We start from the raw sequence: 115,343 nt of genomic DNA, 5'->3' as shown, positions 1-115,343 counted from the left end.
GTGACTTAAAGCTGGACTTAAAATAAGAACATAAAAACAGGGAACGGGCAGTTCACATATCACACTGCCCGTTCCCTGTTTTTTATTGTTCATGAATCCTTGTTTTTTTTCTGCCTGTTCCTGCCCGAACCGCAGCCGGCACAGTTATCACAGCCGCCGCAGCCGCAGCTTCCTTTGTTTTTTACAACACTGCGGACTGCAAAAAATACCAGAACCAGAAGTATACTTAATATTAAAATTGTTGCCCAGTTTTCAACCAGCCAAACTGACATAATCCCTCCGAAACTGCTACTTCATTTCTTTTAATATACTGTCAATATGTTCTCTCCTGCCGATCACCATTAAATGTTCCTGTGCCTGAATCTTATAATCTGCAGGCGGCATAAGCTGTGCTCTTCCTTCCCGTTTAATTCCAAGAACACTGATATGGTAACGGTTCCTGATATCCACTTCCCTGATGGTTTTATGCACCCATTCCGGAAGAGGCGGAATCTCATAAATGGAATATTCAGGAGTCAGTTCGATGTAATCAAAGACATGGTCTGTGCTGTATCTGACAGCTGTCTTCTCTGCAATATCACGGTCCGGATAGATTACTTCATCTGCTCCGTTCCTTAAGAGAAACTTGGCATGAATATCCCTGTTCGCCTTGCTGATTACCCGTCTGCCGCCCAGTTCCTTCACCAGACTGGTGATTTCAAGGCTGCTTTGGAAATTGGTTCCGATACATACAAAGCAGATGTCAAAATTGGAAATGCCCAGACTTCTTAACACGGTTTCATTGGTACAGTCACCGATCTTTGCACTGGTAACATAGGGAAGTAAGTCCTCTAAGCATTCCTCCTTCTGATCTACGATCATAACATCATTACCAAGGCTTGCCATATTAATGCAAAGGTGATGCCCAAACCGGCCAAGGCCGATAATTAATATTGATTTCATCATAATTCCCCTCTCTTTTATCCTACGTTAATCGCTTCTGCGGGCTGTTCCACATGCGCAATTCTGTGATTTTGTACAAAAGCAAGCGCAAACGACAGGCTTCCGATTCTTCCGCAGTACATCAATAATATGATGATCACTCTGGAAAATGTATTAAGATCTCTGGTAATTCCGGTTGTCATACCCACTGTACCGATGGCGGAAAATGTCTCAAACAATATGTCGGAAAAACCAAGAGACTGATTTGCCATAATTACCAGCGAAGCGGAAAGTGCCAGAAACAGATTAATTGTCAAAATAGTTCCAGCCCGCTTAATGGCCTCATCCTGCAGACGTCTTCCAAATACATTGACTCCATAAGTCTGCTTGATGTTGGAATGAACGCACATCAAAAGCACAAACAATGTGGTGGTTTTAATTCCTCCGGCAGTAGAACCAGGGCTTCCTCCGATAAACATGAGAATGATGGTGAGAAGCTTACTGCCATCCGTCAAAGCATGGGTATCCGTCGTATTAAAACCTGCCGTCCTGGCCGTTACAGAACTGAACAGGGATGTAAGTATCTGTCCGCTTGCGTTCATTCCAACCAGGAGATTGCTTCTTTCCAGCAGATAAAAAAGGAAACCTCCTCCAAATACAAGAATGAAAGTTGTGACCAGTACAATCTTAGTATGAAGGAGATATTTTTTTATATGCAGCTTATTCTTATAAATATCATCCCATACAATAAAGCCAATACCACCGATAACAATCAATGACATGATAACCAGATTAACCAGCCAGTCATCGTAATAGGAAACAAAAGAATTATAAGGTTCTATATGTCCCATTAAGTCAAATCCTGCATTACAGAATGCAGAAACGGAATGAAAAATACCATAAAACACGCCTCTTAAAAATCCAAACTGGGGGACAAAGCGGATTGATAATAAAATTGCCCCTGCGCTTTCAAAAAGGAACGTACCTTTTAATATCCGTTTTGCCAGCCTGACCACTCCGCCAATCTGAAGAGTATTTACACTTTCCTGCAAAAGCCCCCGTTCCTTAAGACCAATCTTACGTCTCAGCACGATGGAGATAAATACTCCCACTGTAACAAAACCAAGTCCGCCGATCTGTATCATTGTCATGATTATAATCTGGCCGAACAATGACCACTGGGTCCAGGTGTCCCGGACCACCAGACCCGTAACACAGGTAGCGCTTGTGGCAGTAAAAAGGCAATTGATAAAATTCTCTGACTGCCCATCCTTGCTGGAAAAAGGAAGCATGAGAAGAAGTGCCCCGGTTAAAATAATTCCTAAGAAACCATAAGCCAGATACTGAGTCTGGCTCACGTTCCACTTAAAACGTTTTTTTCGTTTTTTATCCATGATAGTGCTGCTGCCTTTCCTTTCTTACGGCTGATTCATCAGCATAGTATAGCACATTTCTTTCGAAAGGAAAAGGTAAGTTTTTAACATCCTGCAGGTAAAATTATCTTTTATTCTTAACATTTACCTGAATCTGCCGGCTGGTCTTTTTTACAGTTTCCGAAGGCTCATACAGGTCTTCATCAAATAAAAACTGATGAAGGCGTTTTACATTATCTTCCAGATTAACAGGAATTACACAGTCCCTCCTGTTAATTTTTGCATCTGCAAGCTTTGAGGGAAAACCTTCCGTCTCTGTCAAATGAAATCTCTTTATATTTTTCATGATGGGCAGCATATCCTTCATTCCCACACTGGTGGATATCTGGGGGAGTATGGCATTTGCCAGACGGTTTAAGGTCGGTAAATCTGCCTCTCTGGCTTTTTTCAGTGCCAGATTGGCAACCTCCCTCTGCCTTTCCGTACGTTTAAAATCCGTATCCATTTTTCTGAGCCTGGCATAAGCAACCGCCTGGACCCCGTCTAAATGGTTCGGTCCCTCCTTTTTTAAATGATGGGAGCCCACACCTGTGGATTCCACTGTCTCTGTGATAAATCCGTTAATTACCCGGAATTCATCGTGGCTGATATCCACATCGATTCCCCCGAGAATATTGATGGCATCTGCGACTGCTTTCCAGGTGAAGGAAGCATAATCATCAATAGTAATATCCAGATTATCCGTGAGCGCTTTTACTGCCTGGGCAGGGCCACCGTTAAAGTAAGCTTCATTAATCTTATCATAGCGCCCCTTATCATTCACTTTTAAATAAGTATCCCGGTAAATGGAAACCGCCCTTATTTCCCCGGTTCCCAGGTTTATATTAAACAACATCTGCATATCGGATCTGGTTCCCTTTCCTAAAGTTCCATCTCTGGAATCCACCCCAAATACAGCAACCGTCCAATATCCCTCCATCTTTTCCTGTGTCTCAATGCTGATATTGGTATTTTGAATTTCAGGCATTTCCACTTCCGGCAGTTTTTGAGTCATATGGGCGATGTTCCATGCATATCCCATCATTGATCCGATTAAGGAAGCCCAGACCGATGCTATGATAATCAGTCCCCACTTTAAATAATTCGAATTTGCCATGTTTCCTCCATCCTCTTCATAAAAAAAGAAGAGATCCATTTACATATCTCTCCTTAATTTTCCATTATTTCAGATTTTTATTCAAAAACATGTCGAATCTCACTGGGATGGGAAATGATAAATTTGGGTTGAAATGCTTCCAGTTCCTGTCTGTCCCGAAATCCCCATGTTACGCCAACCGTATCCATGCCTGCATTCCTGCCTGTTTTCATATCCGTGTTCGTATCACCAAAATACAGACAGGCGGAAGGCGGCAGTAAAAAACGGTCTGCCATTAAAAGAGCTCCCGCCGGGTCCGGCTTTACTTTTATTCCATTTCCTTCCCCGATGATCTGGTCAAAATAGTCTTTTCCGTAAACAGCCTCCACACATTCTACTGCCCGCTCATGCCCCTTATTGGTCAGCACGCCGATTTTAATTCCCTTTTCCTTTAAATAGGTTAATAATTCAGGCATACCGTCATAAGCCTTCACCTTATAAAGGCAGTTTTCCCGGAAGGTCTTTTCATAGATGGAAAGCGCTTCTTCATAATGAGCCAGCTCTTTATCTCCCGAATACAGAAGTGCCCGTTCCACAAGCCTCCGGTATCCATCACCTACAAACTGTTTGGTATGTGCCTCATCAACCGGAGCATATCCAAAGTTCCCCATAGTCAGGCTGATGCTGTGAGTCATGGACTTTATTGTATCAATAATGGTTCCGTCTAAATCAAATATACAGCTTTTATACATGTTCTGCCTCCTCACTGCAGTGCTTCATTCGTCTCTTTTTTTCATTCTAAGAAAAATTGTACTTCCTGTCCGGTTAATAATCAACACTTTTTGGCATTTTTTCGTATATCCGTACTGTATCCGTCCATACTTTCACTATCCCATACAGATAAAAAGGAGCATTTTATGAATAGACATTACAGGTACTGGGCTATCGGATTGATTTTAGCATTTGCCATCCTGATGATTGCCGTATTTACAGCCGTAAACTGGTACAAGATCCGCAAAGCAGCTCCGGAAAGTCTTCCTTCTGTTGAAGTCAACAGAAATTTGGACAACGTTCTGGCAGAAAACCAAACACCCCTGTCATACTGACAGGGGTGTTTTCTTACTCTGATCATTCAGACTGCAGGTTTTTCTTTAAAGCTGCAAGTACAAGGCAGCCTGCAAAAGAACCAACAATAATTGCGATTAAATAACCAAACGGATTGCCGATTGTAGGAAGAACAAAGATTCCGCCGTGAGGTGCTCTTAAGGTACAGCCAAGCGCCATGGAAAGACCGCCTGCTACTGCAGAACCGATCATACAGGACGGGATCACACGAAGTGGATCCGCTGCTGCAAATGGGATTGCGCCTTCAGAGATAAAGGACAGTCCCATAATATAGTTTACCAGACCGGACTGACGCTCTTTGTCTGTAAATTTCTTCTTAAAGAATGTGGTACAGAGTGCGATTGCGATGGGAGGAACCATACCGCCAGCCATAACTGCTGCCATGATATCAAAGTTTCCTTCTGCCAGCTGTGCCGTACCAAATACATAAGCTGCCTTGTTAACCGGGCCGCCCATATCGACGGACATCATGCCTCCAACAACTGCTCCAAGTATGATTTTGCTTGTTCCGCCCATACCGTTTAACAGACTTGTCAGACCGTCATTAATAGCGCCTACAAAAGGATTGATAAAGGTGGTTACTACGGAAACAAGGAGGATACCAATCAGCGGATAAAGAAGAACCGGTTTGATTCCCTCTAAGGACTTTGGAAGCTTTTTAAACGCATTCTTTAAAAACAGAACAATATAACCGCCGATAAAACCAGCAAGCAGTGCACCTAAAAATCCGGAGTTTACACTTCCGCCTGCAGGATTTGCAAATGTAGCGCCCATTTTCGCGATCAGGCCGCCGACAAAACCTACTGCCAGACCAGGACGGTCAGCAATACTCATGGCAATATAACCTGCCAGAACCGGGAGCATCATGCCAAATGCCTGTTCTCCGATGGTCTTTAAATAAGCCGCAAGCGGCGTATTTTTACCAAAGTTGGAAGGATCAATGGAATAATCATCAAACAGGAATGCCAGTGCAATTAAAATACCGCCGCCGATTACAAAAGGAAGCATATGGGAAACGCCGTTCATCAAATGTTTGTAAATGGAACGTCCAAATCCTTCCTGCCTGGAATCCTCTCCGGAAGAAGCAGGACCATTGTAACGGTATACCGGTGTTTCACTGCTCACCGCACGCTTAATCAGTTCTTCTCCTTTTTGAATTCCTTCCGAAACGGTTGCCACAACAACCCGTTTTCCGTCAAAACGGGACATATCCACGTTCTTATCGGCTGCGATGATGATCCCGTCCGCTGCTGCAATTTCCTCTTTTGTCAGAGCATTGCCGACACCTTCCGCGCCGTTTGTTTCTGCTTTAAGAGGAATTCCAAGTTTCTTCCCCTTCTGTTCCAGGTTCTCAGCTGCCATAAAGGTATGTGCAATTCCTGTGGGACAGGCTGTTACTGCCAGAACACGGTAACCGCTCTTTGTTTCCTTTGGTTTTGCGGCTTTTCCGGCTTCCTTTTCGTCAATAAGGCGTAAAAATTCTTCCTTGGAACCGGCATGGATCAAAGATTCCTTAAAATCAGGATCCATTAACAGAGTGGATAATTTGGACAATGCCTCCAGATGAACATCCGCCTCTCCATCCGGTGCTGCAATCATAAAAATGATTCTGGACAGGGAACCGTCGTAGGCGTCATAGTCCACTCCATCCGGTACCACAATCGCTGCAAGTCCCGGTTCTTTTACCGCAGCTACCTTTGCATGAGGAATGGCAATTCCATCTCCCACTGCCGTACTGCCAAGGGCCTCTCTTGCCAGAATGCCTTCTTTATAGGCAGCTTTGTTCCCCAGTCTGCCGGCTGCGTTCATCAAATCAACCAGCCGGTCGATGGCCGCTTCCTTACTGGAAACATTTACCCCAAGCTCCACACTTTCCTTTTTCAGTAAGTCTGTAATCTTCATCAATACCCCTCCTTTAATAATTCATCATAAAGCTTCATGATATCTTCCTTCCCTGCAAGACCTTCCGAAAATGCAGTGGCACTTCCGGCAGCGCTTCCAAGACGCAGAGCGTGTTCATAACTGCCGTTTTCCAGATAGCCTGCTACAAAGCCTGCAACCATGGAATCTCCGGCTCCAACAGAATTTTTCACGGTTCCGGAGGGAACTCCCATCTGAAATACTTCTCCTGTCTGGGTAATCAGCACGGCACCGTCTCCTGCCATGGAAATCAGTACATTTTCCGCACCTTTCTCCTGAAGGAGCTTTCCGTAATGAATAATTTCATCTACACTTTCAAGTCTCACACCGAACATCTCCCCTAGTTCGTGATTGTTGGGCTTTATCAGAAATGGGTGGTAAAAAAGCACATTTGAAAGTAAATCACGGGTCGCATCCACCACAATGCGAATTCCTTTTTTATCTAAATACTCCATGATTCTCTCATAAATATCATCATTGATTGATGCAGGAATACTTCCTGACAGGATTAACATGTCTCCGTCCGAAAGACAGTCAAGCTTTTCATAAAGCTGCTCCACATCTTTTTTCGTAATCTCAGGCCCGATTCCGTTAATCTCTGTTTCCTCACCGGATTTGAGCTTTACATTAATTCTTGACATCCCATTTTTAACATGGATAAAATCACTTCGAAATCCCAGGTTTTTCACTCTGCGTTCGATCTCGTCTCCGGTAAATCCTGCAACAAATCCCAGTGCAGTATTCCCGTATCCGAGTGTGGCCAGAACCGTTGAAACATTCAGTCCCTTGCCACCGCAGTAAATGTCTTCCTGCTCCGTTCTGTTGACGGATCCCAGAGTGAAGTGATCTACTTTTACGACATAATCGAGAGCTGGATTAAATGTTACCGTGTAAATCATATATCACTGCTCCTTCTGTATATAAAATTTTATTTCATCCCCTCGTCTATACTATAATACGATTGCTTTATTTCGTCAATAAGTTTGTTTGAGAAATATTATTTCTTATATCATTTCGGCGCTTTGCACAATTAGTAATAAATCAAGCCAATTTTTTCTTTTGTTTTTTGTGCTATTTACCCATATACCAGTGTTCCCAAAAGAAACAGCTGCAATTCATTCTTTCCATCAAAAAAAAGAACCTTTCGGTTCTCCTTTCTGATTTTTTCAGATTGTCTATTATTTTTTATCATCTGAGATTGCAATTTCATGGCGTCTGATATGATCATGGGAATTCTTTTTACTGACTGACAAAAAGAGATATAAAATTTCCACCACTGTCGTTGCCGAAACCCTGGAAAAACAAAATTCACCCAAAAGAAGCTTTTCCCTGGTAGCCGTCGTGATGTGACGGTCGCAGGCCTGTCCCAGAGGGGATGAAGGGTTATTCGTAATTGCAATGGTTGGTACACGGTTTTCCTTCGCCACTGCCACAAGAGTCATGAGGCGTTTGGAAAAGCCGGAGTTTGAAATGATAATGACCGCATCCTCCGGTCCCATATTGCAGGTATATGCCATCTGGGTTTCCCAGATGGTCCCTGAAACAGCCGCTATCCCCAGTTGATTGAACTTAAAGGCGCCGTCGAGAGCCACCGGAATGGTATTGCCCACAGCCACCAGCTGAACCGATCTGGCTTTTTCCACAATGGATAAGATCTTCTCAAGTTCTTCCGGGTCCATCATGGAAATGGTCTGAGTCAGCTCAGTGACCTTGTTAGCCAGGATATTCTGAAGAGACTGGGCTATATTTTCACGGCTGATGTCATTGGAAATCTCAATGGAATTTCCCCGTTCCTCAGCCACCTCTTTTGCCAGATTAATCTTTAGATGGTGAAAACCATTAAATCCGCATCTTCTGCAGAATCTGGAGACCGTCGCATCGCTTGTTCCGCTTGCCAGAGCCAGTTCTGCCACCGTCATGTCAATGATATCACTTTTATTTGAGAGAATAAAATCCGCAATCTTTTTCTCTGCCTCAAAAAAAGAATCATAGGATGAGCAGAGAACACCGGACACACTTATACTTTCCTGCATATATCGTTTACCTCTAATTCATGTAATATTATTTCATCATTATAAAGGATATGAAATAAAATGTAAAGTATGGACTATTCTTTCCCGGATGTCAGAAGAAAGACAGTAGATATAATGCACACAAATCCAAACAGATCCATAAATCCAAAATTAACTCCCATAAAAAGAACAGAGAACACAGTAGCTGACACAGGCTCTACCGACGCCAGCAGACTTCCCTTCTTAGGGCCCACACAGTTTACGCCTTCCAGATAACAGGCAAATGCGATCACCGTGCCAAACAGAATAATAATCCCCATGAAGGCAGCTGCTGCCGGATCAAGCGGTACCGTCTTCTCCCATGGGCGGAATATCAGGCTCAGCAGAATTCCCCCAATAAGCATTCCCCATGCTGCAATTACCATAGATCCGTACTTTTTTAAAAGCCTGCCCGGCTGGGTGGTGTAAACCGCCAGAGCCGCCGCAGAGCAGAGCCCCCAGAAAAGAGCCTGATCTGAGATGGCAAGGCTTCCCGGTTTTCCGTGAGTCGCCAGCAGAAAAGTTCCTGCCATGGCAAGTGCTGCAGCGAGAAGTTCGTGTTTCTCCGGTATTTTCCCCGCACGCGCAGAAACATATAGCATAATGAGAACAGGACCTATGTACTGATGCACAGTCGCTGTGCCTGCATTGGAATAACCAATCGCTGTAAAATAGGTATACTGGCACATCGACATCCCCACCATGCCGAAGATTAATAAATCTCTTGTATCTTTGCCGTCTTTATAAGGTGCAAAAATCTGCTTCCCCTGTTTCAGAAAACAGAAAAACAGCAGCAATAATCCCGCACACAGCAAGCGTACCGGAACCAGCCAGTCGGAAGCCAGCCCTTTTACCTGTAAAAGATACTGCCCGCAGGTTCCTGAAATTCCCCATAAAACCCCGCCCGATATAGTAAATACGCTTCCCCTTCCAAGGCTTTTATTCACAGTCATTTTCATTGCTGTCATCCTCTTTCGTTTCTTGTGTTGTGCCCTCCCAGGTATTATGATCCGATGACGTATCTCTTAAAATTTCATCGATTTGGGCAAACAGGCGGCTGTCCGGAAGATTCCTCTGCCACAGCCGGTATGCAGCGGTGGATTTAATCTCTTTTGCATCTATGGGCTTACCCGCGCAGTAATCCCTGTTTAAATCTCCATACAGCATTGCCATCTGCTCAATCTGCTCGTTCGGAAGATTCTTAATCTGGCTGCTCACCTGCTCATACACCACGTCTTTTAAGCTTTTTTCTGCATACCCGTTGAAATGAAGCAGATTTTCATCCATCGTGCCGGTTTTCTTTCCCCAATCCTCCACATCTGTCTGTTCCGTTGTATAAACCAGCCGGTTATCACCGGTCCAGTTCAGAACACCGTACTGGTTAGGGCTGATTGCAAAGGAATTGGCCACGACTTCACTGATGTGGTAATCCGCCCCCTTTTCGCCAGGCTCCCGCCTGTAAGTTTTGGTCTTCTGTAAATGAAGATGACCGCTTATGTAGAGCGGGACTCGGAAGCTTTCCAGCAGACTTACCACTTCCCCGCTGTTTTCCAGCGTACAGTCCTGCGGATATAAGATGCTTTCTTTTAAAAGGTTATGGTGGGCAATTACCACCACCGTTACCCCCAGTTTTTTTGCCTCTTCCAGCTGGGTCTTCATCCAGCCAAGCGTCTCTTCCTTAATTCTTCCCCCCACCTTATTATAAGGCTCATACTGGGCGGAATCCACCATAAGAAGCCAGTTCTTTTCGTCCAGTTCATAGACGTAGCTGAGAGAATTCTGATCCAGACTCCTGGCCTGGTCATATCCAAATCTGCGGTATATATCATAGAAATCCTTTGCACTGGCTTCCTGAACCGGTTCCTTTTCTTTGCCGAAATAGGACGCTGCCGCATGATTGTTTATATCATGATTTCCAGGTATAACAAGGACCTTAACTCCCTTTTCTTCTAAAGCCGTTAATTTTTCTGCCAGAGCCTCATGTCCCTTTTTTTCTCCGTTTAAAGTTAAATCTCCGCTTAAAATCACTGCTGTTGGCTTCTTTTTCTCCATCTGGTCCGTAAATGCATCCATAATCTGGGGAATATAGCGGACCACTTTTCCGTCATCCCGTTTTTCCAGTTCACCAAAAGCTTCGCCGTAATCCGTCAGCTCCGGTGAAAAATAATGGACATCCGATGCAATCACAATGACAGGAGGCACATATGGTTTAACCTTCTCTTCCGGTTCTTCCCACGTCATTTCGGGCTGAACCGCCGATGCACGGTGTCCCTCCACTTGTGCATCTTCTTCCTTACCGGTACTCTCTCCGGCTACTGCGTTATCCTCTGTTTCCGGTTCTTCTTCTGTATAAGGTACTGCTGTGCTTTCTATAGGCGCCTTGCTCCCGCCGCCTTTTTCTACATGGGGAGAATTCAGTTTCTGTATCAGCAGGACAATAAAAAAGCACAGCAGCAGCATAATCATATAAATACAAACCAGAAGTATATTTTTCTTTCGCTTATTCATCTGATTCCATAAAGTTCCTCTCTGGTTCTTCCGGTTCTCCACATGGAATCATAGCACGTTTTTGTTCAAGGAGCAACCCTGGTGTTTAATGAAATACTGCTGTTTTTAATACCACCGCGGCAATCTGCTGCTGTCAATCTCTTCTTTCATATTAACTCTAAATACAGGAATTCCAACACCGATCATATGAGTTTTCCCGTGAAGTCTTACTTCAAACGGATATTGTGATCTCCGTCTGCTCAAATGAACATATGGACAATATATATCTTTTCTTCACACAATACTGTACCACCTGAACTCCGGGAACAGAGCATGTGACACCCACCGGCTCCAGGTGAAAGGAAAAATCCGTAAGGGGAATGGTGATCCCCCACCCTGCTGCTTTCACATAGCTCTCCTTTAACGTCCAGATCTTAAAAAAGAAAGCAGTCCGTTCCTCTCCCTTAAGCTTTCCATACTGCTCTTTTTCCTGATCTGACATCACTTTCCGTATGATCTTCTCTGAAAATGGGCGGATTAATTCCACATCAATGCCCACAGGCACATCTCCCAGAGCACACGCAGCCAGTCCTTCCGTATGGCTGATGTTATGGTAAATATGAGGATAATCCTTTAATTGGGGCTTTCCGTGCCTGCCTTTTAAAACAGGAACAGGAATGCCGTCACCATACTCAATCCCATAGTCTTCCTTCAGACCCTTTCGTAAAAGAAGCTCTCCCTCCTGGTGCTCCCTTTCGTGCTTATTCTCTCCCTCTGCCAGATCAAATTCTTCCACGTAAATTTTTATCATCTTAAAACATCCTCTGTTTAATTTTCTGTCCGGCTCCAGGTTCTGTTTTCTGCCGGATTTCCGTGGCAGAAGTAAATTTTTCTTGCACCAAGAGCACTGATTTTCTCCGCACTTCTTATCATGGCTTCCTGGTCACAGTAAATCATGGGAAGTCCCGGATAAAATAAGTTCATCAGGGCATCTCCCACAAATACAGCCCGCTTCTCCAGTTCCAGCCCGATGGAGCCTCTTGTATGGCCGGGAAGTTCAAGGATTGTCCCGTCAATGCCATATTCATCCAGCCGGTCTCCCTCTTTTAAAAAAATATCAGGTGTAAAATCAGAAATTACCGATTCTTCAAAGTTTTTTGCTGCAACATCGGCGACTACCATCCCTAAAAGCCCCTGATAAGAAACAGGCTCCTTAAAATTATCCTTAATAATCCCCATATCATCTCTGTGAATTGCCAGCGGGGCTTTCAGCTCTTTTGATAAATGAGCCGCATTCTGAACCTGTTCTATATGACCATGAGTCAGAATTATGAGTTCTACCCTGTGTTTTTTGCACTGGTTAAAAATCTTTTCTTCAAAGCCTTTTCTTCCGGTATCGATCAGAATGGCTCTTCCGTTTTTTTCTATCAGATAGCAGTTTTCACTCCCGCACCTGATTCTTTTTATTTCCGCCATCTATCATTCGCCCACTTTCCCATACATTCCCACTTACTCCCCTTTTTATAACGGGTATCACTGTTCATTCTATTGAAAAAGTGTCTTTAATATTCCACCGTTTTCATAAGCATATCATTTATTTCCTGATACATCAAGAAAAAAGACCTGCAGGCTTTTTTACCTGCAGGTCTCACTTACTCTTATTTATGAACGGCGGATATGAAATGCATCCATTCCGGGGTAAACAGCACTCTCACCCAGTTCCTCCTCAATCCGGAGCAGCTGGTTGTATTTTGCAACACGCTCGCTTCTGCTTGGGGCTCCGGTCTTAATCTGACAGGTATTTAACGCCACAGCCAGATCTGAAATGGTAGTATCCTCTGTCTCACCGGAACGATGGGAAGCAATGGCAGTATAACCTGCACGGTGAGCCATCTTAATGGCTTCCAGAGTCTCTGATACAGATCCGATCTGATTGAGTTTAATGAGGATGGAGTTGCCGCATCCTTCTGTAATGCCCTTTTGCAGACGCTCTGTATTGGTTACAAATAAATCATCTCCTACCAGCTGGATCTTGTTTCCAAGCTCCTTTGTCAGGAGTTTCCAGCCATCCCAGTCCTCTTCATCCAGTGCATCCTCAATGGAATAAATGGGATACTTATCGCAAAGCTGTTTCCAGTGATCAATCAGTTCCTCAGAAGTATAATGCTTACCGGATTTGGGAAGAACGTATTGTCCCCTGCCTTCCCCTTTCCACTCGCTGGAAGCAGCATCCATGGCAAGTACAAAATCACGTCCCGGCTCATATCCTGCTTTTCTCACGGCCTCCAGAATAAGTTCAATGGCTGCATCATCACTCTCTAAGTCAGGAGCAAAGCCTCCCTCGTCACCCACTGAGGTGGCAAGATTTTTTGCCTTTAAAATTGATGCCAGACAATGGAACACTTCTGTACACCAGCGAAGACCTTCCTTAAAGCTTGGAGCACCTGCAGGCATAATCATAAATTCCTGAACATCTACGGTATTGGCCGCATGAGCTCCTCCGTTTAAAATGTTCATCATGGGAACAGGAAGGCGGTTGCCTGTGATTCCTCCCAGGAACCGGTAAAGGGGAACTCCCATGCTGACTGCTGCTGCTCTTGCACAGGCAATGGATACTGCAAGAATGGCATTGGCTCCCAGTCTGGATTTATCCGGTGTCCCGTCAGCTGTGATCATGGCCTTGTCTATTCCATAGATATCGGATGCATCCATGCCCACCAGTGCATAATGAATGACCGTATTGATATTGTGAACTGCATTTAAAACACCTTTTCCGCCGTAACGGGTCTTATCCCCGTCTCTTAGCTCCAGCGCTTCAAACTCGCCGGTAGAAGCTCCGCTTGGCGCTGCTCCTGTGGCAATGGTTCCATCTGCTAAATGAACCTCCGCTTCAACGGTTGGGTTTCCTCTTGAGTCAATAATTTCTCTTCCAATGACCTTTTCAATTTCCAGATAATTCATCATGATTTCTCCTTTTCTTTTATATGCTTTCCAGAACGGTCAGAAGTTCCTCTACGGACTTCTTCCCAAATTCTACAATCTCATCATTTATAATCATACAGGGAACACTCATAATCTGATATCGTTTCTTTAATTCCGGATAATAAGCCAGATCATAAGTCCAGGCCTTCACTTTCCTGCTGTCAGTCGCAATTCTTCCCGCAGACATAACCGTGGTCGGGCACATGGTACAGGATAATGAGACTGCAATTTTAATATCAAGCTGTTTTTCCAGCCTTTGTATCCTGTCAGTTTCTTCTGAAGAAAGGGACTGTCCCGGTCCCGCTGCATTATATAATCCTATAACAAAGGAATTAAACTCGTGGCCTCCCGGAATTCCGTAAAAGCGGATTCCTGTTTCCGTGCCGTCTTCATTTAAAACGCACAGGGCCGGAAGCGCCTCATCAGGTTCTGTCTTATCCGATACCTGTTCTGTGATGGTCTCCACTTTATCAGAGATCCCTGAAAGTTCCTTTAAAAAGGATTCCATTTCATTTGAAAGCCGGCTTTGGTCTAAAAGTGCCTTTACAATAACTTTTGTCTGAAACTTCTGAAACAGAGCTTCTAACTGCTGCCTCATTTCAGAATTGATAAAATTCTCATCTCCTGATTCCTCCGGCTGCTTTGTATTCACATTTCTGTCCTCTGCTTCCGGTGCCGGCTCCCTAGGTGACAAGTTTAACTTTTCATATATTTCAGCAACATATTTCTCTAAAGAGGTTGCTGCAACCGCTCCATCGGAGACAGCTGTAACTACCTGCCTTAAATTTTTGATACACACATCACCGGCTCCATACACTCCCGGGATACCGGTCATCTGATTTTGGTCTGTAATAAGATATCCATGGCTGTCAAGCTCCAGCTTTCCTTTTACCAGTCCGGTATCCGGCACATAGCCTGCAAATACGAAAATACCAAAGGATTCACCCTCCGGCGCTTCATAGCTCCACTCTCTTCCGGTCTTACCATCTCTGAACCGGGCCGTTCTTAACAGTCTGTCTCCGGCAGCTTCCACAATCTCTGTCTGATAATGCACTTCAATTTTCTCATGATTCTTAGCCTTATCGGCTACGGAGGCGGCACAGGTAAAATCCTCTTCTCTTACAATAATGGTGACCTTTTTTGCATATTTCGTGAGAAATACAGCTTCCTCTGCCGCTGCAAATCCGCCTCCAATTACAAATACATCCATCCCGGTAAAAAATTCACCGTCACAGGTTGCACAGTAAGCCACTCCTCTGCCTTTGTACTCTTTCTCTCCTGCAAACCCCAGAGTTCTGGGGTTTGCTCCAAGTGCAAGAACAATTCCAAGCGTCCGATAATCACCTTTATCCGTTTTAACAATGCGGATATCTCCGGAGAAATCAAAGTCTGTTACTTTTGCCATTTGAAATTCTGCGCCAAAGCTTTGGGCCTGGATGCGCATCGTTTCTGTCAGCTCTGTACCATCTGTCTTCTCTATTCCAGGATAATTCACAATTTCCGATGTAATGGTTATCTGTCCGCCGATTTTTTCTTTTTCAAGAACCAGGACCTTAAATCTGGCTCTGGCTGCGTAAATGGCTGCGGAGAGACCTGCAGGACCTGCGCCTACAATAATTACGTCATAAAGTTCAGCCATAAGATCCCGCCTTTACAAAAGCCCTACTAAATCCAGACTGGGTTTTAATGTCTTTTCTCCTGGTTTCCATTTCGCAGGGCAAACCTCATCTCCGTGTTTGGCAACGAACTGGGAAGCTTCCACTCTCCGGAACAGCTCCTCTGCATTTCGTCCCACATTGCCGGCGATAACCTCATAAGCCACGATCACGCCTTCCGGATTCACAACAAAGGTTGCCCGTTCCGCCATGCCCGATTCCTCAATCAGAACATCAAAGCTTCTTGCCAGCGCACCCGTAGGATCTGCAAGCATGGGGTACTTAATTTTTTTAATTGTCTTTGAAGCATCATGCCATGCTTTGTGAACAAAATGGGTATCACAGGATACGCTGTAAATTTCACAGCCTGCCTTTTTAAAATCCTCATATTTATCTGCAAGATCTTCCAGTTCCGTGGGGCAGACAAACGTAAAATCCGCCGGATAGAAAAAGAATACGGACCACTTTCCCAGAACATCCTTTTTAACCACTTCCTTAAATTCTCCATTTATAAAACTCTGTACTTTAAAATCACTGATCTCTTTTCCAATGAATGACATACGATATATCTCCTTTCCTGATGGCTATACTCAATTAATATGGCTTGTTTCGATTAAATTTATGAGTTAGTTATTGCTAATTCATGGTATAATTATAGCATAGTTTACCAGAAAATTCAATAAATAATATTGATAATAATTATTATTTTATTTTAAGCCAAAAAAACCGGAGAAGCGCAAAGAATTTTCTCCTTTGCAGCCACTCCGGCATTCCAGTTTCCGGAGCTAAATCATCCAGAAGTTTGTCTTATCTTCATTATACTCCAACTGAAAACGCAGTTTCTTAAAGTACGCTTCCAGTATCTCATAAAGCGCCTGATACTCCTTTGTTCCATTGCTGTCACTAAGAGATTCCACAAAACAGGATTGTTTCCCGCAGGCATCTCTTAAATGGATCTTAAATTCCAATCCGCTGTCTTTTAAAAGCTGATTGCATTCCAGTATCTCACCAAACGATACGATCTTCATGGCATCCTCTATTCCTGGCTTTTAAACCGCTTTGCCTGTTCCCCGATCAGTTCCATATCGTCAAAATAGTTGATCTTCATGGCTTCCTTTACCTCTTTTAAGGTATCTGCAGCCACTGCTTCTGCTTTCCGGCTTCCCTCTTTTAAGATCTGGTATACGTAAGGAATATCTGCTTCGTATTCTTTTCTTTTTTTTCTGATGGGTTCTAACTCCGCCTGCAGCACGCTGTTTAAGAATCTCTTTACCTTAACGTCTCCAAGTCCGCCTCTCTGATAGTGTTCCTTCAGCTCATCAAGATTCTTGTAATCCGGTAAATATTCTTTAAAATCTTCTTCCCTGCAGAATGCGTCCAGATAGGTAAATACCGTATTGCCCTCCACCTTTCCGGGGTCGGAAACCATAAGGTGGTTGGGATCTGTGTACATGCTCATCACCTTTTTCTTAACCTCATCTTCCGAATCGGATAAGTAGATACAGTTTCCAAGGGATTTGCTCATCTTGGCCTTTCCATCTGTTCCGGGAAGGCGCAGGCACGCCTGATTGTCCGGAAGAAGAATGTCTGGCTCAACCAAAACATCTCCGTAAACGGAATTGAATTTCCGCACGATCTCCCTTGTCTGTTCAATCATAGGTTCCTGATCTTCACCTACAGGAACTGTGGTTGCCTTAAATGCTGTAATATCGGCTGCCTGGCTGATGGGATACGTAAAAAAGCCCACAGGAATGCTGGTCTCAAAATTCCTCATGGCAATCTCCGATTTCACGGTAGGATTGCGCTGAAGTCTTGAAACGGTTACCAGGTTCATATAATAGAAGCTAAGCTCTGTAAGCTGGGGTATCTGAGACTGGATGAACAACGTGCTCTTACTGGGGTCCAGTCCGCATGCAAGATAATCCAGCGCTACCTCAATGATGTTCTGACGAACCTTTTCCGGATTGTCCGCATTATCCGTCAATGCCTGGGCATCCGCAATCATAATAAAAATTTCGTCAAATTCGCCGGAATTCTGCAATTCCACCCTGCGCCTCAGAGAACCCACGTAATGTCCGATATGAAGCTTTCCGGTGGGTCTGTCCCCCGTTAAAATAATCTTTCCCATTTTGTACCTCCAGATATATTGTCAAGTTTTATTGTACCATTCATTCGATATTTGTCAATGAGGCACCTTATTTTACTTCAAATATATCCTCTGCATAATTCACGGATGCCATGGCATCCCTGCAATACTGGTCTGCACCGATTGTCATGGCATACTCTTTTGTAAGAACAGCACCCCCAACCATAACCTTCACAAAAGGCGCCTCTTTTCTTAACTGCCTGATTGTCTCTTCCATGCTTGGAACCGTGGTGGTCATGAGGGCGCTTAATCCCACCAGCTTCACATTCCGTTCTATTGCTGTCTTTACAATGGTTTCAGGGGGAACATCCTTTCCAAGATCCAGCACCTCATAGCTGTAATTTTCCAGAAGGACCTTTACAATATTTTTTCCGATATCGTGGATATCTCCCTTCACGGTGGCAAGAATCACCGTTCCCTTTTTCTTTTCCTCTGCACCGCTTTGGGCAAGTTTTTCCTTAATGACCTCAAAAGCCGCTTTTGCCGCCTCAGCGCTCATTAAAAGCTGGGGAAGAAACACCGTTCCCTTTTCAAAGCCTTTTCCAACCTCATTCAGTGCCGGAATCATTTCTTCATTAATAATTATAAGAGGCTCCCTGTTTTCAAGCAGTTCCGATACAGCCGAATAAGCTCTGTCTTTTAATCCTTTTTTTATACTGTCCCGCAAGGAGAGGTCTTTTCCGCTTTCTCCTGAAGCTTTCTGATCTCCCGCCTGTCTTTTTACATCACCAAGGACAGCCACATTTCCGCTGTAGATGCTGATATAATTGCTGCACTGGGGATCTAAATCAGCAAGAACACGGTAACTGTAATAAGAGCGCATCATTGCCTCTGAATTGGGATTAATAATAGCGGCGTTTAACCCGTTTTGCAAAGCCATGGTAAAGAATGCGGCATTGACAATCTCTCTCTGAGGCAGACCGAAGGAAATATTGGATACTCCAAGTATGGTCTTTCCTCCTAATTCATCCCTTACCCGTCTCACAGTCTCAAGAGTAGTAATAGCTCCTTTGTTGTCAGAACTGACTGTCATACATAAGGCATCAATGATGATATCCTCTTTCCCGATTCCATACCCGGCTGCTGTGTCATAGATCTTTCTCGATACAGCAATTCTTCCTTCCGGAGTTTCCGGAATTCCGTCTTCGTCAAGAGCCAGTGCTACCACTACTCCTCCGTACCGCCTTACAAGAGGGAAAATCGCTTCCATTACCTCTTTCTTTCCATTGACGGAATTGATAAGAGGCTTTCCGTTATAGATTCTCATGGCACGTTCCATGGCAGTCATATTGGAGGTATCAATCTGCAAAGGCAGGTCTATAATGCTTTGCAGTTCTTTCACCACTTCTACCATCATGGATGGTTCATCAATCTCAGGAAGTCCCACGTTTACATCAAGCACATGAGCACCGTTATCCTGCTGTAGAACGCCCTCTTTTAAGATATACTCCAGGTTATGATCCTTTAATGCCTGTTTAAACTTTGATTTACCCGTAGGATTAATACGTTCTCCAATTATTACAGGATCCTTATCTATGACAACTGCCTGGGCATAGGAAGAAATGACCGTCCGGTTCTTTTTCTTTGGAAGCCTGGCCGGATTATCCCTGCACAAAGCAACCATCTTCCGAATATGCTCCGGCGTGGTTCCGCAGCATCCGCCGATGATGCAGGCCCCAGCATCCGCTATTTCCTTCATCACTGTGGCAAATTCATCCGCATCGATGTCATAAACCGTCTTGCCGCCTTCACTCCTTGGAAGACCGGCATTGGGATTTACAATAACCGGAAGGGATACCACCTTCATGATGTCCTCTAAAATCCCCTTCATCTGAACAGGACCAAGACCGCAGTTAATTCCCAGTGCATCCACTCCAAGACCTTCTAAAAGAGCCACTGTGGACTCCACATTTCCGCCGGTTAAAAGCTTTCCTTTGTCATCAAAGATCATCGTTACAAAAACAGGAAGGCTGCTGTTTTCTTTCGCTGCCAGAACCGCTGCCTTTGCTTCATAGCTGTCGCTCATGGTTTCAATGAGAATGAGATCCGCGCCTTCACGCTCTCCGATTCTTACCACCTGGGAAAACAGCTCATAGGCATCTTCAAAATCAAGATCTCCCAGAGGCTTTAAAAGCTTGCCGGTAGGACCGATATCAAGGGCAACCGCTCCTTTTTTTCTTCCCTCAGGATAAGCGGCAGTATTCACCGCCTCCTTTGCATTCTTCATGGCAGCAGTTACAATCTGCTCTAAATCAAATTCCTTATCCTGATTATATTTTAAACCATTTGCACCAAAGGTATTGGTTTTAATGATATCCGCACCGGCTTCCAGATAATCTCTGTGAAGCTTCACGATTAAGCCGGAATGCGTTACATTCCATGTTTCCGGCAGTTCACCCGGTTTTAAGCCGTTGGCCTGTAAAAGACTGCCCATTCCGCCGTCAAAAAATAGGATTCTGTTTTTAAGTTCTTCTAAAATCGCTGTCATACATTCCTCCATCTGCACTCAGTTTCTTTACTGTCTCCGGTATACACAGTCCAATTTCTCGCAGGATTCGCACCCTTTTATCTCACACCGGTAAGGCTTTTTGCTGGCTCCCATAACTGCCGTCACGGATTTGGAGGGAGTCATAAGCAGGCTTTCCGTAAGCATAATGCCGATCCGCTTGGGTGTTTCCAAAACTGCTGTAATCTCTTTTTGACATTCCAATGAAAAATCACCGTAGCCCGGACTGAATCTGGGTCTTAAATAGAGGCCTTTTTCCTCATACTCCTGTTTCAGCTTACGGTTTACCCCGTCGCAGTATTCTTCAATCACTGCAGCGGCAGCAGCCTGCATGATGACTGCCTTGCTCATCTGAAGTCTGGTGTATTTGTGAAGCAGTACATCCACACCGGTTCCCAGTGTAGCAGCAAATAATATGACTTCTTCACAATCAGCCAGATTCCGGCTTAGATTCCGGCTTCTTGTCCGGAACACGGTAAAATCAATCTCATTTTCAGGCAGCAGTGTTAAGGGATATGACCTGTAAATGCTTTTTGGTGATGCAGCAGCCAGAAGTTCTTCCAGGGCTTCTTCGATCAATGCACTTACCTGCTCATCGCCTTCCTTATTGCCATATCCTAAATATCTAAGAATCTCCTTCCGGCTGATCTCCATTCTTATCCCTCCGATTTTTCCTGTTAAAACAGGTCCGCTCTTTTCAGAAACGGACCTGCTGCTTCACGGATTACAGTATCTCCGAAAGATTTTCCTTGATTTTTAAGGCTACATCCGGCTTATTCATGGAATAAACATGGATGGCATTGACACCGTTTGCAATTAAATCAATGATCTGCTCCGTTGCATAAGCGATTCCCGCCTGCTTCATCGCTGCCGGATTCTCCCCGAACCGGTCAACAATGGCCTTAAAACGGGTGGGCAGATAGGTTCCGGACAGCTGGCAGCTCCGTATGATCTGCTTTACATTGGTTACAGGCATAATTCCTGCAACCACCGGAACTGTAATTCCCTTTTCCCGTATACGGTATAAGTAATTGTATAAGATGTTATTATCGAAAAACATCTGCGTGGTAACAAAATCACAGCCTGCTTCCACCTTCTGTTTCAAATAATCCATATCAATGGTTTTGTTTGCCGATTCCACATGGCCTTCCGGATAACAGGCAGCACCAATACAGAAATCCCCTGTTTCCTTGATTTCCCGGATCAGCTCGGAGGCATAGTTGTATTCCCGTTTATCAGGCGCATCAGGCGGGATATCTCCTCTTAATGCCAGCACGTTTTCTATCCCTGCGTCCTTTAGCTCACCCAGCACCTGACGTACCTTTTCTTTGGTTGAAGACACACAGGTTAAATGGGCCAGAGCGGTTACATGATACTCATGATGAAGCGCGGAAGCAATATCTACGGTATATTTACTGGTTCCTCCGCCTGCGCCGTATGTGACGCTCATGAATGCGGGATGAAGTTTTGCTATTTCAGCAGCAGCCTTTTCAACAGAATCATACTTATCCTCTGTCTTGGGCGGGAACACTTCAAAAGATAAGGTCGGCTGTCCCTGGCTCAATATATCTGTAATCTTCATTCTGTCAATCTCCTATCCTCTGCTTCTTTTATTTTAACACTTTACCATAAAAAACTTTTTCCCGCAACATATAGTATTCCTAATTTTATTGTCCCGTAAATATCCTGGCCAGAGGAGAGCCTCCCGGAAGAATTAATGTATTGCCATTTCCGGCAAGAGACGTTTTCGCAGCCTCTAAAGACCGTACAAAGGAATAGAATTCCGATCTTTGAGGATCGTGATAAGCTTCTGCCATAATTCTCATATATTCCCCTTCTCCCTCTGATGTGATTGAAGCTGCCTTTGCCTGGGCATCAGAAATGCTGATGGCAATTTCACGGTCTGTTGTATTTTGTATCTTTTTTGCCTCTGCCTGGCCTTCCGCCGTAAATGTAGCTGCGATCTTATCACGCTCCGAGATCATTCTTTCATATACGGCCGTTTTGTTGTCTGCCGGAAGATCCAGACGCTTTGTTTCCACCGCCAGAAGACGAATTCCATACTGTCCCATATTATCGCCTACATTTTCCATGATAGCCTGTGAAAGTTCGCCGTCACGGCTGCTGATCACTTCATTCTGTGCCATACTGCTGATCACATTTTTTACCGAGTTATAAACCACGGTATCAATTCTGCTCTCTGCTCCCACAACGGAAGAATTCAGAGACTGGGCAAATTTCAGCGGATCTTCAATGCGCCAGAGCACGTAGCTGTCACTGAGCATTGTTTTTTTATCCATTGTAATTACATCGGACGCCGCCAGATCATAAATGAGTATCTGCTTTGGTATGGTATCTGCCGTCTGGATTATTGGTAACTTGAAAGAAATACCCGGTGAATCAATGACCCGTTCCACCCTTCCAAACTGCCGGATCAGCTTGTATTCATTTTCATTGGTGACTATCACCGAACCGGAAAGCACCGTTACGGCTGCTGCTGCAAGCAGTATCCCTATGGCTGTTTTTATCTTTTTCATTCCTTATTCTCCTTTTTCTCACTGGTTTCTCCTCCTGTAAAGCTGTCAAGAGGGAGGATGGTACTGGTCTGGTCCGTACCGTCAATAATCACCTTCATATTTGGAAGAACATCTTCCATCGTTTCATAAAACATTCGTTTTTTTGTCACTTCCGGATTTTTTATATATTCCTGATACATAGCATTGAATTTCGCCACCTCTGCACTGGCCTCGTTAATTCTTTTCGCCTTGGAAGATTCCGCATCCTGAAGAATTTTATCGGTCTGGGCAGTTGCCTCGGGAAGTTTTTCATTTCGGTACTTATTTGCATTATTAATCGCCGTTTCTTTCCCCTGCTTGGCTGTTTCCACCGCCTTAAACGCTTCCATTACCTCTTTTGTCGGAGGTTCTGAATCCTGTATGGTAACATTAATCACAGTAAGCCCCACATTGTGCTCCGCCAGTTTAGCCGTGATCATCTCCTTCACTTTGGACTGAATCTCGTTTTTTCCATTGGTCAGCACCGAATCCACGTCATAACTGCCGATGACAGTACGGATACTGCTTCTAGATACATTCTGAAGAATTGTCAGCGGGTCCTTAGAAGCATAAATGGCCTTCACCGGATCAGAAACTTTGTATTCCACAAAGAAATCCACGTTTACAAAATTATAATCCTTCGTGATCATCAGGGAATCCTCTTCCCTGCTTTCATTGTTACCTGGATCATAGCCCACAGCGAAACCCTGTATTGTGGTATTTACCTTATGCACATTTTGCACGAACGGGATCTTAAAATGAAGTCCCGGCTCCGCAACCGTTCTGGGAATACCTAAGGTTGTCACTACTGCCTGCTCCTGCTCCTGTACATTATAGACAGAGCCAAATGCTATAACAGGAACTGCCACCGCGAGCAAAACCGCCATTCCGGATTTCCGGATCAGCCTTCGGATTTTTTTCAACTGCTCCGTTCCTTTCGGGTTAACTGTTTCCATAATTCAATTCCTCTCTTTCTTTTTTGTGTGTTTTCGCAAAAAGAGTATAAAAAAAGACCTTTGCGGATACCATACGGTATCTGTAAAAGTCTTGACATTTCATAAGTATGCGGATAAATCTCTTTATCGTTCTGACGCACGCTTATCCAGCCTTGCGGCGGAAGCTACTCCCTTTTGCGATTGAAATAATTATATCAGATCGGTTATGTTCTGTCAATAGCGGGGTTTAGATGTTACGTTTCCTGATTTTTAACAGCTTCCGGATTGTTATAGGAAACATAAATCTGGATCCGGTCCTCGTAAAAATATAGATTGATATCAAAGATTCCTTCCAGGATATAGGCTCCTTCCTGCTGGTTCAGCCTTGACTGTGCCTGTTCCATAATTGAGGGGATACTGCTTTGCTCTGTCTGAATCCCGCAGGCCGCCTCTGTAAGCATCAGAAACTGTTCCAAGTACGCCAGCGAAGCTTCCTGGTTCCCCAGATAGGACACATACCGGTGCAGTTCTCCGGTTGCGGTATCATAGTTAATGTCCACATACTCATACTCTTCCTCATCGGAACTTTCCCCATCGGCTGTATTCGGTATTAAATAAACGCTTTCCACTGTCTCATAATAAGTGACCGGGCCGCTGTCCTCATTCATCTCATAGTTATCAGAATAGGTCTCATTAGAACTGATCTGATAGCCATAATCGCCTTTTTCCAGAAACTGGGCCATGGAATCCGCAATACCTCTTCCATCGGCTTCAAAATGATCGAACCCGCTGCATCGTTCCCCTGCTGCAATTACTTCTGTTTCATCCAGATCACGATACCCATAATCGTCGTATCCTGTTGCTGTCTCATAGTCATCCTCATCAAAAGCGACGGAATAAACAGCACAGCTGAAAATGACCCCCGCCATAATGACAATCGCAAAAGCCAAAATCAAAATAAACAGGAGTGTATTTGATTGTCTTTTACCAGTTACGGAAGGATTGGCCGCCGGCTGATTTACAGTCAGTCTGCCAGCCTGAGGCAGCCCTGCCGGCATAGCCTGCTGGTTTCTCTTTTCATTTAATAAATAATTCACTTCCCAGCTTACAGGCTTTTTCACCACCCGCCTGCACCTGGGGCAATAATTCACCTCGTTAACCGGAAGATCACAGACCGGACAAATCTTTTTCACCATCTTTTGTTTTCCCCTTCTTTAACCCAGTACCAGATGAGCCACTGCGATCTCATCATCCTCCCTGAAGCCCTGTGCACAAACCTGGATATCATAAACATATTTTTCATTCAGTCCTGTGGTTTCAGCTATTTTTTCAATGCTCATTCCATCTTTGGCCAGAGCCAGTACTGTATGAACATCTTCTATGGTCTTACTTAATAGTTCGTCAGACTGCGGGGGATTCATAAGCGTATTTTCTCCTAAATCCTGATCTGAGATAAAATCTTCCAGAGAAAGCTTCTTTTCATTCTCCTGTTCCGTATAATAATCGTCAGAAAGCTCCCAGTCTTTTTCATCCTTTAACATGATGTTTCTCCTTTCAAAAAGAGGCAGGTTCACGGGAACCTGCCTGATATGTATGTATTTATCTTTTATTTCTTAAAAAGTCAGGAATGTTAATCTGTACTTCTTTGTTAACAGTCGGACGATAAGGCTGGCCATTCCCCTGAGGTGCACTCTGCTGTGTATTCTGGGGAGTTCCCTGTCCGTAGTTTGGCTGCTTGTTATAATTGGGATTGTTGTAATTCGGACTGCCGTAATTACCTCCGTTATTCTGGTTATTGGGATAAGCCTGTCCGGAATAATTATTGGTATTGCCATAATTCTGGTTAAAGTTCTGGTTGTATCCGGGAGTTGCTGCTGCGGTCGCTGCTGCTTCCTGGCTGCCCGCCTGCTGTGCTGCTTTCGGCTGTTTATAGTTTGGGTTGGAGAAATTAGTCATAACCTTGGATACAGGTGTCTCATTCTGCATATCAAGTCCGGTTGCAATGACAGTAATGCTTGCTTCGTCCTGGGCATTCTCATCATACATGGCACCGAAAATAATATTCGCATCGTCACCTGCCATCTCCTGAACATAGCTTGCTGCTTCATTGGCCTCAATCAGGCTGATATCTCCGGAGATATTAATGATCACATGAGTTGCACCTTCTATTGTTGTCTCAAGAAGCGGGCTTGATACTGCCTGTTTTACTGCCTCTAAAGCCTTTTCATCGCCCTTTGCACGCCCGATACCAATATGCGCAATGCCTTTATCGGTCATAACGGTCTGGACATCAGCAAAATCCAGGTTAATCAGTCCTGGTACATTAATTAAATCTGTAATACCCTGAACTGCCTGCTGAAGTACTTCATCAGCCTTTTTTAAAGCATCAGGCATGGTGGTGCGCCTGTCCACGATTTCAAGAAGACGGTCATTAGGGATTACAATCAGCGTATCTACACTTTCCTTTAAACGCTCAATACCGGAAACTGCATTGGACATACGTGTTTTGGCTTCAAAACGGAAAGGCTTTGTTACAACACCAACCGTTAAGATTCCCATATCCTTTGCAATCTTAGCCACAACGGGAGCCGCACCGGTTCCTGTTCCGCCTCCCATACCGCATGTAACGAATACCATATCGGCACCCTTCATGACCTGAGCCAGCTCGTCCGCATTCTCTTCCGCTGCCTTTTCGCCAATTTCAGGTTTTGCACCAGCACCAAGTCCCTTGGTCAGCTTCTCGCCGATCTGCATGGCTGTGGGAGCCTTGCAAAACTGCAACGCCTGCTTGTCCGTATTGATTCCAAGAAATTCCACACCAGCTATATTCTCATCAATCATGCGGTTAACCGCATTGTTTCCGGCACCGCCTACACCGATTACCAGAATTCTTGCAGCGTTATCCGCCTCATTTATTTTAATCTCTAACAAGATTATATCCTCCTTTAACCATATACAGCTTACTGTATAAACCTATTTAATATAATATTTTATTTTGTAAAAAATATCAACCATTTTTTTTACAAAATTCCAAGCAAATTATGTAAATTCACTTATCCTTCACAAACCGATAAGAAGTGACTGTTTCCGCCTCGTCATAGGTATCCAGATACAAGGTGCCGGACAAACCGGCAAGGACCGGCAGCTGATCATTCAGTTCAGAAATCTTTCCATTCATCTGGTTATTGCTTCCAAGGTATACCCTGATGCCTCCCATCACAAGAGTTGCATTCCCCCCTGAATCATAGCGGATCTCATCTGCCGGGATTTTATGGGTGGATAAAAGCTGGGTGAGGGTTAAAATCTGGCCGAATACTTTGGGATCCTCCACGGGGAGGGGCTGGTGAAGTGCGATATGCCCATACTTAAGCCCCGTAATCCATGGAATTCCTGTCAGCTTTCCGCTGGAACTTTCCACAATGATCCCGTCTTTATCAAAATACATATAACTGCCCATATAGGAAACATAACCAACCACGGATTTTTCGTATACGATCACTTCTATGCTGACAGGGCTCTGGAATACGATCTTGTAATCTTCCACGAAAGGAATCTGTTCGTGTTCCCGAAAACGGTCCTTATAAATGCAGTATATCGCATTCCGGTCCCAGCCATCCTTAAATAATAAGTCTATGATCTGATCTGAAGTATATTTTTTGTTGCCGGTTACAGTAATGGTTCTGATCTGCAGCGACATAAAAACTGCCGTGCCGGCCAGAAGGAGTACTGCTATGATTGCAACTGTTATTTTTCTTCTGCTCTTTTTGAAGTTTTTCATTCCTTACCTCTGATTGCAGCTCCAATACTGCTTAAATCCCTGCAGATATCCTCATACCCCCGTTCAATATGGTGGCACTCAGAAATCTCCGTTACGCCTTCGCCTGCAAGCCCTGCCACCACAAGGGCGGCACCGCCTCTTAGATCTGGAGCCGCTACGTAATTGCCTTTTAAAGGATAGAGTCCGTGTACAATCGCCCGTTTTCCCTCTATGACGATGTCAGCTCCCAGTTTCTTAAGTTCATTTGCTGCACCGTACCTTCCTTCAAAAATCGTCTCCTTCACTCTTCCACAGCCGGATCCCGATGCCATCACTGCCATCACCTGTGATTGAAGATCGGTTGGAAATCCCGGATAAGGTTCCGTTACAACGTCTACACAGTCAGGACGTCCTCTCATGGAAACCTCCAGCTGGTTTTTATACAGCTTTAACTCGGCTCCCATTCTTTCCGCCAGGGAAAGAGCTGCAGTCAGATGATCCGGCCGGACCCCATCAAGCAGCACATTCCCTTCCGCTGCCATCACTGCTGTTAAATAAGTACCTGCCACAATCCGGTCCCCTGCCACGACAAATTCAGAATCATGCAAGCCTGTAACTCCGGTTACAGCAAGTCTGGAGGTTCCTGCTCCGTGTATGACCGCACCCATGTTGTTTAAGAATTCACAGAGAGAAGTGATCTCCGGTTCTTTTGCCGCTCCATGTATCACGGTGATTCCGTTCGCGTAAACAGCTGCCATCAGGGCATTTTCCGTAGCTCCCACACTTGGAAACGGAAAGTAAATATCAGCACCCGCCAGTGCCTTTGCAGATGCACACAGTTTCTCTTCTTTTTCCTCTATTACTGCACCAAGTGTGCGGAAAGCAGCCAGATGCATATCAATCGGTCTCTGTCCTATTGAGCAGCCTCCGGGAAAGCTGGTAACAGCAAATCCCAGCCGTCCTAAGAGCGGGCCTGATAATATAATAGAGGAACGCATGCTTTTTATATACTCTTCCGGAATCTCCGCACATTTGATATCAGAAGCATCAATGGTCAGCGTATGTCCGTCAAGACTGTAAATACACCCGATACGCTCAAGTATCCCCAGCATACAGAACACATCCTGTATCCTGGGGACATTATGAATCACTGTAGTACCTTTATGGAGAACCGCCGCTGCCATAATCGGCAGAACAGCATTTTTGGAACCCTGAATTTTTATCTCACCTTTTAAGGATCGTAACCCCTGGACCTGTATGACTGACAAACCGGTACCTCCCATGGTTTCTTATATACTATCCTATGTTATAAGTGAGAGAATGGTTTCATATCCAGCTATTTTTCCAGTTTAATCTGATTGGAAACACTGAGAACCATGCCCATTTCAGCCATAAGAAACAGGACCGAGGTTCCCCCGTAACTGATAAAGGGAAGAGTAATTCCGGTATTTGGTATGGTATTGGTTACAACGGCAATGTTTAAGATAACCTGTATGGCAATGTGTCCCATAACCCCTACCACCAAAAGTGCTCCGAACAGATCCGGTGCATTGTCTGCGATCAGCATAAAGCGGTATATCATGAACAGAAAAATAAGGATCACGGATACCGCACCAAAAAGCCCCAGTTCCTCACAGATAATGGAGAAAATCATATCATTCTGTGCCTCAGGCACAAACCCCATCTTCTGTATGCTCTCACCCAGACCTCTTCCTACCAGGCCGCCGGAACCTATGGCATAAAGTCCCTGCAGCACCTGATAACCTCCCGTAGAAGGATATGCCTCAGGGTTCAGCCAGACAAGTATTCTTCCCAGCTGGTAATCGTGAAGAATATTTAACTTTTCAAGAACCGTAGCTATGGGTCCGGCAAATGCCAAAAGCCCGACTCCTCCAAATCCGCAGGCAAAAAACGGCCATTTCTTTTTGCACGCCACAAACAGCATGACAAACGCAATTCCTACAATGATGATACCGGAACTTAAATTGTTTGCAGCAACAATTCCCGCAATGGGCAGAGTTGTCACGATAATAAGCCCCACACCGTTTTTTGTATTGATGTTTTTTCCCATCTGTACAATCATTACAGCCAGCATAACAATGAGAGCGATTTTTACAAATTCCGTAGGCTGAAACGTCAGGCTTCCTACTCCCAGCCATCGGCGTTTTCCATTAAATTTTTTACCAAAAAGGGAAACGGCGATCATCAAAACATAAGAAAGCACATAGGCAAACACTGCAAATTTCCCATACCAGTGGTAATCCAGTTTCGAAAGTACTATCATTATGACAAATCCGCCCAGAGCGATCTTCGCCTGCTTCATCATAAAAAATGATGCATTGCCAAACTTTAACTGGGCGGCGTAAGAGCTGGAACTGTATATCATAACCAGACCGAAAACAGACAGAAATATAACAGTGAACAGCAAACTGTAGTCATAAAAACGGCGCGGCCTGTTTTTCTTAACTACTGGCCTTTTTTCCGCCATACCATTCCTCCTCGCCATTCAGATTACAGTGCCCGCTCATAATTAAAGACTGCGGACACATTCTTTAAAAATCTCTCCCCGTTCTTCATAACACTTAAACATTCCCCAGCTTGCGCATGCCGGAGAGAGCAGCACATAATCTCCCATGTTTGCGTAAGAAGCACAGACTCTTACCGCTTCCTGCATATCTTCCGCATACATCACATTGGTAAACCCGTGCTTTGCTGCGCATTCCGCTATTTTCTCCCTGGTCTGGCCAAGAAGCACCATGTATTTCACTTTTCCGTCAAATGATTCAATCCATTCGTCGTATTCGGAATTCTTATCGTATCCTCCTGCGATCAGAATGGTCGGTCCCGGCATCGCTTTCACTGCCTGAATCGCCGCATCAGGATTGGTTCCCTTTGAATCGTTGTAATACTTCACTCCTGCTTTTTCAGCAACAAACTCAATTCTGTGCTCCACCGCCTGGAACTCACACACAGCCTTTTTAATCACTTCCATGGGTACATTCAGTTCCGATGCAATGGCAATGGCAGCCATTACATTCTCATGGTTATGGCGCCCCAGAAGATTTAATTCGTGAATGTTTACAATCTCTTCCCGCCTGCCGTCATGATTGCGGATAATAAAGTCTCCATCCATACAGTAGCCCTCTTTGAGAGGCTTTCTGCTGCTGAAATAGATGGCGCGGGGTTTCATATGCTCTCCGAATTCCCGAAGCACGGGATCGTCATAATTTAAAATACAGCAGTCATTTTCTGTCTGGTTTACGGTGATGCTTTCTTTCACTTCTATGTAACATTCCATGGTTTTATGACGGTTTAAATGATCCGGTGTAATATTTAAAATTGCACTGACATCAGGCCGGAAATCTGTGATGGTCTCCAGCTGAAAGCTGCTGACTTCCGCAACAGTCACGGAATCCTCCGTTGTTTTTAACGCCTCATCCGTGTAAGGAATTCCGATATTCCCCACTACATAAACATCATCGTAAAATGCTTTCATGATTTCGCCGGTAAGGGCTGTGGTGGTTGTCTTTCCGTTGGTTCCTGTAATGGCAGCCAGTTTTCCCTTTGCATGATGATATGCCAGCTGTATTTCACTCCAGATGGGTATATTCCCTTCCTTTAAGACAGATACAAAAGGTGCATCAAGTCCGATGCCAGGACTGATTACACAAAGTGTGATATCCTTTAAATCCTCTTTTTTCAATTCTCCGAGAATTAGGGAAATTTTATCCGCTTTTCCAAACCCGCTTAACAGCTCATCCTCTTTTAAAGCGTCATTGCTGTCATATAAAACAACTTCATCGCCAGTCTTTAAAATCATCCTGGAGGCGGCGATCCCACTTTTTCCACTTCCTGCAACTAAAATTTTCTGACTCATATGGTTTCTCTCCTATAATCCAAGATATGCGAGCAGGCAAAGAACTGCCGTAACAATTGCAAATACAGCCACCACCCTTGTTTCAGACCATCCGCAAAGTTCAAAATGATGGTGAATGGGAGCCATTTTAAAAAAACGCTTCCCGCCTGTTCTTTTAAAGTATGTTACCTGAATAATGACGGATAACACCTCAAGCAGATAGATAAATCCGATAATTGCAATAAAAACCGGCATCTGCATCATAAAAGCACTGGAGGCAACAAAGCCTCCCAGCCCCAGCGAACCGGTATCCCCCATAAACACCCGGGCAGGGTATACATTAAAGAGGAGAAATCCTAACAGGCTGCCCACTACCGCACCGGTAATGGGGCTGATGCCGGTTCTTTCTCCTATGGCTACTACCGTTAAGAATGTGGCAACCAGTATGGTAACACTGGTGCACAAACCGTCAAGACCGTCTGTAAAGTTCACTCCGTTGTCTGTTCCAATTACAATGAAAAATACCGCCGGTACAAATAAGATACCAAGATTCAAATAGATACCGTTTTTAAATCCTCCTGTAAACGGAACTAACATCGCAGTCCCCACATCTTTGGAATGAAGCAGATAAAAAGCAAAAATACCTGTTATGACCAGCTGGCCTGCCATCTTCTGTACAGGAGTCAGTCCTTCGGACCTTTTCATTACGATTTTAATATAATCATCAAGGAATCCAACGATACCAAATCCCACCGTCACAAACAGAACCGGTATAATCTTCGGATAATCTTTTACGTAAAACAGAGACGTAATAATAATACTGGTTAATATAATCAGTCCGCCCATGGTAGGGGTTCCCTGTTTTTTCAAATGGCTCTCCGGACCTTCCTTACGGACTTCCTGGCCAAATTTTAATTTGTGCAGAAACGGTATTACTATGGGACACAGCATTGCGCTGATGGCAAAAGCTATGATGATTGCCAAAATCGTTTCGTTAATCATGTCACACCTCAATCATTTATGTATTTGTATATCAAAAGTACACAGTTAGTAGTATACGTCTTTTTACCTGAATAATCAACCACTGATTCGAAACGAAGAAACAGTTTTTTCCTCTGCTGGCTCTATTCCCAGATAAGGAAAAATGTTCTTGAAAATATCAGCAATCACAGGTGCAGCAATGGTTCCGCCATAGTAAATGCCCTGTGGTTCGTCAATTGTTATAAGAGCAATTACTTTAGGATTATCCGCTGGTGCAAATCCTATAAATGAGGATATATACTTTTTTAAGCTTCTTGGAAGCTTCTCAGAGGTTGCTGTTTTTCCTCCGATCCGATATCCTTCAATCTTCGCTCTTTTTCCGCTTCCCTCAGAAACAACCTGTTCCAGGATATAACGCATGGTTTCACTGGTTTCCTTTGATACAATCCCCTCCTTTACCGGATAGGTAAATGTGTGTACGGATTTCCCGTCAGAGCTCACGGAACTTACTCCAAAATGCGGAGTGATGCGGTTGCCGCCGTTAACAAGAGAAGAAGCCGTAGTAATCAGCTGCATTGGGGTGATCTGAAATGACTGGCCGAATGATACGGTTGCCAGCTCCACCAGCCCCATATCCTCTTTTTTGTGCATGATTGTCGACGCCTCGCCGGGCAGATCGATTCCAGTCTTTCCTTTTAAACCAAACTGCTCAAAATATTTATAGTAATTATCCACTCCAAGGCGCTGTCCCACATCAATAAGGACCGGATTGCAGGAATTCATCATGCCCTGAAGGAAGGTTTCCGATCCGTGACCGCCCACTTTGTGGCACCTGATTTTTCTGTCTTCCACCACCCGAAAGCCCGGGCAGGAAAACTGATCGGTCAGTTTTACAACTCCTGCCTCTAACCCGGCTGCAGCAGTCACAATCTTAAAGGTGGAACCTGGCTCATAAGTATCGTTGATGCATGGATTTCTCCACATTTTATTTAACAGATCCTGTTTTTCTTTTTCATTTGCCGGAACCTCAGCTGCGGTATTTAGTGTAAACGGATCGTTTAAATTAAATTCAGGTGCGTTCACCATTGCCATTATTTCCCCGTTTTGCGGATTCATGATGATAATTGATACCCGTTTTGCACCTTTTTTCTCCATCACCTGATAGGCTGCCTGCTCGCAGTAGCGCTGGATATTCACATCAAGGCTGATATGAAGATCCTGTCCTGCAATTGGCTCTATCCGGTCTTCTGCCGCATTTTCAATCTCAATGCCAGCTGCATCCGACATGGTCAGTATCTTACCGTTGAGTCCTTTTAAGTACTGTTCATATTTTACCTCCAGGCCGATGATTCCCTGATTGTCTCCTCCTGTAAATCCAAGCACTGTGGAAGCAAGGGTATCGTAGGGATAATACCGTTTGTAATCTTCATCTACCTTGACTCCTGCCAGATGATAGGAGCGGATCTGGTCTCCCAAAGCCTTGTCTACATTTGTCTTAATAATTTCCCTGGAGCTGTACTTCTCCACTTTCTTGCGGACCTCTGCTTCATTAAGCCCCAATTCCTTAGAAAGAACCGCCGTAACTTCATCTGCCTGCTTCACCTGATTGTGGATGACCGATATGGTACAGACGGTGCGGTTTGTTGCAATGACAGTTCCTTTCGCGTCAATAATATTACCTCTTGCAGCTTTAATGGTCCTCTCTCTCTCATGAAGATCAGAAGCCATGGCACTGTAATGCTCCGAGCGAAAGACCATTAGAAAAATAAGCCGACCCATAAGTCCTGTCATGGCCAGAAACAACAGGAAAAACAGGAGGGCTATTTTCTCTCTGTGATGTGTTTTGTTCGAATTCATAAGCTGCTCCATCGTCATCATTGTTACAGTATATGAAATCCGTCTTTTTTTATGAGTCCCTTTGGGTTGAAATTCATTCTGAAGGCTGGGTGTCCTGGCCCTCCTGGGTATCTGCAGAAGTATCTGCGGCACCGCCTGGAAGAGCCGCCGGTAAATCCGTATCTCCGCCGCTTTCCCGTTTTACGTATTCTTCATCGGGATTTAAGTATTCCTCCGGTACTGTTTCTCCATTTTCCATGGTCGGCACTTCTTTTGAAGGCTGCCCGGAAGTTGGCTCCGCCTCAGTCTCTCCGCTTTCAGAAGATGCCTGTGTTTCATTTGTAATACCTTCCTGCTGTGGAAGTGTGGCAGCATCTTCAGAGGAGAGTGTTCCTCCCTCCTGTGTATCCGGGAATATATTTAAATAAGGAAGAATTTCAGTCATAATCTTCTGGAAAATCTGGCTGGCATAAGTACTGTGAGGCTGATCCTCAACATGAGGTTCATCAACTACCACATAAACCAGCACCTGGGGATTATCCGAAGGAGCGTATCCGCAGAAAGATACAACGTAGTTTGTTTTATCACGGGGAATTTTCTCTGCAGTTCCTGTTTTACCGGCAACCTTATATCCGGCAATTCTGGCAGCACCGCCTGTTCCCCCTTCTGCATTGACTGTCTTAAATAATGCCTCATTAATGAACTTGGTTGTGGATTCAGAAACGGTTTCCCTTACCAGTACAGGATCTACTTTTTTCATAACTGATCCCTGTTCATTTAAAATCTGTTTTACTACATGGGGTTCATAGTAAGAACCGCCGTTTATGACTGAGCAGTAAGCTGCAGCCATCTGAATCATGGTACAGTTAAAGTTCTGTCCGAAGGAGTTGGTTGCAAGGTCTGTGGGACCGGCTGTATCGGCAGTATACATAACGGATTTATTATCTGCTTCTCCCGGCAGATCAATCCCCGTCTTGGATCCAAATCCAAATATCTGCTGGTATTTATAGAATTTCTCTTTTCCCATCTGCTGGGCAATCCGCATCATAACCACGTTGCAGGACTTCATCAGACCTTCTTCCACAGTAATGAGTCCGTGTCCGTATCTGCTGACACAGTTGATTTTGTGTCCGCCTACTTCAAGAAACTTATTGCATTCATACGTCTCTTTTCCGGTTATGGCACCCTCTTCCAATGCTGCGGAGACTGTAAATATCTTTTCTGTAGACCCCGGCTCATAGCCGTCACTGATGCAGAAATTACGCCAGGTCTGGTTCCATGCCACCTGTGTGCCCAGAGATACGATTTCTTCATCCGAATAATGCTGGGAAACCGTCTCCGGGGTGAGCGGCTGCGCATCCTTATTCTTCCTTTTATAATCATCCATCGCTTCCTTTACACCCAGCTGTCTGAGAACATCTGCCGTAAACTCAGGACGTAAATCACGTGGTTTATTTAAGTCAAAACTCTTGTCATCGGACATGGCAAGAACTTCTCCGTTATTGGGATCCATCACAACCACGCCTACCCGTTTGCTTCCTGTCTGCTGTTCCCATTCTGCAATGTACTTTTCCACAATCTTCTGTACATTGACATCAACGGTGGATACAACGGTATTGCCGTTAGAAGCCGGTTTTATTACCCGTTCTAAATTGGAATCATCATTTAAATAACCGTATTCCCTGCCATTGACTCCCATCAGGGTTGTATTATAATACTGTTCAATGCCTCCGGTTCCAGCCATGCCGTCTCCATTGGCAAATCCTACCACCTTGCTCGCCAGAGAATTGTACGGGTATACTCTCTTGTATTCATCTTCAAACCAGATCCCTTTTATGGCTTTCTGGGCTTTTTTTAATTCTTCCGCTTTTTCAGTTTTATATTTTTCGTATTTATCCTTGTCATCATAGGTCAGCTGCTTTGCATAACGGACATACTGCTTGTCTTTTTTCTCCTGAATGAGATTCATAATTTCAGTCCGGTCATATCCAAAGCACTCGGTTAATGCATTCACTGTAGGTTCTAAGTATGAATCCGGATCCGTCATGATCTGCCTGGGATCAAGAATTAAATTGTACACCTTTTCACTGGTTGCCAGATAGGTGCCGTTTCGATCCAGCACATCCCCTCTCTTAAAGGGGATTACTCTGCTGTCATACTCCTGCTGGGACAGCACAATCTGGTTATAATCTTCTTTTTTCTTCGTCATCAGGTTATAAAGGACCATGACCAATGCAAACAAAGCCAGCGTAATTACCAAAACCGTAATCGCCAGCTTTTCCTGCATATAACGAGGAAATACTTTACTTCTTTTGCTCCTGTTTTTATTATTGTTTCGGAATGTCCTCATTCTGCCTTACATACTCACTTTCCGTTTTATCATAGTGAAGGATCTGATCTTTATTCGCATAGACCATACCCAGTTCCTCAGTGGCAACTTTATACACATGATCAAGATCAACGGAAGTGTTAATGTTCATTTCCAATGCATCGTTTTCTGTTTTCAGTTTTTCCAGCTGTACTTCCCGGGTTTCGATTTCATGAATGCTGGCAGTGATTGAGGACTGCAGATGCAAATAGTTCACACACAAGCAAAGGGTAATGACTGCAGCAATCGTCAGCATAATTACATAAGGCAAATCCATCTGTAATGCTTTCTCGCGGTTCCGTCTGACGTGATGAGGCACAGGACGGCGAATTTCATCCGGCGTAGAAACCGGTCTTCTGACCGGCATGGTTTTACGGACAGTATTCCCCTGCACATAGGCAGAGTTCCCATAGGAATGCACATTTCTTCTTGCAGCCACTCTTTTTTCCTCCCTTTTTAGATTCGTTCAAACACGCGAAGCTTTGAACTCTTTGAGCGTTTGTTTTCCGATATTTCTTCTTCTGACGGTAAAATCGGCTTCCTTGTTACAACCTTTCCCATGCTTTTTCTCCCGCAGACGCAGACTGGAAAGCCTGGCGGGCAGATACAGGGATCTTCATTGTCCTTAAACCTTGTCTTTACAATGCGGTCTTCCAAGGAGTGAAAGGTGATGATGGAAAGCCTTCCTCCCGGATTTAAGAGTCCGATCATGGTATCAAGAGAGTTTTTCAATACGTCCAGTTCGTGATTCAGTTCAATTCTGATTGCCTGAAAGGTCCTCTTTGACGGGTGACCTCCCACAGCCCTTATCTTTGCAGGAATTGCCCCTTTGATGATTTCTGACAGTTCTCCCGCGGTTTCGATGGGTTTGGTCTCCCTTGCCCTTACAATGTGCTTTGCAATGTTCTTTGCAAACTTGTCTTCTCCGTAATCCCGTATAATCCGGTATAAATCAAATTCGCTGTATTGATTGATAATATCGGCAGCGGTCTGCGGGTTTCTCTGGTCCATTCTCATATCTAATGGAGCATCCTCTTCCCGATAGGTAAACCCTCTCTCCGGCACATCCAGCTGATAGGAGGATACTCCCAGATCCAGATAAATACCATCCACCTTTTCGATTCCCAGTTCCGCTAAAACTCCGTGTATATTTTCGTAATTGCTCCTGACTACGGTCACCTTGTCTTTATATTCTTTCAGCCGCTCTGTTGCTGCAGCAATGGCATCCGAGTCCTGGTCAATTCCGATTAATCTTCCGTGTTCCCCCAGGCGTCTGCATACTTCCAAAGCATGTCCGCCGCCTCCTAAGGTTCCATCAACATAAATCCCATCCGGTTTAACATTCAGGCTGTCAATGGTTTCATAAAGCAGCACTGATTTGTGTTCAAACATCATATACCTAGTCCTTCCATAGCTTCTGCGATTTCTTCCATATCATCATAGGTATTGGCTGCTGTCCATGCATCCTTGCTCCAGATCTCAATCCTGCTTCCAACTCCTACTAAAACTGCGTCCTTATCGATTCCGGCGTGTTCTCTTAATACTGCCGGAAGCAGAATTCTTCCCTGCTTGTCCACTTCACAGGAACTTGCTCCTGCCAGAAAAAATCTGGAAAACTTTCTGGCATTGGTGTTAGTTAACGGCAGGCTTTTTAACTTTTCTTCCAGGGCGCTCCACTCATGATTGTCATACACAAATAAACAGCCGTCCAAGCCCTTCGTCACAACGAATTCTTCTCCTAGCTGCTCTCTGAATTTGGATGGGACAATGAGTCGTCCCTTCGCATCGACCGTATGATTGTATTCGCCCATGAACATACTAATCACCTGCTTGTACTTCGGATTGGGAAAATGAAACCACTTTTCCCCCATTTCCTACCACTTCGTACCACTTTCCACCACTTGTACTCTAATTCTAGTACATTTGATTCAAAAACGCAAGGATAATTTCGAATAATTTTCAATTTAATTTGGCTTATTTACTGGGGTTAGCGGACTTTTTCCAATATTTTCCATTACGGGACAAAAAAGGCAATTGCCAAAACCTCTCCAAATATACAGGATTGTGGCAATCACCTATTCTAATTACAAATTTATTTTATGATAATTTTTTAAGCATTTTAATGTAACTTTTTTTTATAATTCCATCCTGGAATGCCATCGCCTGATGGTAACAGTATGATCTATAAAATGAAAAATATTATACTTCATCGGGATTAAATGTTATACGTTCTTTCAGCAGAGTATTCATGATTTTTTTCCTGGATGAAATCCATTCTTTTCAAGACTGTTAAGTAAGCTTGTTACTGATGGTCCGGAAATCTGCATGGCTCCACTCAAATATCTGCGGCTAATTTCCTTCCCTGATCTTTGTGCTCCATCAATGTGCCCCAAAAGGCGTGCTTGCGGCTCGGTAATATCATATGCCGCCAGCTTCTGGTCGTTTTTATAACGTAACACATGAGCTATATTTTTAATGTAAAAGTCATGGGGAATCATATCATAACGCTTCATTGCATTCACTCCTTTCATAATAGGTCAACCTCTACCTTTATATTGTATAGGTAGATTTCTACCTTATCAGTACTAAATACATGTATACATTGCAGCCTCAAAGATAATTATACTGCGAAACGATGGCTTTTTGTATTTACTTATTGCTCTCCCTTTGTTTTAAAGGATGCAGAATGACGAGGCTGTAAGCCAAAAAAGAACAGGATATGTATCTCTACACATTCTGTTCTCCAAAAACACTCGATTTAAACCATATGTTTTTATTTATCCTGTTAATAACCTGCTTCAATATATTGTTCAATTAATTTATCCAACTCCACGCTTCTAAGATAAATCACTTCTCCATCCTCGTGATCAATACTTGTATTTAATCTTTCCCTTGCAACTTCGATATTCTGTATTAACTCTTCTTTTGACATTATCATATCATGATTCTCCTTTGCTCTTTATTCGTATCTGTCTGTGTTTGCAGAAGAGCACAAGAGTAGATATCACTACCAAAATCAATGACAGCGCCTGAGACACCGGTATGCCAGTACTAAAAAAGATCAGCTGATCTGTACGGAGTCCTTCGATCCATACTCGTCCCAATCCATAGCCCAGCAGGTAGATCAGAAGCATCTCCCCATCGAATTTTTTACGTTTCCGATACCATAACATAAATATCAGAACACATAAGTTCCATACTGATTCATAAAGGAAAGTGGGGTGAACCTGAATAAACTCCACACCATCTTTCACAATCAAATGGTTTAACAGCTCCTTAGATATCATATTCTCATTAACAAGCGCCCTTCTGATTCTCATAGCAAACAGGCCGTCTGTATATCCGCCGAACGCTTCGCAATTAAAGAAGTTTCCCCATCTTCCTATAATTTGCCCGGTAATCAGTCCTAAGCAACCAGTGTCCGCCAAAGAAAAGAAGGAAAGTTTCTTCACTCTGGTGTAAACCGTGAGGGTGATGACAGCTCCTATGACGCCACCGTAGATTGCCAGCCCTCCTGCCCTGAGATTAAATATCTGAATCAGATTGTCTTTATAATTAGCCCAGTCAAAAATCACATAATAAATCCGGGCTCCCATAATAGATATAATGATTGCATACAGTGCAAAATCCAGATATATATCCGGGTCCTGCCCTCTGCGCTTTGCATCGCCTGCAGCAACCCAAAGACCAGTCAAGATTCCAATCCCAATGATAATACCGTAAAATGCAATGCGGAATCCAAATATCGAGATACTGTTTTGCAGATGGTCAATGGTGATTCCCAAATGCACAAAACTAATATCTGCCGTATTTGCCATTCGTCTTCTCCTTTCGATGTTTTCTTTATTTTACCCCGGTAAAACACAAAAATCAAACATATTCGCCCGACATATTCAACTATATTTCGACAAGAGCTTTGTTCTTTTTGTTTTTCTCTTTTAATTTTGTGGATAATATGATATTCTATATTAGTTGCAGATAAAAATCAACCATCAATATAAACAATATTAGGAAGGTATTTGATATGAAATTAGGTATTGTCGGCTTGCCGAACGTAGGGAAAAGTACTCTGTTTAATTCACTCACAAAGGCTGGAGCAGAGTCTGCCAACTATCCTTTCTGTACAATTGATCCAAACGTAGGAGTTGTTCCTGTTCCGGATGTACGTTTAGGACAGCTGGCCGCTTTGTATGATTCCGCTAAAATTACACCTGCAGTCATTGAATTCGTTGACATCGCAGGTCTTGTAAAAGGTGCTTCCAAAGGAGAAGGTCTGGGAAACCAGTTTCTTTCCAACATCCGCGAAGTCGATGCCATTGTCCATGTAGTGCGCTGCTTTGAGGACCCCAATGTCATCCACGTGGACGGAAGCGTAGATCCCCTCCGGGACATCGAAACCATTGATTTAGAGCTTATTTTTTCCGATCTGGATATCCTGGACCGCAGAATTGCCAAAACAGCCAAAGGCGCCATGAATGATAAATCTCTTGCAAAGGAATTAGCCGTATTAAAGAAAATCAAAGCACACTTAGAGGACGGTAATCTTGCCAGAAGCATGGAAACAGATGACGAGGATGAGGCAGAGTTTATATCCACCCTTAATCTTCTTACTTATAAGCCGGTTATTTTTGCTGCTAATGTCTGTGAGGACGACCTTGCCGATGATGGAGCTTCCAATGCTTATGTAGAAAAGGTCCGTTCGTTTGCAAAGGATAACAACAGTGAGGTTTTTGTTATCTGCGCTCAGATTGAACAGGAAATTGCAGAGCTGGAAGAAGACGAAAAAAAGATGTTCCTGGAAGATTTAGGACTTACGGAATCCGGTCTGGAAAAGCTGATTGCTGCCAGCTACCACTTGCTGGGTCTTATCAGTTACTTAACTGCCGGTCCGACTGAAACCAGAGCATGGACCATAAAAGAAGGCACAAAGGCACCTGGAGCTGCTGGGAAAATCCACTCAGATTTTGAACGGGGCTTTATCCGTGCAGAGGTTGTCAATTACCAGGATCTGCTGGACTGCAAAACTTACAACGCTGCCAAGGAAAAAGGATTGGTACGGTTAGAAGGAAAAGAATATGTGGTAAAAGACGGAGATGTAATTTTATTCCGTTTCAACGTATAAAAATGCTGCATCCGCCGGTCATTGCCGGCGGTATTTTTATGCAGATTCTGATAAATTTTGTCAAAAAGTCAATTGCACTTGTAAACTCCTTTTCTTATGTTATAATATGACATGGCTCTGAAAAGACAGATATACAGTAAAAACATAACAGAATAAAAAGGGAGTTGCCGCACAGATGAAAACATTTATAAAAGCAGTTATTGCAGGGATCGCAATCAGCATGGGAGGCGTTATCTATTTAACCCTGGAGAACCACATAGCAGGTTCTTTCTTATTTACCATCGGGTTATTTACCATATATACGTTTGGTTTCTACCTCTTTACCGGGAAGGTATGCTACATTATAGAGGAAAAGCCGTCTTATCTTCTAACTGTTCTTTTGGTGTACATAGGTAATTTTGCAGGAACCACAGGGACAGGGGCAATATTCAGGCACACAAAGCTCGCCAGATTAACTGCCCACGCCTCTGAAATTGTCAGTCTGAAGCTTTCGGACACACTGTTCAGCACCTTTGTCATGGCCATGATGTGCGGCGTAATGATGTGCATTGCAGTGGTAGGCTTTCAGACCATTCGGGACGGAATCGGTAAATACTTTGCTCTGGTTCTTCCTGTAATGGTATTTATTCTATCCGGATACGAGCACAGCATCGCGGATATGTTTTATTTCACCATGGCAGGTGCCTGGAGTGCAAAGGCCTTCTTATATATCCTGGTGATTTCTGCCGGGAACTTAACAGGAGGCTGTCTCATTCCCATGGCAAAGAAGTATTTAAAAGAAGAGGCATTGCCTGTCCATTCCTGACAGCATCATCTTCCTTTTCGCATAAATCAGGGCAGAAATCCTTTCGTATGGATTCCTGCCCTGATTTTACAGTTTCACATTATATAAAGCTGTCAATTAGTTCCCTAAGCACGCTATCCTCTGTTTTTTGTTCTATCAGCGGCCTCCCATCTTTTAAAATCCTGTTTTTTCGGTGAAACTCTGTTTTTTCTTCCCGGTACAGGATTCCAGTGGGGATTTTTTCGCTCACTTCCATTGACATTTTAATGGCTTCCATTCGGTCCGTCGGATCATAATCCTCCCCAAGAGGCGCCACCATATTTTTATAGTAAGCAAAGGTATTGATTTTGTTGAAGGTGATGCAGGGCTGAAGAATATCCACAAATGCATATCCCGGATACCTAATCGCCTCCTTCATGATGTTTACCAGCTGTTTTGAATCACCGCTGAAGCCTCTGGCAACAAATCCCGCTCCCGAAGCAATCGCAAGAAGCACCGGATTTAAAGGCGTATTTAAGTTGCCGTCGGTCTGAACTCCCGTAACAAATCCTTCCCCGCTGGTAGGTGATGCCTGCCCTTTTGTCAGGCCATATATCTGATTATCATGAACAAAATGTGCAATATTGACATTTCTTCTTATATTATGAATAAAGTGATTACCGCCCTCACCGTAAGAATCCCCGTCTCCGGAATTGACTATAACAGTCAGCTTTTCATTGGCTATTTTGGCGGCTGCTGCAGCCGGAAGTGCCCTTCCATGTAGTCCGCAGAAGCTGTTGACATTTAAATACTGAGGCGTTTTTGCCGCCTGACCGATTCCTCCTGCCATCAATACTTGATTTGGCTCTATGCCAAGCTCCTCCAATGCTGTTTTTAAGCTGTTTAATATGGAAAAATTTCCGCACCCCGGACACCATGCTGTTTCATAAGTTGTGAATTTATCCATCTATCTGGTACCTCCTTCCAGCACCTTTTTTGCAATTTCTTCACCGGATATCTGTCTGCCGTCGTATTTCAAAATACTTCTCTGGCATTCTATACCTGTCTGCTCCCTTATGAGGGAGGCCAGCTGGCCTGTGGCATTCTGTTCCACGTTGATGATCGTCCTGCCCTTTGCATAGAGTTTCAGCTTTTCCTGTGGAAGGGGATATATGTCTCCGAACACCAGCGCTCCATAGCTTCCATCCCCATTTTTATTCAGCAGGGATACCGCTTCCCTGATGGGACCCCAGGCAGAGCCCCAGCCAAGGAGAAGGGTGCCGCACTGTTCTTCTCCCATAAACTCCGGCTCCGACAGTTCTTTCATAAGGCCCTTTAATTTTCTCATCCTCTTGTCCACCATTTGGTTCCTGACTTCAGCGGATTCCGTGATCCATCCTCTTTCATCATGCTCATCACTGTCAGCGGCCACCAGATGGCTGGTCAGTCCAGGAATAAGTCTGGGAGAGATGCCGTCTTCCGTTATCTTGTAACGAAGATACTCTCCTTTTGCTTCTTCTGCATGGCTGATCAGTTTAAGCCCGGATATATCAAAGGGTTTTACACAGGCCGTTCCATCCCCAAGATACTGATCGCTGAGCAGTATGACCGGAATCTGGTATTTTTCCGCCAGGTTTAACGCCCTAAACGTCTGATAAAAAGCATCCTCCTGATTTCTTAAGGCTATGACCAGCCTGGGAAATTCCCCTTGTGATGCAGAAATTACGAATTTTAAATCGCTTTGTTCTGTACGTGTAGGCAGACCGGTCGCCGGACCTGGTCTTTGCACATCTACGGCTACCAGCGGAATCTCCGCTATGCCGGAAAATCCCAGCGCTTCCACCTTGAGGCAGAAACCGCCTCCGCTGGTCCCTGTCATGGCCCTTGCACCAGCAAAAGAAGCACCTAATGCCATATTAACCGCTGCTATCTCATCTTCCGCCTGTTCCACAACAATTCCTGCCTTATGTCCCACAGAAGCCAGATATTCCAACACAGCCGTGGAAGGTGACATGGGATAGGCAGAATAAAACTTAAGTCCTCCGGCCACCGCGCCAAGTCCCAGAGCCTCGCTGCCTGAAATAAGCATGTAATCCTTATAGCCGCCATTCATATGCTGAAACTTTGCCTGGGCGGCGGAGTACCCTGCCAAAGCCGCCTTTACATTAACCTCAAGGATCTCTTTCTTCATGACTTTGGCCATGACTTCCTCCACGTATGTAAAAGGCTCTCCAAAAAGCTTCAATACTGCACCTGCTGCCACGCTTGCAGATGCCTTTCCATTTCCCAGTTCTTTTGCAATTTTATTCATGGGAAGTTTCATGACTCTGGAATCTTCGTCGGAATAAGGAAAGCTGCTGTCACATAGTATAAAACCATTGTCCGTCAGTTCATGCTTATGTAAATCAATGGTTTCCTCATTTAAGGCAATGATTCCATCGAGACGATAGCTGTGGGAGGTTATTGCCTCCGTCCCAAAACGCAGAAGAGAAAAATTATGCCCGCCTCGCACGCGGGACATGAAATCTCTGGTGGTATAAATATAATATCCGGAATGTTTCAGCAGTTTTTCCAGAATTGTAACCGTGGTATCGATGCCTTGTCCGGCAGCGCCACCAATCAGAATATTGTACATAGGTTTACCTCCTTTAAATTTTGACTAATTATAACTCATTCTTCCATTATTTTCAATATTCTTTGTATTTTTCTCATAATTTTTACATATAAATTATTTTCATCAATTATTCCAATAATTTGTTTTAAATTTAACAATTAACAGATCAGATATGAATTATGGTCTGTTGACGGAACCCAGGTATTGTGCAAAAAAGAAAGAGAGACATAACTGCCTCTCTTCCTTTTATTATACCAGATTTGTATAGCCCATAAGGCTGATATCCACTTCTTTTGCGACTTCACGGCCTTCTCTGATGGCCCATACCACAAGGGACTGGCCTCTGTGCATATCTCCTGCCACAAAAACCTTATCCACATTGGTTTTATATCTGCCCTCTTCTGTTTCAACGTTGCTTCTTCCATTTAACTTCACGCCAAATGCATCCGCAACATAATTCTGGGCTCCCAGGAAACCAGCAGCAATGAGAACCAAATCAGCAGGAACTTCCTTCTCGCTGCCTGCCACCGGCTCCATGCTTACCCGTCCGGTTTTCTCATCCTTTTTAGGCTCAAGGCTCATTAAAACAGCTTTCACCAGCTTGCCGGATTTATCTTTTATAAATTCCTTCACAGTTGTCTGATATACCCTTGGATCTTTTCCGAAAACAGCAATTGCTTCTTCCTGACCATAATCAGTTTTCAGCACTTTGGGCCATTCCGGCCAGGAGTTATCCTCAGTCCTTGTTTCAGGAAGCTTCGGCATCATTTCAAGCTGGGTAACAGAGGCACAGCCATGGCGCAGTGACGTTCCAACACAGTCATTACCGGTATCTCCGCCGCCAATCACAATCACATGTTTCCCCTTTGCTGATATATACTCATTATCCTGCAGATCGGAATTTAGCAGGCTTTTTGTTGTGGATTTTAAGAAATCCACAGCAAAGTATATTCCCTGTGCATCTCTACCCGGAACATTTAAATCTCTGGGATTTGATGCACCGCATGCAAGGATAATGCGGTCATATTCTTTTAACAGATCTTTCGCTTTATGATTCTTACCCACATCGGCGCCGGTAATAAATTCAATTCCCTCTGCCTTCATAATCTCAACCTTACGGTCGATCACATGCTTTTCCAGTTTCATGTTGGGAATTCCATACATCAGAAGTCCGCCTGCACGGTCTTCTCTTTCCAGGACGGTTACGCTGTGTCCCCTTTTATTTAACTGGTCAGCAGCTGCCAGACCGGCAGGACCGGATCCGATTACCGCAACTTTTTTACCTGTACGGATTTTAGGAGGCCTTGGACCGGCAATTCCGGAAGCGTAAGCACGTTCAATGATGGCATATTCATTTTCCTTAATGGCTACCGGATCACCGTTTAACCCGCAGGTACACGCTGCTTCACAGGGAGCAGGACATACCCGTGCAGTAAATTCCGGAAAGCTGTTGGTCTTTTTTAAACGGTTATATGCCTGCTGCCATGTACCGGAATAGACAAGGTCATTCCATTCCGGTATTAAATTGTTTAAGGGGCAGCCGGAAACCATTCCATTTAAAATAACTCCTGACTGGCAAAACGGCACACCGCAGTCCATACACCTGGCACCCTGGCATTTTTGTTCCTTTTCAGAAAGGGGCAGATGGAACTCGTTATAATTTTTCAAACGGGTCCTGGGATCTACCGTTCTTCCTGTTTCTCTGTTATATTCTAAAAATCCTGTTGGCTTACCCATGTTCGCTCCTCCTTACTTCTTTGTATTGGCATAAAATGCTTCAATCTGCGCCTGTTCGCTGCTTAAACCCTTTTCTTCCATCTGAACAATGGTATTCATCATGCGCCTGTAGTCATGAGGCATGATTTTCTTGAATTTAGGCAGATATTCTCCAAAGTTGTCGAGGATTTCCTTGCCCTTTGCGGAGTTGGTATAAGCCACATGTTCCTTAATCATATCCTTTAATTCCAGAACATCGTATTTATTGGTAACCTCTTCAAAAGAAACCATTTCCTTATTCAGGCGTTTGTATAAGTCTCTCTTCTCATCTAATACATAAGCAATTCCGCCGCTCATACCAGCCGCAAAATTCTTACCGGTAGATCCTAATACCACCACGCGTCCGCCTGTCATATATTCACAGCCGTGATCGCCTACACCTTCCACTACTGCCGTCGCGCCGGAGTTTCTTACGCAGAAACGTTCACCTGCAACACCGCAGATAAAGGCTTTTCCGCTGGTTGCGCCGTACAGAGCCACATTACCGATTACAATGTTCTCTTCCGCCTTAAATTTAACGCCCTGAGGAGGATAAACCACCAGCTTGCCGCCGGAAAGTCCCTTTCCAAAGTAATCGTTGCTGTCTCCTACAAGCTCCAGTGTCAGACCCCTGGGAATAAATGCGCCGAAGCTCTGACCGCCGCTTCCTGTACAGTTAATGGTAAAGGTATCCTCGGCAAGTCCATCCGGATACAGTCTTGTTATTTCCGATCCGAATATGGTTCCCAGAGCACGGTCGGTATTGGAAACATCGATCTGAAGTCCCTTCTTCTGACCTGCCGTAAGGGCCTGCCGTAATTTCTTTAAAATGATCTTTTCGTCAATGGTTTTATCCAGTTCAAAATCATAAACCAGTTTTTTATCGTAGCCTGCTAATTTTTCTCCTGCATATGGGTTTCCTAAAATTGCGGAGAAATCCACTTTCTTTGCTCTTTCATTGGAGATCTGATTCTTTTTCTTTAAGAGATCCGTTCTTCCAACCAGCTCATCAACTGTGCGGATTCCCAGTTTTGCCATGTATTCCCGAAGCTCTTTTGCGATAAAATACATGAAATTCACAACATACTCCGGTTTTCCCTTAAAGCGCTTGCGAAGCTCAGGATTCTGGGTGGCAACGCCGACCGGGCAGGTATCTAAGTTGCAGACTCTCATCATAACACATCCTAATGTTACAAGCGGTGCCGTTGCAAAGCCGAATTCCTCGGCACCCAGCATACAGGCAATGGCAACATCCCGCCCGGTCATCAGCTTTCCGTCTGTTTCCAGAATCACCTTATCACGAAGTCCGTTCATAATCAGAGTCTGATGCGCTTCCGCCACACCAAGCTCCCATGGAAGCCCTGCATTGTAGATGGAGTTTCTGGGTGCGGCTCCGGTTCCTCCATCAAAGGAGGAAATTAAAATAACCTGGGCACCTGCCTTGGCAACACCGGCAGCTACAGTACCGACTCCTGCTTCTGATACCAGTTTCACAGAAATTCTGGCACTGGTATTGGAATTCTTCAAATCATAAATTAACTGGGCCAGATCCTCAATGGAATAGATATCATGATGAGGCGGCGGTGAAATTAATCCTACACCAGTTGTTGAGTGTCTGGTTTTGGCTACCCACGGATAAACCTTCTGTCCTGGAAGCTGTCCGCCTTCTCCTGGCTTTGCACCCTGAGCCATTTTAATCTGAATCTCTTTTGCACTGACTAAGTATCTGGAAGTCACACCAAAACGTCCGGAAGCCACCTGCTTGATGGCAGAGCAGCGGTTTAATCCGTCCTGTCCTACCGTCAGACGTTCCAGGCTTTCACCGCCCTCACCGCTGTTTGATTTCCCGTGAATCCGGTTCATGGCAATGGCCAGAGCTTCGTGAGCTTCCTGAGAAATGGAACCATATGACATGGCACCTGTCTTAAAACGTTTCACAATGGATTCCACGCTTTCCACTTCTTCTAAAGGAACTTCCTTGGTCTTTCCATAATCAAAGTCTAAAAGACTTCTTAAATTGACCATCTGGCCTTCCTCTGTCAGAGCGTGGGTGTACTCCTTAAATGTTTCATAGCTGCCTGTTCTGGTTGCCTGCTGCAGCAGATGAATGGTGCGGGGATTATAAAGATGCTCTTCCTGTCCCGCTCTTTCCTTATGGCTGCCTACGCTGTCTAAGGTTAAGTCCACATCAAGACCAAGGGGATCAAATGCTGCGGAATGAAGTGTGTCCACGTCATTGGCAATATCCTCTAAGTTGATGCCCTCTACCCGGCTAACAGTATCGGTGAAATACGTATCAACCACTTTCTTTGAAATACCGATGGCTTCAAAAATCTGGGCTCCCTGATAAGACTGAACGGTAGAAATACCCATTTTGGAGGCAATCTTTACAATACCATGTAACACTGCAGAATTATAATCCTCCACTGCTGCATAATAATCTTTATCAAGCATTCCGTTATCAATTAAATTATGAATGGATTCCTGAGCCAGATACGGATTGATCGCACAGGCACCATATCCTAAAAGTGTGGCAAAATGATGAACTTCCCTTGGCTCGCCGCTTTCCAGAATCAGGGCAACCGAGGTTCTTTTCTTTGTTTTTACCAAATGCTGCTGGAGCGCGGAAACTGCCAGCAGGGACGGAATCGGCACATGATTTTCATCAATATCACGGTCTGATAAGATAATGATGTTAGCCCCATCCCGGTGAGCTCTGTCCGCTTCTAAAAACAGCCTGTCAATGGCTTTTTCCAGTGACGTATTCTTATAATAAGTAATGGGAATTACCTCTACCTTAAATCCCGGTCTCTTCATATGTTTGATTTTCAGTAAATCCGTACAGGTCAGAATGGGATTATTTACCTTTAAGATCTTGCAGTTTTCCGCCTCTTCTTTTAAAATATTGCCTTCTTCTCCCACATAAACCGTAGTGGAAGTCACAATCTCCTCACGAATGGAGTCGATCGGCGGATTGGTTACCTGGGCAAAGAGCTGTTTAAAGTAGTTAAAAAGCGGCTGGTGCTTTTTGCTTAATACAGCCAGCGGACTGTCTGCTCCCATGGCTGAGACTGCTTCTGCTCCATTTAATGCCATAGGAAGAATCATGGTTTTGTATTCTTCATAAGTATAACCATAGGTTTTCTGCATTCTTGCACGGTCTGCCCTGGTCATGGTCGGAACGCCTTTATTTGGAATAGGCAGATCCTTTAATTCGATTAAGTTGGAATCCAGCCATTCGCCGTAAGGCTTTCTCTGGGCATAAGACTCTTTTAATTCCTCATCGGTAATCAGACAGCCCTTTACCGTATCGATTAAAAGCATCTTACCTGGACGGAGACGTTCTTTCTTTACCACATGGCTCTGTTCGATGTCGATAGCTCCTACCTCAGATGCCAGTATCATATGGTCATCATCGGTGATATAGTATCTGGAAGGTCTGAGTCCGTTACGGTCTAAAACTGCTCCTACCAGATCTCCGTCACTGAATACGATGGATGCCGGACCGTCCCATGGTTCCATCATGGTAGCGTAGTAACGGTAGAAATCCCTGATTTCCTGAGGCATGGATTTATCATGCTCCCATGGAGCAGGAATGGTTACCATGACTGCCAGAGGTAAATCCATACCGCTCATCATCATAAATTCCAGGGCATTGTCAAGCATGGCAGAGTCAGAGCCTTCCTGATTTATAATAGGAAGAACTTTATGCATATCACTGCTGAAATACTCAGACTCCATGTTCTCTTCCCTTGCCATCATTTTATCCACATTTCCGCGAATGGTGTTGATCTCCCCGTTATGTACAATCAGACGGTTGGGATGGGCTCTCATCCAGCTTGGATTGGTGTTGGTGCTGAAGCGGGAATGAACTACTGCAATGGCTGATTCATAATCCTTATCCTGAAGGTCTGTAAAAAACTGTCTTAATTCTTTTACAAGGAACATTCCTTTATAAACAATTGTCCTGCTGCTTAATGATACTACATAGGTATTATCATTGCTCTGCTCAAAAATACGTCTGGACACATAAAGTTTCCGGTCAAAATCCAGTCCTTTGTTAACATCAGCAGGCTTCTTAATAAAAGCCTGAACGATATAAGGCATACGTTCTACTGCTTTTGCTCCAATCAGTTCCGGATGAATGGGTACATCTCTCCAGCCCAGAAATTCAAGGCCTTCCTTCTGTACAATAATTTCAAACATCTTCTTTGCCTGGTTTCTGGCAAGTTCATCCTGGGGTAAGAAAAACATGCCCACACCGTATTCTCTTTCTTCACCAATTCCGATGTTTAACGGTCTGGTTACTTTCTTAAAGAATTTGTGAGAGATCTGAAGCATGATACCAACACCGTCACCAGTCTTGCCGTCAGCATCTTTTCCTGCCCTGTGCTCTAAATTTTCCACGATATGGAGAGCCTGCTCCACTGTCTTATGGGTCTTTATCCCTTTCATATTTGCTACTGCACCGATACCGCAGTTATCATGCTCGAAGCGGGGATCATAAAGTCCCGGAGTACCTGTTTTATTAGGGGATTGTAAACTCTTATCCATAATCTCATCCTTTCCTGACTGCTCCTCTGCTTTGAGGTGCTAAAGTGTAACAGTGATTTTAGTTGATAATACTACATTTTTCGCACTTTGTAAATGTGTTTTATTTTGCTATTGTCAGATAATTAGATTATTTTACATTTATAATATTTATTTCTGATTTTTTATGTTTATCATTGATATATTTTATTGTTTAAACACAATTAAAGTCAGATTTTCCTTCGGTGGTATAAATTTCTAATTTTTTTAAGTTATGGCTTATTATTATTAAGTGTTTATTTTTTTCATTAAGTCAATTCTTGGATACTGCTGCCATTCAATCTGCTTTTCAAACATTTCCATACAACAGAGAAATAAATAAAAAATCAGCGGATACAAAAAAAGACCCGGAACCATCGTTCCAGGGCCTTTCATTCCAATTATATACGATAAAAAGATACGGATTACATCTCCCCAAGACCACTCTCAATCGCTTCAGTCATGGTCTTCATAGCCGTTTCTTCGTCCTCGCCGTCGCAGATCACATTGATCTGAGCGCCACATTTGATTCCTGCTGCCATTACGTTTAATACGCTCTTGGCAACAATCCTCTTCTCTCCGTATTCAATAATTATATCAGATTTAAATTTCATAGCTGTCTGAGACAGAACGCCTGCCGGTCTTAAATGAAGTCCGGATGGATTTACAACAGTCAGTGATTTTGATAACATAATGTTCACTCCTTTATCCTCAATTTTTTATACTCCACGCTGTTAATTCTATTACAATATCGAATTTGTGTCAAGACAAACCCGGTATGTCTTTCATATAATTTCCAAAGTAAGGGCACTGTCAGCAGGAAGATTCTTTTGACTGCCTTTCTCTTTGAGAAAATACGCAGCCGCAGTAATCCTGTCTGTAAAGATCATGTTCCTTTGACAGCTCCACGGAACGCTTATACCCGTTTTTCTTTTTAAAATCAGAAGGAAGGTAAGAAACCCGGTATTCTTTGCCAAGCTTTTCACCAATTTCATTCAGCTTATCTGCATTCTTAAGGGGGCTTATGGATAAGGTGGTTGTAAAGTAATCAAATCTGCCCGCCTGGGCTATCTTGGCTGCCTCCTGGAGGCGGAGCTCATAGCAGCGGAAGCACCGTAATCCGCCTTCCGGTTCTTTCTCAAGACCTTCTACGATCCGGTAAAACTCTCCCGGTTCATAGGCCCCGGTCTGCAGGATAACCGGATGTACGAATTTCATCTCATTAATAAGCCGTTCCTGTTCCTCCACACGTCTTATATATTCCATCGGTGGATATATATTGGGATTGTAAAAATAAACAGTAATTTCAAAATATTGGGACAAATATTCCAATACATAGCTGCTGCATGGAGCACAGCAGCTGTGTATCAGCAGTTTCGGAACTTTTTTCTGCTCCTTTAATCCTTCTATGATCTGGTCCAATTCCTTCTGATAATTCCTTGGGTTCATGGTGTCTTCCTCCCTGCCGTCTTCAGAAATGACAAAAAGGCGCAGATCAGTATCAGCCGCGCCTTTTCTATGTCTTATAAGAAATCTCTGATTCGCTTGCTGCGGACTGGATTTCTCAGCTTTCTAAGTGCCTTAGCCTCAATCTGCCTGATACGTTCGCGGGTAACATTAAATTCTTTCCCCACTTCTTCCAATGTGCGCGGATGTCCGTCTTCCAAGCCGAACCTCAGAACAATTACCTGACGCTCTCTTTCCTTTAAATCACCTAAAAGCGCGTCAATATGTTCTCTTAACATGACAGACTCAACGTTGCCTTCCGGTGTTACCACATTATTATCAGCCACAAAATCGCCTAAGTTAGAATCATCTTCCTCACCAATGGGAGTCTCTAAGGATGCAGGCTCTCTGGCAATCTGCATGATCTCCATAACCTTGTCCTCGGACATGTCAAGTGCTTCTGCAAGCTCTGCCACAGAAGGTTCATATCCCAGTTCAAGAGTCAGTTTTCTCTGCATCTTGGACATCTTATTAATTGTTTCTACCATATGCACCGGAACCCGGATCGTTCTTGCCTGATCTGCTAATGCCCGGGTTACAGACTGACGAATCCACCAAGTAGCATATGTACTTAATTTATAACCTTTGGTATAATCAAATTTTTCAACACCCTTAATCAGACCTAAATTTCCCTCCTGTACCAGGTCCAGGAAACTCATACCACGGCCTGTATAACGTTTTGCAATACTGACAACAAGACGCAGATTGGCCTCAATCAGACGCTCCTTGGCATCATCGTCACCATCCGCCTTTCTCTTGGCAAGACGCAGTTCTTCCTCTGCGTTTAAGAGCGGTACCGTGCCGATTTCTTTTAAATACATGCGGACAGGGTCTTCTGTGCCGATGCCTTCCAATAAATCAATGGCGTCTAAATCAATATCTTCTTCATCTACATCTTTAATAAAACCGTCGTCAAGATCATCATCAAGGAGCAGGTCATCTGCCATAAGCACATCATCAGCTAAAGAGGAATCATCCATGACCGGGATCACGTCAACGCCGCGATTCTCCAGGTACGTATAAATCTGATCCATCTGCTCTGCAGTCAGCTCTTCTCCCATAAAGAAGTTATTAATCTCTGTAACGTCCAAAGCATTATGCTTTGTCTTTGCAAGTTCGACAAGTTTACCCAGCTTATCTAAAAAATTATCTTTTTCCACTTAATAACGTCCTTTCGCTAAGAAGTATACATAAAGCCCACACAACTTTTCATTATATACTACCAGAACCCATATTTCAACATATTTCTTCCTAAACAGGCAGTTTTGTTGCTATTTCAGATTTTTTCTCATAATACGGATTTTTTTCTCCAAGTTAGTGATAGAAACTTCTCTTCTGGCACCCCCGAATTCTCCGTCAAGCACCCAGTCAATTGGTTCATCGGAGATGAGTTTCAAGGACCGTGTCCGGAATTTATGGACGTATTCGTTGGGTTCTTCTTTTAAAAACATATAATTAATGATATTAGTTAAATCAAGAGCAGTTTTTGGTGACCGTATTAAAAGGACTTCAAATTCACCGTCGTCAAGAGCCACATCCTGGGTGACAAGGCCTTTAAAGCCTCCCACACTGATGGTATTGGTAATCATTCCAAAGATGAATTCTCCTTCCAGCATGATCTCTTCACATTCAACCCGCATGGAGTAGGATTTGATGGAGGCAAGACTCTTCATTCCCTCAAGCATATAAGCCTGATGTCCCAGAACATTCTTCTTATCCTGGGGTGTCAGATAGGAAACCTCTGTAAAAGCACCAAAAGCCGCGATATAGATAAAATATTTGTCTTCGCAGAAGCCGCCGATATCGATAGGATAAGCCTGTCCGGAAACAGCTGCTTCCGCTGCTTTTAACATATCTTTGGAGATTTTTAAGCTTGAGGCAAAATCATTGGTGGAGCCTGCCGGAATATAACCAAGATCCGGATACTCATTAAGCTTCATCAAACCGCTGATGGTTTCATTTAAAGTTCCGTCACCGCCGCTGCATACGACCAGATCCTTATTCTCCCCATAGCGGAAAGCTGCCTCCATGGCATCTCCCTGCCTCTGGGTTACATGTACCGTCAGTTCATAACCGGCTTTCGTAAAAATATCCAGAATATTCACCAGCTTGTTTTTGATCTGGGCTTTTCCGGACCGCGGATTAAATATAAAAAGCATCTTCTTCATTATTATCACCTAATCAACTTTGTATACGCCTTAAATGCCCCAGGCAGGGAATAAGTTTTATTCATTTCTTCCGGAGTAACCCATAAATAGTCACCTTCCGGTATTTCAGTCAGTTCCACACGAAAACCAGTCATATGCCATTCCACATGGCTGAAAATATGTTTCGCCTCAGGAAGGGGTGTAATCCTCCCCTCATTAATCCCAAGTGTTTTCTTTATCAGCTCCCGGGGAACCAGTCCGTCGAGCCCCGGCAGCTCATAAAGAGAGGCAAGAAGTCCTTTACTGTCTCTTTTACGGATTGCCACGCGTCCGTCCTTTATCAGGATGAGAATTGTTCTGTATTCTATTCTGCGGGCCTTTTTAGGTGCTTTAACCGGTATCACTCCGGTAAGTTCCTTCTCTCTGGCTATGCATAAGGAGAAAAGGGGGCAGCTGCCGCACAACGGAGTTCCATTCGGAACACACACAATCGCCCCTGCCTCAATAAGTGCCTGATTATAGGAGCCTGGGTCTTCCTTTGGCATAACCTCTTTTATCAGTTCTTCCATGGCTTTCTTTACAGACTGCTTTGTAATATCCTCCATACTCCCTGTCATTCTCGATATTACCCGCAGAACATTGCCATCCACTGCAGGAACCGGAAGTCTAAATGCAATGGAGGCAATGGCTCCTGCTGTATAGGATCCAATCCCCGGAAGTGTTTTAAGCTCCTCATAGGATGACGGAAGTTGTCCTCCGTACTTCTCTACAAGAAGCTCTGCCGCTTTTTTTAAATTCCTTGCCCTGCTGTAATAGCCTAATCCTTCCCAGAGTTTTAAAAGACGGTCCTCTGTCACTTCAGCCAGGTCTGTAACTCCAGGAAGAGCTTCCATAAAACGGTCAAAATACGGTTTTACCGCTTCCACTCTCGTCTGCTGAAGCATGATTTCCGATATCCATACGCGGTAAGGCTCCGGTCTCTCACGCCACGGAAGGATTCTTCTGTGCTCGTGATACCAGTTAAGCAGAGGGCGTCCGGCTGCCCTTAACCGTTCTTCCCGATCCATAACCTGGCCGGCCGGCTCTAAAACCTGTAATTTGTCATATAGGGAATGATTCATTATACATATCCATAAATTCCCCGGACAGACACTTCTCCTGAAATCACATGTCTGACCTCACCATCCGGCATTTCTACAAGAAGCTCTCCTGTTTTATTAATTCCCAAAGCTCTCCCTCTGTATTCACCAGATGGATCCAGAATTCTTACTTCCTTTCCTGCATTGACCATATACTTATTATAGACACTTATCAGCCCGGATAAATCACCCTGGCTGATAAATTCTTCATAATAATGCTCAAATGCTTCTAAAACAGCGGCAATCAGCTGGCTTCTCACTACCTTTTTTCCTGTCTCAAGAAGCAGAGAGGTCGCTGTATCACTGACTTCCGAAGGAAATTCTTCCATATTGGCATTGATTCCGATGCCGACTACCACATAGTGGATACCCTCCAGCTCCGCACTCATCTCTGTTAAAATTCCGCACAGCTTCTTTCCACTGGAAACAATGTCGTTCGGCCACTTAATAACCGGATCGAGTCCCGTTATGGTCCCGATCCCGTCGCGGACAGCCAATGCAGCCACCAGCGTCAGCATGGAAGCTTTTGCAGGAAGAATATCCGGTCTTAAAATAAGGCTCATAAATATATTCTTTCCCGGAGGAGAAACCCAGCTGCGGCCTCTTCTGCCTCTTCCCGCCTCCTGGGCATCTGCTGCCACAAGTGTTTCACTTCCGGCGCCTTCCTCTGCCAGACGCCTGGCTCTTAAATTCGTGGAATCAATGGATTCATGAAAATCAACAATTCGTCCGAAACTTCCCTTTATACAGCTTTCTATCTCTGTTTTCGTCATTATATCACAGGTATCGAGTAAATGGTATCCCTTATTTCGCACCGCTTCAATCTGATATCCTTCTTCCTGAAGCTGGCGGATCACTTTCCAGACAGCTGTTCTGGAAACATGAAACCGCTGGCATATTTCCTGACCGGAGATATATCCATCACTTTCCTTTAACAGCTTTAAAATCTCGGTTTTCAAGCCCTTCACCCCCACCAGATGCTTACTGCACTGATCACTGCCAGAGCAAACAGCAGGCAGCCTGCAATTACGGAGGCGCCTCCTGCCGCTTTCTTCCGCTTTTCTCTGCCGCTCAGCCTTATTTTATAAATTCCGTTAATGAAATTCAAAGCCCCTGCCAGAAAAAATATGACCGGGAACATCAGCATATTGTCTTCCGGATTCAAAAAAGAAATAACCGCCAGTACCACAATTAAGATTCCTACCACAATGTGGACTAAATCCACTATCATGGAAGCATTTCTTAAATTTTTTCCTCGTTCCTGTAAATACATATCTACTCTCCTAACGTTGCAACCATCACTGCCTTAATAGTATGCATCCTGTTTTCCGCTTCATCAAATACCACCGATACGCCGGATTCAAAGACCTCTTCAGTCACCTCGTTGCCTTTTACCGCCGGCAGGCAGTGCATAAATATGGTAGTATCCTTACCTGTTTTATTCATCAGTTCCTTATTCACCTGATATGGCTTTAAGAGTGCAACACGTTCTGCCGCCTTCTCTTCCTCTCCCATGGAGCACCATACGTCTGTATATATAATATCTGCGTCTTTCACCTTCTCACTGTCCTCTGTCAGTGTAATGGTGCTTCCGCTTAAATCTGCATATCCCTGGCAAAGCTCTGTCAGTTCCTTATTTGGCCAGAGGCATTCCGGTGCCAGAATGGTAAAATGCACTCCCATTTTGCTCATGCCGATCATCAGGCTGTTAGCCATATTATTGCGCCCGTCTCCTGCATAAACAAACTTCAGCCCTTTTAAATATCCAAAATGCTCTTTTATAGTCAGTAAATCTGCAAGAATCTGTGTCGGGTGATAATCCTCTGTCAGACCGTTCCATACAGGAACACCTGCATATTGGGCCAGAGCCTCCACCGTTTTATGTTTAAAACCGCGGAATTCAATGCCGTCAAACATTCTGCCCAGAACTCTTGCCGTATCCTCCACACTTTCTTTATGGCCAAGCTGTATGTCATCCTTTCCCAGATATTCCGGATGGGCTCCCTCATCCACTGCAGCAACTACAAATGCACATCTGGTGCGGGTAGACGGTTTCTCAAAAATGAGGGCGATGTTTTTCCCTTTTAAAGAGCTTCCTGTAATCCCCTGCTTCTTTTTCGCCTTTAAATCCGCAGACAGATCCAGTAAGTACTGAATCTCTTCCGGTGTATAATCCTTTAATGTAATAAAATTTCTTCCCTTCAGATTCATATAATTTCCTCCGCTTTCTGTATTTTTATACATTATTATAGTATATGGTGAATATTCATGCAAGTTATTTTTTTTAAAATACAAATAAGCTAAAAGGAAACCACTGCTCCCAGTTTATGAATCTTTCTGCGTATCTCTAAAAGCAGTTCTTCCACAGTATAAATCCGGAACCGTTTCACCTTTAACCGCTTAGCCAGATCCTCCAGAAGGCCCAGATACATATCCTTATAATTCCAGCCTTCTTTTAATTTAAAATCAACTGCAAGCTTTGGAAAAAGCGTCTCAGTAAACGCCCGGTATCCGGAAAGCGCCTCCAGTCCGTCTGCTCCTGTCATATCCTTAATATACAGTTTTAAAAGTTCCATCTCCGACATCATTTTATCAAAATAATAGGGTTCGGTCTTTGGTGCATCAATATAATAGATTCGTCCGGCCAGGTCATATAAGAACCGCTTGGCATCGTAATAACCCAGTGTTAAATTCTTTCTTGCCTGTTTTTTATCGAATTCCAGTATTCCGCCAAGATCCTGTCTGGGAGCAATGTGGTAGACTTTAATTCCATCCGGTATTTTAACCACACGTTCCTTATCAAATCCCCAGCCATAAATCCGGATCACGATAATATCCTCATAACCATGATCAATCAGAACATCTAACGGAACATTGTTAAATCCGCCGCCATCCATATACCGTTTTCCGCCCAGCTTCTCATTTTTAAAAGCCAGAAAATATGCACTTGCCAGAAGCATTTCCTTGACAGTTCCCATTTCCCCTTTTCTCAAATCAACCACCAGCTCTTTGCGGTCGGACACGGAATAGGTAACGGAATACAGCTCTCTGTTTGAGTTTACGATTTTCTCTTCGTCCCCCACCACATCCGCTATTAAATTCTTCAGAGGGGTGATGTCAAAACCGCCTTCCTTTACAAGCTGAAAGCCTCTGGCAATCAGTTCCTGCAAATTCAGGGATTTGAAATCCTTTTTCTTCAACGCTTCCATGGTTTCATTGCTGACTGACATCACCTGGGAATAATCAATGTTTTTCCAGATCTCCTCTGCCCGTTCCAGGTCATCCATACAGATCAGGGCACCGTTTAAAGAGCCTACAGAAGCTCCTGCTACCCCCTTTATCTTCACTCCGGCTTCCCGAAGAGCCTTCCATGCCCCGATCTGATATGCACCTTTGGCGCCTCCGCCTTCCAGAACAAGCCCGTATTCCCGTTCCAAATCCAGTTTAAGCTCCATATAAACCTCCCAAATCCTGTCTGTGTCTGCAAAAACCGCAGCAAGAAGTCATATGACATCTGCTGCGGTTAACTCATTCTTTGGGTATCTCCGTAATGGAAGAAACTAGTCCTGCCAGCCCCTGAATCTCAGACGGAATAATGATTTTGGTTGCCTTGCCGTCAGCTGCAGCCTTAAATGCCTCCAGACTTTTTATAACAAGAACAGCTCTGTCCGCTCCTGCTTCTTTAATCATACGGATACCATCCGCATTGGCCTGCTGGATCTTTAAAGTAGCTTCTGCCTGACCTTCTGCCTCACGGATTCTCTTTTCCTTTTCGGCTTCTGCGCGAAGAATCGCAGCCTGTTTTTCAGCCTCAGCATCCAGAATTGCGGATTCCTTTTTACCTTCAGCCACAAGAACCGTTGACTTCTTCTCTCCTTCTGCCCTTAAGATCGCTTCCCGTCGTTCACGTTCCGCTTTCATCTGTTTTTCCATGGCATCCTGAATGGCTGCCGGAGGCATAATATTCTTAAGCTCCACGCGGTTTACTTTAATTCCCCATGGGTCTGTTGCAATATCCAGAGTTTCTCTCATCTTTGCATTAATGGTTTCTCTGGAGGTAAGAGTCTGGTCAAGCTCCAAGTCACCGATAATATTACGAAGAGTTGTTGCTGTTAAATTCTCAATGGCCATGATGGGATTTTCCACACCATAGGCATAAAGCTTTGGATCTGTAATCTGAAAAAACACCACAGTGTCGATTCTCATGGTAACGTTATCCTTGGTAATAACCGGCTGCGGCGGAAAATCTGCTACCTGTTCCTTTAAATTCACTCTCTTAGCCACTCTGTCCAGAAAAGGCAGCTTAATGTGTACGCCTACTGACCACGTCTCAAGAAATGCTCCCAGACGTTCTACAACAAGTGCCTGTGCCTGCGGAACAATTCTCACGCAAGAGGCAAGTACTGCCAGAATAATGATTAAAATAATAATAACTGCTGAAAATCCAATTGCTCCCATCTTATAATTCCTCCTGTTTCCTGCTTACAATCAGCTTGACTCCCTTAATGTCCTTTACTTCCACCATGACTCCCACCGGATAGATGCTGTCATCTTCCAATGCCCTTGCAGTCCATTCCTGTCCGTTTAAGACTGCGGCGCCTTTTCCTTCCAGATTATTAATCTCTGCAGTAACCCGGGCATACTTACCAACCAGGCTTTCCGTATTGGTTTTAACTGTATACCGGTTTACATATCTTAAGGCAAAGGGTCTGGTAAAAAACAAAAGTACAAAGGATACAATTACAAACACTGCAAGCTGCACCTGCGTATTGACACCAAATAATGCAAGCACAAATGCAACCAGTGCCCCGCCAGCAAACCAGATGGTAGTAAGCGCCATCGTCGCTGCTTCAATTCCAAGGAGCACCACAAAACCTATAAGCCAATAGATCGCTGCCATTTTCTCATTCCCCTTCCCTGCCATGATAGGCAAAGTATCACGGCGAATCTATCCGTTGACACTATCATACTATATGTTCAGTCATTTCTCAACATTCCCGCTGTAAAAAAGACTTATTTTTTTAATAAACTCTGCTCTCTGCGCTGTCTTGCAGTCTCAAACATCAGCACAGAGGCAGCCACTGCCGCATTCAGTGATTCCACCCTCCCCATCATGGGGATCTTAATATAGGCATCTGCCAGTTTTGCAATGTCTTCCGACAGGCCATTGGCTTCATTTCCGATTAAAAACCCTGTATCAACAGTATAATCTTCTTTTTCATAATTATTCCTGCCATCTAAATGGGCAGCATATAGCTGAATCCCCCGCTCTTTTAACTGAAGAATGGAGGCAGTTAAATCACTGGTATAGGCAAAAGGAACCCGGAATACAGAACCCATTGTGGACCGGATTACCTTGGGATTGTAAATATCCGCAGTGGTGCTGTTCATAAGCACCCCGGTGATCCCTGCACCTTCTCCTGCCCTTATGATCGTACCTAAATTTCCAGGATCCTGTATCGTTTCAAGTATGAGCAGAAAGGCAGGTCCGGGAGCACGGATAAGATCCTCCGTAGTATAAGAACGCTGTTTTACAAGAGCGAGTATGCCCTGGGGCGACCTGGTATCTGACATGGCAGAAAAGACCTCATCGGTAAGCACCTCATGCTTTAACCCACTCACCAGCCGTCTCTGCTCAGCCTCTTTTAAAAAGCTTTCCGATACAAATACGCTGTCAATTAACTCCGGCGGAATCTCCTTGAATATGCGTAGGCCTTCTGCCACGAATAATCCGCTGTCATTCCTGGCCTTTGCTTTCTTTATCAGGTTCATCACCTGCTTTACTTTCCCATTGGCACTGCTGGTTATCATATGGTACCTCTCTTTATAAATTTTCCAGTTCTTCCAGCCATAAGCGGCTTACTGCATCACTGGGCATACGTAAATCCCCTCTTGGGGATACTGCAACAGAACCGACCTTTGGTCCGTCCGGCATACAGGAGCGTTTAAACTGCTGGCTGAAAAATCTTCTGTAAAATACCCTCAGCCACTTTAAAATGACCTCCGGTTCGTATTGCGTTTCAAAGGCAGAGACTGCCAGCCGGTATACCTTTGAAGGACGGGTACCGAATCTTAAGATCTGATAGAGGAAGAAATCGTGAAGCTCATATGGTCCAACAAGATCTTCTGTCTTCTGGGCAATCTCTCCATCCTTGGGAGGCAGCAGCTCCGGGCTTACAGGCGTATCAAGAACATCCAGGAGCACTTTCTTTAAAGCTTCCTCCTCACAGGTATCCGCATAGTAGCGGACTAAATGGCGGACCAGAGTCTTTGGAACCGATGAATTGACTCCATACATGGACATGTGGTCACCGTTGTAGGTGGCCCAGCCCAGAGCCAGCTCCGACATATCCCCCGTACCGATGACGATACCTCCCAGACGGTTGGCAAGATCCATGAGAATCTGGGTCCGTTCCCTTGCCTGGGAATTTTCATAGGTAACATCGTGCTGCTCAGGATTATGGCCGATATCCCTGAAATGAACGGATACCGCTTCCCTGATATTTACTTCTGTTAATTCTGCATTTAGCTTTTCCGTCAGAAGGCAGGCGTTCTGATAAGTACGGTCTGTGGTGCCAAAACAGGGCATGGTCACCGCATGAATCTGATTTCTTGGAATTTCAAGCATATCAAATGCCCGGGCTGTAACCAAAAGAGCAAGCGTGGAATCAAGACCTCCGGAAATACCGATCACTGCATCCCTGCAGCCTGTATGCGCCAGTCTCTTTTTTAACCCCATCGCCTGTATGGAAAGAATCTCCTCACATCTGCGGTTCCGCTCTGCCGCTCCATCCGGAACGAAAGGTCTTGGATCAATCCTTCTTTTTAAATCCAGCGCTTCCTGCTTCATGGAAAATGGAATCACCAGATAATGTTCTCTGTCAGGTGCCGGAAACGTAGTCATTCTTCTCCGGTCATGAATGAGACGTTCCAGATCCATATCACCGTAAACAGTCTCATTGCCGAAACGCTTTGATTCCGCAAGCAAAAGTCCGTTCTCAGCGATTAGGTTCTGCCCACCGAATACCAGATCCTGAGTGGACTCGCCTTCTCCTGCATTGGCATAAATGTAGCCGCAGACCAGAGTGGCAGAATGTCCTGTAATCAGGCTTCTTCTGTAAAGGTCCTTCCCCGTCGTCTCATCACTTGCAGAACAGTTTACAATGACGGTAGCACCAGCAACTGCATGGCGGATGGACGGCGGATTGGGAACCCAGGCATCCTCGCAGATTTCCGTTCCGATTACAAGTCCGGGGATCTCGTTACAGGAAAAGAGCAGATCAGTTCCCATGGGAATCTCATATCCCTCCCAGGTTATCATGACCGGTTTTGTGTTTCCCGGCTCAAAATACCGCATTTCATAAAATTCAGAATAATTCGGCAGATTTGTCTTCGGAATAATTCCAAGCACCCTGCCGCTCTGCACTGCCGCAGCCGTATTGTAAAGCTTCCCGTCCCGCTCCCAGGGCAGTCCCACAAACACAAGTATATCACTGCCCTCTGTCTCTTTGGCAATCACCTTTAACTCTTCTTTTGCACCGGCAAGCAGCGCATCCTGCCCGAATAAATCTCCGCAGGTGTAAGCAGTGAGACAAAGCTCCGGGAACACCATGATTTTTGCCTTTCTTTCTACTCCTTCCCTGATGAGTCTCACAATATTCTCTCTGTTAAACCGGGGATCTGCAACTTTTACGTCGGGGGTTGCAGCTGCAACCCTGATATATCCATGTTTCATTGACTTTTTTCTCCTATCTGTTCTTCTTTCCCTTTTGGTATCCATTTTGCTTTCATTGCATAGATACAGTCCATTCCCATAGTAGTAAGCCATGTTATAGGATAACACCACATCACCGCTTCAAAACTGGGGAAAAATGGTACCAGTAAATTAATATAAATCATCCGCAGAATACACATGTTTCCCACTCCGATCAGCATGGAGACCATCGTTCTGCCGCTTCCCCGGATGCTTCCCATTAAGATCTGGTGTATGGCCATCGTCCAGTAAAACGGAAGCAGAATCAGCATGGAGGTATATCCGTATGCGATTACATCCGGATCAGGGGAAAATATTCTTAAAATACGTTCCGCATTCAGATAAAGAATGATGGAAATAAGAATGGTATAAATCATACTGATGACAAGCCCCTGAAAAACTCCCTGTTTCACCCGTCTGTTTTTTTGGGCTCCGATATTCTGCCCGGTAAATGTGGTTGCTGCCATGCAGAAGCTCTGAAGCGGAAGCATGGCAAAGCCGTCAATCTTGCTATAGGAACCAAATCCTGCCATGGCTGCTGCACCGAAGCTGTTGACATTCGCCTGAACGATTACGTTGGAAAGGGAGATAATTGACTGCTGTATGCCGCTTGGAATTCCGATTTTTAAAACGCGGGCCATCATGCGCCGGTCAATTTTTATTTTACTCAGTTCCAGACGATAACTATCATCCGTATGCACCAGTGCCCTGACTGTGAGGAGAGCCGATACTCCCTGGGCTGCCACTGTTGCATATCCCACTCCTGCCGTTCCCAGCTGAAAGATAACTACAAATACAAGATCAAGTACGATATTAATGACAGAGGAAATACACAGAAAAATGAGCGGACGTTTGGAGTCCCCCACAGCCCTGAGAACACCCGATCCCATATTATATACCAGATTAAATAAAGAACCGCAGAAAAAAATCCGCAGATATGCAGCAGATGCCGGCATAACCGATTGAGGTGTTCCCATTAAAACGAGAATGAGCGGGGATAAAAAAACACCCAGTACGATGAGAATGAGACCTCCCACGATGCTTAATGCCATAGTGGTGTGTACCGCCCAGTGCAGCTTCTGCTTTTCTCCCGCCCCGTAATACTGGGATATAATTACTCCGGCTCCGGTTCCAATCCCCATAAACATACCGATAATCAAGTTAATCAGGGAATTACTGGAACCCACAGCTGCCAGTGCATCACTGCCGATAAAGTTGCCTACTACTACAGAGTCCACAGTATTGTAGAGCTGCTGAAATAAATTTCCAACCAGGAGAGGCAGAGAAAAAGCAAGAAGCTGTCTCCAGATTACGCCTTCTGTCATGATCACCTGAGTTGTATGCAGTTTTTTACTCACAAATAATCCTCCTACTTTTTTCCAATCTCCCAATGAATATTAGTATACATCCTTTTTCGACAATTTGGAAGCCGGATAATTTAAGGTTTACTTTTTCATGATGATCGTGTAAAATACTTTAATATCCTACTAAACAGATAAGAATAATCAGGGGGGGAATTTATTTTGATGAAATTTTCTACCAAGGGGCGTTACGCGCTCCGAATGATGATTGAGTTTGCCCTTCAGCCAGGTGAATGCACGAAGATTAACCATGTTGCAGAGCGGCAGGACATATCTGATAAGTATTTAGAGCAGATTGTTACGATTCTGAGCCGTGCCGGATATGTGAAAAGCCGGAGAGGCGCTCAGGGCGGTTATTATCTTACAAAAGATCCTTCCGAATACACGGTAGGCATGATTCTGCGCCTTGCAGAAGGCAGTCTGGCCCCGGTATCCTGTATGGAGGAAGAAGTCAACTCCTGCAGCAGGGCTGATACATGTGCCAGCATGCTGGTCTTTAAAAAACTGGATCAGGCCATCTCCGATGTGGTAGATAACATCACTCTTGCAGATCTTGTGGAAGAGCAGAAGCGCCTGGAGGGAATGGAAGACTGACAAATCCGTATGGCCATAAAAAATCCGTCGGACTGCAGCAGAAGCTGGGCTGCAATCCAACGGATTTTTGAATTTATCTGTCAGATCCGGTCCGCTATTTCCTCAAACAGGCGGGCCTTGTCACGAAAATAATCTCTTGAAAATCCATCAGCCTCCTGTAAAGCTTCTTCCAGTGTCTTCGACTGAAGTTCTACGGATACTGCTTCAATTCCTGCCTCAATCACCAGTGTAAAAGCACCGTCTCCATGTGTCTGTATCTGCAGGCTGATATAGTGATGTTCTGCTTCAATACTCTTTCTGGCTACAGCACCCATCTCCCCAAACAGGACCCACGTATTCTCATATTCCATCTGCTATGCCCCTTTCTGTCTGAAACATCAAAAGATTCTGTACTATTATAGCACAGAATCTTTTGACTGACTACCATATATTGGCGTATGTGCCATGGACGGGACATGAAATCAGCACGGAATGCTTTCTGCAAATTTACGGATATCAGAAGCATTGGTGATCTTTTGAATCAGTCCGTCTTTCACCACTACAAGTGTAGGTGCCTGCATAATTCCCAGCTTGTCTGCCAGCTCTGCATTCTCTTCTGCATCCACTGTTTCATAATCCACATTCTTAAGGAACTGCTTTGCCAGCCTGCAGTTGGGGCAGGTTTTTGTAGTAAACAGATAAGCACCTGACGGCATCTCCGGCTTCTTGTCCGTTCCCTTTTCCGCCTTCTGCTCATGAGCAGCGTTTTTTAAAACGGAGCCGGAGATATTGTAGGTAGTACGGTTTTTATACTCCTGCGTCTTTCCTTCATTCCAGTTTTGAACCGGGCGGTAATAGCCGGTAATGCGGCTGTAAATCTCCGCTTTCTTTCCGCATACCGGGCAGACACTATGTTCTCCTGCCAGATATCCATGCTCTGCACAGATGGAATAGGTTGGAGACAGGGTGTAGTAAGGCAGTTTATAATGATCGGCAATGGTTTTAACCAGCTTTGCTGCTGCTGCCCAGTCAGGCAGCTTCTCGCCCAGGAATGCATGAAATACGGTTCCGGAGGTATAAAGTGTCTGAAGCTCATCCTGAATGTCCAGTGCATCAAAAATATCCGCCGTGTAATCCACCGGAAGATGGGAACTGTTGGTATAATAAGGGGTATCTCCCTCATGACCGGCTGTTTTAATGTCCGGATAATACTTCCTGTCATGTTTGGCAAGACGATAGGTGGTGGATTCCGCCGGAGTCGCTTCCAGATTATAAAGATCTCCATACATCTCCTGATAATCGGAAAGCCGTTCCCTCATATGATTTAAAACGGTTTTTGTAAACTTCTGGGTCTTTGTATCGGTTAAGTCTTTCCCCAGCCATTTTGCATTTAAACCAACCTCATTCATACCGATCAGTCCAATGGTGGAAAAGTGATTTTCAAAGCTTCCCAGATAGCGCTTTGTATAAGGATAAAGCCCCTGATCCAGAAGCTTTGTAATAACCTCTCTCTTTGTTCTCAAGGATCTGGCCGACAAATCCATCATGCGGTCAAGACGCTTGTAGAAATCCGCTTCATCTTTTGCCAGATAAGCAATTCTCGGCATATTAATGGTTACCACGCCAACAGACCCTGTACTCTCTCCTGACCCGAAGAAACCTCCGGTCTTCCTTCTTAACTCTCTTAAATCCAGTCTGAGACGGCAGCACATGCTTCTTACATCGCTGGGCTCCATATCGCTGTTGATATAATTGGAAAAATAAGGAGTTCCGTACTTGGAGGTCATTTCAAACAACAGGCGGTTGTTCTCAGTATCACTCCAGTCAAAATCTTTGGTTATGGAATAGGTGGGGATTGGATACTGAAATCCTCTTCCGTTGGCATCCCCCTCAATCATGGTTTCAATAAATGCCTTATTGACCATGTCCATCTCTTTTTTACAGTCTTTATATTTGAAAGCCATCTCTTTTCCGCCTACAATGGCATTCAGCTCTGCCATATCAGACGGAACAGTCCAGTCCAGGGTGATATTGGAAAATGGTGCCTGGGTGCCCCAGCGGCTGGGAGTGTTCACACCATAAATAAAGGATTCGATACACTTTTTCACTTCCGGGTAGGATAACCGGTCACTCTTTACAAAAGGTGCCAGATAGGTGTCAAAGGATGAAAATGCCTGGGCGCCCGCCCATTCATTCTGCATAATTCCAAGAAAGTTAACCATCTGGTTGCAGAGTACGGATAAATGTCTGGCCGGAGAAGAGGTAATCTTTCCCGGAATTCCCCCCAGTCCCTCTAAAAGCAGCTGTTTTAACGACCAGCCTGCACAGTATCCGGTAAGCATGGACAAATCATGGATATGAATATCCGCATTCCTGTGTGCCTCTGCTATCTCGTGATCATAGATCTCTGACAGCCAGTAATTCGCCGTAACTGCACCGGAATTGCTTAAGATCAGTCCTCCTACGGAATAAGTTACCGTTGAGTTCTCTTTTACACGCCAGTCCTCAACCTTAACATAACTGTTCACCACATCTTTATAATCCAGGATGGTGTTTTTCATATTCCGTATCTTTTCCCGCTGTTTTCTATATAATATGTAGGCCTTGGCTACATCCGTATATCCCGCGTGCTCCAGCACATGCTCCACGCTGTCCTGGATCTGTTCCACAGTTATCTTACCATCATTCATTTTCTCCTGGAAATCTGCCGTCACCCGCAGAGACAGAAGCTCTAAAATTTCATTATTGTACTCCTTTCCGGTTGCCTTAAATGCTTTCTTAATGGCTTCCGTGATCTTCCCCAAGCTAAATTCAGCTTCTTCCCCGTCTCTTTTCACTACCTGGATCATCTAACCTTTACTCCTTTCACAAAAACCGTCACGACTTTTTTTAGCATACAAATGTATTATAGCAGAAGAAAAAAGAAAACACAATATGTGGATTTTGTTTATTTCAAAATCTACATATTGTGTTTTTGTCATTCGTCGAAAAAGTCCTGGCTGCCTGCCAGACCTGCAAATAATTCTGCCGGTACATAAGCATTCACCAGTATTCCGTCTTCCTGGTATTCTTCTTTTAAAAGCTGGCCGTATTTACGGATCTGCTGGATCTTTCCAGCGTCTTTATAGGAATAAACCTTCTCTAAATAAATCCTTCTGCTTCTCAATATAGATTCAATCAGATTTTCCAGTTCATCTATCCCTTCTCCTGTACGCGCGGAGATCCTGACCTGATAATCCGATGAGATGTCCTTAAGGGTGGTATCCGGTCTTAAAGCATCGATTTTATTAAATACGGTAACCATGATCTTATCCGTTACTCCCAGTTCCCTTAGCGTTTCATATACCACATGCATCTGGATTTCCATCTGAGGATTGGAGCAGTCCACTACATGAAGAATAATATCACTGTATTTGGCCTCTTCTAACGTACTTTTAAATGCTTCAATCAGATGATGGGGCAGTTTTCTGATAAAACCAACCGTATCGGTTAGAAGAATCTGCTGGCCGCCCGGCAGGCTTAAGTTCCTTGTTGTAGGATCCAGTGTTGCAAACAGCTTGTCCTCTGCCAGAATTCCTGCACCGGTTAACCGGTTTAACAGAGTGGATTTACCGGCATTGGTATAGCCGACTATGGCGGCCACAGGCATATGATTTTTATCCCTCTGCTGTCTTGCCACCTCTCTGTGGCGCTTTACATCCTCTAAATCCGCTTTCAGAACACTGATCCGGTCATGAATCAGCCTTCGGTCTATCTCCAGCTTCTTCTCGCCAGGTCCTCTGGTTCCGATTCCTCCGCCAAGTCTGGATAACGAGCTTCTTAAGCCGACCAGCCTGGCAGAACGGTATTTCAACTGGGCAAGCTCCACCTGTATCTTTCCTTCTCTGGTGGTAGCTCTTGCTGCAAATATATCCAGAATAACCATGGTACGGTCCATCACCTTTATCTGCAGGGCATCCTCTAAATTGCGCATCTGGGCAGGTGAAAGCTCATCGTCACAGACCACTCCCGTTGCACCAAGTAAAAAGATCCTTTCCCGGATTTCTTCAATCTTACCTTTTCCAAGATAAGTTCCCGGATGAATCCTCTCACGGTTCTGAATGACCTTATCCACAGTAACTGCACCCGCTGTCTTAACCAGCTCTTCCAGCTCATCTAAGGATGCGCTCACATCTGTGCCGTCTCCCGTACTTACTGCTGTCAAAATAACCTTTTCTTCTATTTCTTTTAACTCTATCAGTTCTGCCATTCCCTCTCCAACCTATCTTGACTCCAAAAATGTAATTTCCCGTTGTGCTTCTTCATCCGGTCCATGTACAGAAACATATTGCTCCATGGTATCCAGCGCCTTTTTAAACTCTCCCTTCCGCTCATAAACAACAGCGGTATTAAACAATAACTCCGGTGCTTTTGACGCTTCCGGTGCTGCTAAGCCTTTTTGAAATGCTTCCAGCGCTCCATCCCAGTCCTTTTCTGCCATCCTGCATAATCCCATCCGGTTGTAGATCATGGGACCTGCCTCTCCTGCGGCGGCTGCACCTTCATAGAGAGTCATTGCATCCGATGGAGATCCCGCCTTTTCCATAGCTGCACCTGCTGCCATAAGCGCATTCATTCTTCCAGGCGCTGTGCTGTCCGGGTCAAGTTCACGGCTCCGGTTATAATCAGCTATGGCACCGTCATCATCTCCCGCACCGGCTTTCGATGCACTCCTCATGTTTAAATATTCCGGTTTTTCCCCATCAACCTTGATTAAAATATCATAGGTGCCGACAGCTGCCTGGTAATCACCGGAAAGATACTCCGCTTCTGCTTTGTATTTTAATACATCCATATCGAATTTTCCTACCAGGCCCTTTTTGGCATCAATGGCCCGGTCAAATGACGCAATGGCATCCTTGTAGTTTCCTTCCTCAAGGGCCTTAATTCCATCATCCCGGTACGTGTACCGATTCTCTTTTTTGCCGCAACCGGCCGTCACTGTAAGAATCAGAATCAGAACAATTAAAAGTGTTCCATATCCGGTTTTTCTTTTCATGTTAATATCTCCAACTTTGACAATTCTATAAATGTTATTGTATTCCAGTGCTTCCGTGTCCGCCTCTGTCCTCATGATTTAAAGAATCCACAGCCTCAAAACAGATGGCTGGCTGATGCTCTGTAATACGGAACTGGCAGATCCGGTCATTGATATGAATCACGGTATCCCGAAGTGCATACGCCGGGAAAAACCACTGGTCATTGTCTCCGCAGTAAGTTTCATCAATAATTCCCATACTGTTGGTCTGAATAATGCCGTAATTTTTAAACGTACTGCTTCTCGGAACCACATGGGCTTCATAACCGGCAGGAAGTTCCATGGCAATTCCAAGAGGGATCAGTTTGAATTCACCGGCTTTTAACTCCACTTCTTTTGCAGCCCGTAAATCAATCCAGTCGGATTTGCCGTCTATGTATCTCAGTTTTTCTATCTCATCTGTAAAATATTTAATTTTTATGTTCGCACTCACTGTATGTCCTCCTGCTGACTGTCGCCGTTTTCTTCTTTGGCAAGCAATACTCCGCTTCCCGAAAGTTCTTCTTCCACTTCCATTCGAATCTCCGCTGCTACCATGGGATCTGCCGCCGGTAAATTCTGAGTGGAACCAATGCCAAATCTTCTTAAAAATTCTTCTGTTGTTGCAAAAAGTGCAGGACGTCCCGGTGCATCCAAACGTCCGACCTCATAAACCAGATTATATTCCACCAGCTTGTTTACCGCATGATCCGACTTTACTCCGCGGATCTTCTCTATCTCAAGCTTTGTAACCGGCTGTTTGTATGCAATGATGGAAAGCGTCTCCAAAACCACTTCCGATAATACCTGTTTTTTCGGTGCACAGGCAACACGGATTAAATTCTCATAGTATTCCGGGCGGGTGCACATCTGATAGCTGTTCTCCAGCGCAATGATCTGCATTCCCTTCTTGCCCGTCTCATACCGCTTCATCAGACGAAGAACCGCTTCTTTTGCTGTTTCCTCATCCTGGTCGATGGCTGCAGCCAGCCGGCCAAGCTCCACCGAATTTCCCATGGTAAAAAGAACTGCCTCAATGACCGCTTCCCATTTCTTTTCTTCTTTTGCGCTCTTTCCTGACCCGTTTGCTGTCAGAGTTTCTTTATCCATTGACTTTCTCTTCCTCTCCCAGATCCGAAAAATCCAGTTCCCCTTCCTCGCCTTCCGGCTCCAGGGTTTCAATCATCATATCATCAAATAAATGCTCCTGGGTCAAAGTGATCTTACCGATCTTCATGAGTTCCAGAAGCGCTAAAAAAGTTACGACTACCTCAATCTTGTCAGGCTGACCCTCAAGCATCTTCCGAAAGGAAAACTTCCGGTTTCGTCTGGCAAAATCCATAACCGATTTTATCTTATCTTCCAGACTTACTGCTTCCTTGCGAATGTTGCCAAAACGGCTTCTGATGGGATCCACCCGGTCTTCCGTCCGCTTCGTCACCGCACGGAAAATTTCCTGCAGCTTTGCCAGGGTAAGTCCGTCAAGAAGCTTGTCTAAATCTACGGGAGGCTCATACTTTGCCACCTGTGCAGGTACAGTAGGAGTCTTAAAAAGCAGGCGGTCGGCTCCTATCTCCCGGTCTCTTAACTCCGATGCCATATATTTAAAATATTTGTATTCCAGAAGGCGGGCAACAAGCTCTGCTCTTGGATCTTCTTCCTCCCCTTCTTCATTGATCTCTTTCGGAAGAAGCATGCGCGCTTTAATGTCAATGAGCGTTGCAGCCATGACAAGAAATTCGCTGACAATATTCAAATCCTCAGTTTCCATATGATTCATGTAATCTAAATACTGTTCTGTAATAGTCACAATGGGAATGTCATAAATATTCACTTTGTTTTTATCAATCAAGTGAAGAAGCAGATCAAGCGGTCCTTCGAAATTATCCAGTTTATAAGAGATTCCCATATATTCCTCCAAAGCAGATTGAAAACATGCTAAAAAGCAGTATACCAAATTCAGACCAATCTGTAAACATATGGAAGGTTCAAATTAAGGATTTGGGTTTTAAATCAACCACCACCACCTGGGGCTTGTTATTCAGCCGGATGTTAATGGAGTGGGTTCCCAGGCCCCTGCTTACAATCATGTATTTCTCATCTTTCTGAAACGTCCCTGCACAGCAGGGGTTAAAAAACTGGTATTGAGGGGTCATGACTCCTCCCAGAAACGGAAGGCGTATGGTACCCCCATGAAAATGACCGCAAAGGGTCAAATCCGCCCCCCATCCCTGATAAGCCGGAAAATAAAGGGGGGAATGGGACAATAGAATCTGATACCGTTCTTTTGATGCCTTCCCTGCTTTTTGTTCCAGTTCAACTGGAAGAAGACGCTCCGGACGAAAATCCTTATAGCACCCTTCCTTTAAATCAACACCTGTAATCGCAATATCCTTCCGGTATAATTCCGTCCGGTCTCTTAAAACAATCACGCCAAGCTTTTTTAAGCTGTTCTCATACGTATCATACTGGTCACCGTAAACGAAACGCTCCCGGTCCATCCGGTTTTCATGATTCCCGTTGCCGTAAAAAACGGGATAACGGGACGTCAGCTTCTCCATCAGTCTTAAACTGACCGATGTATCTGCTGTTTTCTTTACCACCATCATATCACCGCCGACAAGCACCACATCCGGATTCACATGATCAATCGTCTTTAGCAGTCTCTCATTGTCTGCTCCAAAACAGTGACTGTGAAGATCCGAAAGGAATACCAGCCTTAAGTTTTTTCCGATCTTACTGCTTTTTACAACTGTCCTCTCTACAGAAAGCTGTTCTCTCTCGTATTCAGATCGCAGCAATGATACTGCGCCTGCAGCAGCACAAAAAACTCCGGCAGCAAACCACATCTGTTTATTCCTCATCTTTTCTCATTCCTTTTTTTGCTGTCTTTTCATCATACAATGAATAACACGTCTGCGTCAAGTAAAAGGCTTTTATAATTGCATCCGAAACCCGTATAATGGATACCAATTATGGATAATATGCAATACTGGATAATCACGGTTTAATAAGAGTGTGAGGTGACTAACTATGATTGTTTATGACAGACTTTGGGAAACCATGAAAAAGAAAAACGTCAGCCAGTATCATCTGATCAAATATTGCAAGGTCAGTGCCGGACAAATCGGACGGCTTAAGAAAAACAATTTCGTATCGACTCATACGATTGACATGCTTTGCAAAATTTTAAACTGCGGCGTGGAAGAAATTATGGAATATCGGGCCGATATTTGCGAGGCAGCAGACATAACCTGTAATACTGACCCAGAGGAAAATAAATAACAGGCTTTTCCTTCAGGGGATTTGGCATGAAAAAAAGAGCCGGAAGGCTCTTTTTTTCATGTTTCAACCATCTCAGGAGATCCAGACACCAGATGAATCGAGGCGGTATCCATCCGGTGTAACCGTATCCTTTAACATAACACCGTCACTGCCAAGATAATACCACTTCTCATTGGTTTTCACCCAGTAATTGCATGCCATGGTCCCATCCTGCCGGTAATAATACCACTTATCACCTGACTGCAGCCAGCCGGTGGAAGCAGACGCTTTTAAATTGCTGCTTCCAGTCGCTTTTAAGGCAAAGCCATAATCAAGAAGAGCTTTGGTATCCTCATAATGAGTTGATTTGCTTTTCATGATCACTACAATTAAACGGGATCCATTCTTTTCCGCATATGTAACCAGTGTATTGCCTGCCAGAGATGTAAAACCTGTCTTTCCGCCCACCACACCGGGATAATAACGGGAGTCGGAGGAATTAATCATCTTATGTCCCATGGTTACGGTTCTGGCGCCTGCCTTCTTGGTGGCTGGAATCTGATAGCGGACAGTAGAGCACACGTTTCTTACCACACTGTTTTGAAAGGCAGCTTTTGCAATCAGCGCCATATCATGCGGTGTTGTATAATGATTGGAATTATTAAGACCGTTGGGATTGACAAAATTAGTATTGGTACAGCCAAGTTCTTTCGCTTTGGCATTCATCAGCTGGGCAAAGGAGCTGACGCTGCCGGATACATGCTCAGCCAGACCATTTGCAACATCATTGGCGGACTTGAGCATAAGACCATAGAGACACTGCTCCACTGTGAGCTTATCGCCTTCCGTCATATTTAAGGTGACCGCCCCTGCTTCCAGATTGGTCGTGGCTGCCTTCGAGAAAGTAACGGTATCCGAAAGGCTGGTCCGTTCTGCCACCAGCAGCGCCGTCATCAGTTTTGTAATGCTGGCCGGATAATACTTGGACTCACTGTTTTTGGAATAAAGGAGTGTGCCGGTATCGGCATCCATTAATACTGCTCCCTCTGAAGAAATCTGGGGCACACTTACTGTAGAAGCGGCTGTGGAAGTGTCTGTGGATGCCGCTGTGGAAGCAGGTGCGGGTTTCTGGCTGTCTTTGTTCTGGTCTGCCTGTCCGCTTATAGCAGCACCCGGTCCGGCTGCTGCCTGTGTCTCCTGTGCGGAGCCTGGAAAGGGCGAAACCGTAGGTATCACGGTTGCGTAAGAGATGCCGGATGCCATCATGGAAAAGCTTATTACCAGACTCATTAATCTGCATGTGTTTTTTGTCATAGCCTATTGTCTCCTGTATCTTTCTGCCTGTTTTTTCTTTTATCAGTATATCATATAATCCAGTAAATTCTGCTTAAAATTTTCTTACAATCCAAAAAAATGCACCACTCATAAAAGTGATGCATAACCTGTAAAATATCCTGAATTAATCCTCTTTTTCCAACTCTTCCAGCCTGTCCATGGCAATATTTAAAATCTCCGCATGGTCAAAGGCCAGCTTTTCCTGGTCTAACATGTCAATTGCAGGAAGAAGTTCAATGTCAACATCTCTCTTCCACATCAGGCCATCCCGTTCAAACGTCTCCGTGATCCGATAGCTGATAAAAATATGTTCGTCCTCATTCTCTATGGTAAGCGCATAGGTTGCTCCGTTCTCAAGGTCGGAAAGCTTCTTTTTCTTTACTTCAAACCAACACGCCTTTTTGGCATCATCACCGGCCTGTACAGTCAGCTGATCCTTTGGTACAGCAGCTAAGTAAGAAACGGAAATCACTCTGGTCCTGGGATCCCGCTTTACGCCGCCCCAGGTATAAAGCTGTTCCATATAGATTCCTTTTAACCCGGTTTCTTCAAACAGTTCTCTGGCGGCTGCTTCTTCCAGAGATTCATCCATGTTCACAAATCCTCCCGGAATCGCCCACTGGCCTATGCAGGGGTGATTTTTCCGTTTGATAAGAAGAATATCTGTCTTTGACTCCTCCTGGTCCCATGCAAATATCAGCATATCCACCGTTACCGACGGGCGTTCGTAATCTCCCGGACGGTATTGTAAAAGAAACTCTTTTTCCGTCAGCCCTTCTTCATTCTTTCGTTCCATTCTGCCCTTCTTCCTACCAGTTTTTTAAAATATGACGGACCGAAGCGCTCCAAGCACACCTGCACTGGCAAGTCCCATAATAACTCCCGCCATCAGAACGCCTCCCATCACAGCTAAAATACTGGATTTAAAATCAATATCAAGCAGGCTGGCTGCCAATGTGCCAGTCCAGGCACCGGTACCAGGAAGAGGGATTCCAACAAATATCAAAAGAGCAATGAACAGTCCCCTTCCGGCTTTCGCCTGCAGTTTTTCTCCGCCGCGCTTTCCTTTTTCCAGACACCACGTAAAGAAGCCGCCGATTACCGGCTTATCTGCTCCCCACTCAAGAACCCTCCTGGCAAACAGATAGATAACAGGTACAGGAAGCAGATTGCCGATTATCGCAACAAGGTAGGACTGGAACAAAGGCAGTCCCATCACTGCAGAGTAAGGAATCGCTCCCCTTAGTTCTATAAGCGGAACCATGGAAATTAAAAATACCGTTATATATTTTTGTAACATCATCTATTCCTTTCATAAAAAAGTCTGCTTTTATACTATACACAAAGATGGACCGTCTATCAACTGTTTTATAAAAAGATTATATTTACATACATGATTCGAAACCTTTACTGAATAAAATATTAACATTTCTGAAATACTATTGTACTGACAAAACGAGTGTGATATAATCCTCAAAAGTTGATTATTATCATTCCACACACAGTTAAGAAGGATGTCTTTTATGAATATAAAACAGTTATTAACGAAATACCGGCATGTATGGTTTCTCAGCTACGCCTTCCTCTATTTACCATGGTTTTTCTACCTGGAAAAAACGGTGACCAGCAACTACCATATCATGCATATAGCCCTTGATGACTATATCCCGTTTAATGAATATTTCATTATTCCTTACCTGATGTGGTTTGCTTATGTGGCAGTTTCCATCTGTTATTTTTTCTTTCATGATGTAAAAGAATATTACAGACTGTGCACCATGCTGTTTACAGGTATGACCATAAGCCTTGTAATCTGCACCGTCTTTCCAAACGGAACGGATTTCAGGCCGCTCGTTGATCCGAATAAGAATATTCCTTCTGCAATTGTTTATCTTCTCTACTCTGCAGATACCTGCACCAATGTATTTCCAAGCATACATGTGTACAATTCCATCTGTGTGCATATCGCAGTCTGCCGGAGTGAACGTTTGAAAAAATACGGGCTGTTAAGAACCGGATCCTTTGTTTTAATGGTTTCAATCTGCCTGGCAACTGTATTCTTAAAGCAGCATTCTGCTTTTGACGGTCTTGGTTCCATTGCCATGGCATATATCATGTATCAGTTTGTTTATTCCGATTCCCTTGTTCCAAACAGAAAGAAGGTTTCCGAAAAAGCAATCAGTTAAAAAAAGGCCTTCCCCACGCCGGGGAGGTCTTTTTTTTACTCATATTAATTAAAGCCAAAAAATTTCTGAGTCATTTTATAAATGGCGATGGGGAATTTCATCCCGCCCTTGCCCGGCAGATTGACTCCCTGTCCCAGAAATCCGTAACGAAGCCTTAGATAGAGTTTTAAATTCTGTTTTCGAAGGCTCTGCCATAATTCTTTCTTTTTCTCCATATTTTCCTCTGTTCCGGACTTGATTGCAAGAATGGAGGTTATTACCATCATAATCTCTAAATACCTTACCATGTAACGGCGAAGCTTGCGCTGTTTTATCTTCATGACGTCATAATAGGAAAGCATCAGCTTTGTTACACGGATCTGCTGATCAATCCTTCCAATCATAATCTGTTCATTGACTGACTGGTCCTCCCTGCCTATGAAATAGCGGTAAAAGTTCACGTTTAAATAATACATGGTCTTCACATGGGGAAGCGGCTGATATACAAAAATATTATCTACGTAAAAGGTATGTTTGGGCAGTTCCAGACCGCACTGTCTTAAAAGCTCGGTCCTGTAAATGACAGAGTGCATAAGAATGTATTGTCCCAGTATAAATACCTTTACGTCGTCCCAGTCTATCAGTTCATTCTCCGGGAGTGCAGTCCGGTAATTCATTACCTTTTTCCTTTTTGATCCCTGTTTTTCATATACAAAATTGCTCACCAGCATGTCAAGTGTCTTTTCACCGTATACAAAATGCCTGAGCGTATTGAGAATTTCCATATAAGCTGATTCATCCACCCAGTCATCGCTGTCCACTACCTTAAAATAGATTCCGGATGCATTCCTTAATCCTGCATTAACCGCTTCTCCATGTCCGCCATTCTCCTGATGGATGGCCCTGCAGATTCCCGGATAATTCCGTTCATATTCATCTGCAATTTCGGCTGTACGGTCCTTTACTGAACCGTCATCTACAATAAGGATCTCCACCTCTTCTCCGCCTGGCAGCAGGGAATCGATACAGTTCCTCATATAGGCTTCTGAATTATAACATGGAATTGCTACAGATAAGAGTTTCACACAATATCCTCCTTTAGGTTGTTTTTCCAATAAATCCGGACAATACAAAATACAGTCACAACAACTGCCGCAGCTACAACAGCCACAGTCACGGCAGCATGTCCCCTTTGAAACAGTAATCCGGACAGCTTCGTGTTGGTTATGAAAAGCGAAAGTAAATTAGCCGGGATATGAAGCATGAAGGCTGCTGACAGGGCTTTTGTTCTCTCATAAAGCCAGGCTGCCGCAAGACCGATTAAAAAAGCATATACTCCCTGGGGAAGATTTCCATGGTAAAGTCCAAATAAGCCGGCTGATATGACAGCCGAAAGCCCAAACGAAAATTTATCCCGAAGGGAAGCAAATATCATCCCTCTGAAAATCAGTTCCTCTGCTGCCGGAATAACAAAACCGGAAGCCAGAAGCTGCAGCGCAAACGGCGGGGAATACAGGGCATTCGCCGCTTCCTGATATGCCTTTGATATCCTGGTCAGTCCCATGACTTCCACTACCGAATTGCCCAGAATGCAAAGAGCGGCTCCAAGCAGACATATGGAAACAGGACTGTTTGTAAGCTTAAAACTCTCTGTCAGTGAATATCCCCTGTTTTTCTGATCATAAAAATAGACCCACAGCAAGACCGGAATATTCAGTACTGCAGATAATCCCGTAGCAAAAAGAGGTTCCAACGGCACCGCCAAATACAGGAAAGTGGTGGCTAACGTATAGGTAAACAAAGGAAGAATCAGATGCAGAATGAGTATTATCATAAGTACCTGTCCTTTCATTTTCTGTATCTTCTTAAACATTATACCACCTGATTTCAGGATATCTACTTAATTTTTTTAAAAATATTTCTAAAATCTATTGAAATCTTTTCTCATATTCCTGTATACCCGAAAGCGGTTGCTTTTTTTTTCCGCTGATAATATAATGTCTTTATAATTTCTGATTAAAACTACATGAAACTGAGAGGAAATGATATGGCAAAAAAACGTATTGTGATAGCTTTGGGACATCATGCTTTGGGAACAAACCTTCCGGAACAGAAGACGGCAGTTGCCCGCACTGCCAAAGTAATTGCAGATTTTATTCAGTCCGGCTGGCAGGTGGCCGTTACTCACAGCAATGCTCCCCAGGTTGGAATGATCCACACTGCAATGAATGAATTCGGAAAACAGCATGATGGATACACCTGCGCCCCCATGTCTGTCTGTTCTGCCATGAGCCAGGGATACATCGGCTACGACTTACAAAACGGCATCCGTGCAGAACTCATGACCCGGGGCATCTATAAATCCGTAGCTACGATTTTAACCCAGATGATGGTAAACCCATATGACGAGGCTTTCTATACACCCATGAAGCCCATCGGCCGTTTCATGTCTGCAGAGGAAGCAAAGGAAGAAGAGGAAAAAGGAAACTATGTGGAAGAGGTTCCGGGCAAAGGATTCCGCAGAGTTGTCGCTTCCCCAAAGCCAGTTTCTATCGTTGAGATTGATATCATAAAGGCAGTTATGGATGCAGATCAGATTGTGATCGCCTGCGGAGGCGGCGGCATTCCTGTTATGGAACAGGGCTGCTACTTAAAGGGCGCCAGTGCTGTGATTGAAAAGGACAGAGCTGCCGGACTGCTGGCAAAAGAAATTGATGCCGATGTTCTGATGATTTTAACAAACGTGGATAACGTTACCTTAAACTTCGGAAAACCGGAGGCAAGTCCAATCGGCCGCATGAGCATTAAGGAAGCTGTTGCTTATATTGAGGACAATCAGTTCGAATCCGCCTCCATGCTTCCAAAGATTGAGGCCTCCCTGGATTTCATTGAACATGGCAGAAACCGGAAAGCGATCATTACTTCCCTGGAAAAAGCAGAAGAAAGCCTGGATGATAAAGCAGGTACCATTATAACAGAAGCATAGACAAAGAAAAGGATTTTTGCCCGGACAGAATACGCCGGACAAGAATCCTTCTTTCTATTACAGTTCCATTTCCGTTGAAAAGGCAGTCACAGCCTTGCCTGTGATTTTCACTTTAACCGGTTTGCCTCCTTTTATTGCTACAGTAACTGAAATTTTTCCCATACGTCCGATGGCTTCTCCCTGTACCGCCTCAAAAGAAAACTCCTCTTTATTCGTTCCAAACAGTCCATAAGTAACGAAGTAAGCCCCTAAAGGTCCATTGGCATTTCCTGTCACAGGATCCTCTGCAATCCCAATGGCAGGTGCAAACATCCTCCCATGAACAAGGGTTGCTTCCTCCGGATGAAGCGTGAATACATAATATCCGTTGCAGCTGGTCCTGGAGCTGATTTCTGTCAGTTTTGCAAGGTCAGGCTTTAAGCTGTGCAGCAGGTTTAACTCAGTTATGCCAATCATCACCTTGGAATGACCGGTTGATGCTATGGCAATGGGGCAGTCCCTTCTGAGTTTTTCTTCCGGAATCCCAAGGGCTTCTATAATCTCCATCTGAACCGGTAACGGCAGCGGCTCTTCCACTTCCACTTCCCCCTGTGTCATAGTGATGGTATAATCTCCATCCTCTGATTGGATTTCAACAGGAAGGATTCCCGCCCCTGTTTTCTGTATGACCACTCCGGAAGCCATACCACGCTCCAATGCTCTTACATAGTTAGCTGCAATTGTCGCGTGACCGCAGATGGGCACTTCACACCGGGGTGTGAAAAAACGGACATGAACGTCATACTCTCCCTCTGATCCCGGAAAAAGAAAGGCTGTTTCCGAATTATTTAATTCTCTTGCTATTTTAAGCATCATACTGTCACTTAGACCGTCGGCATTGGCCACCACACCTGCCGGATTGCCGGTAAACCGCTCTCTGGTAAATGAATCCACCTGATAGATCCGATATGATTTTTTCATAAAAATCCTCCTCATTCTTGTTTTTTCTATCTTAATACGGTTAGTTCCTATTGACAAGTAATTACATTTTCGTTATAAAATTACCTTAAATATACTAACTATCTAAATAATAATATCGAGGCAGAATAACTATGAAGAATAAAGAAATAAAACCCAAAACCCTGGAATGCCATGTAGAAAAAATGTTTAATATTATCGGCGGAAAATGGTCCTTTCTTATTATAAAAAATCTCTTTCCAGGCACGAAGCGGTTCGGAGAACTACGAAGCAGCTTACACGGAATCAGCCCTAAAACACTGACTGCCTGTCTGCGCTCTTTAGAATCCCATGGCATTTTAACAAGAGAAGTCATCCCCACCATACCGCCTGAAGTCCGTTACACGCTGACAGAGAAAGGCATGGATTTACAAAACGTCGTCAATCAGATGAAAATCTGGGGAGAAAAATGGTCTGAACGTTAATCCTGCAGCATATATTCCCGAAACTCTGTCATATATTGAAACAAACGTACATGACGGAGTTTTACTATGAAATGGTTCAACCGATTAAGACTGACGGAAAAAATCAGAACATTTTCCGTTTCGCCGGAAAAGGGAAAGAAAGCCCTGATAATATTTCTGTTCCTATTATGCGCCTTTTTTGCCGGGCGTCTGGGAGCTATGCTGACCGGGCATCATCGTGCTGTAGAAACTGCTGCAGAGGGAAACTGGGGATTAAGCTTCCAGCAGGAAGGGCAGGCTCCGGTGGCCAATGCCACCATGGACTATTTAAAGCAATACAATGCCTATTATGCACAAAAAACCCAGGATAAGGTCTTATATCTCACCTTTGACGCCGGATATGAAAATGGAAATACTGCCGCGATTCTGGATGCATTAAAAAAACACCACGCACCTGCTACCTTTTTTGTTGTGGGCAACTACATAGAAACAGCACCGGAGCTTGTGAAACGAATGATAGCCGAAGGACACACCGTGGGCAATCATACCTACCATCATCCGGATATGTCCAAAATGAGTTCGAAGGAAACCTTTGAAAAAGAGCTTGGAGATTTGGAAACATTGTTTGAACAGACCACAGGACAGCAGATGAAAAAGTATTACCGTCCGCCCCAGGGCAAATACAGTGAAGCCAATTTGCAGATGGCTAAAGATATGGGATACAAAACCTTTTTCTGGAGCCTGGCCTACGTGGACTGGTACCAGGATAAACAGCCTTCAAAGGAAGAGGCCTTCAAGAAACTTTTAGGACGGATTCATCCCGGCGCCATCGTGCTTTTGCACAGCACTTCCAGTACTAACGCCCAGATACTTGATGAGCTGCTGGCCAAGTGGGAAGAGATGGGTTATCAGTTTAAATCTCTGGATCAGTTAGTAAGTCAATAAAAAAGAAACCGGGGTTCAATAATTGAACTTCGGTTCTTTTTTATAAAATATTAAAGATCTGCTGCAAAAGAAAGAGCCTCATCGATACAGCCCGCCAGATTCTCCCTTCCCACTGACTCCAAAAAGCCCGCCCGTTCCATCATGGACATGGGCTGTTCATTGACATGGGATAAAATAAGGGTCACATGTTTCCTCTTTAAATTCTGATACAGTTTTTCCAGACTTTTTAACGCCGTCGCATCCATTGCCGGAACACTTCTCATGCGAAGAATCAGAACTCTCTTCCCCTCTTCTATAATCAGCTGGGAAATCTTTTCCGCAGCGCCGAAAAACATGGGACCGCTCACCTCAAAGACTGCCACATGCTTTGGCACAGGTTTTAAGTCTATGGACTCCCCGCTGTTCTCCTCTTCATCCTCTAAATATTTCCAGCTGCTTATTTCCGTCACGTCTGCCATACGTTTCATAAACAGCAGGGAAGCAAATAAAATTCCTACTGCAATGGCCGTAACCAGATCAAATGCAACGGTAAATACAAAGGTGACAAGAAGCACGGACCAGTCACTTTTGGGAGCTGTTTTCATGATGGAAAGGAAAACTCTCCACTCACTCATGTTATAAGCAACCATAAAAAGAATGGCTGCTATGGCGGGCATGGGAATTAACGCAGCATAAGGCATTAAAAATACAAGTACCAGCAGAAGCATCCCAGCGTGAACCATGCCTGCAACCGGTGTTCTTCCGCCGTTTTTTATGTTTGCTGCAGTTCTTGCAATGGCTCCTGTCGCCGGAATTCCTCCAAAAAGGGCGGAACAGATATTGCCGGCGCCCTGAGCTACCAGCTCCATGTTGGAATTATGCCTGCTCCCAACCATCCCATCTGCCACAACGCAGGACAATAAGGATTCCACCGCTGCCAGCACCGCTATTGTCACTGCATCCGGCATTACCGTCTGCACCATACCCAATGAAAATACGGGAAGATGAAATGCAGGAAGATCCGATGATATGGTATATAAATCCCCAATGGTATTTACAGGAAGTTGAAACAATTTCACAAGCCCTGCTGTAACGATGACTGCAATCAGCGAAGGCGGTATGGTCTTAAAAAATCTGGGCCATACAATAAGAATTAAGAGCGCTGTCAACCCTACCGCAAGAGCCATGGGATTAAGCGTACCCATACGGTGTACAATCTCATTGACTTTTTCAAGGGTTTCAATGGGTGCATGCTCAAAGGTAAGTCCAAGAAAATCCTTGATCTGTCCGATGAAAATAGTAACTGCAATTCCAGTCGTAAACCCTGTGGTAATGGTGTAAGGAATAAAACGGATCAGGCTTCCCATCCGTAAACTTCCCATGATAACCAGAAAGATTCCTGCCATAATCGTTGCAATAACCAGTCCGTCAAAGCCGTTTTTTGCAGCAATCCCCGCCACAATTGATGCAAATGCAGCAGTGGGACCTGCGATCTGTACCTTGCTTCCTCCCAGAAACGAGATCACAAAACCGGCTGTAATGGCGGTGTAAAGCCCCTGTTCCGGAGTAACGCCGCTGGCTAACGCCAGAGCAATGGAAAGCGGAAGGGCAATGATGGCAACAATGATTCCGGAAACAAAATCTTTAAAAAACTGTTCCTTTGTGTAATGCTTCATTGATAAAAAAAATTGAGGTACCAAATCTTTCATTTCTTCATCCTTTGTCTATTATAAAATTTTCATAAACTTTTTATAATATAACGTTCCAGTTAGAAGAAAGCAAGTCTATTTTCCATGTTCCTGAAATAGTACAAGAATAATTTATCTAAGACTATGGGCAGCCAGCACTTCGAGACCATCTTCGTCAAGCAGTTCCACAGTTCCACGGGTAATCTTCACCAGATTTTCTCCCTGAAACAGGCGAAGCAGACGGGTTACCACTTCTCTGGCAGTACCTAAATGCCGGGCAATCTGTTCATGGGTAATGGAAAGTTCCTTTGTTTCATTGAGTCTGCATTCTTCCAGTAAAAATGCAGCCAGTCTTCCATCCATTTTCTTGTTCATCACCTGATCCATCAGCCACATGACATCAGAGAACCTCGATGCCATCAGTTCATTGGTGAAGTTTGAGACTACAGCCGACTCTTCCATTAAATCACGATAGACATCGGGGGGAATCTGGAACACTACCGTATCCTGTTCTGCCTCCACTGTCACATCAAACTGAATGTTTTTCACCATACAGGAACCGGAAAACAGACAGATATCCCGTTCAAACAACCGGTATAAAGTCAGTTCCCGCCCTTCATCCGATATGGTAAACACTCTTAACTGACCTTCTGTTACAAGAAGAAAACCGCTGCATTCATCGGATTCCCCATGTACCAGCATTCCCTTTTCAAATCTGATTTTCTTTGATTTCGTTGACAGCTTCTCTCTCTGTTTATCTGTCAGCTTGTTCCAAAAGGGAAGATAATCTCCCAGTGTCATAGTATCAAACCTCCCTGTCATGATTCATGCAAAAATAAAATCTCATCATTGGTATCAAAAAATCGGAAAAATTCCCCGTATTCCATAGTTCCTGCTTTTAACTTTTCTGCCATAATAAGCAGATTAGCGGAATTCACTGCTGCTCCTTTTAAGCCGGAGCGCATGGAAATATGGTTTAACCTGTCCCGGAAACCGCCCGTAAATTCTCCTGACACAAAAGCAAAGTGAAATGTTTTCACATCTTTGCCAAAAATGTCCCACCAGCAGTTGGGGTTTAACAGCTGGCTGCGCTCCTTATTTTCTTCTATATAGCGGTACATCTCATCTGCCTGTTTTATGGGAAGGGAATATCCCTTCCCATATGCTTTATTGTCGATGATCAGTCCGTTGTCTTCGTAGTAAATGCACACATCAGGCTTTCTGGTATCTCCAAGCCTTCCCCCAAGAAATGATAGTTCTGCCGTAAGCAGCTGGGCTGTCTGAATCTCGTAATCCCGGTCTGAGGTGCCGTCATAGCCAAGATCTACAAGAATTAAGTATTTGTGGTCAATGTGGGTTAAATGGGACCGCAGATAATCCTTCAGTATGGAAACCTCTGATTTCACCGGAAGGAAGGACTTAAGTGTCTCCGGGAACAATAGCCCCGTAATCTCATCTGTAATCCGGTATGTATCTCTGGTCTTTTGAACCTGCAGTCCGATATTTTCCAGACTCTTTAAATCGTCAAGGATGGTTTCAGTCTCTTCCTCCAGCCCCTTCTGCTTTAAATATTCCTGAATCTGCAAAGGAGTAAGTGCCGATTTTTCCAGGCACATAATAATATGGGCTCTCCGGTTTCTTAAATATTCCCGGTCTGCCGCTTTGGTCGCCAGCATATCCCACATCACCCGCTTTGGTATCTTCCTGCATCTGGATCCCCCGGTTATATGGTTGCATATGGTCCTTCCCTTTAAAGTCAGCTGGTAGGACTGGGGAATGACCTCAGTATTTTCCCCGCTCCCATACAGTCCGGGAACCTCTTTCGGTATTTTCTTCACCCAGCCCACAGAAATCAGCCAGCTGCAGATCGTTCTGACGTACTTATCGCTGGTTCCTTCCGTATCCTGAAGCAGCTTTGTCTTTTCTTCCTTCTCGTGCGCTGCCCCAAGCCCCTCCACAATCATGGACTGGGGAATGGAAGTAAATCCCGCTTCTCCAATAAATCCAAGCTTTGCACCTATCTCAAATTTTGTCATATGCCCTTCCTTCATCAGAAGGGACAGCACTCTGCACACCGGAGGATAGGAAAGAAGAGCCGTTTTTAATACTTCTTCCTCTTCTTTGCTTCCTTCCTCTGCCTTGGCATACTGCCTTCCCATAACGGATAGGGAGCATTCATCAGTCTCCCTGTCATAATCGAGAAAGCCGATGCTGACCGCCCATCTTAAAAATGAATCTGCCGGCCAGTCGGACTGATACTCTTTTCTCTGTCCGGGAAGTACCGCCTGAATGATTCCGGAACAGGGTGCATTGCTTCTGGTATAGCCTTTTGGTGTACCTTTTCCTTTTAAATGGGTATAGGGAATGCGGATTTCTTCCTGATCCAGTTCTTTTATGAATTCCTCCCGTTTGTCCTCATCCTGAATGAGCCTTGGAATCTTATCCGTTTTCAGCAGCCGGTTTATTCTGGAATCCGTTACAAATACGGATATCACATTTTTTAAATTGTCCAGGGTATAGGCCTCCTGTACCCAGCCAAATGTTCTCTCAGCCACGTTTCATTCCTCACTGTAGTTTTCTTACAGTATAGCATAGGGAAAGCAGATAGGCAAAATATTTTGATCTCCATCTCCTCTTCCTGCATCATTATATATCCAATAACTTTGTGTAAAACTATGGTAAAATTTTGTCATTTATTATATAATATAGGGAAATAACATCGTTATTCACCAAAATGTAACGTCATTTTTCGACTACTTTAGACATCGGTGCGTGGAATAAAAACTTATAAAGGAAGCAGTCGTTACAACCAACAAAAAGGAGAAACGAATGAAATCAGTTTATTTCAAAGACAGCCGCACTGCTCTTGATGCTGTTAACCGCAGCAATGCTGCTTTTGTATTATTTTGTGCACCTTCCGCTGTGCATGAATTATCACAACAGGTCAAGCAATCCACAGTCTTATGTTCAGCAGCAGGTGAATATTGTTCCCTGGGTTATCAAAACGGTATTATATCCGGATTCGAATATGATCCCCAGATGGCCGAAATTGTACCGATTGATCCGGTTCCTGCCCTGAGCATAAAAGATATGAAACAGGCCTACCAGAAAGTAAAGAATAACCCAAATGCATTTTTACTGTTATTATGTGAGGGTCTTTCTAAAATTGAAGAGAAGATAATGACATCACTCTATTTTATGGACAAGGATTTTAAGGTGATCGGAGGTTCCGCCGGAGACGATTTATCTTTTACAGAAACTCCTGTTTATATAGGAAGAGAAAAGGTACATAGTGTGGGGTTGTTCTTTGACTGTAAAAGAAGAACGTATTTAGCCAGGGAGAACATTTACAGGCCATCCGGTAAAGAAATGCTGGTAACCGATGCTGACCCTATGAACAGAATTGTCAGATCCTTTAACGGCAGCCCGGCTAGTACACAATATGCGAAAAATCTTGGAGTTTCTGAAAGGGATTTAAATAATCATTTCATGAATCATCCGTTAGGGATTGAATACGATTCAGAAATCTATATTGCATCACCCCAAAAGATAAACGGTAATCAGTCACTGTCTTTTTATTGCCAGATCATGCCCAATTCCTTTGTGAAAATCTTAGAACCGTTATCGCCGGAAGAAGTCATAAAAGAAACGCTGAAGGGAATTCCCTTTAAACCCCAGTTTCTGCTGGCAATTAACTGCATACTGAGATGTCTCAAATTCCAGCAGGAAGGTCTGTGGCCCGTAATTGATCAGAATCTGACCGGTGCATGCCAGAATACGACCGGATTCATCAGTTATGGCGAACAATTTTATCAGCGACACGTGAATCAGACCATGATATTGCTGGCAATAGAATAGGAGGCCGCTATGTTTAACTATGGGCATGATAAGAAATTAATTAACGAAGCTCAAAACAGATCCGAAGATACACAGGAATTAATTGGCGATTTAGCAATTGATGCCGACCGCAACATGAATGGTCTCTTAAAAGAAGAGGGGAACTTAACTCACGGGTTAAATGAGCTTCTGGCTGGGACTGAATTTACACTGAATGAAATACACAAGGTTGAGATGCAGCTGAAACGTCTTGATGACAGCATTAATACAACAAATGATTCGGTAGATGCCGTATCCGGCAGCTTAAAGGTATCCGCAGAAGCGATTGAGGATACGCGGAATGCTTACTTACGTATGTCAAACAAGATGGATGAGGTTTCAAATGTATTTAAAGATTTCTACAGCCTGTTCGAGCTGCTGAAGCTTCAATATAATGAGATCACCGGATTTACCAATATGATAACCAGTGTTGCCCAGCAGACCAGGCTATTGTCTTTTAACGCATCCATAGAAGCAGCCAGAGCCGGCTCAGCAGGTGTGGGATTTGCCGTTGTGTCAAATGAAATCAAAAAACTTTCCGATGAATCCCAGAAAAATGCTGACGATATCATTGAATCATTAAAAAACATGACGGAAACCTTCGAAAAACTGATTGAGAAATCCAGTGACGGCGGAAAGGTTGTGAAAGAAGCAAAATCTATGGTAGAAGAATCCGAAAAGCTGATCGACGGAATCGTAGAGGCTGAGAATCATGTAGGGATTAAAGTTACCCATGTAAAAGAGTCTCAAAGCACAAATTTAGAGGCAGTGAAAAATATTACAGAAAATATGGCAAATGTGGCTCATAAATCGGCTGAGGAACGACTCAAGTTAAATGAACTGGTAACAGGCGTCAACCGAAAGACAAAATTTTATTCCTATATTTTAAATCATTTAGATCAGATAAAAAACATAATCAAAAGCTGTACGGTAAGATAATAGTTACAGCCTTTTCTCTCTTCGGCCAGACGGTTGTCTATTTCTTTCGGAAATAATCTCCCGTCTGGTCCGAATCCTGACAGGCAATGAAGGTTATTCATCCGCCTCTTCTTCATAGGAGCGTTGTGCCGCAATTGGTCGTACTGTTATTCCGTTAATCTCCACATGCTCACTGATCCCGATTACAATACAGGGGCGCCCCTCGATCATCCGGTTCTCTACAAGGTAGGTTTTATCCGGAGCCACCTTTATGCTCACATCCGTTGTCTTGATTTCAAAGCTTCTTGCATTTACGATATTGGAGGCAAGGAATCCCGGATTCTTATCCTGTTCTTCCTGGGTTAATCGCTGTTCTAATTCCTCAAGCTTCTCCTGTGATGCGCCGTTGTTTTCCAAAAGCTTCTTCATCTGGTATTTATCAATGGTAAAGGGAGCCGGTTCATCCTTTGTTTCTTCCAGCATCTCATTGATGGTTTCATGAATGTTCTTTACTGTCTCAAAATCACAGTTTTCTCCCAGAGTTTCCTCTATAATCGTCTGAAAAGTCTCCTTCTGGCTCTTTGCAGTCATTGGAATGACGCATCCTAAGAGTTCGTCAATCAGACGCTCCGGCAGCAGCTCCGGATTTTTGGAATAATAAACAAGACCATGAATGTCCGTGTTACGGTCCGTAAATGCCGGAAATAAAAAGCCTGTTTCCGGAGCCTCCACGATCCAGTCCCTGTTCCTGTTCTCAATTACATTCGCCTGGGAATTATAGCAGAGGCCAGCCTTTGACAGCTTTACGGGGCAGATGGTGCACTGGATAAATTCGTAGACAAAATCAGAGGCATCGTACATCTCAAGCCCGTCGGAAGATCTTGCCGGTATATCGTAGGCACAATGAATCAGGATTATGTAATAGTTCTCACCATAATCATAGCTTGCAATGACTTTATCGTAAAACTCTTCAATCAGGCTGTCATCCTTTAACTGGCTGTCTCTCAGCTTTAACAGGAAATTCTGGGTTCCTCCCTCTTCCTCTGTATGGAGGGGGAATTCCATATTCACCAGATTCTTTCCAAACGTACCTGAGAGAGCGCTTTTAAAGATGGTAAAATATTTAAACGCCTCCTCTTCCGGAAGGGAGAGAAAGGCCTCCTTTAACTCTGTCCGTTTATTCTTTTCTGCGTCTACATAGCAGCCGCAGATCCGGCTGATGGCGCAGTTGGCTGGCGTAAAAAGTTTTTTTAACTCACTTGCTTCCTTCTTATTCATGAAAGATGTTCTCCTGTCTTATTGCTGTCTGTTTCCTTAGATATCGACAAAAAGCCCACACACCAAAGGTCTGTGAGCTTTTTTATTCTATTTATTTCTCTGCTTTCCACAATCCGTGAAGATTGCAGTACTCATAGGCTGCCAGGACCTCATCGCCTTCGCACATCATGAATTTTGCCACCGGTTTGTCACCCGGGTTTAAGATCTTTCTCTGGTTACCCATCTTTGTCTCTAATACAATCCAGCCAATGAAATGTTCAGGAAGCATGGGGTGTTCTACAGAACCAACCGTAACAGTAACGCTCTGGCCATCAATCTCAATAACCGGAACATGTTTTTCAGTCGCCGCATCTGTGGTATTGGCTTTCATCTCCTGCATGTTGTCTCCGCAGCAGGTAATGGTGCCGCCTTTTTCTTCTACAACCGCTACAATATTTCCGCAATGATTACACTTTAAAAACTTCATGTGAATACCCTCCTTTTTCTTCTGACTGCTGTAAAACTGCATGGTAATTATACCATAAATTCCACTATCTTACAACCAAATCCTCCGCTAGCCGATTGACCAGTTCTGGCTCTGATTCTGTAAGTCGGTCATATGACGGTAGATTCCTCCCTTCTGATAAAGAGCTTCCGGGCTCCCCTCTTCCGCCACTTTTCCGTCTTTTAAAACCACGATTTTGTCCGCCTGGGCAACGGTTCTCATCCGGTGGGCGATAATGAGAACGGTCTTGCTTCGGATCAGGTTTGATATGGCACTCTGAATCAGAGATTCGTTTTCCACATCAAGAGATGCGGTAGCTTCATCAAGAATAATAACCGGGGCATCCTTTAATAAAGCTCTTGCAATGGACAGCCGCTGCCGCTCTCCTCCGGAAAGTGCTGACCCGTTCTCACCGATCCTGGTCTGAAAGCCTTCCGGCAGCCGGCTGATAAATTCCATACACTGGGCAGCTTTTGCCGCTTCCATCACTTCTTTGTCTGATGCATCCTTTCTTCCGATCCGGATATTTTCCATGACTGTATTATTAAAAAGCATGACATCCTGAAATACCACAGAGATGTGCTTTAAAAGATGTTCCGGATCAATCTCCTTTACCTCTGCGCCTCCAATTGTAACTCTTCCCTTTTCCGCATCCCAGAAACGGGCTGCCAGTCTGGCTGCTGTACTTTTTCCTCCGCCTGAGGGCCCTACCAGCGCGGTAACCTGGCCCTGTCTGGCGCAAAAGGACACATCCTCTAAAACAGTCTCGTTCTGATGGTAGGAAAATCCCACATGATCATATACGATATCGTATCCATTCAGCTGTTTTGTCTCCGCTCCGTCCTGTACCGGTTCCTCCTCAACCGCCCTCATCCGCTCAACCTGCAGCAGTGTGGAATAAACTGCTGATAAATTATTTAAGCTGCCTGTGAGCGGACCATAGATACGGGCAGCCGCAACCATGAAAATGAGAAATACCATGAGATCCAGCTTCCTCTCCGTCATGAGAAACGCGCCGGAAAGAACCGTTGTTGCCATTCCAAGACGTAATACCATCTGGGATGCCGTCACTAAGCTGCCGTTTAGTGTCTCCATTTTGACGGTGCCCTTTTCTACTGCAATGATTTTTGAATCTAAATCCTTTAAATAAGACTCTCTCTGATTATTTGCCTTGATGTCCTGAATATTCTCAATACACTCCTGGATTCCATCGGAGGCTGCCAGCTTCTTACATTTTTCCCTCCGCTCCAGACGGTCAATGACTGGCCTGGTACCTGCTGAAAGCATAAATGCCGCAGGAATCACCCACAAAAGGGCCAGTGCCATTTTCCAGTCCAGGAAAAACATTCCCAGTCCGACAAAAGCGGTGGAAAGAAGTGCACCGATGAGTTCCGGAATAAAATGGGAGAATGCTGTCTCCATCCATGCACAGTCTGCCATAATGGTGGTTGTTAAATCTGCCAAATCTCGTTTGCCAAAGAAAGAAAGGGGGATTTTTCTTAATTTTTCCGCAAGCCGGATACGTAAATTGGCACTTTCCTGATAGGAGGCCAGGAAGGTTTTGTTATACTGGATATACTGAAGAATAAAAATAAGGAGGAGAAAGAGCACACTCATTCCAACAAACCCCAAAAGCCCCATTTCCATTCCTTTTTCTCCTGTGACAGGCATCAGCAGCTTCTCAAGAAAAAGAATTAACAGTCCCATGGGAAAAATAAGTCCCACATTCGCTGCTGCACAGGCAAGAACTGCTCTTGTAAGATCTTTTCCTCCCTGCTCACTGAGTGCAAACCGTCTCTGTAAATACTTACTCATGCTTTTCACCTACTTTCCATGAAACTGAGGTCTGATAATCCCTCCACATAGCGGCATACAGCCCCTGTCTGTGAATCAGCTCCTCATGGCTTCCTTCCTCTTCTATCCTGCCCTGATTCATGACTAAAATCCGGTCTGCCCCCCGGACAGTGGAAAGGCGGTGGGCAATCATCAGTACTGTCTTTCCTTTTATCAATGTTTCAAAGGCTTTCTGAATCTGATATTCATTGTCAGGATCAGCAAATGCCGTTGCTTCATCAAGAAGAACGATGGGAGCATTCTTAAGCACGGCTCTGGCTATGGCGATTCGCTGGCATTCTCCGCCTGATAAGTAGACGCCCCTTGTGCCCACCACGGTCTCATACCCATCGGGAAATTTGTCAATAATGTCCTGACAGCAGGCTGCTTTTACTGCCTGTTCTACTTCCGCTCTCGATGCTTGTGGTCTTGCGGCCCTGATATTATTAAGAATCGTATCTTTAAAAAGATGGCTGTCCTGAAATACAAAGCTTATATTCTCCATCAGTTTTTCCGTATTCATTTCCCTGATATCCACGCCTCCCACACAGATGCTGCCATCATCTACGTCATAAAAGCGGGGGATAAGGCTGGCTGCTGTCGTCTTTCCGCCTCCCGATGGACCTACAATTGCCACAGTAGCTCCCTGGGGGATTTGAAACGACACATTCCTTAAGGCAGGCTCCTTTCCTTTTTCATAGGAAAAGGTTACATTTTTAAATTCCACAGAAGAATCCCCGGGAACTTTCGGTTGATCCGGCTCTTTTAACGGCGGCTCTTTTACAATGGCCATAACCCGGTTCAAAGCATCTTTCGCTTTTAAGGTATTCTCACTGGTCCACATGATTTTGTCCATCATGGTAACGCAGACAGGTGTGAACAGGACATAAAAGAGAATATCCAGGACAACCTTAAGATAAGAGGCACCATATCCTAAATCCGCAGTCAGAATAAGCCCTGCCGGAATAAGAAAAGCAAAGATTCCATTGATGCTTACGGTATAGGCACACATGGGAATCCGCAAAGAAACGGTATAGGCAACTGCCCAGTTTTTATAGCGGAGAATGGCCTCATGAAAATTTTTAAAGGAAAAAATGCTTTGCTGAAATGTTTTCACAACCGGAATTCCCCTCACATATTCCACAGCCTCATTGTTCATATCCTCTAAGGCGTTCTGGTACTGTGTCATGGCATCTTCCATGTTTCCCATCATTACCCGGGTTAAGACAAAGAGTCCGGCTGCCATGGGCAGAAGGCTGATTAAGCCAAATCTCCAGTCAAAAAACAAAAGGAGCAGTAACACCGCTGCGGGGGTTACCATAGCCCCCGTTAAATCCGGAAGCTGGTGGGCCAGATAGGTTTCCGTCTGTCCTGCCCCGTCATCAATGATCCGGCGCAGTTTTCCGCTTCCCGCCCGTTTCACGTATCCCACAGGCAGCTTTGTTAAATGATGAAGGGCAACTGTCTTCATATTCCTGGCTGTACGGAATGCGGATAAATGTGTGCACATAAGAGCGCTGAAATAAATGAGCATACTGCCAAGGGCTGCTGCCACAGCATACCATCCATACGTGATCATCTCACCTGCTGCGCTGGTATCCGGCCAGGCTGTTACTGCTGCTTTCACCGCCTTCCACATAAATACATACGGAAACAGTCCAACCACAGCACTGATTCCTGACAGAAGACATCCGAACCACGTTAAATATTTGTAATTTCCTGCAAATGTCAGGAGTTTGACCTTACCGGTATCCGGAAGCTCTGTCATCAAATTCTTTTTTTCTTCCACCTTTTTTCCTCCTTAGGCATAACCTGGTCAGCCATTAGTTAGTTATGGCTAATTATTATTCAAAATAATATGGAGCATCTAAAGCCCCATAATTTTTTTCCAGCCCGCATGCTGGAATGTTCCAAGTACCAGCCCGTAAGACAGGGCCTTTTCCCTGGGAACGTCATGTGCTACAAACTCCCATAGCTGCTGAAAAAACGACCGGGACAAAATATGAATGATGGTGCTGTCAATATCCATGACCTCATGCCCCAGTTCCTTCATCGCTTTAACAAATTCCCAGGTTGAGGCTTCTTCAATTTCAGTCAGCTGGCTTAAGTAGCTGTCACAGTATTCTTTGCTGCTTTTACAGAAGATCAGTTTAAATAAATCAAACCGGTCATAAACATAATCCACCATCCATGGAATGTTTTCGTCTGAGATCACATCAAGGGCTGCTGCCTGTTTTTCGGGAGGCAGAGCGGCAAAATCAACATGCATCTTTCTGTATCTTTCCATCAGCCCGTCTGCCGCATCTCCGGTCAGTTCCTCAAAAAGCGCCTCCTTGCCCGGAAAATAACCGTAAATCGCTCCGGTTGTTACACATGCCTCTCTGGCAATCCGCCTTAAGGAAGCCCCTTCGTACCCGTATTTTAAAAACTCCTGTTTCCCCGCTTCCAGGATAGCGAGGCGTGTATCATTTCCCTGAGTACCCATTTATTCTCCTTTATAACACTGTTATATAACAATGTTATTATCATACAAAAAATGCAGGGCGTCAACACGCCCTGCCGGTTATTTTTTCTCAATAATGCTTATTTTTGTTTCATCGATAAAAGTTATCATGTTTTAAATTAAAGCTGATCGGACGCATTAGAAAGCCTGAATTCCATAATCAGTTCTTTTAACATCTGCATCTGACTTAACAGTTCTTCGCTGGTGGCAGCGCTTTCTTCCGCTGTTGCTGAGTTTGCCTGGGTAACCATGGAAATCTTTGACATACCGTCTTCTAACTGGGCCACACTGTCTGCCTGGCTCTTTAAGGACTGGGACACCTTGGACACAAGGGTATCGATGGTATTGGTCTGCTCCACGATCTTATTAAATACCTGGGCAGTCGATTCGGTGTTTTGTTTTCCCTGAGCAACAGACTCCATTGTGCTGTGTATCAAATCCGTTGTCTGTTTTGCTGCATCAGCACTTTTTCCAGCCAGCTCTCTCACTTCATCGGCAACAACGGAGAAGCCTTTTCCTGCCTCTCCTGCACGGGCTGCTTCAATGGCTGCATTTAATGCCAGAATATTGGTCTGGAAAGCAATATCATCAATAATACGAATGATCTCCTGAATCTTCTTGGAGGATGAATCGATGCTAGCCATGGATTCCAGCAGCTTTTTCATCTCCTCATCTCCCTGTCTGGTCTCAAGGATAGCAGCCTCCGTCATGTTCTTTATGGTAAGGGAATACTGGGCATTATCCTTAATATGGGCGGAAACCGTCTCCAGGGATAAGCTGAGGCTTTCCGTAGTAGCCGCCTGCTCTGTGGAATTGGCAGCCAGGTTCTGTCCACCCAAAGCGACCTGGGCAGAGCTTGCACCTACCTGTTCTGCAGAACAGGCAATGTTATGTAATGTCTTGTTAAGAGAGGACAGAATCTTCTTAAGAGCGGTCTGAATGGGAACAAAATCACCCATGTACACTACGGAACTTGTCACTGTCAAATCATTATCTGCCACTGCATCCAACACATGGGAAATATCCATAATGTAAGACCGAAGTTCTCTGATGGTATTGTGAAGCGCAAGAACCAGACGGGCACTTTCATCTTTTCCTTTGGTAAGCTCCACATCCTCCTGCAAATCTCCATGAGCCAGACGTTCGATACGCTGTGTCGCTTCAATGATTGGCTTTGTAATCCGCTTTGCAAATGCTCTTATAATTAAGTTGGAAGCTGCGAGGAGAACCAGACCGGTAAGCACACACATAAAAAGCGTGAAACGGACATTTCCTTCGATCTGTGTTAATGGCGTAGTTACTGCAACAGACCAGCCCTCCGGGCCGTCCAGAGGAATGTATCCCACCAGACGGCGGACTCCCTTGTAATAGCTGAATCCCGTATCTGTCTTTCCAGCCATCATCTCCTGAAAAATCTTAGCTGTAGGTTTATAGGATGCATCCTTTTTTGCAAGTTCAACATAATCTTTCGGATTGATCACGTTCTCAGCGTCGGGGTGAATGACGGTTCTTCCTTCCTTATTTACTACAAATGCGTATCCGCTTTCTCCAATTTTGATCTTCGTCAGCTCATCACTGAATGCTTTGTAAGGAAGCAGGCCATAAAGCACTTTTCCGGTACTGCCGATGGGCGCACCGATATAAAACATTAAATTATTATCTCCCTTAAGGAACGGGCTGGAAATATAGGTTACTCCGCTGACTGCCTGCTTAAAAAACTCCTGATCTGCAATCTGGTCTCCCTTTTCATTGCTCCCATTGGAATCGGCAATCGTAATATACTCAAAGCCGGAAGCCTGAGCCTCCTCTTCCAGAAGGCGCTTCTGTTCTGCAGCAGAGGTTTTTCCATCTGTAAGAAAGCTCTTTGATGCAGTGATCTTAATCTGGTTCCGGTAGATATCAAGCACTGAGTCAATCCCCTGCTGATACGATGCTGCCAGATAAGAGGAGTTTTTCTTTGCTTCTACCAGAGAACTCTGATAATAAAAAAAGGATGAAATTGCTGTTAAAAAAGTTACTGTAGAAACCAATAATAACGAAATAAAAAGTATAAGCTTGTTTTTTAAATACTTCATAAATCCTGGTGCCTCCTCCGTGATAAAGTCCGAAATTCAGATTTCTGTTGAGATTTCCGGAGAAAAAAAGGGAGATTACTCCCCCCCTTTTTCCATATATCACCAGTATAATCCTTTTTTCGCCACGTGTCAAAAAGGTTTTACAAATTTCCCGCAGATTTATTGATAAAAATTTTCACAGCTGACTGCGTTCTTATTTATGTGTTTCAGCTGAGCTTAAACTTGCCGACTTCATCCCTGAGAGTCTGGGCCTGAGCGGCCAGTTCTTCGCTGGAAGCGGAGCTTTCCTGTGCAGTGGCAGCATTGGACTGCACCACTGCCGATACCTGGTTAAGTCCCAGTGCCATCTGTTTTGCCGATTCTGCCTGTGATCTTGATGCAGCTTCGATTTCACCAATGACCTGTTCAACAAAACCAGAGCTTACCGCAACCTCATTTAAAGTCTCAGACGTAATACCAACCAGTTTTTCTCCTCTTGAAACGGTATCTGAAGAGTGTACAATGATGGCTGCAGTCTGCCCTGCTGCCTGTGCTGATTTCTCAGCCAGACTGCGGACCTCATCAGCAACTACTGCAAATCCCTTCCCGGCTTCTCCTGCTCTGGCAGCTTCCACTGCCGCATTTAAAGCAAGAATATTCGTCTGGAAGGCAATATCTTCAATTACCTTTGTAATGCTGTTTATTTTATCGGAGGAACTGCTGATATCTTTCATGGCTGATCTTAGCTGTTCCATAAATTCATTGCTCTTTGAAAGTCCCTGTGCTGATTGAAGGACAGACTCCGCTGCTTTTTTCACCTTCTCCATATTTAATTCCGCCTGCTCTGACATTCCTTCAATGGAAGCACTTAATTCTTCAATGGTGGCTGCCTGTTCTGCCGAACCTGAAGCCAGAGTCTGAGCTCCCTGGGATACCTGATCTGCTCCGATCCCCACCTCATCTGCACTTGCCTGTATTAATTTCAAAGTGTGGTTCAGCGACTGGGAAATGGTTAAAAGTGCATCTTTTACAGGCGCAAATTCCCCTTTATAATCCTGATTAAGCTCTATCTGCATATTCCCGTCTGCCATCACTTCAAGCACCTGGGTGATCTCGCGGATATAATCGATATACCGGTTTAACTGGACTACCGTGCGGTTTAAAGCAAACGCCATCTGCCCGGTCTCATCGCTGGAGCTTACATCTGCCGAAATATCCAGTCTGCCGTCAGCGATTAAGTCAGCCGTTCTGGTCAGCTTCTTAATTGGTGCAACGATCATCCTGGAAATCAGCAGAATCATGACAACTACCACCAGTACTGCAATCGCAAATACCCCAATCATAGAGACCGTGATTGCCCTGTAACCCTGGTAAAATTCATTCACCGGAAGTCCGGCAGCTACAGTCCAGCCCGTATCTCCCACCTTACGCACATACCCCTCTGCCTCTGACTGTTTTGAGGTAAAAGAAAGAAATCCTTCCGAAGAGGAGGTAAGAGCATCTTTCATGTTCTGTGACATATCTAAATCGGCAATTTTTTTATTTACCATCTCCTTGTCCGGATGGTAAATAACCTGTCCTTCTTTTGATGTAAGTATGTAAAATCCCGTATCTCCAAGCTGATAGGAGCCAATGGTTGTTACAAGTCCATCCAGAGAAAAGTCAATTCCTACGGCTCCTATGATTTCCTTGCCATCTGTTCCAAAAACAGGGGCTATAATACTTACAATCTGTGCCTTTGTTGCGAAATCCTCAAAAGGCTCTGTCATAATTGTACTTCCCGAATCCACCAGGCGCTGATACCAGGGACGTTCTGTGACATGATAAGTCTGATCAGACACAAATCCGTCTGACTGGGCCAGCTGGCTGGAATCTATGTCAGCAATCCAGAAAGCCACAATGGAATCCTTATCTTTCTCGTAAGACCGAACCATAGTCTGTTTGATATCATCAAATCCTGATTCCGATGTAATGACTGTGCCTGGCCTTAAATCCTGGAAAAATTTCTGAAGCGCCACCGTATCTGACAGCTGGCCGGCTTTGTGTTTGTATTGATTAAAGTAACCTTCCATCTCCTCAGCAGCCACCTGTGATTTTGCAATCAACTCTTTTTCAGTCATGTCGTCCACGCTGGATTTAACCAGAAACAAGATGACCGCACCCACAATACAAAAGGACAGAATGACAGGGATTCCGACGAAAAAAAGTATTTTAGTCAGTAGACTTTTTAAACCAAATTTGTGAATCTTTCTCACGTTTTTTCCTGAAGCATGCTCCGACATAGTTTTCTCCTTTTTATTTAACCTGTTTCTGGGCGTGCAGTGTTTTCAGCTCTCCGGCTTTTTAGCAGGATACTGCGAAACTCAGTTTAAATGTGTTGCATAAAATACACGCCGCCGATAATATTCGCAGTATACTTGATACTGCGCATTTTAAAAAAATCCTTTTATTTATCAATGTTTATTTTATATGGGACGCTGAAAATGACGGTATAAGAATTTATATCTTTGCATAAAAATAAACTCTCTATTATAATTAACAATATATAGCATACTAATTTCTCTAAAAATATTAACTGACTTAAATTCTGACGGCTTAACTGGTGATTTAAGTAAAACAGGCGTATTAAAGCTTAAAAACTATGTATAATTTTTATCAATATACATATTTCTACATAATATACTATTATTTGACAATTAATTTAGGGCGTTGTATAATAAAAATATATCATTATTTTCATCAATATTCACCACGCAGTATCAAGTATACTGCGTATATTTTGTATATATTTACCAATAAAACTATCCAAAAAGTATGTAATTACCAGGTTATCTCATTCAATAAAAAACAGCTTCCCAGCTGCAATCATAGCAGACGGAAAGCTGTTTTTTATTTGGTTTTAATATATGCTTTAAATAATCCAGAAATTTTCATTACATACAATCCGTCTGTACGTTTCAAATTTAGACCATTTATTATGGAAAGCGATTTTATTACCAGGCGCCAGTTTTTTATATTCAGCCAGGCAGTTTAACAAATCTTCTCTGGAACCGATTTTTAAGGCAAAGCCTCTCTCATCCAGAATCGGTAATCCGGAATAACCATAATCATCAAGGCTTATGATATCCAGTATTGTTCTGTTTCGCACAAGAACTGCTGCAGAATCATCCAGAGATATTACATCAAAAAAGTCAGGATAATGGAAACTGTCTCCCGAAACAGGGACTAAGTCACCCTGGCGGTATGTGGTCTCTTTTGTCTTCTGTCTGGAAAGAAAGGCATTTTCCAGATTAAAATAGAACTCTTCAAAAATGTATCCGCCTGCCCGTAACCCGCCTTTCTCAAAGTAAGGTTTTTCTTCTCCGCTCTCCACATGCTCTACTACTCCGCAGGCTGATGTCATATGGCTGACTCTGTCAATTAAAATCAGTTCCCCAAGAGTTTTGTTTCTTTTAAATTCATCAACCGGGATTCTTTGGGAAAATTCAATCAGACAGGACGCAATCTCATTCTTACCAATCTCCTGGGCGGGTAAATGCTCACCTGAATTAATATCCACCCGGTAATCAATGCGCTTTACCACGGCGGGAAGCATTCTTGTTCCCAGCTTCAGCAGATAATCATTGCCTTCCTTAAGTGGTGCTTCATCCATCCACAGAATGGAGGCTTTCACCTCTTTGCTTACCGGCAGCTGATCCTGATCGGTCAGAACACTTCCCCTGCTCACATCCACCTCTCTGTCAAGCTGTATGGTAACTGCCTGGCCTGCAGATGCCTGGTCCGACGGCCGGTCCCCCACCAGGATGCTCTTTATCTTTGCTGTCTCATTTCCAGGAAGAACGGTTAGGCTTTGTCCGACTGAAACGGTTCCTGATTCAACCTGGCCCTGAAAACCGCGAAATTCATGGTCAGGACGGCACACTCTCTGAACAGGCATATAAAAACCATTCCCATCCTCCTTTGCAACTTCGGTCTGCTCCAGACAGGAAAGCAGCGTTTCTCCCAGATACCAGGGCATATGATCTGATTTTGCTGTCACATTATCCCCTTCCGTGGCACTGACAGGAATTATGGTCACATGCTTTAAAGACAATTCCTCTGTCAGAGCTGCAACACTCCGGCTGATCTCTTCAAAGCGTTCCTGACTGTAATCGGCCAGATCCATCTTGTTGACTGCGAAGATGAAATGACGGATTCCCATAAGGGAACAGATCCTTAAGTGGCGCCTTGTCTGTACCAGAACGCCCTGCTTCGCATCCACGAGAATAACCGCTAACTGGGCGAAGGAAGCCCCTACCGCCATATTTCTTGTATATTCCTCATGCCCCGGTGTATCCGCCACGATAAAGCTTCTTCTCTCCGTTGTAAAATACCGGTAAGCCACATCAATGGTAATTCCCTGCTCCCGTTCCGCCATCAGACCGTCTAAAAGAAGGGAATAATCAATCTCACCGCCTCTGGAGCCCACCTTACTGTCAAGCAGCAGCGCCTTTTCCTGATCTGCATACAGCAGTTTGGAATCGTAGAGTATATGACCGATCAGAGTAGATTTTCCGTCGTCCACACTTCCGCATGTAATAAATTTCAGCAATCCGTTCATTAGAAATAACCCTCCCTCTTTCTCTTTTCCATACTGGCGGCTCCGCCGTCTTTGTCAATCACCCGGCTGGTCCGCTCTGATTCTACGGAGCTTAGAGTCTCTTCAATAATCTGATCAATGGTAACTGCTTCTGAAAGAACTCCGCCGGAAAGAGGATAACAGCCCAGCGTCCGGAAACGAACCTTTTTAAGCTGGGGAACCTCTCCGGGATTTAACCTCATCCGGTCATCATCCACCATGATAATATCGTGATCCCGGTAAACAACCGGCCTTTCTGCGGCAAAATACAATGGAACAATGGGAATATTCTCCTGTTTTATGTACTGCCAGATGTCCTTTTCCGTCCAGTTGGAAATAGGAAATACCCGGATGCTCTCCCCTTTATAAATCTCTGTGTTGTAAAGCTTCCACATTTCCGGTCTCTGATTTTTAGGATCCCAGGCGTGGGAAGCATTTCGGAAGGAAAAGATCCGTTCTTTTGCACGGCTTTTTTCCTCATCCCGTCTGCCCCCGCCAAAGGCTGCAGTAAACCCATATTTATTAAGCGCCTGCTTTAATGCCTGGGTTTTCATGATATCCGTATAGGAGGAGCCATGGTCAAATGGATTGATCCCCCTTGCGACACCGTCTTCGTTGATGTATTCCAGCAGCTCAATCCCCAGTTCCTTAGCTGTCCTGTCCCGGAATTCAATCATTTCTTTAAACTTCCAGGTGGTGTTGACATGAAGAAATGGGAAAGGCGGCTTCTCCGGATAGAACGCCTTTAATGCCAGGTGGAGCATGACGGAACTGTCCTTTCCGATTGAATAGAGCATAACCGGCTTCTCGCACTGGGCGGCTACCTCTCTGATAATATAAATTGCTTCTGCTTCCAACTCATCAAGATGGGATAATCTGCTCATAATATTTTCTCCTCTAATACTTATTCGAATTTTTACCGTCCACTTCAATCATGCGTACGGTACCATCGGGTCTGGTGATGTTCCAGAGAAGGCGGTCCCCTTCCACGGACACGTTCATCACAGTTCCATTTCCTCCCATATCAGCTCCCAGGTAAAAATCAATGGCTCCAAACCGGCACTCCTTCACGCAGGAGGCACAGCCCCAGCAGTCTCTGGGATATTTGATAAATGCTTTGCCGTCTTTTTCCTTAATCAGACTGCCCGGACAGACCCGGATGCAGGCAAGACAGCCCACACATGTTTCTTTAGAAATCCGTATGCTCATATCTGGTCTCCTTTCCTATGTCCCGGAGTTTTAAAATCAACCTGCCGTCTTTCAGTGTGGAATTAACAAATTTATGGTAAGCCTCATCTGTCCTGGGAAAATCTAAATTCTCCTGGAAGGAATGCCATCTGGTTTCCTTTCTAAAGCGCAGATGGGCAATGACAGAACGGCATACAATCAGGCGTTCCTTCAGCTCATAGACAAACATCAGCTCATGCATATCGGAGGCATTTAAATATCTGGTCAGCTCCGTGATTTCCATTATTTTTTCTTCTCCAAGCTTCAGCTGCTTTTCATTAAACTGATAATTGGTTGAAATCCCTCCGGCATACTCATCCATCACCTTCTGCATTGCCTCTTCCAGCTCCTCTGCTGAAAAAACGGCTTCTGTGCCATTTAAAATGCTTTCATACTCCCGGATCTTTTCATCAGCAAAGGCTGGAATCTGATCTGAGATTTCAATCCGCCTGCCTTTTTTTATAATATCAATTGCGGCAATTTCCCCTTCTGCCATGGCTCCTGTCACATACTTCTGGGGACAGCCGCCTGCTGCATCTCCTGCCGCATATAAACCGCTGACTGTGGTCTCCCTGTTTGTATTAATCCAGTAGCCGCTTGCAGTATGGCCTCCAACTATATAAGGCTCGGTTCCCGCTATCTCCACATCCTCTTTTCCAGGCGTCCTGTCATTTTGCAGCCATTTAAGAGTCTGGCTGGGAGCCATATTTAAGTATGCTTTCAGTAAGTCTTCCTCCGTGTCTTTGTCAATTCCTCCCGTGTGAAGATAGCAGGGACCATTACCCAGCTGATTTTCCCTTACGGTTCCATAGACCCGTTCACTGGTGGTGATTCCGTATTTTTCTTCGTAAACCTCACCTCTGGAATTGATCTGTTTTGCCCTGACTCCCTGGGCAATGGTTCCGGTGGGGGCTATGGTATCCTTGCATCGGAGTGCAATAAAGCGCATTTCAAAAGATGTCATTTCTGCACCGGCTTTAATTCCCATGGCATAACCAGCTCCTGTATTAAAGGGAGGGTACCACATCTTATGCCGGGAAAATCCCGGGTTATTTGGCTTATAAAGACCGGCTGCACCTCCGGTGGAAACAATGACTGCTGCTGCCCGGATTTCATAAGCGGTATTTTCATCCATATGAAAGCCGGCAGCTCCCTTTACTTTATTGTTATCTACAAGCAGATCCGTCACATTTACATGCTCTAAAACCGTGACATTTGGTGCCTGCAATACGGCATCAGCAAGAATGGGCTTTATATTTTCTCCGTTAATCTTTATATTACGTTTTCCTCTGGCCACATAATTGCCCTTTTCATCCTTTAGTATCACAAGCCCCAGCCGTTCTAAATCAGCTGTCACTTTATTGAATCTTAAGGCTGCCGTTAACAGAAGATCTTCTCTTGCAATGCCTGCCGCATCTTTCATTGCGTAATCCACATAATCCTCAGCAGTCTTCCCCTCTGTAATGTAGGCATTTATGGCATTTACCCCTGCTGCCAGACAGCCGCTCCGCCTGATCCCGGCTTTTTCGGCAATAATAACCTTTAAATCCGAATTCTTTGAAAGAGTCAGCGCCGCATAACAACCTGCCGTCCCTCCGCCTATAATCAGAACATCTGCCGTCATAACTTCCCGTTTTAACCTTATACTCATCTTTAACTCCTCTGTCTGATCCTTTTTTCTGTGTCAGAATGTGACGATATTAGCTCCGTTTAACAGTGCATTTTCCAGCAGATACGCCCTTTTGTCATCGTAAGCATAAATCCGGTAAACGATCACATGCATTTTTTCACCAATGGAAACAGGACGCCTTTCCAGAGACCGGCGGGTGGTAAGGGAAACTCCATTTACATTGAGCCGTACCTCCAGATAGTTTCCACGAAAGGAAATCTCTTCAATGGTTCCCTCCTCCGAATACTCCATCACATCCTGAAACTTTAAATTATCACTTTTAAATGCTTCCACAAATTCAGGCCGGATGATCGCCCCCATGTAATCACCTTTTTCAAATCCCTTCAGCTTATGATACCCATCCATTCTCGCGGACTGACCGATAAACTCAGCTACAAAGGGAGTTGTAGGATTTTTATAGATCTCAAATGGACTGGCGATCTGTTCAATTCTTCCCTGATTGGTGACAATAATCTCATCTGCTACCTCCACCGCTTCATCCTGATCATGGGTGACAAAGATGCTGGTAATGCCTACCTTATGAATCATTTCCTTTAACCAGCTGCGAAGTTCCTGACGCACCTTTGCATCAATGGCTGCAAACGGTTCATCAAGAAGCAAAAGCCCGGGGCTGGGTGCCAGTGCTCTGGCAAATGCAACCCTCTGACGCTGTCCGCCGGAAAGCTGGTTGGGATAGCGTTTCTCTAACCCCTCCAGACCGGTTAAGGACAGCAGCTCCATAACCCGTTCCTTAATCAGCTTTTTGTGAACCTTTTTTACTTCCAGACCAAAGGCAATATTTTCAAAAACTGTCATGTATCGGAACAATGCGTAATTTTGAAATACAAAACCGATTCCTCTATCAGCTGCCGGAAGATCATTGACTCTTTTCTGATCGATAACGATATCACCGGAATCCGGCGTTTCAAAACCGGCAATCATCCGCAAAATTGTTGTTTTTCCGCTTCCGCTTGGTCCCAGAAGAGCTGCCAGTGTTCCTTTTTTCAGGCCGAAATTCACCTCTTTTGAAGCCTTAAAATCTCCGTATGATTTTTCAACATGTTTCAGTTCTATGTACATAAGACCCTCCTGACTAAATCTCTACTGCTTTGCCTCACTTTTTTTTGCCTGATGCTCCGCCACATTCCGTATGATCAGCACTGCCACCGCCATAAGAACCAGAATGGAAGAAACCGCAAATGCCGAGGTAATGGATTCCGATGAATTGGAAAGATAAAGGGCATCGATTTCAAGAGGAAGAGTAAATGTCTCCCCTCTGGTTTTTGACAAAGCATGGACAGCCCCGAACTCTCCAAGTGCCCTTGCCGTACAGAGAATCACCCCATAAAGAAGTGCCCAGCGTATATGAGGAAACGTAATCTTCCGGAATATGGTAAATCCATCTGCCCCCATAAGCGCCGCCGCTTCTTCCTCTTCTTTTCCTATGGAAAGAAGAACCGGTATGATTTCCCTTGATACAAATGGAAATGTGACAAATACAGTCGCAAGCACCACCCCGGGAACGGCAAATACGATCTGGATATTTGTTCCAATAGCCTCATTAAGTCTGGCAATCAGACCTCCCGCCCATCCCATTCTCCCGAATGTCATTAAAAAGGCAAGCCCTGCAATCACGGGAGAGATGGAAAATGGAATGTCAATGACTGCAGAAAGAATCTGCTTTCCTTTAAACGAAAATCTGGTTATCAGCCATGCTGCCGCGATCCCAAAGATGGTATTGACGGCGACTGCAGTCACAGCTGCCAGCACAGTGACCCCAAACGCTGATTTTACAGAAGGGGCAGCCAATGATTTTAAATAAAAGCCCATACCCTCTTTCAGTGAATTGACAATGACTGAGATCAGAGGCAGGACCAGCATGAAAAAAAGAAATAACGTACTGATTCCAATGAGAATCCATTTACCTTTTATTTTCATCCATTTACCCTCCTATAAGCAGCTGGTGCGCTTCGCCTGATGCACCTGAATCATATTTACAAACAGTAAAACCAGAAAGGACAGGAAAAGCATCACCAGAGCAATCGCCGTCGCCCCGGGATAATCCACATAGTTCAGTTTCTGCATGATCACATAAGATACCACCTGTGTCTGATTCCTGGCGTTGTTTCCGGATATGTAGATCACGCTGCCATATTCCCCCACGCCTCTTGCAAAGGCAAGACCGAATCCAGTCAGAAGCGCAGGGCCAAGCTCCGGCAGAATTACCCTTCTAAACGTATGAAATTTCCCGGCTCCTAAAATTGCAGCCGCCTCCTCATACCGTGGATCAAGGGTCTCAAGTACCGGCTGAATAGACCGCACCACAAATGGTATTCCAATAAAAATCAGGGCGATGGTCAGTCCGGTCTTCGTATATGCCGCTTTTATCCCCAACGATCCAAGAAATCGGCCCATAATCCCCGTATCTGAATACAGCTTGGACAAAGTGATTCCTGCTACTGCAGTGGGGAGGGCAAATGGGAGTTCAATGAGCCCATCCATAATCCGTTTGCCTGGAAACTCGTAACGCACCAGAACCCAGGCGAGAATCAGCCCGAACACACTGTTTACAAATGCGGCAAAAAGGGAACAGAGCAGGCTGGTTTTAAACGCATTTACCACATTGGTCTTTGTAATCAGGCTTATAAACTCCCGGGGGGATAACTGAAAGGAATATACCAGCACTGACGCAAGTGGAATGAGTATAATGCCCGAAAGCATGAACAGTGTAATTCCCATACTCAGCCCGAATCCCGGTATGACACGCTGGCTTTTTCCTGTTGGATCTGACTGTTTTGTCATCTGACTTTCCTCCCTCTAATTTTCGTAAATCTGGTCGAAGATTCCACCGTCTGCAAAAAAGGTTTCATAGGCGGTATCCCAGCCGCCAAAATCATCAATGGTACAAAGATTTACATTAAGATCGAACTTTTCGGAAAATTCAGAAAGAATCTTTTTATTGGAAGGTCTGTATCCGTATTCGCCGATCAGCCTCTGAGCTTCATCGGAATAGAGGTATTTTAAGTATTCCTCAGAAACCTTCTCTGCTCCGTCTCTGCGGGCGTTTTCATCCACCACCGCCACACTGGGCTCTGCAAGAATACTGATGCCGGGAGTGATAACTTCATATTGATCCGGATACTCTTTCACCGTATTAATGGCTTCATTCTCCCAGGCAATCAGCACATCTCCCTGCCCGTTTTCCACAAAAGTAGTGGTGGCTCCCCTCGCCCCTGAATCCATAACAGAAACATTTTTAAAAAGGTCTGCCGCAAAGGATTTCATTTTTTCCTCGTCTCCATGAAAGGTGACTTTCGCGTACTGCCATGCAGCCAGGAAATTCCAGCTTGCCCCCCCGCTGCTCTTTGGATCCGGGGTAATAATCTCCACACCTGGTTTAATCAGATCAGACCAGTCCTTTATCTTTTTTTCATTCCCTTTCCTCACCAGAAACACGATGGCAGAGGTATAAGGTGATGAATTTCCCTCAAATTCCTTAATCCATCCGGAATCAATCAAACCGGACTTTTCAATCATGCCAATATCATGGGCCAGAGCCAGAGTCACCACATCTGCTTTTGCCCCTTCTATGACCGAACGTGCCTGACTGCCCGATCCACCGTGGGACTGCACCACCGTTATTCCGGTTTGATAGGTGTCCCTGTAATAGGATTCAAAGATTTTGTTGTACTCCTGATAAAACTCTCTGGTGGGATCATAAGAAACATTGGTGATTGTGATTGTTCCGTCTTTTCCGGAATCTGCCCGCCTGGCACATCCTGCAGACATTACTGCAGCTGTGATAATCAGCACCAGGGCTGCTGCCCGCTTTTTTCCTCTTTTTCTCATTCATGAACCTCCGCATGCTACGTGTGTTATCTGGAAGTTTAATCCCTATTTACATATTTGTAAAGTATGTTATTGCTTTTTCTTTCACTATATGTTAGAATTTCCTTATCTATTCCCCTATAACCATATTTTTTTGCTTATATATCATATATTACCAGTATGTAAATATGATATTCAGGAGGAAATCATGTCCATTAAAACATTGATGATCTTTGTCACGGTCTATAAGGAAGAAAGCATTACTGCTGCTGCAAACAAGCTGAATATCAGCCAGCCCGCGGTGAGTCTGGCAATCCGGGAACTGGAAAATGAGTATTCCATCCGGTTGTTTGAACGGGCCGGGAGGGGGATTCAAAAGACCAGTGCTGCCCGCCATTTATATGAATTTGCCTCCCACATCACCTCACTTTATCAGGAAATGGATTCGGAGTTTAAAAAGCAGGACCAAACCACCCCGCTGCGGATCGGATTTTCCAGCACCATCGGAGCCTGCCTGATGCCTGATATCATTCACTGTTTTACGGAAAGTGGTCAGGTTCCCATGCCATATATAAAGGTTGACACTTCCGACAGAATCGAAACCGCTATCCTGGAGAATCAGCTTGATCTGGCTCTTACCGAGGGAGTAAGCAGCTCTGATAAAATGCTGACTGAACCATTTGCCAAAGAACAGTTAATTTTAGTTTGCAGTCCTTCCCACCCGTTGGCACAGAAAGCGAAAATAACACTGGAGGACTTAAAAGAAGAACGTTTTCTATTAAGAGAAAAAGGCAGTCAGACCAGAAAACTGGCTGAATCTGCCTTTCACCTGCATGATTTTATCCTACGCCCTGTCCTCGAAAGCACCAGCATTGAAGCAATCATATGGGGAGCTTATACAAATCTTGGAATTGCCATACTGCCGGAACACCAGGTGTCCGGATACCTGGAAAAGGGAACGCTGTTTGCCCTGCACCTGCAGGGTGTTGAACTGAAGCGGGAATATCAGATAATTTATCATCAGAATAAGTATTTAAATCCGGTAATGCTGCATTTTATGGAACTGGTAAAAAGTAAATCATTACCATGAACAAAAAAACTCCCTGTTGATATTATCTGTTTGACCGTATATGATGGTTCTATCAGGATAGAGGGGGGTATCTATATGGAAATGAACAGCAAAATTTTATTGGTAGATGACGAAAGAGATATTGTCAATCTGATACAGGAAGTGTTGCAGCAGGATGGTTTTCATGTCATTGAGAAAGCATATACAGGTCTTGAAGCGTTACGAATCTGCCGGGAGTTTCAGCCTGACGTTGTTGTGCTGGATGTTATGCTTCCTGATTTTGACGGACTGGAGGTGTGCAGAAAAATACGGGAATTCTCCTACTGCTCCATCCTGTTTCTTTCCTCTAAAAATGATGATATTGATAAAATTCTGGGGCTTTCCTGCGGAGGTGACGATTATATTACAAAACCATTCAGCCCACGGGAAGTTGTTTTCCGCATCAAAGCGCAGCTTCGCCGCCAGCAGTATCAGGCTGCACCCGGGTTGGGAAACGTGGTGATTTTAAATGCCGGCTCTCTTACTCTTGATAAAGAAAGCTGCCGGGTCTATAAGTCAGGGCAGGAAATCAATCTGACCGGGCGTGAATTTCTGTTATTGTCTTATCTAATGGAAAACACGGATAAAATCATCAGCAAAGAGCGCCTGTACGAACAGGTCTGGGGTGATTACAGCAGCATTTGTGATAATACCATTATGGTTCATATCCGGCATATCCGCGAAAAAATCGAGGATACACCCTCAAATCCCCAACAGCTGATTACAGTAAAAGGCCTGGGATACAAATTAAAGAAGAGGACTGATTAGATGAAAAAATCCGGATACTTCACCACTTTTCATATTTATCTGATTTTCTTTCTGTCGCTGCTTGGAACGATAGCCGCATCATTTGCTCTCTTTTACTTATTGATTACCGTTAAAACCTCCACTGGCACCACCACAAGAAGCGACTGGCCCAAATCATTTACGGAGAATTTCAGGGAATATATTATATTTATCAATGAGAAAGCACAAATCCGGCAGCCGGGACTGGAACTGATGCAGAAAAATGATATCGGGCTGCAGATTTTAGATCATTCCGGCAATGAAATATTCAGCTATGAAAAACCGGATCAGGCTGATCTGACATACTCCAATACAGAGCTTTTTAAGCTTTATCAGACAGGACAGTTAAAAGGCAGCAATACAACAGCTTTCATCGGAACGGTTACAAACAATGGAAATGACTACGTCTATATTCTACATTTTCCTATGATGATTACCAAAATAACCATGTATCTCAATGGAGACAGGTTTACAGGAGGAAAAACAATTGTCATTCTTATTCTCGGTATGTTGTTTACGGTTGTTCTAATTTCCGGTATTATTTATGGATTCTGGACTACACACATCATGAACCGCTTAATAACTTCCATCAGAGAAATTTCGGTACGCAATTATCTTCCAATTAAAGTTCACGGTGCTTACAAGGACCTATATGATAGCCTGAACACTCTGGATTCAGAGATTAGAGAAAGCGACAGGCTTCTCAGACAAATTGAAAAAATGCGGGAAGATTGGATCGCTAACATTACCCATGATTTGAAAACACCCTTATCGCCCATAAAAGGCTATGCCGAACTATTACAGGAGAATGGCACCAAAACGGAGGAACAATGCAAACGATATTCGCAGGTTATATTAAAAAATGCCGCTTATATGGAAGCGCTGATTGATGAAATGAAATTAACCTATCAATTAGATAATGGTATGATTCCCCTGAAACTGCAGGAGCAAAATTTCATACGTTTCTTAAAAGAACTGGTAATTGATATCTTAAATAATCCAGAATATGAGCAACGTATAATAGACTTTGAAACTTCCGTGGAAACGATTTTATTTTCATTCGATCCAATACTTTTAACAAGAGTATTTCAAAATATCATTCTTAACGCATTTGTCCATGGCGATGAAAATACGGCAGTTGCTCTGCAAATATCCGTTTCTGATACCCTGCTTCAGATTATTGTGACCGATAACGGAAGGGGAATGTCAGCAGCAGAAACGCCCTCCCTCTTTCAGCGTTACTATCGTGGAACTAATACAGAACACAGGTCTGATGGAACGGGATTAGGACTCGCCATAGCAAAAAGCATTGTAGAGCTTCACGGAGGCATCATTGCCGTATCCAGCATACCGGACATCGGATCTTCTTTTCAAATACAGTTTCCCATAAATTAAGGTTAATTAAGGTTGCCTGAAACACTGATTAAGGTTGGCAGTTTATCATTTAATTATGATAGCTGCCAGCCTTTTTATGTGTCATTCAAGCCAGAATACAGATGGGACAGACCTGTTAATGGTCTGTTTCCATCAGAAAGCAGGTGTTTCGTTGAAAGTAATACTAAAATACATTTTGATTAATGTAAAAGAGCACAAAGCAAGAACCGCTGTTATGCTGCTGTCAATTCTTCTTTCTTCCACATTGCTGTTCGTATCTTTTTCTCTTGCCGCTTCCTATGAAAGTGCCCAGCAGAAAATGGCCCGGGGTATGACAGGAAGTGCAACGGTTTCTATTAGTGCTTCTGGAGACCCGGGTACCATCAGGAGCGGGGATATTCCCGACTTACCCTGTATCGGCGCAAGAGTGGGGGTGCTGAAGCAAAGCTGTATTTATCACGAAAACGGGTATTATGAAACAGTCGATCTGATTGCAGCAGATCTGTTACAGCTTGATGAGATTAATAAGCCTCGTCTGATCGATGGAGGTGAAATCACAGATTTCTCCGGCAGGAAAATCATTCTTCCTGACCGTTTTACTTTAAAGTATGGAATTAAAAAAGGAGATAGTATAACTCTGCAGACAGGGGGGACTCCGGTTCGTTTTGAAGTAGCTGAAATTGCTGCTTATGATACTGTTTTTCTGCGGAAAACACGGGGGGCGACCGCTCTTTTACCACTTTCTACGTTGTCCGGACTTTCAGGGAAAACAGATGGATACAGCGAGATATTAATAAAACCTGCGAGAGGCATCTCTACGGATGATCTGATAAACGAGCTGGAGGCAGTGCTACCTGACGGCAGATATCAGGTCTCTGGGATTATAAATGAAGCACAGATCAAAGCCGACGCAAAGCAAAAATCCATGCCATTTTTTTTAATCAGCTTTTTCTCCCTCACAATCAGCGTTTTTATTATTTACAGCAGCTACAAGGTAATTACATTAGACCGGTTACCAGTGATCGGAACGTTTCGCAGCATTGGAGCAACCCGGAAAACAGTTACCCGTATTCTTCTTTTGGAAAGCCTGCTATATGGCAGCGCAGGCGGACTGACTGGTATTCCTGTTGGAATGTTTGTACTGAAACTGGTTTTGCAGGGTATGGGGAAATCTCTGCCACAGGGAATTAAAATCCCCGTAGTTATTACACCGTTCAGCATTATAATCTCCTTCACTATGGCTTTAGCCGTTTCTCTCCTTAGTGCATGGCTTCCGGTGTACCGGGCAAGCCGCCTTCCAATTAAGGAAGTAGTTCTTGGCACCGTTGAAGAGCGTTCCCCTCCCCGGCACATAATCATTGGAACAGGGATTATATTGTTTCTGATTTCAATAATTTTTCCGAAGTTTGTTCCTGAAAACATGTTAAATCTGGCCGGCGGCTTTTCTTTATCAGGACTGATTACAGCAACAATATTTGTCATTCCCCCTTTAACAAATCTGATTTCTAAAGGACTGGAATGCGTATACGGTCTGCTTTTTAATAATATAGGCAGGCTCGCTGCCCGGAACATGCGGGACAACAAAAATATCACACAGAACATTACACTGCTTTTTATCAGTATTTCTGCAGTCATCGCAATCAGCGTTGTGGGCGATTTCGTAAATACCTATATCAGCGACGTATTTAGAGATGCAGAATTACAGGGTTTTGCAGACGGGCAAATGACTCCGGAGTTTGTAAATCAGGTCAAAAATATGGACGGTGTTGAAAAGGTGCTGCCCCTCTATGTGTTCGAGAATGAAATAAATGGAAATGGTATTCTTTTTTCACGGCTTGAAGCAACAGATAATCTGGAATGGTATAGCTCCATGCTGGCACTTCATTATACAGAACCCGTTATGAAGGAGCAGGCCGTTTCTGCATTTGCCGCCCATCGAACCATGATATTAAGCGAAAGTTGTCTGAAGCGGACGGGATTTACTGTGGGAGATGTGCTCACTCTGTCAAATGGTACCGCAGCCGGCTCTTATGTTATAACCGGCAGTTTCAAATCGAGGGCAACTGATGTGGAAGCTGTGATTCCATCGTTTTATGCAGCCTCTGATTTCGGCAAAGAAAGCTATGACTTTTTAGCCTATACAGCCGCTGATCCAGATGCAGTCATGATTCAAATCCGTGACCTGTTTGGAAATACATCAAACTGGAGCCGGACGGTGGAAGAATTTAACGCAGACACCCATTCTACAGTCGGAGCCTTTTTAAAGCCTATGCACAGCATGACTTACTTCATTTTGCTGCTTGCGGCGGTCGGTGTTATTAATAATCTTCTCATTAACTATATGCAAAAGCGCCGTACAATCGCCATGTATAAATCGATTGGACTAAGCAGCCGGCAAAACATGAAAATGATACTGATTGAGGGGTTTTCCTGCGGTATGATCGGAGCGATAATTGCGATATTTGTATCCTATATGGAGATAAAAATAATTTTTATTGTGGCTGGGCCGAAAATCACTATGGTACCGGCACTTAGTGCCAGAACATTTCTAATGGCCGGGGCCAGTGGAATTTTAATCACTTTGTCCGGTTCCGTCATTCCAATTTTCAAAAGCCGGCAGATGAAACTGATAGAAGAGATCAAACTTTAAGAAGAGATTGGAGGTTTTGCACATGAAACCATTAGCCGGTTCCATCGCTGTTGAAGTCAGACATATTGTGAAAGATTTTCGGCTTGGCGATACTATAACCAACGTATTAAAAGATGTGTCTTTGCAAGTAAAGCAGGGGGAATTTTTATCCATCATGGGACCTTCCGGTTCCGGGAAAAGCACGCTGCTTTATATTCTTGGAGGTCTTGACTCTCCCACAAGCGGTTCCATCCGTCTCAACGGCACAGATATATCCCACCTGGAAGACGAAAAAATGAGCCGGTTTCGGCGGCAGAAAATAGGATTTGTATTTCAGTTTTATAATCTGATTCCTAACCTGAATGTGGAAGAAAACATCATGCTCCCTTTGCTTTTGGATGGCAGGAAAATGAAAGACTACAAAAAGAAATTAAACCCGAATTATTCAT

At 44.2% G+C, this 115,343-nt stretch carries 105 protein-coding genes (1 of these 105 running past the window's edge); 17 read left to right on the top strand and 88 right to left on the bottom strand.

All coding sequences use genetic code 11. The features are described from left to right. Positions 1–26 carry the 3' end of a PTS sugar transporter subunit IIC gene (locus DS742_RS15775; RefSeq protein WP_117417939.1) on the top strand. It extends 1,000 nt beyond the left edge of the window, so 26 of the gene's 1,026 nt are visible here — the last part of the coding sequence; its start codon lies off the left edge, out of view; the stop codon is at positions 24–26. Between the two features lie 63 nt (positions 27–89). On the opposite strand, the gene DS742_RS15770 is transcribed toward DS742_RS15775, so the two are convergent. The 5 genes from DS742_RS15770 to DS742_RS15750 all read right to left on the bottom strand — a co-directional run bounded on the left by DS742_RS15770 (position 90) and on the right by DS742_RS15750 (position 4,181). Then, a complete protein-coding gene (locus tag DS742_RS15770; protein WP_117417938.1) occupies positions 90–272 on the bottom strand; it encodes a FeoB-associated Cys-rich membrane protein in 183 nt (60 codons plus the stop codon). 16 nt (positions 273–288) lie between these two features. After that, on the bottom strand, positions 289–942 hold the full coding sequence (locus DS742_RS15765; protein WP_117417937.1) for a potassium channel family protein: 654 nt from the start codon (positions 940–942) through the stop codon (positions 289–291). A 17-nt stretch (positions 943–959) separates the two neighbouring features. Then, the gene (locus DS742_RS15760; RefSeq protein WP_117417936.1) at positions 960–2,315 is read right to left on the bottom strand and encodes a TrkH family potassium uptake protein; all 1,356 of its coding nucleotides are present in this window, start codon (positions 2,313–2,315) and stop codon (positions 960–962) included. A 103-nt stretch (positions 2,316–2,418) separates the two neighbouring features. Continuing rightward, positions 2,419–3,450, bottom strand: a complete 1,032-nt coding sequence (locus DS742_RS15755) for an LCP family protein (protein ID WP_242996503.1) — start codon at positions 3,448–3,450, stop codon at positions 2,419–2,421. Between the two features lie 77 nt (positions 3,451–3,527). Then, a complete protein-coding gene (locus DS742_RS15750) occupies positions 3,528–4,181 on the bottom strand; it encodes an HAD family hydrolase (RefSeq protein WP_117417934.1) in 654 nt (217 codons plus the stop codon). A gap of 165 nt (positions 4,182–4,346) precedes the next feature. On the opposite strand from DS742_RS15750, the gene DS742_RS15745 reads away from it, so the two are divergent. After that, positions 4,347–4,535 carry a hypothetical protein gene (locus DS742_RS15745; protein ID WP_117417933.1) on the top strand — a complete coding sequence of 63 codons (189 nt, stop codon included), beginning with the start codon at positions 4,347–4,349 and terminating at the stop codon, positions 4,533–4,535. A 22-nt stretch (positions 4,536–4,557) separates the two neighbouring features. Here the strand turns inward: DS742_RS15745 and DS742_RS15740 are convergent, their stop codons facing one another. The 33 genes from DS742_RS15740 to lgt all read right to left on the bottom strand — a co-directional run bounded on the left by DS742_RS15740 (position 4,558) and on the right by lgt (position 40,407). Next, positions 4,558–6,456, bottom strand: a complete 1,899-nt coding sequence (locus tag DS742_RS15740) for a PTS fructose transporter subunit IIABC (RefSeq protein WP_117417932.1) — start codon at positions 6,454–6,456, stop codon at positions 4,558–4,560. Further along, a complete protein-coding gene (gene pfkB / locus DS742_RS15735) occupies positions 6,456–7,373 on the bottom strand; it encodes a 1-phosphofructokinase (protein WP_117417931.1) in 918 nt (305 codons plus the stop codon). The genes DS742_RS15740 and pfkB overlap by 1 nt, the downstream gene beginning before the upstream one ends. Before the next feature lie 279 nt (positions 7,374–7,652). Beyond that, positions 7,653–8,507: a MurR/RpiR family transcriptional regulator gene (locus tag DS742_RS15730; RefSeq protein ID WP_117417930.1), complete on the bottom strand. Its 855-nt coding sequence runs from the start codon at positions 8,505–8,507 to the stop codon at positions 7,653–7,655. Positions 8,508–8,581: 74 nt separating this feature from the next. Next, entirely contained in the window at positions 8,582–9,484 is a 903-nt protein-coding gene (locus DS742_RS15725) for a DMT family transporter (protein ID WP_170313482.1), read from the bottom strand. Continuing rightward, entirely contained in the window at positions 9,465–11,033 is a 1,569-nt protein-coding gene (locus DS742_RS15720; protein WP_117417928.1) for a metallophosphoesterase, read from the bottom strand. The genes DS742_RS15725 and DS742_RS15720 overlap by 20 nt, the downstream gene beginning before the upstream one ends. A gap of 211 nt (positions 11,034–11,244) precedes the next feature. After that, entirely contained in the window at positions 11,245–11,823 is a 579-nt protein-coding gene (locus DS742_RS15715; protein WP_117417927.1) for a 4'-phosphopantetheinyl transferase family protein, read from the bottom strand. A gap of 17 nt (positions 11,824–11,840) precedes the next feature. Continuing rightward, on the bottom strand, positions 11,841–12,488 hold the full coding sequence (locus DS742_RS15710) for an MBL fold metallo-hydrolase (RefSeq protein ID WP_117417926.1): 648 nt from the start codon (positions 12,486–12,488) through the stop codon (positions 11,841–11,843). Between the two features lie 186 nt (positions 12,489–12,674). Further along, positions 12,675–13,973, bottom strand: a complete 1,299-nt coding sequence (gene eno / locus DS742_RS15705; RefSeq protein ID WP_117417925.1) for a phosphopyruvate hydratase — start codon at positions 13,971–13,973, stop codon at positions 12,675–12,677. 19 nt (positions 13,974–13,992) lie between these two features. Then, positions 13,993–15,633 (bottom strand): FAD-dependent oxidoreductase, encoded by a 1,641-nt coding sequence (locus tag DS742_RS15700; protein WP_117417924.1) that lies wholly within the window; start codon positions 15,631–15,633, stop codon positions 13,993–13,995. A gap of 12 nt (positions 15,634–15,645) precedes the next feature. Next, positions 15,646–16,209, bottom strand: coding sequence for an alkyl hydroperoxide reductase subunit C (ahpC, locus tag DS742_RS15695; RefSeq protein ID WP_117417923.1), 564 nt, complete (start codon positions 16,207–16,209; stop codon positions 15,646–15,648). A 225-nt stretch (positions 16,210–16,434) separates the two neighbouring features. Further along, positions 16,435–16,677, bottom strand: coding sequence for an RDAC family protein (locus DS742_RS15690; RefSeq protein WP_117417922.1), 243 nt, complete (start codon positions 16,675–16,677; stop codon positions 16,435–16,437). A gap of 8 nt (positions 16,678–16,685) precedes the next feature. Next, on the bottom strand, positions 16,686–17,777 hold the full coding sequence (trpS, locus tag DS742_RS15685; RefSeq protein WP_117417921.1) for a tryptophan--tRNA ligase: 1,092 nt from the start codon (positions 17,775–17,777) through the stop codon (positions 16,686–16,688). 67 nt (positions 17,778–17,844) lie between these two features. Further along, the gene (locus DS742_RS15680) at positions 17,845–20,283 is read right to left on the bottom strand and encodes a homocysteine S-methyltransferase family protein (RefSeq protein WP_117417920.1); all 2,439 of its coding nucleotides are present in this window, start codon (positions 20,281–20,283) and stop codon (positions 17,845–17,847) included. Between the two features lie 27 nt (positions 20,284–20,310). Beyond that, positions 20,311–20,955 carry a vitamin B12 dependent-methionine synthase activation domain-containing protein gene (locus DS742_RS15675; RefSeq protein WP_117417919.1) on the bottom strand — a complete coding sequence of 215 codons (645 nt, stop codon included), beginning with the start codon at positions 20,953–20,955 and terminating at the stop codon, positions 20,311–20,313. 70 nt (positions 20,956–21,025) lie between these two features. Then, positions 21,026–21,883: a methylenetetrahydrofolate reductase [NAD(P)H] gene (metF, locus tag DS742_RS15670; protein ID WP_117417918.1), complete on the bottom strand. Its 858-nt coding sequence runs from the start codon at positions 21,881–21,883 to the stop codon at positions 21,026–21,028. A gap of 85 nt (positions 21,884–21,968) precedes the next feature. Further along, entirely contained in the window at positions 21,969–22,838 is an 870-nt protein-coding gene (hflC, locus tag DS742_RS15665) for a protease modulator HflC (RefSeq protein WP_117417917.1), read from the bottom strand. Continuing rightward, positions 22,835–23,812, bottom strand: coding sequence for an FtsH protease activity modulator HflK (gene hflK / locus DS742_RS15660; RefSeq protein ID WP_117417916.1), 978 nt, complete (start codon positions 23,810–23,812; stop codon positions 22,835–22,837). The genes hflC and hflK overlap by 4 nt, the downstream gene beginning before the upstream one ends. A 233-nt stretch (positions 23,813–24,045) precedes the next feature. After that, on the bottom strand, positions 24,046–24,987 hold the full coding sequence (locus DS742_RS15655) for a hypothetical protein (protein ID WP_117417915.1): 942 nt from the start codon (positions 24,985–24,987) through the stop codon (positions 24,046–24,048). A gap of 18 nt (positions 24,988–25,005) precedes the next feature. Then, complete coding sequence (locus DS742_RS15650; protein WP_117417914.1) at positions 25,006–25,332, bottom strand: helix-turn-helix domain-containing protein; 327 nt, start codon at positions 25,330–25,332, stop codon at positions 25,006–25,008. A gap of 58 nt (positions 25,333–25,390) precedes the next feature. Beyond that, positions 25,391–26,722, bottom strand: a complete 1,332-nt coding sequence (gene ftsZ, locus DS742_RS15645) for a cell division protein FtsZ (RefSeq protein WP_117417913.1) — start codon at positions 26,720–26,722, stop codon at positions 25,391–25,393. A 118-nt stretch (positions 26,723–26,840) separates the two neighbouring features. Then, entirely contained in the window at positions 26,841–27,569 is a 729-nt protein-coding gene (locus DS742_RS15640; protein ID WP_117417912.1) for a cell division protein FtsQ/DivIB, read from the bottom strand. After that, on the bottom strand, positions 27,566–28,816 hold the full coding sequence (gene murA / locus DS742_RS15635) for a UDP-N-acetylglucosamine 1-carboxyvinyltransferase (protein ID WP_117417911.1): 1,251 nt from the start codon (positions 28,814–28,816) through the stop codon (positions 27,566–27,568). The genes DS742_RS15640 and murA overlap by 4 nt, the downstream gene beginning before the upstream one ends. Before the next feature lie 68 nt (positions 28,817–28,884). Continuing rightward, positions 28,885–30,036 carry an FtsW/RodA/SpoVE family cell cycle protein gene (locus DS742_RS15630; RefSeq protein ID WP_117417910.1) on the bottom strand — a complete coding sequence of 384 codons (1,152 nt, stop codon included), beginning with the start codon at positions 30,034–30,036 and terminating at the stop codon, positions 28,885–28,887. 42 nt (positions 30,037–30,078) lie between these two features. Further along, a complete protein-coding gene (gene murD, locus DS742_RS15625; RefSeq protein ID WP_117417909.1) occupies positions 30,079–31,425 on the bottom strand; it encodes a UDP-N-acetylmuramoyl-L-alanine--D-glutamate ligase in 1,347 nt (448 codons plus the stop codon). A 12-nt stretch (positions 31,426–31,437) separates the two neighbouring features. Next, positions 31,438–32,406 (bottom strand): phospho-N-acetylmuramoyl-pentapeptide-transferase, encoded by a 969-nt coding sequence (gene mraY, locus DS742_RS15620; protein WP_117417908.1) that lies wholly within the window; start codon positions 32,404–32,406, stop codon positions 31,438–31,440. A 75-nt stretch (positions 32,407–32,481) separates the two neighbouring features. Beyond that, positions 32,482–34,242 (bottom strand): peptidoglycan D,D-transpeptidase FtsI family protein, encoded by a 1,761-nt coding sequence (locus DS742_RS15615; RefSeq protein ID WP_117417907.1) that lies wholly within the window; start codon positions 34,240–34,242, stop codon positions 32,482–32,484. Between the two features lie 73 nt (positions 34,243–34,315). Further along, complete coding sequence (locus tag DS742_RS15610) at positions 34,316–36,571, bottom strand: peptidoglycan D,D-transpeptidase FtsI family protein (protein WP_117417906.1); 2,256 nt, start codon at positions 36,569–36,571, stop codon at positions 34,316–34,318. Continuing rightward, the gene (locus DS742_RS15605) at positions 36,549–37,028 is read right to left on the bottom strand and encodes an FtsB/FtsL family cell division protein (protein ID WP_117417905.1); all 480 of its coding nucleotides are present in this window, start codon (positions 37,026–37,028) and stop codon (positions 36,549–36,551) included. Before DS742_RS15605 ends, DS742_RS15610 begins: the two co-directional genes overlap by 23 nt. A 17-nt stretch (positions 37,029–37,045) precedes the next feature. Then, positions 37,046–37,984: a 16S rRNA (cytosine(1402)-N(4))-methyltransferase RsmH gene (gene rsmH / locus DS742_RS15600; RefSeq protein WP_117417904.1), complete on the bottom strand. Its 939-nt coding sequence runs from the start codon at positions 37,982–37,984 to the stop codon at positions 37,046–37,048. Next, positions 37,981–38,406 carry a division/cell wall cluster transcriptional repressor MraZ gene (mraZ, locus tag DS742_RS15595; protein WP_117417903.1) on the bottom strand — a complete coding sequence of 142 codons (426 nt, stop codon included), beginning with the start codon at positions 38,404–38,406 and terminating at the stop codon, positions 37,981–37,983. The genes rsmH and mraZ overlap by 4 nt, the downstream gene beginning before the upstream one ends. A gap of 429 nt (positions 38,407–38,835) precedes the next feature. After that, positions 38,836–39,102 carry a winged helix DNA-binding protein gene (locus DS742_RS15590; protein WP_117417902.1) on the bottom strand — a complete coding sequence of 89 codons (267 nt, stop codon included), beginning with the start codon at positions 39,100–39,102 and terminating at the stop codon, positions 38,836–38,838. Positions 39,103–39,374: 272 nt separating this feature from the next. Beyond that, on the bottom strand, positions 39,375–39,527 hold the full coding sequence (locus DS742_RS15585) for a Spo0E family sporulation regulatory protein-aspartic acid phosphatase (RefSeq protein ID WP_170313481.1): 153 nt from the start codon (positions 39,525–39,527) through the stop codon (positions 39,375–39,377). Between the two features lies 1 nt (position 39,528). After that, positions 39,529–40,407, bottom strand: coding sequence for a prolipoprotein diacylglyceryl transferase (gene lgt / locus DS742_RS15580; protein WP_117417901.1), 879 nt, complete (start codon positions 40,405–40,407; stop codon positions 39,529–39,531). 206 nt (positions 40,408–40,613) lie between these two features. On the opposite strand from lgt, the gene ychF reads away from it, so the two are divergent. Both ychF and DS742_RS15570 read left to right on the top strand, forming a co-directional pair. After that, the gene (gene ychF / locus DS742_RS15575) at positions 40,614–41,711 is read left to right on the top strand and encodes a redox-regulated ATPase YchF (RefSeq protein ID WP_117417900.1); all 1,098 of its coding nucleotides are present in this window, start codon (positions 40,614–40,616) and stop codon (positions 41,709–41,711) included. 175 nt (positions 41,712–41,886) lie between these two features. Continuing rightward, on the top strand, positions 41,887–42,516 hold the full coding sequence (locus tag DS742_RS15570) for a formate/nitrite transporter family protein (protein ID WP_117417899.1): 630 nt from the start codon (positions 41,887–41,889) through the stop codon (positions 42,514–42,516). A gap of 79 nt (positions 42,517–42,595) precedes the next feature. Here the strand turns inward: DS742_RS15570 and DS742_RS15565 are convergent, their stop codons facing one another. The 18 genes from DS742_RS15565 to DS742_RS15480 form a co-directional block, all read right to left on the bottom strand. Further along, positions 42,596–43,441, bottom strand: a complete 846-nt coding sequence (locus DS742_RS15565) for a 2-oxoacid:ferredoxin oxidoreductase subunit beta (protein WP_117417898.1) — start codon at positions 43,439–43,441, stop codon at positions 42,596–42,598. Continuing rightward, a complete protein-coding gene (locus DS742_RS15560) occupies positions 43,442–45,109 on the bottom strand; it encodes a 2-oxoacid:acceptor oxidoreductase subunit alpha (RefSeq protein ID WP_117417897.1) in 1,668 nt (555 codons plus the stop codon). Positions 45,110–45,337: 228 nt separating this feature from the next. Further along, a complete protein-coding gene (locus tag DS742_RS15555) occupies positions 45,338–46,825 on the bottom strand; it encodes a glutamate synthase subunit beta (RefSeq protein ID WP_117417896.1) in 1,488 nt (495 codons plus the stop codon). Between the two features lie 12 nt (positions 46,826–46,837). Next, complete coding sequence (gltB, locus tag DS742_RS15550) at positions 46,838–51,397, bottom strand: glutamate synthase large subunit (RefSeq protein ID WP_117417895.1); 4,560 nt, start codon at positions 51,395–51,397, stop codon at positions 46,838–46,840. Positions 51,398–51,837: 440 nt separating this feature from the next. Further along, positions 51,838–52,104 (bottom strand): HPr family phosphocarrier protein, encoded by a 267-nt coding sequence (locus DS742_RS15545; protein ID WP_117417894.1) that lies wholly within the window; start codon positions 52,102–52,104, stop codon positions 51,838–51,840. A 121-nt stretch (positions 52,105–52,225) separates the two neighbouring features. Beyond that, on the bottom strand, positions 52,226–52,861 hold the full coding sequence (locus DS742_RS15540; protein WP_117417893.1) for an epoxyqueuosine reductase QueH: 636 nt from the start codon (positions 52,859–52,861) through the stop codon (positions 52,226–52,228). Positions 52,862–52,935: 74 nt separating this feature from the next. After that, a complete protein-coding gene (gene rpoD / locus DS742_RS15535; protein WP_117417892.1) occupies positions 52,936–54,078 on the bottom strand; it encodes an RNA polymerase sigma factor RpoD in 1,143 nt (380 codons plus the stop codon). Between the two features lie 111 nt (positions 54,079–54,189). Further along, entirely contained in the window at positions 54,190–55,086 is an 897-nt protein-coding gene (locus DS742_RS15530) for a diacylglycerol/lipid kinase family protein (RefSeq protein ID WP_117417891.1), read from the bottom strand. Between the two features lie 5 nt (positions 55,087–55,091). Next, positions 55,092–56,186, bottom strand: a complete 1,095-nt coding sequence (mutY, locus tag DS742_RS15525) for an A/G-specific adenine glycosylase (RefSeq protein WP_117417890.1) — start codon at positions 56,184–56,186, stop codon at positions 55,092–55,094. Then, on the bottom strand, positions 56,186–57,163 hold the full coding sequence (locus DS742_RS15520; protein WP_117417889.1) for a biotin--[acetyl-CoA-carboxylase] ligase: 978 nt from the start codon (positions 57,161–57,163) through the stop codon (positions 56,186–56,188). The genes mutY and DS742_RS15520 overlap by 1 nt, the downstream gene beginning before the upstream one ends. A 5-nt stretch (positions 57,164–57,168) precedes the next feature. Then, positions 57,169–57,477, bottom strand: coding sequence for a DUF6637 family protein (locus tag DS742_RS15515; RefSeq protein ID WP_117417888.1), 309 nt, complete (start codon positions 57,475–57,477; stop codon positions 57,169–57,171). Positions 57,478–57,479: 2 nt separating this feature from the next. Continuing rightward, positions 57,480–58,415: an ornithine carbamoyltransferase gene (gene argF, locus DS742_RS15510; protein ID WP_117417887.1), complete on the bottom strand. Its 936-nt coding sequence runs from the start codon at positions 58,413–58,415 to the stop codon at positions 57,480–57,482. Positions 58,416–58,504: 89 nt separating this feature from the next. Beyond that, entirely contained in the window at positions 58,505–59,659 is a 1,155-nt protein-coding gene (locus DS742_RS15505; protein ID WP_117417886.1) for a patatin-like phospholipase family protein, read from the bottom strand. Positions 59,660–59,732: 73 nt separating this feature from the next. Continuing rightward, positions 59,733–60,662 carry an SPFH domain-containing protein gene (locus tag DS742_RS15500; RefSeq protein WP_117417885.1) on the bottom strand — a complete coding sequence of 310 codons (930 nt, stop codon included), beginning with the start codon at positions 60,660–60,662 and terminating at the stop codon, positions 59,733–59,735. A 1-nt stretch (position 60,663) separates the two neighbouring features. After that, positions 60,664–61,104: an NfeD family protein gene (locus DS742_RS15495; RefSeq protein ID WP_117417884.1), complete on the bottom strand. Its 441-nt coding sequence runs from the start codon at positions 61,102–61,104 to the stop codon at positions 60,664–60,666. Positions 61,105–61,217: 113 nt separating this feature from the next. Continuing rightward, complete coding sequence (locus tag DS742_RS15490; protein WP_117417883.1) at positions 61,218–62,015, bottom strand: TrmH family RNA methyltransferase; 798 nt, start codon at positions 62,013–62,015, stop codon at positions 61,218–61,220. A gap of 13 nt (positions 62,016–62,028) precedes the next feature. After that, positions 62,029–63,939 carry an NAD(+) synthase gene (locus DS742_RS15485; protein WP_117417882.1) on the bottom strand — a complete coding sequence of 637 codons (1,911 nt, stop codon included), beginning with the start codon at positions 63,937–63,939 and terminating at the stop codon, positions 62,029–62,031. Next, positions 63,936–65,282 carry an MATE family efflux transporter gene (locus DS742_RS15480; RefSeq protein WP_375340400.1) on the bottom strand — a complete coding sequence of 449 codons (1,347 nt, stop codon included), beginning with the start codon at positions 65,280–65,282 and terminating at the stop codon, positions 63,936–63,938. The genes DS742_RS15485 and DS742_RS15480 overlap by 4 nt, the downstream gene beginning before the upstream one ends. Positions 65,283–65,483: 201 nt before the next feature. Here DS742_RS15480 and DS742_RS15475 point away from each other — a divergent pair, with 201 nt between their 5' ends. Further along, positions 65,484–65,912, top strand: coding sequence for an RrF2 family transcriptional regulator (locus tag DS742_RS15475; protein ID WP_117417880.1), 429 nt, complete (start codon positions 65,484–65,486; stop codon positions 65,910–65,912). Between the two features lie 80 nt (positions 65,913–65,992). Here DS742_RS15475 and DS742_RS15470 read toward each other — a convergent pair whose 3' ends face one another. From DS742_RS15470 to DS742_RS15435, 8 genes are all read right to left on the bottom strand, one after another. Next, complete coding sequence (locus DS742_RS15470; RefSeq protein ID WP_117417879.1) at positions 65,993–66,262, bottom strand: hypothetical protein; 270 nt, start codon at positions 66,260–66,262, stop codon at positions 65,993–65,995. A 111-nt stretch (positions 66,263–66,373) separates the two neighbouring features. Next, on the bottom strand, positions 66,374–68,740 hold the full coding sequence (locus DS742_RS15465) for a ribonucleoside triphosphate reductase (RefSeq protein WP_117417878.1): 2,367 nt from the start codon (positions 68,738–68,740) through the stop codon (positions 66,374–66,376). A 128-nt stretch (positions 68,741–68,868) separates the two neighbouring features. Further along, positions 68,869–70,140 carry a GTPase HflX gene (hflX, locus tag DS742_RS15460; RefSeq protein ID WP_117417877.1) on the bottom strand — a complete coding sequence of 424 codons (1,272 nt, stop codon included), beginning with the start codon at positions 70,138–70,140 and terminating at the stop codon, positions 68,869–68,871. 12 nt (positions 70,141–70,152) lie between these two features. After that, positions 70,153–70,929: a tetratricopeptide repeat protein gene (locus DS742_RS15455; RefSeq protein WP_117417876.1), complete on the bottom strand. Its 777-nt coding sequence runs from the start codon at positions 70,927–70,929 to the stop codon at positions 70,153–70,155. Positions 70,930–70,963: 34 nt separating this feature from the next. Continuing rightward, the gene (locus DS742_RS15450) at positions 70,964–71,401 is read right to left on the bottom strand and encodes a dUTP diphosphatase (protein ID WP_117417875.1); all 438 of its coding nucleotides are present in this window, start codon (positions 71,399–71,401) and stop codon (positions 70,964–70,966) included. Beyond that, complete coding sequence (scpB, locus tag DS742_RS15445; RefSeq protein WP_117417874.1) at positions 71,398–72,057, bottom strand: SMC-Scp complex subunit ScpB; 660 nt, start codon at positions 72,055–72,057, stop codon at positions 71,398–71,400. Before scpB ends, DS742_RS15450 begins: the two co-directional genes overlap by 4 nt. After that, positions 72,050–72,856, bottom strand: a complete 807-nt coding sequence (locus DS742_RS15440; protein ID WP_117417873.1) for a segregation and condensation protein A — start codon at positions 72,854–72,856, stop codon at positions 72,050–72,052. Before DS742_RS15440 ends, scpB begins: the two co-directional genes overlap by 8 nt. 79 nt (positions 72,857–72,935) lie before the next feature. Then, complete coding sequence (locus tag DS742_RS15435) at positions 72,936–73,796, bottom strand: metallophosphoesterase (RefSeq protein WP_117417956.1); 861 nt, start codon at positions 73,794–73,796, stop codon at positions 72,936–72,938. 184 nt (positions 73,797–73,980) lie between these two features. Between DS742_RS15435 and DS742_RS15430 the strand changes: the two genes are divergently transcribed. Then, positions 73,981–74,232, top strand: coding sequence for a helix-turn-helix domain-containing protein (locus DS742_RS15430; RefSeq protein WP_117417872.1), 252 nt, complete (start codon positions 73,981–73,983; stop codon positions 74,230–74,232). A 72-nt stretch (positions 74,233–74,304) separates the two neighbouring features. On the opposite strand, the gene DS742_RS15425 is transcribed toward DS742_RS15430, so the two are convergent. The 3 genes from DS742_RS15425 to DS742_RS15415 all read right to left on the bottom strand — a co-directional run bounded on the left by DS742_RS15425 (position 74,305) and on the right by DS742_RS15415 (position 76,846). Continuing rightward, positions 74,305–75,525, bottom strand: coding sequence for a serine hydrolase (locus tag DS742_RS15425; RefSeq protein ID WP_117417871.1), 1,221 nt, complete (start codon positions 75,523–75,525; stop codon positions 74,305–74,307). Between the two features lie 145 nt (positions 75,526–75,670). After that, positions 75,671–76,342, bottom strand: a complete 672-nt coding sequence (locus tag DS742_RS15420; protein WP_117417870.1) for an NUDIX domain-containing protein — start codon at positions 76,340–76,342, stop codon at positions 75,671–75,673. Between the two features lie 24 nt (positions 76,343–76,366). Continuing rightward, positions 76,367–76,846, bottom strand: a complete 480-nt coding sequence (locus DS742_RS15415; protein ID WP_117417869.1) for a COG2426 family protein — start codon at positions 76,844–76,846, stop codon at positions 76,367–76,369. A 223-nt stretch (positions 76,847–77,069) separates the two neighbouring features. On the opposite strand from DS742_RS15415, the gene DS742_RS15410 reads away from it, so the two are divergent. Then, positions 77,070–77,732 (top strand): phosphatase PAP2 family protein, encoded by a 663-nt coding sequence (locus DS742_RS15410; protein WP_170313480.1) that lies wholly within the window; start codon positions 77,070–77,072, stop codon positions 77,730–77,732. 44 nt (positions 77,733–77,776) lie between these two features. On the opposite strand, the gene DS742_RS15405 is transcribed toward DS742_RS15410, so the two are convergent. Together DS742_RS15405 and DS742_RS15400 are read right to left on the bottom strand one after the other, a co-directional pair. Continuing rightward, complete coding sequence (locus tag DS742_RS15405) at positions 77,777–78,796, bottom strand: glycosyltransferase family 2 protein (protein ID WP_117417868.1); 1,020 nt, start codon at positions 78,794–78,796, stop codon at positions 77,777–77,779. Further along, positions 78,793–79,584 (bottom strand): CPBP family intramembrane glutamic endopeptidase, encoded by a 792-nt coding sequence (locus tag DS742_RS15400; protein WP_117417867.1) that lies wholly within the window; start codon positions 79,582–79,584, stop codon positions 78,793–78,795. Before DS742_RS15400 ends, DS742_RS15405 begins: the two co-directional genes overlap by 4 nt. A gap of 174 nt (positions 79,585–79,758) precedes the next feature. Between DS742_RS15400 and arcC the strand changes: the two genes are divergently transcribed. Further along, positions 79,759–80,697, top strand: coding sequence for a carbamate kinase (gene arcC, locus DS742_RS15395; RefSeq protein ID WP_117417866.1), 939 nt, complete (start codon positions 79,759–79,761; stop codon positions 80,695–80,697). Between the two features lie 57 nt (positions 80,698–80,754). Here the strand turns inward: arcC and DS742_RS15390 are convergent, their stop codons facing one another. Continuing rightward, positions 80,755–81,657: a PhzF family isomerase gene (locus DS742_RS15390; RefSeq protein ID WP_117417865.1), complete on the bottom strand. Its 903-nt coding sequence runs from the start codon at positions 81,655–81,657 to the stop codon at positions 80,755–80,757. A gap of 131 nt (positions 81,658–81,788) precedes the next feature. On the opposite strand from DS742_RS15390, the gene DS742_RS15385 reads away from it, so the two are divergent. Continuing rightward, entirely contained in the window at positions 81,789–82,118 is a 330-nt protein-coding gene (locus tag DS742_RS15385) for a winged helix-turn-helix transcriptional regulator (RefSeq protein ID WP_117417864.1), read from the top strand. A 66-nt stretch (positions 82,119–82,184) separates the two neighbouring features. Further along, positions 82,185–83,042 carry a delta-lactam-biosynthetic de-N-acetylase gene (gene pdaA / locus DS742_RS15380; protein ID WP_117417863.1) on the top strand — a complete coding sequence of 286 codons (858 nt, stop codon included), beginning with the start codon at positions 82,185–82,187 and terminating at the stop codon, positions 83,040–83,042. A gap of 50 nt (positions 83,043–83,092) precedes the next feature. On the opposite strand, the gene DS742_RS15375 is transcribed toward pdaA, so the two are convergent. The 3 genes from DS742_RS15375 to DS742_RS15365 form a co-directional block, all read right to left on the bottom strand. After that, positions 83,093–84,730, bottom strand: a complete 1,638-nt coding sequence (locus tag DS742_RS15375; RefSeq protein ID WP_117417862.1) for a SulP family inorganic anion transporter — start codon at positions 84,728–84,730, stop codon at positions 83,093–83,095. Positions 84,731–84,841: 111 nt separating this feature from the next. Further along, entirely contained in the window at positions 84,842–85,510 is a 669-nt protein-coding gene (locus DS742_RS15370) for a Crp/Fnr family transcriptional regulator (protein WP_117417861.1), read from the bottom strand. A gap of 17 nt (positions 85,511–85,527) precedes the next feature. Continuing rightward, complete coding sequence (locus DS742_RS15365; RefSeq protein WP_117417860.1) at positions 85,528–87,264, bottom strand: restriction endonuclease FokI C-terminal domain-containing protein; 1,737 nt, start codon at positions 87,262–87,264, stop codon at positions 85,528–85,530. Between the two features lie 274 nt (positions 87,265–87,538). Between DS742_RS15365 and DS742_RS15360 the strand changes: the two genes are divergently transcribed. Together DS742_RS15360 and DS742_RS15355 are read left to right on the top strand one after the other, a co-directional pair. Further along, on the top strand, positions 87,539–88,567 hold the full coding sequence (locus DS742_RS15360; RefSeq protein ID WP_117417859.1) for an FIST signal transduction protein: 1,029 nt from the start codon (positions 87,539–87,541) through the stop codon (positions 88,565–88,567). Positions 88,568–88,576: 9 nt separating this feature from the next. Then, on the top strand, positions 88,577–89,524 hold the full coding sequence (locus DS742_RS15355; RefSeq protein ID WP_117417858.1) for a methyl-accepting chemotaxis protein: 948 nt from the start codon (positions 88,577–88,579) through the stop codon (positions 89,522–89,524). Positions 89,525–89,617: 93 nt separating this feature from the next. Here DS742_RS15355 and DS742_RS15350 read toward each other — a convergent pair whose 3' ends face one another. The 15 genes from DS742_RS15350 to DS742_RS15280 all read right to left on the bottom strand — a co-directional run bounded on the left by DS742_RS15350 (position 89,618) and on the right by DS742_RS15280 (position 109,018). Further along, positions 89,618–90,781 (bottom strand): DUF4317 domain-containing protein, encoded by a 1,164-nt coding sequence (locus DS742_RS15350; RefSeq protein WP_117417857.1) that lies wholly within the window; start codon positions 90,779–90,781, stop codon positions 89,618–89,620. A 91-nt stretch (positions 90,782–90,872) separates the two neighbouring features. Then, positions 90,873–91,247: a desulfoferrodoxin family protein gene (locus DS742_RS15345; protein WP_117417856.1), complete on the bottom strand. Its 375-nt coding sequence runs from the start codon at positions 91,245–91,247 to the stop codon at positions 90,873–90,875. An 87-nt stretch (positions 91,248–91,334) separates the two neighbouring features. After that, entirely contained in the window at positions 91,335–93,080 is a 1,746-nt protein-coding gene (locus DS742_RS15340) for an ABC transporter ATP-binding protein (RefSeq protein ID WP_117417855.1), read from the bottom strand. After that, positions 93,073–94,866 carry an ABC transporter ATP-binding protein gene (locus DS742_RS15335; protein ID WP_117417954.1) on the bottom strand — a complete coding sequence of 598 codons (1,794 nt, stop codon included), beginning with the start codon at positions 94,864–94,866 and terminating at the stop codon, positions 93,073–93,075. Before DS742_RS15335 ends, DS742_RS15340 begins: the two co-directional genes overlap by 8 nt. A 99-nt stretch (positions 94,867–94,965) precedes the next feature. After that, positions 94,966–95,583 (bottom strand): TetR/AcrR family transcriptional regulator, encoded by a 618-nt coding sequence (locus DS742_RS15330; protein WP_117417854.1) that lies wholly within the window; start codon positions 95,581–95,583, stop codon positions 94,966–94,968. A gap of 137 nt (positions 95,584–95,720) precedes the next feature. Further along, a complete protein-coding gene (locus tag DS742_RS15325) occupies positions 95,721–97,676 on the bottom strand; it encodes a methyl-accepting chemotaxis protein (protein ID WP_117417853.1) in 1,956 nt (651 codons plus the stop codon). A gap of 206 nt (positions 97,677–97,882) precedes the next feature. Next, entirely contained in the window at positions 97,883–99,937 is a 2,055-nt protein-coding gene (locus tag DS742_RS15320) for a methyl-accepting chemotaxis protein (RefSeq protein WP_117417852.1), read from the bottom strand. 629 nt (positions 99,938–100,566) lie between these two features. Beyond that, positions 100,567–102,255, bottom strand: coding sequence for a sulfate adenylyltransferase subunit 1 (locus tag DS742_RS15315; protein WP_117417851.1), 1,689 nt, complete (start codon positions 102,253–102,255; stop codon positions 100,567–100,569). Further along, positions 102,255–103,157, bottom strand: a complete 903-nt coding sequence (cysD, locus tag DS742_RS15310; RefSeq protein ID WP_117417850.1) for a sulfate adenylyltransferase subunit CysD — start codon at positions 103,155–103,157, stop codon at positions 102,255–102,257. The genes DS742_RS15315 and cysD overlap by 1 nt, the downstream gene beginning before the upstream one ends. 13 nt (positions 103,158–103,170) lie before the next feature. After that, the gene (locus DS742_RS15305) at positions 103,171–103,482 is read right to left on the bottom strand and encodes a ferredoxin family protein (protein WP_117417849.1); all 312 of its coding nucleotides are present in this window, start codon (positions 103,480–103,482) and stop codon (positions 103,171–103,173) included. Continuing rightward, positions 103,463–105,151 (bottom strand): adenylyl-sulfate reductase subunit alpha, encoded by a 1,689-nt coding sequence (locus DS742_RS15300; protein WP_117417848.1) that lies wholly within the window; start codon positions 105,149–105,151, stop codon positions 103,463–103,465. Before DS742_RS15300 ends, DS742_RS15305 begins: the two co-directional genes overlap by 20 nt. Positions 105,152–105,184: 33 nt before the next feature. Then, positions 105,185–106,249: an ABC transporter ATP-binding protein gene (locus DS742_RS15295; protein WP_117417847.1), complete on the bottom strand. Its 1,065-nt coding sequence runs from the start codon at positions 106,247–106,249 to the stop codon at positions 105,185–105,187. Positions 106,250–106,270: 21 nt separating this feature from the next. After that, the gene (locus DS742_RS15290; protein WP_117417846.1) at positions 106,271–107,107 is read right to left on the bottom strand and encodes a sulfate ABC transporter permease; all 837 of its coding nucleotides are present in this window, start codon (positions 107,105–107,107) and stop codon (positions 106,271–106,273) included. 12 nt (positions 107,108–107,119) lie between these two features. Further along, on the bottom strand, positions 107,120–107,971 hold the full coding sequence (gene cysT, locus DS742_RS15285) for a sulfate ABC transporter permease subunit CysT (protein WP_117417845.1): 852 nt from the start codon (positions 107,969–107,971) through the stop codon (positions 107,120–107,122). 15 nt (positions 107,972–107,986) lie between these two features. Beyond that, on the bottom strand, positions 107,987–109,018 hold the full coding sequence (locus DS742_RS15280; RefSeq protein WP_117417844.1) for a sulfate ABC transporter substrate-binding protein: 1,032 nt from the start codon (positions 109,016–109,018) through the stop codon (positions 107,987–107,989). Between the two features lie 187 nt (positions 109,019–109,205). On the opposite strand from DS742_RS15280, the gene DS742_RS15275 reads away from it, so the two are divergent. The 5 genes from DS742_RS15275 to DS742_RS15255 form a co-directional block, all read left to right on the top strand. Beyond that, complete coding sequence (locus DS742_RS15275) at positions 109,206–110,087, top strand: LysR family transcriptional regulator (protein ID WP_170313479.1); 882 nt, start codon at positions 109,206–109,208, stop codon at positions 110,085–110,087. Between the two features lie 75 nt (positions 110,088–110,162). Then, positions 110,163–110,873 (top strand): response regulator transcription factor, encoded by a 711-nt coding sequence (locus tag DS742_RS15270; protein ID WP_117417842.1) that lies wholly within the window; start codon positions 110,163–110,165, stop codon positions 110,871–110,873. After that, a complete protein-coding gene (locus DS742_RS15265; protein WP_117417841.1) occupies positions 110,874–112,286 on the top strand; it encodes a sensor histidine kinase in 1,413 nt (470 codons plus the stop codon). Between the two features lie 118 nt (positions 112,287–112,404). Then, positions 112,405–114,915, top strand: a complete 2,511-nt coding sequence (locus DS742_RS15260) for an ABC transporter permease (RefSeq protein WP_437126176.1) — start codon at positions 112,405–112,407, stop codon at positions 114,913–114,915. A 22-nt stretch (positions 114,916–114,937) separates the two neighbouring features. Then, on the top strand, positions 114,938–115,343 hold a 406-nt coding region (locus tag DS742_RS15255; protein WP_117417840.1), incomplete at its 3' end, for an ABC transporter ATP-binding protein.

Origin of the sequence: Lacrimispora amygdalina (assembly GCF_003432035.1) — a bacterium.
Classification (GTDB): Bacteria; Bacillota; Clostridia; order Lachnospirales; family Lachnospiraceae; genus Lacrimispora; species Lacrimispora amygdalina.
Note: the sequence above shows the minus strand (reverse complement) of the source record. Positions and strands in the feature narration are given on the sequence as shown.

What these genes read in the sequence shown, in the direction of transcription:
- DS742_RS15770 (WP_117417938.1), bottom strand. Translation starts at nt 272, where the DNA reads ATGTCAGTTTGGCTGGTTGAAAACTGGGCAACAATTTTAATATTAAGT.
- DS742_RS15765 (WP_117417937.1), bottom strand. Translation starts at nt 942, where the DNA reads ATGAAATCAATATTAATTATCGGCCTTGGCCGGTTTGGGCATCACCTT.
- DS742_RS15760 (WP_117417936.1), bottom strand. Translation starts at nt 2,315, where the DNA reads ATGGATAAAAAACGAAAAAAACGTTTTAAGTGGAACGTGAGCCAGACT.
- DS742_RS15755 (WP_242996503.1), bottom strand. Translation starts at nt 3,450, where the DNA reads ATGGCAAATTCGAATTATTTAAAGTGGGGACTGATTATCATAGCATCG.
- DS742_RS15750 (WP_117417934.1), bottom strand. Translation starts at nt 4,181, where the DNA reads ATGTATAAAAGCTGTATATTTGATTTAGACGGAACCATTATTGATACA.
- DS742_RS15745 (WP_117417933.1), top strand. Translation starts at nt 4,347, where the DNA reads ATGAATAGACATTACAGGTACTGGGCTATCGGATTGATTTTAGCATTT.
- DS742_RS15740 (WP_117417932.1), bottom strand. Translation starts at nt 6,456, where the DNA reads ATGAAGATTACAGACTTACTGAAAAAGGAAAGTGTGGAGCTTGGGGTA.
- pfkB (WP_117417931.1), bottom strand. Translation starts at nt 7,373, where the DNA reads ATGATTTACACGGTAACATTTAATCCAGCTCTCGATTATGTCGTAAAA.
- DS742_RS15730 (WP_117417930.1), bottom strand. Translation starts at nt 8,507, where the DNA reads ATGCAGGAAAGTATAAGTGTGTCCGGTGTTCTCTGCTCATCCTATGAT.
- DS742_RS15725 (WP_170313482.1), bottom strand. Translation starts at nt 9,484, where the DNA reads ATGAAAATGACTGTGAATAAAAGCCTTGGAAGGGGAAGCGTATTTACT.
- DS742_RS15720 (WP_117417928.1), bottom strand. Translation starts at nt 11,033, where the DNA reads ATGAATAAGCGAAAGAAAAATATACTTCTGGTTTGTATTTATATGATT.
- DS742_RS15715 (WP_117417927.1), bottom strand. Translation starts at nt 11,823, where the DNA reads ATGATAAAAATTTACGTGGAAGAATTTGATCTGGCAGAGGGAGAGAAT.
- DS742_RS15710 (WP_117417926.1), bottom strand. Translation starts at nt 12,488, where the DNA reads ATGGCGGAAATAAAAAGAATCAGGTGCGGGAGTGAAAACTGCTATCTG.
- eno (WP_117417925.1), bottom strand. Translation starts at nt 13,973, where the DNA reads ATGAATTATCTGGAAATTGAAAAGGTCATTGGAAGAGAAATTATTGAC.
- DS742_RS15700 (WP_117417924.1), bottom strand. Translation starts at nt 15,633, where the DNA reads ATGGCTGAACTTTATGACGTAATTATTGTAGGCGCAGGTCCTGCAGGT.
- ahpC (WP_117417923.1), bottom strand. Translation starts at nt 16,209, where the DNA reads ATGTCATTCATTGGAAAAGAGATCAGTGATTTTAAAGTACAGAGTTTT.
- DS742_RS15690 (WP_117417922.1), bottom strand. Translation starts at nt 16,677, where the DNA reads ATGAAGATCGTATCGTTTGGTGAGATACTGGAATGCAATCAGCTTTTA.
- trpS (WP_117417921.1), bottom strand. Translation starts at nt 17,777, where the DNA reads ATGGGAAAGATTATTTTAACGGGGGACAGACCCACCGGAAAGCTTCAT.
- DS742_RS15680 (WP_117417920.1), bottom strand. Translation starts at nt 20,283, where the DNA reads ATGACAGCGATTTTAGAAGAACTTAAAAACAGAATCCTATTTTTTGAC.
- DS742_RS15675 (WP_117417919.1), bottom strand. Translation starts at nt 20,955, where the DNA reads ATGGAGATCAGCCGGAAGGAGATTCTTAGATATTTAGGATATGGCAAT.
- metF (WP_117417918.1), bottom strand. Translation starts at nt 21,883, where the DNA reads ATGAAGATTACAGATATATTGAGCCAGGGACAGCCGACCTTATCTTTT.
- hflC (WP_117417917.1), bottom strand. Translation starts at nt 22,838, where the DNA reads ATGAAAAAGATAAAAACAGCCATAGGGATACTGCTTGCAGCAGCAGCC.
- hflK (WP_117417916.1), bottom strand. Translation starts at nt 23,812, where the DNA reads ATGGAAACAGTTAACCCGAAAGGAACGGAGCAGTTGAAAAAAATCCGA.
- DS742_RS15655 (WP_117417915.1), bottom strand. Translation starts at nt 24,987, where the DNA reads ATGGTGAAAAAGATTTGTCCGGTCTGTGATCTTCCGGTTAACGAGGTG.
- DS742_RS15650 (WP_117417914.1), bottom strand. Translation starts at nt 25,332, where the DNA reads ATGTTAAAGGATGAAAAAGACTGGGAGCTTTCTGACGATTATTATACG.
- DS742_RS15640 (WP_117417912.1), bottom strand. Translation starts at nt 27,569, where the DNA reads ATGAAAAACTTCAAAAAGAGCAGAAGAAAAATAACAGTTGCAATCATA.
- DS742_RS15630 (WP_117417910.1), bottom strand. Translation starts at nt 30,036, where the DNA reads ATGGCGGAAAAAAGGCCAGTAGTTAAGAAAAACAGGCCGCGCCGTTTT.
- murD (WP_117417909.1), bottom strand. Translation starts at nt 31,425, where the DNA reads ATGAGTCAGAAAATTTTAGTTGCAGGAAGTGGAAAAAGTGGGATCGCC.
- mraY (WP_117417908.1), bottom strand. Translation starts at nt 32,406, where the DNA reads ATGATTAACGAAACGATTTTGGCAATCATCATAGCTTTTGCCATCAGC.
- DS742_RS15615 (WP_117417907.1), bottom strand. Translation starts at nt 34,242, where the DNA reads ATGAATTCGAACAAAACACATCACAGAGAGAAAATAGCCCTCCTGTTT.
- DS742_RS15610 (WP_117417906.1), bottom strand. Translation starts at nt 36,571, where the DNA reads ATGAGGACATTCCGAAACAATAATAAAAACAGGAGCAAAAGAAGTAAA.
- rsmH (WP_117417904.1), bottom strand. Translation starts at nt 37,984, where the DNA reads ATGATGTTTGAACACAAATCAGTGCTGCTTTATGAAACCATTGACAGC.
- mraZ (WP_117417903.1), bottom strand. Translation starts at nt 38,406, where the DNA reads ATGTTCATGGGCGAATACAATCATACGGTCGATGCGAAGGGACGACTC.
- DS742_RS15590 (WP_117417902.1), bottom strand. Translation starts at nt 39,102, where the DNA reads ATGAAGCGTTATGATATGATTCCCCATGACTTTTACATTAAAAATATA.
- DS742_RS15585 (WP_170313481.1), bottom strand. Translation starts at nt 39,527, where the DNA reads ATGATAATGTCAAAAGAAGAGTTAATACAGAATATCGAAGTTGCAAGG.
- lgt (WP_117417901.1), bottom strand. Translation starts at nt 40,407, where the DNA reads ATGGCAAATACGGCAGATATTAGTTTTGTGCATTTGGGAATCACCATT.
- ychF (WP_117417900.1), top strand. Translation starts at nt 40,614, where the DNA reads ATGAAATTAGGTATTGTCGGCTTGCCGAACGTAGGGAAAAGTACTCTG.
- DS742_RS15570 (WP_117417899.1), top strand. Translation starts at nt 41,887, where the DNA reads ATGAAAACATTTATAAAAGCAGTTATTGCAGGGATCGCAATCAGCATG.
- DS742_RS15565 (WP_117417898.1), bottom strand. Translation starts at nt 43,441, where the DNA reads ATGGATAAATTCACAACTTATGAAACAGCATGGTGTCCGGGGTGCGGA.
- DS742_RS15560 (WP_117417897.1), bottom strand. Translation starts at nt 45,109, where the DNA reads ATGTACAATATTCTGATTGGTGGCGCTGCCGGACAAGGCATCGATACC.
- DS742_RS15555 (WP_117417896.1), bottom strand. Translation starts at nt 46,825, where the DNA reads ATGGGTAAGCCAACAGGATTTTTAGAATATAACAGAGAAACAGGAAGA.
- gltB (WP_117417895.1), bottom strand. Translation starts at nt 51,397, where the DNA reads ATGGATAAGAGTTTACAATCCCCTAATAAAACAGGTACTCCGGGACTT.
- DS742_RS15545 (WP_117417894.1), bottom strand. Translation starts at nt 52,104, where the DNA reads ATGTTATCAAAATCACTGACTGTTGTAAATCCATCCGGACTTCATTTA.
- DS742_RS15540 (WP_117417893.1), bottom strand. Translation starts at nt 52,861, where the DNA reads ATGAACCCAAGGAATTATCAGAAGGAATTGGACCAGATCATAGAAGGA.
- DS742_RS15530 (WP_117417891.1), bottom strand. Translation starts at nt 55,086, where the DNA reads ATGAAGAAGATGCTTTTTATATTTAATCCGCGGTCCGGAAAAGCCCAG.
- mutY (WP_117417890.1), bottom strand. Translation starts at nt 56,186, where the DNA reads ATGAATCATTCCCTATATGACAAATTACAGGTTTTAGAGCCGGCCGGC.
- DS742_RS15515 (WP_117417888.1), bottom strand. Translation starts at nt 57,477, where the DNA reads ATGTATTTACAGGAACGAGGAAAAAATTTAAGAAATGCTTCCATGATA.
- argF (WP_117417887.1), bottom strand. Translation starts at nt 58,415, where the DNA reads ATGAATCTGAAGGGAAGAAATTTTATTACATTAAAGGATTATACACCG.
- DS742_RS15505 (WP_117417886.1), bottom strand. Translation starts at nt 59,659, where the DNA reads ATGGAGCTTAAACTGGATTTGGAACGGGAATACGGGCTTGTTCTGGAA.
- DS742_RS15500 (WP_117417885.1), bottom strand. Translation starts at nt 60,662, where the DNA reads ATGGGAGCAATTGGATTTTCAGCAGTTATTATTATTTTAATCATTATT.
- DS742_RS15495 (WP_117417884.1), bottom strand. Translation starts at nt 61,104, where the DNA reads ATGGCAGCGATCTATTGGCTTATAGGTTTTGTGGTGCTCCTTGGAATT.
- DS742_RS15490 (WP_117417883.1), bottom strand. Translation starts at nt 62,015, where the DNA reads ATGATAACCAGCAGTGCCAATGGGAAAGTAAAGCAGGTGATGAACCTG.
- DS742_RS15485 (WP_117417882.1), bottom strand. Translation starts at nt 63,939, where the DNA reads ATGAAACATGGATATATCAGGGTTGCAGCTGCAACCCCCGACGTAAAA.
- DS742_RS15480 (WP_375340400.1), bottom strand. Translation starts at nt 65,282, where the DNA reads ATGACAGAAGGCGTAATCTGGAGACAGCTTCTTGCTTTTTCTCTGCCT.
- DS742_RS15475 (WP_117417880.1), top strand. Translation starts at nt 65,484, where the DNA reads ATGAAATTTTCTACCAAGGGGCGTTACGCGCTCCGAATGATGATTGAG.
- DS742_RS15470 (WP_117417879.1), bottom strand. Translation starts at nt 66,262, where the DNA reads ATGGAATATGAGAATACGTGGGTCCTGTTTGGGGAGATGGGTGCTGTA.
- DS742_RS15465 (WP_117417878.1), bottom strand. Translation starts at nt 68,740, where the DNA reads ATGATCCAGGTAGTGAAAAGAGACGGGGAAGAAGCTGAATTTAGCTTG.
- hflX (WP_117417877.1), bottom strand. Translation starts at nt 70,140, where the DNA reads ATGGCAGAACTGATAGAGTTAAAAGAAATAGAAGAAAAGGTTATTTTG.
- DS742_RS15455 (WP_117417876.1), bottom strand. Translation starts at nt 70,929, where the DNA reads ATGAAAAGAAAAACCGGATATGGAACACTTTTAATTGTTCTGATTCTG.
- scpB (WP_117417874.1), bottom strand. Translation starts at nt 72,057, where the DNA reads ATGGATAAAGAAACTCTGACAGCAAACGGGTCAGGAAAGAGCGCAAAA.
- DS742_RS15440 (WP_117417873.1), bottom strand. Translation starts at nt 72,856, where the DNA reads ATGGGAATCTCTTATAAACTGGATAATTTCGAAGGACCGCTTGATCTG.
- DS742_RS15435 (WP_117417956.1), bottom strand. Translation starts at nt 73,796, where the DNA reads ATGTGGTTTGCTGCCGGAGTTTTTTGTGCTGCTGCAGGCGCAGTATCA.
- DS742_RS15430 (WP_117417872.1), top strand. Translation starts at nt 73,981, where the DNA reads ATGATTGTTTATGACAGACTTTGGGAAACCATGAAAAAGAAAAACGTC.
- DS742_RS15425 (WP_117417871.1), bottom strand. Translation starts at nt 75,525, where the DNA reads ATGACAAAAAACACATGCAGATTAATGAGTCTGGTAATAAGCTTTTCC.
- DS742_RS15420 (WP_117417870.1), bottom strand. Translation starts at nt 76,342, where the DNA reads ATGGAACGAAAGAATGAAGAAGGGCTGACGGAAAAAGAGTTTCTTTTA.
- DS742_RS15415 (WP_117417869.1), bottom strand. Translation starts at nt 76,846, where the DNA reads ATGTTACAAAAATATATAACGGTATTTTTAATTTCCATGGTTCCGCTT.
- DS742_RS15410 (WP_170313480.1), top strand. Translation starts at nt 77,070, where the DNA reads ATGAATATAAAACAGTTATTAACGAAATACCGGCATGTATGGTTTCTC.
- DS742_RS15400 (WP_117417867.1), bottom strand. Translation starts at nt 79,584, where the DNA reads ATGTTTAAGAAGATACAGAAAATGAAAGGACAGGTACTTATGATAATA.
- arcC (WP_117417866.1), top strand. Translation starts at nt 79,759, where the DNA reads ATGGCAAAAAAACGTATTGTGATAGCTTTGGGACATCATGCTTTGGGA.
- DS742_RS15390 (WP_117417865.1), bottom strand. Translation starts at nt 81,657, where the DNA reads ATGAAAAAATCATATCGGATCTATCAGGTGGATTCATTTACCAGAGAG.
- DS742_RS15385 (WP_117417864.1), top strand. Translation starts at nt 81,789, where the DNA reads ATGAAGAATAAAGAAATAAAACCCAAAACCCTGGAATGCCATGTAGAA.
- pdaA (WP_117417863.1), top strand. Translation starts at nt 82,185, where the DNA reads ATGAAATGGTTCAACCGATTAAGACTGACGGAAAAAATCAGAACATTT.
- DS742_RS15375 (WP_117417862.1), bottom strand. Translation starts at nt 84,730, where the DNA reads ATGAAAGATTTGGTACCTCAATTTTTTTTATCAATGAAGCATTACACA.
- DS742_RS15370 (WP_117417861.1), bottom strand. Translation starts at nt 85,510, where the DNA reads ATGACACTGGGAGATTATCTTCCCTTTTGGAACAAGCTGACAGATAAA.
- DS742_RS15360 (WP_117417859.1), top strand. Translation starts at nt 87,539, where the DNA reads ATGAAATCAGTTTATTTCAAAGACAGCCGCACTGCTCTTGATGCTGTT.
- DS742_RS15355 (WP_117417858.1), top strand. Translation starts at nt 88,577, where the DNA reads ATGTTTAACTATGGGCATGATAAGAAATTAATTAACGAAGCTCAAAAC.
- DS742_RS15350 (WP_117417857.1), bottom strand. Translation starts at nt 90,781, where the DNA reads ATGAATAAGAAGGAAGCAAGTGAGTTAAAAAAACTTTTTACGCCAGCC.
- DS742_RS15345 (WP_117417856.1), bottom strand. Translation starts at nt 91,247, where the DNA reads ATGAAGTTTTTAAAGTGTAATCATTGCGGAAATATTGTAGCGGTTGTA.
- DS742_RS15340 (WP_117417855.1), bottom strand. Translation starts at nt 93,080, where the DNA reads ATGAGTAAGTATTTACAGAGACGGTTTGCACTCAGTGAGCAGGGAGGA.
- DS742_RS15335 (WP_117417954.1), bottom strand. Translation starts at nt 94,866, where the DNA reads ATGACAGAGCTTCCGGATACCGGTAAGGTCAAACTCCTGACATTTGCA.
- DS742_RS15330 (WP_117417854.1), bottom strand. Translation starts at nt 95,583, where the DNA reads ATGGGTACTCAGGGAAATGATACACGCCTCGCTATCCTGGAAGCGGGG.
- DS742_RS15325 (WP_117417853.1), bottom strand. Translation starts at nt 97,676, where the DNA reads ATGAAGTATTTAAAAAACAAGCTTATACTTTTTATTTCGTTATTATTG.
- DS742_RS15320 (WP_117417852.1), bottom strand. Translation starts at nt 99,937, where the DNA reads ATGTCGGAGCATGCTTCAGGAAAAAACGTGAGAAAGATTCACAAATTT.
- DS742_RS15315 (WP_117417851.1), bottom strand. Translation starts at nt 102,255, where the DNA reads ATGAACGGATTGCTGAAATTTATTACATGCGGAAGTGTGGACGACGGA.
- cysD (WP_117417850.1), bottom strand. Translation starts at nt 103,157, where the DNA reads ATGAGCAGATTATCCCATCTTGATGAGTTGGAAGCAGAAGCAATTTAT.
- DS742_RS15305 (WP_117417849.1), bottom strand. Translation starts at nt 103,482, where the DNA reads ATGAGCATACGGATTTCTAAAGAAACATGTGTGGGCTGTCTTGCCTGC.
- DS742_RS15300 (WP_117417848.1), bottom strand. Translation starts at nt 105,151, where the DNA reads ATGAGTATAAGGTTAAAACGGGAAGTTATGACGGCAGATGTTCTGATT.
- DS742_RS15295 (WP_117417847.1), bottom strand. Translation starts at nt 106,249, where the DNA reads ATGTACATAGAACTGAAACATGTTGAAAAATCATACGGAGATTTTAAG.
- DS742_RS15290 (WP_117417846.1), bottom strand. Translation starts at nt 107,107, where the DNA reads ATGAAAATAAAAGGTAAATGGATTCTCATTGGAATCAGTACGTTATTT.
- cysT (WP_117417845.1), bottom strand. Translation starts at nt 107,971, where the DNA reads ATGACAAAACAGTCAGATCCAACAGGAAAAAGCCAGCGTGTCATACCG.
- DS742_RS15280 (WP_117417844.1), bottom strand. Translation starts at nt 109,018, where the DNA reads ATGAGAAAAAGAGGAAAAAAGCGGGCAGCAGCCCTGGTGCTGATTATC.
- DS742_RS15275 (WP_170313479.1), top strand. Translation starts at nt 109,206, where the DNA reads ATGTCCATTAAAACATTGATGATCTTTGTCACGGTCTATAAGGAAGAA.
- DS742_RS15270 (WP_117417842.1), top strand. Translation starts at nt 110,163, where the DNA reads ATGGAAATGAACAGCAAAATTTTATTGGTAGATGACGAAAGAGATATT.
- DS742_RS15265 (WP_117417841.1), top strand. Translation starts at nt 110,874, where the DNA reads ATGAAAAAATCCGGATACTTCACCACTTTTCATATTTATCTGATTTTC.
- DS742_RS15260 (WP_437126176.1), top strand. Translation starts at nt 112,405, where the DNA reads ATGGTCTGTTTCCATCAGAAAGCAGGTGTTTCGTTGAAAGTAATACTA.